Genomic DNA, 113753 nt, shown 5'->3' with positions numbered 1-113753 from the left:
CTCGTTTGCCGTCGGGCGAGCGGTAAAGACAGAAGCCATCCACCTCGGGCGGACGCGGCGCATTGAAGCGCCAGACGCTTTGGCCTGCGAACCAAACTCGATGTTCGGGCCCGAAAAATTGTTCCCGCAGCTTCGAGTAAGCGCCGTCTGCGGCGACCACCAAGTCGTACTGGGCTTCGCGACCATCAGAAAACACGACGTCCACATGGCTACCGCGATCGGTCACCGAGTCAGCGGTGAGGCCGCGCTCCATCTTCGCTCCCGCCTCACTGGCCGCGGTCTCCAAGATGCGGGCAAGCTCCGGGCGGCGTATGCCGATGCCGGGGGGAGTTGGGTTCGACATGAGCAGGTTGCCTGCGGCATCGTGCTGCTTGAACACCTCGAACTTCAGGCCACTCTCGAGACAAGGTTCGGCCAGACCGATCTCCGAGAGGGCCCGCATCGTATTGTGAAGCAGGCAAATTCCCGAGCCGACCGTCGACCTGGTCGGCTGGATGTCGATGCAATGCGTGTCTAGGCCTGCTTTGGCAAGGGTATAGGCCGCAGTGGCGCCGCCGATGCCGCTGCCGACAACAAGCACCCGCTGGGTTTTGTTCATGAGGATCTCCTATCTCAGTTATTGATTGATGCAGGGATCGGAGCGCTGGGCGCAACGGGCGCCACGCTGCTTTTCCGAAGCTGCAAGTAGAAGCAGAAGGCAATGGCATCAATGGCCACGGCCGCCCAGCCGATTGCGCCATAGCCGAAGAACTTGACGAGCGTGCCGCCAAGAACGGGACCGATGGCCGAACCGATCATCAGCATCGCGGGCGTCGCCGAAACGGCTCGACCCGACGGATCCAGCCTCGCCAGCACGCCGAATGTGAAGATGTGGGTGAAGATCACCGCGGACACAAAGAAGGCACCCGCCGCTGCATAAAGGGGAAAGGTCGTGCTTGAAACCAGCGCCACTGCCAGGGCCGCCTGCGCCAACGCACCGCCAAGCACGACCTTTCGAGCATCCAGCTTGTGCTGCAGTAGTGCGGCGACCGCGCCCGGTGCAAGGTTCACGACCCCGACGGCAATGAGCACGAGCTGCAGATTGGAAGGCGTAAACCCCCGGTCGGCGCCCATGCGTTCAAGGAAGCTGAACACCATCGCCTGCGTCACATTCATCAGGCCGATACCGATCATCGCGCACCATGCAGCCTTGGGTAGCGCGGCCGGCAGAAGTTCGTGAACGGCCGTGTCGCTGCGAGCAGGCTGCACGTTTGGAAAAGCCACCGCCGTGATCACGCACGCCGCCAGCATGATGCCGCCGAAAATGCCAAAGAGCCCTGCCCCTCCGACCGACGCGATGATCTGAGGTGCGGCTGCCATATAGGCAACGCCGAACACTCCCACCCCTACCTGCATGAAGCCGAACATCCGATGCGGGTTGCGCGTGAGAGCGACCGTGCCGTGCGTGATGCTCAACCCGGCCCCGGTGGCCAACCCGCCCAGCGCATGCAGAACTGCGAGCGTTTCGAACTGGCTAGTGCGCATACAGGCCAGGAACGCCGCTCCCGAAACGGCGTAAGCAACGGGGACCATCCAGCGGCCGCGCAGGCGATTGAAGCGCGGTGCCAGGATCAAGCTCGCTACAACTCCGCCCGCGAGGAACAATGTCGCGAGCGCACCTGCTTGCTGAGGGTCAAAGCCGTAGCGTGCGATGAGCGTGCCTACCCAGACGGGCAGCGCAACGATGTCCACCATTCCAGCGCAATGCGCGGCCATGAGCGCGATTCGAGCGCGGGGTTTATCTGTAGCATTCATATGCGGTCCTCTCAAACACCTTGTCCCGAAATGGCGTGTGGCGAGTCGGTCCACAGCGCCCCATCCTCTTCGCGATGCACCTCGACAGGCGTCAGCGCTTGCCCCATGCATGGCCCCTTCGTGCACACGCCGGATTCGATATCGAACACGGCGCCATGCCCATAGCAAACAATTGAGCTACCGTCGGCGCTCAGGTAAGCATCCTTGCGCCAAGCCAGAGGCGCGCCATCCACATGGGGACAGCTGTCGAGCCATCCCAGCACCCGATTCCCACGGCGGACCACAAACATGGGTCTGCTTGAAGTACCAGCAGAATCGAAGCCGCGCGACGTTCCATCGACGAGCTCTTCGAACCTGCACAGGTACCTCCGCATCCCTTGCCCTAGTGGGACTCGCCGGGTGGTGGCGGGCCACCCGGCGCCCACTTCTCGCGGTGCTGGAACAAGAAGATCTGCGATTCGTCGACCTGCATGGGCGCTTCTCGAGCCACCCAGGTTTCATCGTGTAGGTCCATGTCCGCGTCGTACTCCACGTGACAGCCCACTGGGGCGTTGAAGTACCAGAACCAGTTGGACCCAAACTTGTGGCGCCCCGGGCCCCAGAAGCTCTGGTAGCCCTTGGCGACGAACCTGGAGCCGCTCTGCAGCACTGCGGTCGGACCCGAGAGGTGGAACGTGAAGTGCTCGACGCCCTTCATAAAAGCCGGCGTCTGGATCAGAAAGAGCGTGTGGTGGTCCAGCGTCCCGGCGGGCTGCAGAAAGCTGCCGGCATCGGTGAACCGGTCGGTGCAACGGAAGCCCAGCCGTTCCACGTAGAACTTGGCGGCCTTGGCCTGGTCAGGCACGAAATACACCACGTGCGAGAGTGTCAGGGGCCGGTGCTCGRCATCCGCGTTCGCACCCAGGACATTCGGCGAACGGGCGGGTTTGCTCCCGGGCGAATTCGATGCTTCGCCGGGCGCGTCGATCTTGCCCCGCACCGAAATCTGGAATCCGAGCACGAAGCCCATATCGTCACAGGCTTCGATGGAGCCGTCGTGCAAGTGCTTCACTTCCCGGTCGCGGCCAAGCTCCTCGGCGATGGCGTCCAATGTCTGGCGATCCGCGACGCCGTAGATCGTCTTGCGCAACATAGTTGCAGTCTCCATCGGCGCGGGCAATGAAGCATCGTCCCGGCGCGCGATGACGATGGAAGTGCCGTCGACGGCCTCAAAGCGCCCACCGGAATCACCGACGCCGACCGGCGTCAGTCCGTAGTCCGTGAAGAATTGAATGCAGGCCGGGACGTCATCGACGCCAAACACCAGAGAGTCAGGTCCGAGGATGTTCATCCTTGCTTCCTTTTCGAGAGTTAGAAGTCTGCCTAGCGGTCAGAGTGTTGAACCGCGAACGCAGCGATACTAGACGCATCGTTTCGATATGGATTAGGGATAAACCCTTGTGAAAAACACTTGGTGCCTCAGCTGTATCGCCCTGTTTCCATTGAAGAAGCGACGCCCCCTGATGGCCACGGCATAGGTGGTTTCCCGATAGTTTCAATACGACCCGTCTTGTAATAATCGCGGCCTACCGGGCGCAGATTTGCCAGGACGCTCAAACTTCGGAGACAACCCCATGACGATCTCGAGACGGCAGGTGCTTGGCACTGGCGCCGCGATGCTTATGACAACGCTCGCCGGCCAAGCGAGCGCGCAGGACTACCCTAACAAGCCGGTGCGCATCGTGGTCGCGAACCCGCCCGGGTCGGGCCTAGACGCCGATTCGCGTTTCTGGGCGGCGGGGCTGACATCGTTGCTGGGACAGTCGGTGCTCGTCGACAATCGTCCCGGAGGGGCTACGACCATAGGCACCTCGCTGGTCGCGAAGTCACCCCCTGACGGCTATACCCTGCTCGTGGGCATACCGAGTTCGCTGTGCTACATGTCCGAGCTCTACACGAAGCTTCCATACAACCCCGCCGATTTCGAAGCCATCAGCCAGCTCACCACACTGCGTAGTGTGATCGTCGCCCATCCGAGCCTGCCAGCCAATAATGCAGGCGATCTCGTGAAGTTGGCCAAGGCCAAGCCCGGAAGCATTGCTGCAGGAACGGTTGGAATAGGCACTTTCCAACACTTGCTAGGCGAGTGGTTTGGAGCGATCACGGGAACGACCTATCAGTTCGTCCCCTACAACACGACCAGTCCATACACGGCGCTGCTCGGAGGCGAGACGCAAGTGATGTTCGACGCGCTTGCGGCCTCGATGAGCAACATCCAGGCGGGCAAGTTGAAGGCGTTGGCGGTCACGGGCAAGGGCCGCCATCCTCTGCTTCCGAACGTGCCGACGTTTGAAGAATTGGGTATCCGCGAATACGACGCGTCAACTTGGTTCGGCCTTATGGCTCCCCCGGGAACCCCGAAACCAATTTTGGACAAGCTGGCCACGGCATGCGCCACGTTGGCACGCAAGCCGGAGGTCATCCAGAGGTATCACGACTATGGTGGCGAACCCGTCGGGAGCACGCCGGCGGAGTTCTCTGCCTACATCCGCTCAGAGCGGGCCAAGTGGGTTCCGGTGGTTAAGCGCTCCGGAATCAAGCTTGAGTTGACCTGACAACGAGAACGAGTTCGTCCTATGCCTACGCTACGAGTCCTTTGGTTCGTTCCTCCGCCCGTGGTCGATGTTGCCCATGTGTTGAAGGTCGCGACAGACGTATCGCTTCAAGCGGCGCGCAACCCGTCGTCCGATGCGCAGTTCGAGGCCTTGGCGACCGGCGAGGCGGATGCAGTCGTCACGGCCATAGACAACGTAATGGACTGGAACCTGCGCGAGGGTCCCCAGGACTTTCGCGTTGTGGCGCAACTTGAGCGCACGACCCCCTTGACTATCGTCGGACAGCGAGGTCGCACTTCGCTCGAACATCTGCGTGGCGCCACCATTCTGGTTGATGCGCCGCGCAATGGATTCATTGTGGCCTTGCGCGCCATGCTGGCCGACGCGGGCATTGGTGCTGACAGCTACGCACTGGAACCCGTCGGTGGGGTAAAGGAAAGATACGACGCCATCATCGCAGGGCGTGGCGATGCCACCTTGCTAGGCCCTCCCTTCGACGCAATGGCCGTCGAGGCGGGTCTCACCCGCATCGGGACTGTTCAGCAGTGCTACCCGGCATTTCCGGGTCAGGGCCTCGTCGTGAGCGCGGCTGCGATAGAGCGACTGCGCCCCACACTTTCAGCCTGGTTGCGCAGCCTTGAGAACGCGCGCCAAAGCATGGAGGAAGTGCCTGAGGCTGCACGGCAAGCGCTGACGCTTGCTGGCTTCCTCCCTCCAGCCGTTGACGCCATGCTTGGCAGTACGCCGGCCTCTCTTTTGCCTGACCGGGTCGGCATCGAGCTGCTCATCGAGCAGCGCCGTCGCGCCGGCCTGCCTGGCGCCGCCACTACCTACGAGGGGCTAGTTGAGAGCTCCCTGCTCGGGCGCTGAGGCGCGCGGGTACGCCAGATCGAAGCCGTTTTCCCGTGGCCGATTCATTGCTGGACCTGCGCCTCTTCGTTGCCGTGTACGAGGAACGCTCGTTCACGGCGGCGGCCCGACGCGAGCACGCCACCCAGCCTGGCGTTTCGCAGCATGTGCGCAAGTTGGAGGGGCAGTTGGGCACCCGGCTCTTTCTACGCGGCACCGGCCAGCGCGTGATCCCCACGCCCGCGGCGGACCTGTTCTACACCGGCGCAACCGATGTTCTGCGCGCGCATGCGGCCGCGGTGGGAGCGGTCAAGGGGCGCAGCGGCGGGCTGCAAGGTGAGTTGCGAATCGGCCTCGTCCCGGTGGTAGCCCGATCGCTGCTCGCACCGGTTTATGCGCAGTTCCTCGCCATGCACCCGAACGTCGTCCTGCGAATTTCCGAAGACAACAGCGCGCCCCTCGCTGCGAAGGTCCGGTCGGGCGAACTACACTTGGCAATTGCAGTCGTGGGCGGGGAGGAGGCAGGCGTGCGGAGCGAGCGCCTGTTCTCTTCACCATGCCTTTTGGCCTCGCGCTGGAACGGTCCGTTGCCGCACCTCGCGGGCGTTGACCTGCGCGAGATCTCTCCGCTACGGCTGATCGCTCCGCCACCGCCGAACGCGGCGCGCACGCGCCTATCGCGCTACCTTGCCCGTCAGGGCGTCCGAGGCGAGCAGTGGCTCGACGTCGATTGCTTCTCCGCGACGCTGGGCGTCGTTTCCCGCACCGACTGGATGAGCATCTTGCCAGGCATCGTGCTATTGCCCGGGTTGATGCGCCAGGAATTTACCGCGAGCCTGATCGCACCCGAGGGCTTCGACTTCGAGGTGGCTTGCCTGCAGCCGCTGCGGAGTTCCCTGTCGCCCCAGGCGGAGGCGTTCCTCGAACACATGCTGGCGGAGGCGCAGGTGCAGAACGCGCAACTCTCCTCGCTCATGCCGCTGCCTGAAACGCCATTGGCGTTGCCCTGCGACGCGCATTCGTTTTCATGATCATTGCCGCATCCGAAAATAATTTCGCGCGCGCGCGTTGCGACCCTACAGTCACGCCTCCTTGAACGGAGGTCCCATCTTGCGCCCCAGCTCCAACCAACCAGTTATGTCCGGCCTCGCTTCGGCGCTGCCGCTCGATGGGGAGTTCGACTACATCATCGTCGGGGGCGGAACGGCGGGCTGCACCCTCGCTTCGCGCCTGTCGGAAGACCCGGCGGTGACGGTCTGCCTGCTCGAAGCCGGCGGTCGGGGCGACGCCCTGCGCATTCAGGTGCCGGGCGCCGTCGGCTTCGCGCACATGGCTCCTGACCTCGGATGGAGCTATTCGTCCGTCCCACAGCCTGGCCTGCACGGGCGACGCATCAATCTGGCGCGCGGCCGGGTGCTCGGCGGAACGAGTGCCATCAACGGCATGGTCTACTTCCGCGGACCGGCGACGGACTACGACGAGTGGCGCCGCCTTGGCAACGAGGGCTGGGGGTATGACGAGGTCCTGCCCTACTTCCTGCGCTCCGAGGACAACTTTGACTGGCCCGAGAGCCGCCTGCACCACAAGGGCGGGCCGCTGGCGATCAGTTCGCTCGCGCAGCTCAATCCGCTGGTACCGAGATTCCTGCACGCTGCGGATTCGCTCGGCTATCCGCGATGCAACGACTTCAATGTAGCAGCACCCGAAGGGTTCGGGGCACGCCAACTCACCATCCGAGCCGGCCGCCGCGAGACGGCGTCCACCGCATTCCTCGAGCCGGTGCGTGGTCGCAACAACCTCGCAATCGTGACCGGCGCGTTGACGCACCGGATCGTGTTCGAATCGCGCCGCGCGGTCGGCGTCGAAGCCGAGTCTGGGGGTGCCCTGAAGATCCTGCGCGCACGGCGCGAGGTGGTGCTGTGCGCCGGCGCATACAACACGCCGCAGGTTCTGTTGCGCTCGGGAGTCGGCCCGGGTGAAGAATTGCGGGCGCTGGGCATCGCACCTGTCGCGCACTCCGTCGACGTGGGCAAGCACCTGCGCGACCACGTGTCGGCGTTCGTTCAGGTCAGTAGCCCGGCGACGCTGTCTTATGCGTTGTCGCTGCGCGCGCTGCCGCGCTGCGCGTGGAACTTGCTCGAGTATGCGCTATGGCGCCGCGGCCCCCTGGCCAGCAACTTGTTCGAAGCGGCCGGGTTCGTTCGCAGTCAGGACGGCATTGCCGGTCCGGACGTGCACATCGTCTTGAATGCCTTCCGCCGTCCGCCCGCCGGCCGCATCGTACCTACGGGGCACGGTTGCGCGGTCCTCGCCACCGTGCTCCAGCCATTCAGCGAGGGAAGCGTCGTACTCGGCGGAACGGATCCCCGCGATGCTCCGCTCATTGATCCCGGATTCCTTCAAGACGAGCGCGACCTGCGAACAATCGTTCGGGGCCTCAAGATCGCCCGCAACATCCTGAACTCAGCGGCCTTTTCGGACCTGCAGCACCGGGAGACGGATCCCGGCCACGACGTGCGGACGGATGACGACTGGGCGGAGTATGCAAGGCGCAATGCATTCTCGGTGTACCACCCCGGAGGTTCGTGCCGCATGGGCCCCGACGCGCAGTCGGTCGTCGATACGCAGTTGCGCGTGCGAGGCGTCGAGCGCCTGCGCATCGCGGATGCCTCGATCTATCCGACGCTGATCAGCGGCAACACGAACGCGTCCGTGATGATGATCGCCGAAAAGGCTGCCGACCTCCTTCTCGGCAATGCCACACCGACCCGTATGCCCGCCCGGACAGAAAGCCCGGCCGAGACACACGCGCGCGCACAGCGCAGTTCAGCGATCGCTGCGTGATTCCCAACTATTCGAACCATTGGAGACACCCATGCACAACTCTTCCTCGCGACTGCAGGACCGGCGCAGATTCCTCGTCCAAGCGGCTTCGGCCGCAGCGCTAGGCGCCACCGGGGTCGGCGTAGCCGCAGCTGAATGGCCCTCGAGACCGGTGCGGCTCGTCGTCGTCTTCCCCGCCGGGGGCAGCGTCGACAACTCGGCGCGCATCTTTGCAGACCGCCTGCGTGAGCTTCTGCGCGTGCCAGTGGTGGTGGAGAACCGTCCGGGCGGGTCCACCATCGTAGGCACGCAATCCGTCCTCGCCGCACCGCACGATGGCTACACATTCCTCGTGAGCATTCCCTTGACGATGTATTTGCCGGTGCTCTTGTCAAAGGTGCCTTTCGACCCGCAAGCGGACCTGGTGCCCGTCGGCCCGCTCACCTTCGAGCAACTGGTGCTGGTTGCGAGTGCCAAGTCGGGTATCACCAGCTTTGAAGACATGCGCAAGCGCGTCCAAGCTGACTCCTCCCAATACTCCTTTGCCTCCTACGGGATCGGGACCGACGCGCACCTTCTGGCGGTCCACCTCGCCAAGGAATGGGGGGCGAACCTCTTGCATGTGCCCTACCCAGGAGGCCTGCCCTCCGTCCAGGCCGTTGTCGCCGGCCAGACAACGTTCACTCTGGGACCCGCCGCCATCTGCAAACAGTTCATCGACAACGGAACCTTGGTGCCTCTTGCGGTGCGCGGGCACCCTCGTTCGCCCTTTTACCCGAACGTGCCGACTCTTACCGAACTCGGTGTGGCGGGCTTCCAGAATCCCGTGTGGTGCGGAATGTTCGCCGCCCGTGGAACGCCGCCGGAAGCCGTCACCGCGATGGCGAATGCCTTGCGCGAGTGCGCCACGTCCCCGGCGCTGCAGGCACGGTTGCACCAGGCGTTCAACGTCTCCGCGGCCATGGACCAGAAGCAGTTCGCCCGCCTGGCACGAGACGCCGCGGACATCGACGGCGTCATGTTTCGCGCGGCCGGTATCCGCATGGATGGCTGAAAGAGAAGAGCACCCGAAATGTTCGAGCCTTTTCCCGGCAACTACGTCTGGAACCTGTCTGTCAACCTCGCGCTGATGGCGGGCGGCAACCATGGCGAGTTGGACGAAGCCTGCCGCCCCATACGCGAAGCGGCGGGCCGCAACGAAGACGCCAACAGCGCCCTTCTCTTCGACTCGTGGATCGCGGTCGCCAACAAGGTCATCGCGATGGCGGAACGCGACCTGGCGAAGGGACGCCGCCTCTCGGCCGGCATCAAGCTCCAGCGAGCTTCGGGGTACCTGCTCGCTGCCGAGCGCATGCAAAGCCGTAACTACGAACCGCGGCGCAGGGCCTATGACGAAGGCCTGCGATATTTCCGCCTCGGACTGGAACTACAGCAGGACGACACCGAGTTCGTGGAGATCCCATACGAGGGGCGGCAATTCCCGGCGCTGTTCGTCAAGGCGCCGCGCGAGGTCGACGGACGCCCAAGGCCCTGCGTTGTCTGTTGCAACGGTCTCGATTCGATGAAGGAGCAGGCCTGGCTGGTCGGCTTGGCTCAAGCGTTCGCGCTCCGCGGAATCTCGACTCTGCTCGTGGACCAACCGGGCTCCGGCGAAGCCCTCCGCAGGTTCAAGCTGCCGGGTCGCCATGACTCGGAAGCCTGGGCGACGCCGGCCTACGACTACCTCCTCACACGCAGCGATGTCGACCACGCCCGTATCGGCATGGTCGGTGGCTCGCTTGGCGGCTATTTCGCCCCGCGTGCCGTAGCAATGGATCCGCGCTACAAGCTGTGCGCGGTGTTAGGGGCGAATGGCAACTGGGGCGAGATGCAGAAGCGCCGTCTGGCCCGAGAAGGAGATCGACCCGTGCCTCACTACTGGGAACACGTGATGTGGGCTTTCGGCAAGACGTCGATCGATGAGTTCATGGCATGGGCGCCCAGTATGAATCTCGCCGGCGTTGTCGAGAAGATTCGCGTCCCCTTCCTTATCACCCACGCTGCCGGAGATCGGCAGATTCCCGTCGATTACGCGCGGCAGTCCTACGACGCGGCCACGAACAGCCCCAAGCGGGAACTTTTCATCACGACGAAGGACGACCTCGAAGTGGAGCACTTCGGCGCCGACAACGGAACGGTGGCCCGGGACTACATCGCGGACTGGCTCCGCGAGACGTTCGCAGAGATGTGAAGCCAAGCCTTGCCAAACAACAACCGGCCAATCGCCAGACAGGAGACAGATTCCATGACACCTTCGCCCGATAGCGGAGCGAATCGGCTCCGCACGAGCCCGCGCGACCCGGCGCTTTTTCATTCCCGGCGCTCGATTCTGTTGGCCGCCGCCTGCATGGCTGCAACGGTGGGCCACACGCAGACACGACGGGACGGCACCTATCCGACGCGCCCCATCCACCTGATCGCCCCGATTCCGCCTGGAGGCCCGACGGACTTCGCCGCGCGGGCGCTTGCCAACAGCCTCGCCCGCGAACTCGGGCAACCGATCGTCGTCGAGAACCGCCCTGGCGCGGCCGGAACGCTGGGAACAGCCTTGGTCCAGCAAGCGCCGCCAGATGGCTATTCACTCGTTATGTCGACGCTCTCGACGCAGATCACCGGCCCGCTCCTCGTGCCCAAGCCGCCGTTCGACGGCGTCAAGGACTTCACGGCGATTGGCGGCTTCATGCGCATGACGGTCGTGCTACTGGTGAGCCAAAGTGTTCCCGTGGGCAGCTTCAAGGAGTTCGTGGCGTATGCCCAGCAGCGCCCGGACAAGCTGAACTATGGCACACCGGGTATCGGAAGCGCACCCCATCTCGTGACGGAATTGATCAAGGATCGCACTGGCATTCAGATCACCCACATAGCCTACAAGGGCGGCGCGCCCATGCTGCAGGCACTTGTCAGTGACGAGGTGCAGTTGGCGGTCGGGGACCTGACGACCTCTATGGCCTGGATCAAGGCCGGCAAGGTGAAGCCGCTGGCAGTCCTCTCAGCGCAGAGATCTTCCTTGCTCCCGGTAGTGCCGACGCTTCTTGAAGAAGGCGTGCTCGATGCTCCCGCAGATTTCTGGGTCGGCCTGGCTGGCCCTGCGGGCATGCCGCCCGTTATCACTTCTCAGCTTCACGCGGCGCTGGGAAAAGTTCTCGACCAACCGGACATGCGCGAGTTCTTCGCCAAAAGCGGCGCCGAACCCTCGGCCACCAGCCCGAGAGAACTGCGGGACCTCTGGGCGATGGAACAGCAGCGATGGGCCGACGTCATCCGTACCAAGCACATCCGCGCAGAATGAGTTGTCGTATTGGAGCGAACGTGCCGACCCTGCGTCGACGTGCACTTCCAGGCCCAACCCGGCGCTCCAGACTGGCGCAAATTTTCAACGCGGCCTAGAGGCGACCGCTGCCAGAGTGCGGGGCCGGTCAGGCGGGAAGGTCGAAAACCGGGGCCGCAGCTTTGCCCTTTGCCCCATAGGCGCAGACAGTTCGTCAGCCTTGTATTCGACTTCAAAGGCCACTGCCTGCCGGGAGGCGCGACGTGCAAGCGCCGCCGCGCGCGGCAGCTCAAGCGAGCCTGCGCTTCTTGGCTGGCACTACAGCAGCATCGACGGTGGTGGGAGCCAGCATCAGCATGATTGCGGCGCAGTGCTCATCAGCGAACTTCTTGTCCAATGGCAGATGCCGCATGAGCAAGCGAAAATAGATCGGCGCGTAGAGAATGTCCATCTGCAACTCCGAATCCTGATCGCTACGGATTTCGCCCCGGCGGCGCGCTTCCTCGAGCACTTCGCGAACAACCGCTCGCCGACCGTACCAAAAGCGTTCGCGGAACTCGCGCAGCACATCGGGGTCGCTCTGCCCCTCGGCCATGATCTGCGAAACGATGCGCCCTGACCAGCCGCCGTACTCTTCGATGAGCAGGTGAACATGGCGCGTGAGAGCCTCTCGCGGGCTCTCGACCCTTGGCATGGGCGTGTGACTCACGTGGGTGTGCAGAAATGCTTCGATGACCACCGCGGCCTTCGAGCTCCACCACCTGTAGATGGTCGCCTTGCCAACTCCCGCCTCGCGTGCGATCGACTCGATCGAGATCTGCTGCACGGGCGTGGTCTCCAGAAGCTTCAGCGTGGCCTCCAGGATGGCAGTGCGCGACGCATCGCTGCGCGCGCGTCCGGGCGACCGCGCGCGGGGCGCGGAAAGACCCGGTGCGGCGGCCAGTTTCGCTGCGGCGGAGCGGCGACGAGCCGTCGCTGCGGTCCCTTGGGGAGTGGTTTTGGTAGGCACGGAAATCCCGGTGGCTATTTCGTAGGCTTCATTATCTGGGTGCCTTGCCATACAAGCGTTATCCTGCCATGAAAAATGCCGCCTCTCCGCTTTGGGTGAGGTGATTGTCAACGCTAAAACGCCATCAAGTCGCGAGCAACCCTCACAGGCCCTTGGAAGTGCTTTCGCACGCCTTCGATGAAAATCGAATCTGGCTCCTCACGCCCGGGTATCAGATGCGTCAGCACGACCTCCTTGACGCCGGCATCCCGAGCCATTCGACCAACATCTTCGGCCGTGGTGTGGTCTTGCACCATGTGCTGGTAGAGGCCCTGTGCAAGTACCGGCGGAAGCTCCCGCTGCAACAACTGTTCGATGGATGGCAGGTCCACGACTTCATGGAACAGGATGTCCGCGCCGCGAGCAAGCTCTGTCATAGCCGGACACCTGCCGGTGTCGCCACTGAAGACGATCACCCGGTCCGGGGTCTGGAAGCGGAATGCAAATGACTTGTCGTCTCCGCGCTGGCCGCCTGCCGGATCCGGATGGAAGTGACAGTTTTCCACGGCCGTGACGGTGACAACGTCGTCCTTGAAAACGAGACCGGAACCTTTGATGTCGTGAGCCTTGAACATGTCCTCAGGTCGACGAAGGCCCTTGGAATCAGCCATCCGGATCCGGGCGTTCGGTCCGAAATAGTTTAGAAAACCGCTGAGCATGCGTTCAGTACCCGCTGGCCCCCACACATGAATGTCCGCACGACGCCCAGTGCTCCAGGCGAGCCCCATGAGAGTTCCCCAGTCGGCATTGTGATCATCATGGTTGTGAGTGATGAAGATGTTGTCCACCCTTCTCACATCCAGGCCAGCCGCCAGAAGTTGGCGACCAACGCCGTTCCCAGCATCCACCAGATAGATTCTGTCGGCAACGATGACAGCATTGGCGGGCTGAGCGCGCTCAAGTGACAGCACCGGCCCGCCCACCGTACCAAGCGTGACGACGCGGGTCTGCGCGGACGCAGCCATGCTTACCACTGCCAGGAGCGCCGCAACTATGGAGGAGCGGAAACGTTGCATCTTCATTTAGAACTGGCTTCGGCGCCGAGATTCAGATCCAGCAGGACGAAGGCCATGCGGCAGGGCTTGCCAGATCGGTTTGCCCAACTATGGTTGGTAGCCCGCTGGATCAAGATATCGCCGGCGCGCATGAGCGTTTCTCCCTCGTCCATAAGGGCATGGATCTCGCCTTCCAAGACGATTGCATAATCCAGCGACTGCGTCTTGTGGAACCAGAAGTGGCGGGAGTCGCCTTTGTCGCGCACCCCGTGTTCGTCGAGGAACTGCGCCAGTTTCTCCGGCTCGTAGGCTTCGTCGGGCGGAAAGTCGACGACGCGCAGCAGGGACCCCCCCTCGGAATGGAAAGCAAACGCTTGCCCAGCGGGAGCCGGATCGGGTCCAGGCGCTGCCGCTTCGCCCGTCACCCACAGCACGTGAGCGAGCGGGGTATTCGGATTCGTTGTGCGGTTCGGCGCCGGTCCATCAGATACGAAGACGGATCTTCCTAGCTCGTTCTCGCCGGTGACAATGCGGCGAACCGGTCGCAGATGTGCGGGAGCCTTCTCTCGTTCTTTTTCGATCGTTGCTTCAGTATTCACACCTAGGTTCCTTTGATTAGTTTTCGAATGGCTTACGTGATTCTCGCGACTACGCCCGGTTCGACGTATGGGGCCCAACGCACAAGTTGCGTTGGCTGCCTAGACCTTCGATGGTCGACTCCATGACATCTCCATCACGGAGGAAGCGGTTGTAGTGAGTCCCGTTCCCAGCAGGGGACCCTGTCGCAATGACATCACCAGGCCACAGCTGAACATGCGCGGTGATGTATTCAATCTGTTGCGCTACGTCAAACAGCATGTCGGCCGTCGATTCGTCTTGCATGATCCTGCCGTTCAGCTTCAGCGTGATGCGCAAGTCCTGCGCGTTCGGCACGAAGCACGAAGGCACGAGCACAGGGCCGAATGGCATAAAACTCGGGGCGGACTTGGATCTGAGCCAGTCGGTCCCAAGCATCTTGTAGTCCGTGCGCGCGATAAGGTCGCGCGCGGACACATCGTTCACGATCGAATAGCCGGCGACGTAGTCCAGCGCGCGCTCGCGGGGGACGTGGCGCGCCGGACGGCCAATGATGACGGCGAGCTCCAGTTCCCAATCGGGCTTGAGGGTGGTCGCAGGAAGCACCACGGGATCGAAGGCTCCCGTAATGGCCGAAGGCAACTTCGGGAAGACGTATGGTTCCCCGTGCGCCGCCCGTTCGTCCATCATGTCTTCCGCCCACTTGCGCAGCGCCGGTCCCTCGAGCCCTTGCGGTCCTACCCCCATGTCCAGCGTGAGGTCGACAACGTGCTTGCGGTAGTTAGCGCCAGTGCAAAGAACCTGCCGCGGCAAATCCACAGGGGGATGAACCCGCAGCTCCGATATGGGCAGTTCGCATGGATCCTGGGCGGGGACGCCCTTCCTCAGCGCGCGCAGCGCAACCAAGTTGCGGTCCCAGTCCTGGAGCAGTTCCAGAACTGAAGCGTTCGCAGACCATTCGGCTCCGCAGCCGACTGCCGCCTCGTGCAGCGCACGCAAGGGGAGCACGCGATTGTCGATGCACATGGCGGCAAAGCGCTCGCCACCAGCGCTCGAAAAGGTCCCGAGGGAGAACGTCATCACGAGCTACTTACATGAAGGGCTTGCGCGGGGTCGGCCACCAGGTGTCTTGCTCGCGAGTGCCCATGCGATTGCGTAGCACGCCCACGCCTGCGACCTCCAGTTCAACGACGTCGCCGGGGTTGAGGCTGCGGCCGAGCTCGAGCGCCGAGCCATTTCCCATCGTCCCAGAACCGATCACATCGCCCGGCTGCACATGGTCACCCAGCGACACGTACGCGATCAGTTCCTCGACGCTCCAGAGCATTTCCGAGCTGTCACCCTCGCCCCACGTCTCGCCATTCACTCGAACGGACATCCGGATGCGGTTGAGGTCAGGGAATTCATCGATCGTCGTGATCCACGGGCCGATGCCATAAGCAAAGTCCTTGCTCTTGGTAGGGCCCATCCCGATCGCGAACTCGTTTGCCTGCAGGTCGCGCGCCGAGAAGTCATTGAAGATCGTTACGCCGAACAGATGCGAGCGTGCGGTGTCGGGGGTGATGTTGTGGGCGGTACGGCCCATGACCCACCCAATCTCCAGTTCGTAGTCCATGTTCTCGGCACGAGCCGGCCACGGCACCTCGGCTTCGTGGCCGATCACCGTCCATGGTGAGCCCTTGAAGTACCCAGGCACCTGCAGCAACGCCGGCGCAGGCGTCAGCTTCATACGCTCATGAAACTGCCGAATGTGCTTCACAAAGGTCAGACCGTCGCGCACGACGGAGGGATCGCAAGCGGCAGCCCACTGCAGACCTTCCATTGGCGTCGAGGCATCGTCCCCGTGCCGGGTTGCAGCTTCGTGGGCCGTCTCCAGGAATTCCTCTCCAAGAGCAATCGCCGCGGACATGCTTTGGGGGAAAACGGCTGAAGCGTACCGCAGCGCGGCTTCGCGACTCGCTCCGCGCGACTGCTGCCTCAGGACCTCCGCAGCGCGCAGGTCGATCACGCGAGATTGCTCTGGCTGCACCAAACAGATACGTTGAACCGGGCCATCGAGCCCCTGCAACACAAATCTTCCGAGTTTCACTTCGACTCCTAGGGGTGGACAATTGCGATACTGTACGTCTCGTTTCTACGCGTTTGGTTCGGTGTTTACCCTATGATGAGGAAGAGAGATTGACAGGCTTCAGCAATTGACTTGCGTGCAGAAGCGCCTTATAGTTTATTCGATACGACTCGTATCACATATACCGGGTACGCGCAGTCCTCTACTGCTCTGGCCCACCCACTTCTCAACCCCTGGCAGTCATCACATGAGCAAGCGTCTTCCCGTCATCATCTCCTGCGCCTTGACCGGTGCCGCGGACACGCGGGCGAAGAATCCCGCAGTTCCCGCGTCGCCTCAGGAAATTGCGGCCCAGGCCATCGACGCCGCCAACGCCGGTGCGTCCATCGTCCACATCCACGTGAGAGATCCAGCGACCGGGAAGGCATCCACCAAGTTCGGCTACTACGAGGAAGTTGTCCAGCGCATTCGCGCCTCCCGCTGCGATGTACTGATCAACCTTACGACCGGGCCAGGAACGATGCTGACGGTACCCACCGATGCACCGTTTCGAGTGGAGCCGATCCCCAACGCCGAATTGATGACGCCGAGCGAACGGGTTGCACACGTCGTCAGCCTCAAGCCGGACATCTGCAGTTTGGACGTCGCCACCATGAGCTTTGGCGATGCGGTTTTCGTCAATCCAGCCAACCACCTGCGCGAAATGGCGGCGGAGATTCACGCATCCGGTGTCACCATGGAGCTAGAGGTGTTCGACTTCGGCCATGCCCGTCTGGCAAGTCACCTCATCGCCACCGGCGCTATTCCGAAGAGCGCCTACTTCCAGCTGTGCATGTCTGTCCCATGGGGCGCACCTGCCACGCCAACGGTCTTGGCCGAAATGCAGCGGCTGCTACCGCCAAGCGCTCATTGGAGCGCCTTTGGCGTCGGCCCAGACCAGTTTCCGATGGTCGCGCTGGCTTCCATCCTCGGCGGCCACGTACGGGTGGGCCTCGAGGACAACCTGTACGTATCTCCGGGAAAGCTCGCTCGCGACAACGCGGAACTCGTTGCCAAGGCCGCTCGGATCATCGAAGACCTCGGGTACCAAGTCGCCACGCCCGACAACGCCCGCACAACGCTGTTGGGTTAAGTCAGGATTGCAGCGCGATGTCGGAACCCAATTTGGCTTTAGACAATCCCACCCGTGCCTTCATGGCAGACGCGACGGCAGCGGGAGGTAGGAACGTTCCGCTGGACATCAATCCCGCACTGGCCAGTATGTCGGCCCTGCTGGTAGAAAGTGAACGTGGCGAACTCGTCTTCAGATTCACTGCTCCGCAAGGCTCCACTCAGGGCAATGGCGTGGTGGGCGGGGGAACCTTGGCCAACATGCTGGACTTGGCGATGGCTATGGCAGTGCTGGCCCAACTGAAACCGGGCCACACATGCTCGACCATCAGCCTGACCGTGAACATGCAGAGCGCGGGCCAGCAGGGTCATTTTTTCGCCGTCGCGCGAGTCGACAGGGTGGGACGGCAGATTGCCTTCGCAGAGGCCCGGCTTTTTGACGCCGAGCGCTCGCGCCTCATCGCGAACGCGACCTCCTCGCTCGCTGTAATTCCCATGCGGCCGTGACAGGCAGCGGCGCACTGCGGCGAGATTTTCGAGATTCATCGTTTGCGCCGGTGGTCGGGGTAGTCTTCAAAAGTTCGCTTCACCAGCTCCCGAATCCAGACTACTGCAGGATCGTGGTGAAAGCGAGGATGCCAATGCTGATTAAGAGCGTAGGGCGCCAACTCCACGGGTGCCTGAACGACTCGCACAGTGCCGTAGCGTTGAAAGACGTTAGCCAGTTCGAGGGGAACGGTGGCGATCAGGTCGGGCTCCTGCTCCAACAGCAACGGCACGGTCAAAAAGTGAGGCGTCGCCAGGAATATCGTTCGCTTGATGCCCTGCTCCTCAAGCGCGCTGTCGTAGGGATCGCCGGGCCTCCCGGCGAGCGATACGACCACATGCGGCATCTGCTCGAATTGCTCCATCGTCAGCCGCTGCCCAACGCTTCTGTTGCGGGCACTCACGATCGTCACCAACGAGTGCATGAACAAAAGCTGCCGATACAGTCCTTCGGGCGCGGTTCGGATCGAGCCGAGGGCGAGATCTGCCTCTCCGGAGGAAAGCAGTCCTTCAATCTGCTCCGATGGAACCTGCAAAGTTCGAACGCGACAGTTTGGAGCGAGAACTCGGAATTGGTTGAGCAACGGGGGCAGGAATACGAGCTCGCCCATGTCCGTCATGCAAAGCGTAAACGTTCTGCGCGAGGTGGTCGGATCGAATGCCGCCTCAGACAGGATGCGCTGCCTGATGGCCGCGACAACGTCTACAACGGCGGGTTTCAACGCTTCTGCCTTTCGGGTAGGAACCATGCCCTCGGGTGCCTTCACAAACAACGGGTCGTCGAAAAATTCCCGCAGCCTGTTCAAGGCGTGACTGATGGCGCTTTGAGTGACTCCCACTCCCTCGGCCGCGCGTGTGACGCTCTGCTCGCGCAACAGCGCGTCAAAGATCGTCAGGAGATTGAGGTCCAGGTGCTTGAGACGGGCATCGTTTGTCGGCATAGAGGCACTTAAAGTTCGGGTGCGTGATAAATGAACACTGTTCATTCTTGATATGAGCGCCATGAGATTGACTCATTGCGAGTCTGATCGTATCGTTATTGCTCGCCCGCGCGCAAGCCGGGCTTCACAGGAGACAAGCAATGTTTATAAAGAACACCTGGTACGTCGCGGCATGGGACAACGAAGTCCAGACGGACGGGCTATTTGCACGCACGATCATCGGCGTCCCTATCCTCATGTACCGTACCTCCGATGGCAAACTGGTTGCCATGGAAGATCGTTGTTGCCATCGAGGAGCACCGCTCTCTGTGGGCAAGCGCGAGGGCGATTGCGTTCGTTGCATGTACCACGGTCTTAAATTCGATTCGAGCGGCCAATGCATCGAAGCGCCCGCGCAGGCTCGAATCCCCCCCCAGGCCAAGGTTCGGACTTTTCCTGTCGTCCAGCAGCACCGGTGGGTCTGGATATGGATGGGCGACCCTTCAAAGGCTGATCCTGAGCTGATTCCTGAGACGCCGTGGCTTGACCATCCAGACTGGCGAGGACTGGATGGCTACATCCATTACGACGTCAACTATCTCCTCATCTGCGACAACCTACTGGATTTCTCGCATCTCCCGTTCGTACATCCAACTACTCTCGGTGGCGGGGTGGACTACGCCGAGCATCCTCCCAAGGTCGAGCGGCTTGAGAACGGTGTCCGGATTACGCGCTGGGCGTTGAATACCGAACCGCCTCCGTTCGTGAAAGCCGTGAAGGATTGGACAGGAAAAGTAGACCGCTGGAACATCTACAACTTCACGATCCCCGCCGTCCTCCTCATGGACTCAGGTAACGCGCCCGCCGGCACTGGCGCGCCGGAAGGTCGCCGAATCGATGCAGTCGAGTTTCGGGGGTGCCAAGCGATTACGCCCGAAACCGAAAACTCTACGCACTACTTCTTCTCGCATCCCCACAACTTCGCCATCGACAAGCCGGAAGTGACGAAGTCAATACACCAGAATGTCGTGACTGCCTTCGAGGAGGACAGAGCAATCATCACGGGCCAACAGAAGAATCTCGCGCTGGACCCTGAGTTCAAGATGTTGCCCTTCGCCATGGATTCGGCTCTGTCGCAGTTCCGGTGGGTCGTGGCGCGTCGCCTCGAGCAGGAGGCCGCCGAAGCCGCTGCATCAGGGGGCACCGTACAGCCCATCACACTGCATCGCCAGCCCTCCTGATCATGCTCAATGTCGTTGTCACAGGCCTCACTCACGAGGCAGACGGGGTGCTGGGCATCGAACTGCGCGCCGCCGCGGGCGGCCCTCTTCCCCCCTTCACTGCAGGCGCCCATGTAGATGTGCATCTACCAGGGGGCCTATGCCGACAGTACTCCATCACCAATGGTCCCCACGAACCAGAGAGCTACCGCCTCGGGGTAGGCTTGGCGCTCGATTCCCGTGGCGGGTCAAGGCACGTGCACGAACGTCTTCGCGCGGGTGACGAGCTACAGATCAGTCCGCCGCGGTCCCTGTTCGGGCTCCACCCCCAAGCAGAGGAGCATGTCTTCATCGCTGGGGGCATCGGCATCACACCGATCATGAGCATGATCGAAGAATGCAAGTCCGCCGGTCAGCGCTGGCGGCTTCTTTACTGCACACGAACGCGCTCTCGGGCAGCCTATCTTTGGCGCCTGGCGCCGCACTTCGACCGAGTGCACTTGCACGTCGACGAGGAGCAGGCAGGCCCTGCTGACCTTGCCCACTTCCTGCACTCAGTCCCGCATGCGGCGCACATCTATTGTTGCGGTCCCGCCTCGTTGATGGAAGCAGTGGGACTCGCAGCCGCAGACCGTCCTTCAAGCTCCGTGCATTTCGAGAGATTCACAGCCGATGGCGCTCCAACCAACGCAGCTGCGGACGGTTCGTTCCGAGTGAAGCTGAGCCGCCAAGGAACCACCCTGACGGTGCCAACTGGCTGCTCGATCCTTCAGACGCTCGAAGACCACGGGATTGAGTTGCCCTTCTCGTGCCGCGAAGGCCTATGCCGCACATGTGAGACCCCGTTATTGGCCGGCGAGGCCGATCATCGCGACTTCGTATTGAGTGACGAGGAACGCAAGGCGAACAAGACCATCATCCTTTGCGTCTCTCGCGCGCTAGACGAAGAGTTGGTGTTGGATCTATGAATAGGTCCATAAGAACAAGTACACAAATTCGACCGCGAGCATGTCGTAGGCAGGCGCTCCTCCTTCAATGGGACTTCGCCCGCTGAACTGGATCACCTGCCCCCTTCTAGCGACGAGTCCCCTTTCTTACGACCGCCACCGCTACAGCCTCAAGGCGGAACTCCGCACGCAACACACGCCGTCTAGCCGTTTTCGAATCCCAGCAGTCCCAATGAACATCTACACACGATCATGAACAAAGTTTTCGCCTCCCACGCTGACCTCGAAGAGAAGCCGGTCAGCTTCACCAAACTTTCGGATAACGCGTACGCCTACACGGCCGAGGGCGACCCCAACACTGGCATCATCATTGGCGACGACGCGGTAATGGTCATTGACACTCAGGCCACCCCGGTGATGGCGCAAGACGTGATCCGCCGAATCCGCGAGGTGACCGACAAGCCCATCAAGTACGTGGTCCTCAGTCACTACCACGCAGTGCGCGTGCTGGGCGCTTCGGGTTACAAGCCTGAGCACATCGTCGCGAGCCGCGACACCTATGACTTGATCGTAGAACGTGGTGAGCAGGACAAGGCGAGCGAGATCGGTCGCTTCCCTCGATTGTTCCAGTCTGTCGAATCCGTTCCCGCAGGCCTCACTTGGCCCACCATGACATTTGAGGGAAGGATGTCGATCTGGCTAGGCAAGCTGGAAGTGCAGCTTATCCAACTGGGACGCGGCCACACCAAGGGCGACACGGTTGCCTGGCTGCCGCAACAGAAAATCCTCTTCTCAGGCGACTTGGTGGAGTTTGATGCCACCCCGTACGCAGGCGACGCCTACTTTGAAGACTGGCCGCACACGCTAGACAACATCTCCGCCCTGAAGCCGGTCGCGCTGGTTCCCGGACGCGGCGCGGCCCTCACCACGCCCGATCAAGTGATGCAGGGCTTGGCCGGCACGCGGAGCTTCATCTCTGACTTGCACAACGCGGTAAGGGTCGGCGTGGCAGCGGGCAAGGACTTGAACGCGATCTACAAGGATGCCTACGCGGCGCTTAAGCCCAAGTACGGGCACTGGGTCATCTTCGATCACTGCCTCCCCTTCGACGTGACGCGTGCCTTCGACGAAGTTACGCAGCACCGAGATCCGCGCATTTGGACCGCCGAACGCGACCGCGAAATGTGGGCCGCGCTTGAGGGCTGAATCAGCAGAGACATCTCCATGACCACCACCGACTACCAAAACACCGTCTTCGCCTACCGTCGGAGCGCCGACCACGACGCACCTCTGCCCGTGCGCTATCCCGTGGTAGTGGTCGGTGCCGGCCCGATCGGCCTCTCGCTCGCAATTGACTTGGCGCAGCAAGGCGTGGCCGTCGTCCTTCTCGACAACGATGACAGGCTTTCCACGGGCTCGCGAGCGATCTGTTTCGCAAAGAGGACCTTGGAGATTTTTGATCGCCTCGGGTGTGGCGACCGCATGGTCGATAAGGGTGTTTCCTGGAGCGTCGGGAAAGTGTTCCTCCAAGACGAGATGGTCTATCGATTTGACCTGCTGCCAGAAACAGGACATGAGCGACCTGCCTTCATTAATTTGCAGCAATACTACGTGGAAGGCTTCCTAGCTGAGCGAGCACACGAACTGCCGCTGATTGACCTGCGCTGGAAGAGCGCTGTCACAGGGCTTGTGCAGTACGATGATCACGTTGAACTCACTGTAGAAACCCCGGACGGAAGCTACGCTCTTGAAGCGATGTACGTTGCCGCGTGCGACGGCTCGCGGTCAACGATGCGCCGATTGTGCGGCCAAGAAAGTCATGGCCAAACCTTCAAAGACCGATTCCTCATCGCCGATGTGAAGATGAAGGCCGATTTCCCGGCCGAGCGGTGGTTCTGGTTCGATCCCCCCTTTCATCCTAATCAGAGTGTGCTGCTTCACAAGCAGCCCGACGACGTCTGGCGAATTGACTTTCAGTTGGGATGGGACGCAGATCCCGAGATCGAGAAGCGTCCGGAGAACATTCTGCCGCGAGTGCGTGCCCTCTTGGCACACACGGCCATGAAGGATGCCGACTTCGAACTTGAATGGGCGAGCGTCTACACATTCTCCTGCATGCGCATGGAACGATTCCGCCAAGGACGGGTATTCTTCGCGGGCGATTCAGCGCACGGCGTTTCGCCCTTTGGGGCGCGAGGCGCCAATTCCGGAGTCCAGGACGCTGAGAACCTGGCGTGGAAGCTGGCGTACGTCCTGCACGGCAAGGCGTCGCCCGAGATACTTGGCAGCTATGACACCGAACGCGTCCAAGCAGCCGATGAGAACATATCCAACTCCACGCGCGCGACGGATTTCATCACGCCGAAGAGCGAGATCAGTCGATTGTTTCGCGACTCCACACTATTGCTTGCGCGCGATCATGCCTTTGCAAGGCGCCTCGTCAATAGCGGACGGCTCTCCGTCCCCTGCATCGTCGACAAGTCCGAACTTAACACCACGGATGGTGATGCTTTTCCTCCGGTCATGCGGCCGGGAGCAGCGGCCGCAGATGCGCCAGTCCTCTTAAACGGGCGCCACACCTGGTTCTTGCGGCAGCTTGCCTCCACCTCGTTCACCCTTCTTCTGTTCGATGGGCCGGACGCGTCGAAGTTGATCCGTGAGGTGCAGGCGACTTCGGAGGGACTTGCCCCTTTGCTGGTCCTGTTAGTTGGGACCCGGCATTTTGACGGTGTCCTGACACTGCAAGATGCTGAAGGTCACCTCTCACGACGCTTCGACGGGGAGCCTAACACCGCCTATTTGTTACGCCCAGATCAACATGTATGCGCTCGCTGGCGTTCGCCTGACGCGAGAGCAGTCCAGGAAGCGATGCTCCGCGCGCTGGCAGTCCATCCCTGAAGCCTCCAAAGATGAAACTGACCTCCGAACTGAATCTTGAGTCCCCCGACGAATTCTACGAAGCGCTGATCGACGCGCATCGTGGTTTGAGCACCGAGCAAAGCCACGCAATGAACGCACGTCTCGTTCTGCTCCTTGCCAACCAGATCGGCTCATTGGCTCTACTACAGATGGCACTGAGCGCCGCGCGCAAAGCTGGCACACGCGATGAATAGGCTAGACGTATCCGCACTGCCCTTCGCCGCGGCTTCTCGGCGTCAAGTCCTGGTAGCGGTCGCATCTTCGGCACTTGCCAGGTTCGCAAATGCCCAAGCCAAGCCTTACACCATGGTTGTTCCGTTCCCTGCCGGGGGCGGCACGGACATGATCGCCCGCTCAGTCGGGCGTCATCTTGGCGACAAACTAGGCGCACCCGTAGTCATCGACAACAGAGGCGGAGCTGCAGGGCTCATTGGAACCTCCGCGCTTCTTCAGGCCCCCCCAGACGGGCAAACGCTTCTTCTCAGTTCGAACAGCGTCTTCACCATCAATCCGGCGCTGCGCGCGTCGCTGCCCTATGACCCTGCGTCCAGCTTTGCTGGCCTGGGCATTCTGGGGACTTCGCCGCTCGCGATCTTGGTCAAGTCGAGTTCTTCCATTCGGTCCATGAGCGACCTGGTGACCGAAGCGGCGCGACGTCCAGGTGAACTCGCGTATGCCTCTTTCGGTCAAGGTAGCGTTTCCCATTTCGCTGGCGAGCTTTTCAAACACGATGCAAAAGTGGACATGCTTCATGTCCCATATCGCGGAAGTGCACCCGCCATGCAAGCACTACTCGGAGGTCAGGTCGGCGTCGCATTCGACACTATCGCCGCGGCGCTTCCCCAGCTGCGCTCCGGAACGATCCGATGTCTCGCAGTAACGTCATCGACGCGGGATGAGAGCCTGCCCGAGGTGCCCACGATCGCCGAATCAGCGGTTCCAGGATTCAACTTCGTGACATGGGTCGCACTGGTCACGCGCAGGGATGCGCCTTCAAACGCGATCTCACGCGTCAAAAGTGCGTTGCGTGAGGCGATGGCTCTTCCGGACCAGATCAAGGATCTGCGGCAGTTCGGGCTCGATGTCCGCGGCATTCAGGCACTAGACTTCGACCGGCTGGTCTCGGAAGAGATTCCCCGCTACCGCGCCGTTGCAGCCAAGGCCGGGATCAAGATGGATGTTTGACCAGGACGTACTGGACGCTTCTCGGGATGCCCCGGGCCCCTATCGCATGCGAATGAAGGATTCAGGGCTGTTCGTTTCTGCGTGAACAGATTGGGCAGCGCGCGGGCAACAGGGCGAGGCCTTGGCGGCTTGCTGAACGCTAGGGACCGAAACATAGCTTGCAACGGTCAGGAATCAGTTCGGCTTCAACGTGCGCAACGCCCGCACTTGCTTGAAGACGCTCATTTCAGTCTCGGATCCCGATCCACGTCCGTCAAGGACGCATGCCGTCTTGTCGTCCGTCGCAAATGCCTCAAGCAGAAGAAGGCGGCCTCGTCACATGCGCCGCGCTCATCTTCAACATGTGTTCCATGCCGTTGATCCATATCAACTCCGCTCCTAAGCTAGGCCACAGGCCGGCAGAAATCGGTCAACCTAGGAGACATAATGATGAAATCATCAAGCGAGTCGGCCAGAGCCGGCTCATTGCCGGCCGAGCGAAGCGCCCACCGATCGCGCTTCGACCGCAAGCTCCGGTTCTGGCCGTGCAGGCCATCTGCTCCATCGGGCTCTCCACGCTACGACGTTGCGGCAGCGGGCGCGGTCTGACATGGATACCTCCATTGCTCTCGTCCTGATCCAGGATGGCCTCACCAGCGGCGCCGTGTATGCGCTGCTTGCACTGGCAGTCGTACTGGTCTTCTCAGTCACACGCGTGATCCTGATTCCGCAGGGTGAATTCGTTGCGTTCGGTGCCTTCACCCTCGCGGCGCTTCAAACGGGCGCTGTCCCGGCAACCACACTGTTGCTCATAGGCCTCGGCCTCTCAGTCTTCGCACTTGACGCCTTCGAGTTGCTGCGAAGTGCGCCGGTCAATCGGCGCTGGAAGCAGTTCGCCTCCCGTTGTGCCATGACGGTCGGGCTTCCGGTCGTTCTTCTGATCGTCGCGTCAAGCGTTCCTTGGGCGAAAGCACCGACTGTCGTTCAGATGGCGTTGACGCTCGCGATCGTGACACCGATGGGTCCGTGGATATATCGGCTCGCGGTCGCTCCGATTGCCAACGCATCCGTTCTAACGTTGCTTATCGTCGCCGTCGCCATTCATTTCTGCCTGCTCGGCCTTGGCCTGCAGATGTTCGGACCCGAAGGAGTTCGCACAACGCCCCTCCTGGACGCACGCTGGCAGCTCGGCACCCTGACGGTCTCGGCCCAAAGTTTGCTCGCGATGGCCGTATGCGCCCTTTTGATTGGGCTGTTGTGGGTGTTCTTTAGCTTCACCATGCAAGGCAAGGCTCTTCGTGCTGCGGCATTTAATCGCCTTGGATCGCGTCTCGTGGGTATTAGTCCGACGCAGTCTGGGAAGACGGCATTTGCCTTGGCCGCCGGGATCGGCGCCCTTTCCGGAACGCTGATTGCACCGCTTACGACGATCTACTACGACTCCGGCTTTCTCATCGGCCTGAAGGGCTTCGTCGGCGCGATCGTGGGGGCGTTGGCGAGCTACCCGCTCGCGGCGGCCGGTGCGGTCTTCGTCGGCTTGGTCGAAGCATGGGGCTCGTTCGTGGCAAGCGAATACAAGGAGGTGATCGTATTCACCCTCATCGTTCCGGTTTTGCTGTGGCGATCGCTAAGCGGTCACATCGAGGAGGAAGCATGAGCACCATCTACACGGTGCAACGGCGCTCGGTCCTTTCGCTGGGCAAGCATGCCGGCATTCTGATCTTCGCTGCTGCCATTCTGCTCTGGGGTGTATTGCCACTGCAAAGCTTCTGGTTCACTCAGGCCAATTACATCGGCATCGCTGCACTGGCCACTCTCGGCCTTACCCTGCTGACTGGAGTCGCCGGCCTCACATCCTTCGGTCAGGCAGCCTTCGTCGGAATCGGCGCCTACACCTCCGCGATTCTGACGGTCCATTGGCAGGTCTCTCCTTGGCTTTCATTGCTCGCGGCTATTGCCGTGACGATGAGTGCGGCCGCCCTGATCGGCGCGATCACGCTTCGCCTGTCCGGACACTATCTCCCACTCGCAACCATCGCTTGGGCGCTGTCGCTCTACTATCTCTTTGGCAACATCGAGGCCCTGGGCAGATCGGACGGCATCATCGGCATGCCGACAATCGCAGCGTTCGGGTTCGTGTTCGAGAGTTCGCGATCCATGTTCTTCCTGATCTGGATCTTCCTTGCTCTTGCCATCGCCGCCACTCTGAACCTCCTCGATTCTCGGCCCGGACGCGCGTTGCGCTCTTTGAACGGCGGCGTCGTCATGGCGGAGTCATGCGGCATCAACACAGCTCGCTACAAGATGGTGGCGTTCCTCACCGCCTCGATGTTCGCTGCGGTCGCCGGTTGGCTCTACGCCCTTCAGCAACGAGGCGTAAACCCCACTCCATTCAACTTGAACGCCGGCATCGAGTTTCTCTTCATGGCAGTGATCGGTGGCGCGGGCTACGTCTGGGGGGCGATCGCGGGCGCGATTGCGCTTACGGAATTGAAGGATGTCTTGCAGCGTGCACTTCCAAAGCTGCTCGGACAAGCCGGCAATGCCGAGATCGTCGTGTTCGGCGCGCTTCTTATCGTGCTCCTGCACCGCGCGCCGCAAGGGATCTGGCCGCTACTGACCAGACCATTCCGCAGCGTGCTCGCAAGATACGCGGCTTCGCAGCCGATCGAGTTGCCCGTGGCATTGCCTCAGCCTAAGCTCCCCCACCGCGCCATGCCTGCGCGGGGCAGCCTGTTGCTCGAACTGAACAAGGTCCGGCGTGCATTCGGTGGTCTGGTGGCGGTCAACGATCTCAGCTTCCAGGTCATGGCGGGAGAAGTCGTGGCGCTGATCGGGCCCAATGGTGCGGGCAAGAGCACGTCGTTCAACCTCATCTCGCGCGTGCTCGACTTGACATCTGGGGAGATCACCTTCGCGGCCACGGACGAAGCGCCTGCCCCCGTCCAACACCTCGGCGCACGGGCGGTCGCGCGGCGGGGAATGGCTAGAACATTCCAGCACGTTCGCCTGCTTCCCGGCATGACGGTCCTGGACAGCGTGCTGATTGGTGCATATACACGCGGACAGGCGGGTACGCTGAGGAGCGTCCTAAAGCTGAACGGTGCGGAGGAAGCAGGGCTGCGAGCCGAGGCGTTGCGCCAGATCGAGCGTGTCGGTCTGGGTCCCTTCGCTCATCTTGAGGCCGCCAGCCTGGCCTTGGGACAGCAGCGCATCGTCGAGATCGCACGGGCGCTGTGCTGCGATCCTGTCCTGTTGCTCCTGGACGAACCTGCAGCGGGCCTTCGGCACCTCGAGAAGCAGGCCCTGGCAGTTCTGCTGCGGCAGTTGCGCCAAGAGGGTGTCACAGTCCTGCTCGTGGAGCACGACATGGACTTCGTGATGGGCCTGGCCGACCGAATCATCGTGATGGAGTTTGGAACCCTCATTGCGCAAGGCACGCCGGAAGCGATCCGAACCAATCCTGCCGTGATCGAGGCATATCTGGGAGCGGCGGTATGACGAGCGTGCACAAATCCAACGAGGCCTTGCTTGAAGTCGATGCGTTGGGCGCCCGGTATGGAAAGGTCGAGGCGCTGCAGTCCGTCACCCTCAGGGTTGATGCCGGCCAGATCGTGACAGTTATCGGTCCCAACGGAGCAGGAAAGACCACTCTCCTCAACTCGATCATGGGCGTTCTGGATACCGTCAGCGGAACGACGCGCATGGCCGGGACCGTGATGACCGGGCCAGTGGAGGAGCGTGTCGGACGATCCCTCTGCCTGGTGCCCGAGAAGCGAGAACTGTTCTCGAACATGAGCATTTCGGACAATCTGATTTTGGGCGCCTACCTCCGGCACCGCAGCCGAGACCGGACGTGGAAGCACACTCTCGACGAGGTCTACGGGTTGTTTCCTCGGCTTCTTGAACGACGAGACCAGTTGGCCGGGACATTGTCAGGAGGCGAACGACAAATGCTGGCGATCGGAAGAGCTCTGATGGCAAAGCCATCCGTTCTCATGCTGGACGAGCCGAGCCTGGGCCTTGCGCCGCTGGTGGTCAGAGAGATCTTCACTATCATCACCAACCTCAAGAATCGAGGGGTTGGCATCCTGCTCGTCGAGCAGAACGCCCGCGCCGCACTCCAGTGCGCCTCGTACGGATATGTCCTCGAGAACGGGCGGCTGGCCAAGGAGGGACCTGCCCAAGCGCTTCTCGAGGACCCGACTGTCATATCCAGCTATCTCGGTCTAGCAGGCTAGCCACGTGCCAAGAGGACGCCGCGAAATGGGCCCATCTGCCAGCGTCGCGGCGCCTCCCAAGTCCTTGTGGGCGTCTCATCGGCGCCCGTGCGGCACCGGCAGTTGATGGAACGTTCTGCGGGTCAACTCGCGAAGCCAACGATTTGCGCGGTCGTGATGGAAGCGCGGGTGCCAGTACTGCTTGAGCATGAATGTCGGCAGCGAGACCGGCGGCTCGACCATCCTGACCACGCCGTGGTGTGAGAAGACCGATCCGAGCTCCCTCGGAACCGTCGCAATGAACTCAGGGTGCTGGTCCAGCAGCAAAGGGATCACAAGGAAATGCGGTGTAAGGATTCGCAGCTCTCGCTTGATCCCGGCATCCTCCACTGCCCGGTCATACGGCGTCGTCGGTTGTCCGGTCAGCGTCACCGCTACGTGCGGCATGGCGCTGTATTCCTCTTGAGAGATCGTCTTGCCCACCGTCTTGTTTTTCACGCTCACGATGCAGACGAAAGTGTGGGAGAACAGGTCCTCCTGATAGAGACCTTCCGCGGCGTTGAGGACTGAACCAAGCGCAAGGTCACCCTCGCCCGAGCCAAGCACAGACGTAAGCTGTTCCGGCAGGACCTGCAGGGTATTGATTCGGCACTGTGGCGCGACCTTCTTCAGCATGGAGACAAGCGTGGGGAGAAACACCAGCTCGCCCATGTCGCTCAAGCAAAAATTGAACGTCCGCTTTACATGCAGCGGGTCGAACTTCGACTCGGAAAGCACCTGATCACGAATCGTTCCCATCACATCGAGGATCACGGGTGAAAGCCCCTCGGCCTTCGCCGTCGGAACGATGCCGCGGCCGGATTTGACGAACAGGGGATCGTCAAAATACGTGCGAAGACGCGTCAGGGAGTGGCTCACCGCGCTCTGCGTCAGGCCCAGCGTCTTGCCGGCGCGGGTCACGCTGAGTTCACGGAGCAGTGCATCGAAAACGATCAACAGGTTGAGGTCAAGCTTCCCGACAATCTGATGAGTGTCCTTCATGTTAGTTATGTCTCCTATGTGGTTGAGTAATAGTAACTCCGACCGTAACCTTGTGCCAACAGTCGGGCATGTACTTGGCCCAGGAGACAAAATGACCAGCGCAACCCTGCGAGTGCGTGTAGCGGCGAAGCAAGCAGCCGCCACCGACATCGCCACTTTCGAATTGGTTGACCCGGAAGGTAAATCGCTCCCGCGCTTCTCTGCCGGCTCACATATCGACGTTCACGTTGCCGGCGACATCGTTCGCCAGTATTCCCTGTGCAACGATCCCGCAGAAAGTCATCGCTATCTGATCGGTGTGCTGCGTGACGCCGAGTCTCGCGGCGGCTCGGTCGCAATGCACGAGAAGATTCAAGTCGGCGACTTGATGGAGATCAGCGAACCGAAGAACCACTTTGCGCTCGCCCACGCAGCCACGCGCAGCTTGCTCATGGCCGGCGGTATCGGCGTCACCCCAATTCTCTGCATGGCCGAACGCCTGGCAAGCATCGGTGCCGAGTTCGAGATGCATTACTGCACGCGATCGCGTTCACGGACTCCATTTCAAGATCGCATTGCCTCGTCTTCATTCGCTGCGAAAGTCCAGTTCCACTTCGACGACGAGGAAGCATCGCAACGCATTGATCTTCCTTCCGTCCTGGCCAAGCCTCAACCCGGCACGCATCTGTACGTGTGCGGCCCCAAGGGATTCATGGATGCAACCCTGGCCACGGCGAGAAGCGCCGGCTGGTCGGCCGATCAACTGCACTATGAGTTCTTTGCGTCTGACGTTGCCCCCAGCGACTCCGACGAGAGCTTCGAGGTGAAGCTCGCGAGCTCGGGTCGAATCGTGGTGGTGGCGCAGGACCAGACGGTCGTCCAGGCGCTGGCTGCCGCCGGCATTGAGGTACCCACGTCATGTGAGCAGGGCGTATGCGGCACCTGTCTCACGCGCGTCCTCGAGGGCGTTCCCGATCACAAGGATCTATTCATGACACCTGAGGAGCAAGCCCTAAACGATCAGTTCACTCCCTGTTGTTCCCGATCGAGAACGCGCCAACTTGTCCTCGATATATAGACAGACCATGCAAGCATCTACGACCGTTGGATTCCCTATCGAATTCGACGTGGCCCCCTATCGCCTCTCCGGCATCGTCGTTGGCACGCTGTTGAACCATGCGGCTGCTCTGGCGGCACTCGGTACATCGGTGAGGGAGAATCCCTACAAGGCGCCGCCCAAGGGCCCAGTGCTCTACGTCAAGCCGCGCAATACGCTTGCGCCTTCGGAATCTTCGGTTCCTGTGCCAAAGGCGCACGCCGACCTGGAGATCGGTGCATCGTTGGGACTCGTGATCGGGCGGACGGCGAGCGGTGTCGACGAGCGTGACGCCATGAGCCACATTGCCGGCTATACGCTCGTCGCAGACCTCAGCGCACCGCACGACAGCTTCTATCGCCCATCGCTCCGATTCAAGGTTCTCGATGGATCTTGCCTCGTCGGGCCCCGCGTCACGCCGAGCGCAGAGGTCATAAATCCGGACGAGCTCACGATCCGCGTGTCCATAGACGGCGAGCATGTCCACACCGCGACCACGTCGGGCATGGTCCGGACCGCGGCTCGACTCATCGCAGATGTCAGCGACTTCATGACCCTTCGCCCCGGAGACATCCTGATGCTTGGGGTCGCCCACCGTGCACCGCGCGCGCGTGCGGGGCAGGCATTTGTCATCGAATGTGAGCCCATCGGCCGTCTGAGCGGACGGCTGGAGATCGAAGAATCGGAGTTCAAGGCATGAGAACCGCCAACGTCGCCTATGCCGGCGCATTGCACCAAGCCAGACCGCACGCGAGCGGTATCCAACTGGAAGACGGTCGAATTCTCGAAGAAGACCAAGTGGTCTGGCTGCCGCCCTTCGATGTCGGAACTGTGATCGCGCTGGGCCTCAACTATGCGGACCACGTGAAGGAACTGTCGACGGAGCTTACGGTGACCTCCAAGGACGAGCCGCTGGCGTTCTTGAAGACGACCGGCGCGCTGATCGGGCATCGTGGGCTGACCCGCCGACCAAAGGAAGCGACCTTCATGCACTACGAGTGCGAGTTGGCTGTCGTGATCGGCAAGACGGCTCGGAACGTCAGCCGGGCAGCTGCCATGAACCACGTTGCGGGCTACACCGTATGCAACGACTACGCGATTCGCGACTACCTCGAGAACTGGTATCGACCTAATCTCCGAGTTAAGAACCGCGACACGTGCACCGTCCTCGGACCGTGGTTCGTCGAAGCCTCCAATGTACCGGATCCCCATGCACTTCAGTTGCGGACCATCGTGAACGGAAAAGTGACCCAGCAAGGTTCCACTGCCGACATGATCAATGACATTCCATCGTTGATCGAGCACCTCAGCGGCTTCATGACGCTGCGTGCGGGTGACGTGATCCTCACAGGCACGCCCGACGGCGTGGTCAATGTCGACGTCGGCGACCAGGTCATCACGGAGATCGACGGCATCGGCCGCCTCATCAACACCATCGTGGGCGACGACGCCTTCGGACGCTAGGAGAACCACAACATGCGTATTCAGCACCTGATCGACGGGAAATCCGTCGAAAGCAACAGCTACTTCGAAACGATCAATCCTGCCACCCAGGAGGTCCTTGCAGAAGTGGCCGCCGGCGGTCAGCTTGAAGTCGACACCGCCGTGGATGCCGCAAAGGCGGCTTTTCCGAAATGGGCTGGTTTGCCTGCGACTGAAAGAGCAAAGCTAATGCGCAAGCTGGGCGACCTCATCGCCAAGCATGTTCCCGACCTTGCCCGCACGGAGACGATGGACTGCGGACAGACCATCGCTCAAACCGGCAAGCAGCTCGTGCCCCGCGCCGCGGACAATTTCTACTACTTCGCCGAGATGTGCACGCGCGTGGATGGTCACACGTATCCGACGCCGACGCATCTGAACTACACGCTCTACCACCCGGTCGGCGTGTGCGCGCTCATCAGCCCCTGGAATGTGCCGTTCATGACCGCGACCTGGAAGACAGCCCCTGCGCTCGCCTTCGGCAACACGGTGGTCCTAAAGATGAGCGAGTTGTCTCCATTGACGGCAGCGCGCCTCGGCGAGCTCGCACTCGAGGCGGGCATTCCCGCGGGCGTCCTGAACGTCGTGCACGGCTTCGGCAAGGATGCCGGCGAGCCTCTCTGCCGCCACCCGGATGTGGCCGCTATCTCTTTCACGGGCTCTACCGTAACGGGCAACCGGATCGTGCAGGCGGCGGGCCTCAAGAAGTTCAGCATGGAGCTCGGCGGCAAAAGTCCCTTCGTGATCTTCGACGACGCCGACATGGACCGCGCGCTGGACGCCGCGATCTTCATGATCTTCAGCAACAACGGTGAGCGCTGCACCGCCGGCAGCCGCATCCTTATCCAGCAGAAGTCCTACGCTGCGTTTGCCGCAAAGTTCGCCGAGCGAGCCAAACGCCTTGTCGTAGGAGATCCGCTCGACGAGAAGACCATCATCGGGCCGATGATCAGCCAGGCGCATCTGGCCAAGGTGCGCAGCTACATCGAGCTTGGTCGCAAAGAAGGCGCGACGCTGCTGTGCGGCGGCCTCGACGCGCCGGCTCTGCCCGCGGAGGTCGCGAAGGGCAATTTCGTTCGCCCGACCGTGTTTGTGGATGTGGACAACAAGATGCGGATCGCGCAAGAAGAGATCTTCGGACCCGTCGCCTGCCTGATTCCGTTCACAGACGAGGCGGATGCGATTCGTCAGAGCAACGACATCCAGTATGGCTTGTCCAGCTACGTCTGGACCGAAAACATCGGCCGGGCGCATCGCGTCGCTGCCGGGATCGAAGCCGGCATGTGCTTCGTCAACAGTCAGAACGTGCGAGACCTGCGCCAGCCCTTCGGCGGAATGAAGGCGAGCGGCACCGGACGCGAGGGCGGCACCTGGAGCTATGAGGTGTTCCTGGAACCCAAGAATGTGGCGGTATCGCTGGGAAACCATCACATCCCGCACTGGGGCGCTTGAGGCGACCACAGAGAGGGCTGCAACATGAGCTTGTATGGCATGCAAAAGTTTCTTTACCAGCTGAACAGCGACCCGGGCGTGCAACGCCGTTTTCGCGATGACCAACGATCTCTTCTGGATGACTATCCGCTCAATGACGAAGAGCGCGGGGCCATCGCACGCGGCGACTTGGGTCTGATGTACGTGCTTGGTACGAACGGGCAACTCCTGATGCACTTCGCGGCATATCTCGGAATGCCCTGGGCCGACTATATCCAGGCCATGCGCGATGGCGTCGCGACGCACGGACCAGTCCGGGCAGGCGTCTACGCAATGACCACGTCGATGGATGAGAGGGTGGCTGGCGTATGAGTCTCGTTTTTGCAGGCGTATGCAGTCATGCGCCAGGGATTACCGGCCGGGCCCATCTGGCCGATCCGGCGCTGCGCGACCCCTTCCATACCGCGTTCTATGCGATGGGCGAGGAGATGCGCGCCACGCGTCCCGATGCGGTCCTCCTCGTCGGCGCCGAGCACTTCGCCAACTTCTTCATGAATAACATGCCTGCGTATGCCATCGGCATGGGTGATGAATATGAGGGGCCCATCGAGGATCCGAAGTGGCTGGGAATCGAGAGAACCAAGATTCCTGGCAATGCGGATTTGGGCAAGCGTATCGTCGCGGAGACGATGCAAACGGTGGACGTCGCGTTTGCCGAGGAATGGAAGTTTGACCACGGCTTGATCGTCCCGCTGCATTTCCTGACGCCAAGATTTGACCTCGATGTCATCCCGGTGAACATCAACTGCCAGGGGCCACCACTGACACCTCTGCACCGCGCCTGGGCCTTTGGCGAGGCGCTGCGCCGCGCGGTCGAGAAAGTGCCGGAACGAATCGCGATCGTTGCCACGGGTGGAATCAGCCATTGGCCGGCAACGCCAGATTCCGGGAAGATAAATGAGGCCTGGGATCGCGACTTCATGGCCAAGTGGTGCCGCAACGACAAGCAGGAACTGCTCGCCTACAACGATGCTGACATCTATCGGGAAGCGGGCCAGGGGGGCTTCGAGATTCGGACCTTCATCGCCTTGGCAGCCGCGGCAGGCGGTCGCGGCACAGTGCGCCACCTGCAACCGATCCCCATCTTCTCGGTCAGCGCGACCATCGCCGTGATGGAAATTGCTTGATGCCATCGCCAAGGCGTTAGCCCCCAGACGAACCACTCGTTCATCAAAACTTCACCGATATGCTGCCCACCGACACAACCCTGACCCTCGCCCGCGAACTCTATGACGCCCGCAAGCGGCGCGTACAGGTCCGTCACTTCTCGCGTCGACATCCCGAAATGACTATCGAGGACGGATACGCCATACAGCGCGAATGGGTCAGACTGGAAGAAGCCGACGGTCGAGTCGTCAGGGGGCGAAAGATCGGACTCACGTCGCGTGCCATGCAGCAGTCGAGCCAGATCGACGAGCCCGACTATGCACCACTGATGGACGACATGTTCTTCACGCAAGGGGCAGATGTTCCGATCGCGCGCTTCATCGCACCCCGCATCGAGGTCGAACTCGCATTCATCCTCGGCAAGCCCTTGAGGGGTCCCCTTGTCAGCATTTTTGACGTCCTCGCTGCGACGGAATACGTGTCGCCTGCACTCGAGATCATCGATGCCCGCATCGAGCAGTTCGATCGCGAGGACAAAGGAATGCGCAAGGTCTTCGACACCATCTCGGATTTCGCCGCCAACGCCGGCATCATGCTGGGCGGCCGCCCGGTGCGCCCTGACGCGGTGGATCTGCGTTGGGTTGGCGCAATGTTGTTCAAGAACGGCGTCATTGAGGAAACCGGCCTGGCGGCGGGGGTTCTGAATCATCCAGCGACAGGTGTCGCGTGGCTGGCTAACAAGATCGCGCCACACGATGAACAGTTGAATGCCGGAGACGTTGTGCTAGCGGGTTCGTTCACCCGTCCGATCACCGCCGGCGCGGGCGACAGCATCCACGCCGATTACGGTCCTCTCGGAACGATCTCCTTTCGCTTCGTCTGACGTGACCCCACTGCCGACCAGTCGCATGGCCAACAAGGATCCAATCTTGACCTCTCTCGTACTCAAGGATGCCGAGCTCCTGAAAGCAGCTTGCTACATCGACGGCCGCTGGCTCCACGCAGAGAATGGTGCCACTCTGTCGGTGCGAAACCCCGCCACGGGATCGCTCATTGGCACAGTGCCGAGCATGGGCATGGTGGAGACTCGTCGTGCGATCGAGGCAGCAACCGCCGCTTTCGCTACCTGGCGTCGGCGAACGGCCGAGGAGCGCTCGCGTGTCCTTCGCAGATGGTACGAGTTGATGGTCGAACATGCAGAGGATCTCGCGCTACTGATGACTGCAGAGCAGGGCAAACCGCTTGCCGAGGCCCGCGGGGAGATCACCTACGCGGCGTCATACATCGAGTGGTTCGCAGAGGAAGCCAAGCGTGCTTATGGCGAGACCATCCCTTCCCCATGGACTGACAAGCAGATTTTGGTAACACGCGAGCCGGTGGGCGTGTGTGCAGCGATCACCCCGTGGAATTTTCCGGCCGCGATGATCACCCGCAAGGTGGCCCCAGCACTTGCGGCGGGCTGCACCATCATCGTCAAGCCTGCCGAGCAGACCCCCTTGTCGGCCCTGGCTATGGCCGAACTGGCACGACGTGCAAATGTTCCCCCAGGCGTCTTCAGCGTTCTGACGGGCGATCCCCGCACGATCGGCGGCGAGTTGACCGCGAACAAGGCGGTCCGAAAGCTGACATTCACCGGTTCGACCGAGGTCGGCAGGATCCTCGCTGCGCAATGCGCGCCGACGCTGAAGCGAATGTCGCTGGAACTCGGCGGGAACGCGCCTTTCATCGTGTTCGACGACGCCGACCTCGATGCCGCGGTCGCGGGGGCCATGGCCGCCAAGTACCGCAACTCCGGTCAGACCTGCGTCTGCGCAAACCGTTTGCTCGTTCAGTCGTCCGTCTACGACGCCTTCGCCTCGAAGCTCACCGCTGCGGTGGAAGCATTGAAGGTTGGCCATGGAACAGATCCCCATGTTGCCCAAGGTCCTCTGATCGATGAAGATGCGGTCGCCAAGGTCGAAGACCTCGTGGCCGACGCTACGAAACTCGGCGCGAGAACCACGATCGGAGGATCTCGCCACGCGCTCGGCGGCACGTTCTACCAGCCCACAGTGCTCGTAGGGTGCACGCCGGAAATGCGAATTGCGCAGGAGGAGGTGTTTGGCCCAGTGGCGCCGCTGTTGCGCTTCGAAACCGAGGACGATGCGATCCGCATGGCCAACGACACCGACTTCGGACTTGCCGCCTACTTCTACGCACGTGACGTTGGACGGATTTGGCGCGTCCACGCTGCGCTGGAAGCGGGCATGGTGGGAGTGAATACCGGCTTGATCAGCACCGCCGTTGCACCGTTTGGTGGGGTGAAGCAGTCGGGCCTGGGCCGCGAGGGCTCGTTCCATGGCCTTGCAGAGTACCTCGAGACGAAGTATCTGTGCATGGGCACAAGCTGAAGCGCTGCGTCAGACTGCTCCCTTAGAGGTCAAGAACAAGCAAGCTTGACTTCGAGCGCGAGCAGCACGGCAGGAACTTGTCATTGAGCGCTCGTTCCTCCGGCGTGAGGAAAACGTCTCGGTGGTCCGGTTCGCCGCCCAGAACCCCCGTCAGACAGGTGCCGCATATCCCTTGCTCGCAAGAGGTGGGAATCTCCACGCCCGCCTCGGCGAGTGCCTCGACAACCGACTTGTCCGCCGCGATCTTGATAGTTCTTCCGGAACTGGCAAGCTTCACGGAAAAAGCGCCGTCGGAGTCCAGTCGCATTGCATCCCCTGCGAAGAACTCGTAGTGGATGCGTTCCTCCGGCCACCCCTCCTGCTTGGCGGCCTGAATCGCAGCATCCATGAAGCTTCGCGGTCCGCACACATATAGATGGGCGTCGGCTGCAGGAGCGCTCAACAATTGTCCGAGGTCCATCTTTCGGCTATCGGCCTCTTCACTCCAGTAATAGGAAACGAAGGGTGCAAAGCAAGGTTCGTCAAGGCGCGCCTTGAAAGCTGTTCGCGGTCGTGTCCGCGCCGCGTAGTGCAAGGTAAAGGGTCGGCCAGCTGCGACGAGGCTATGGGCCATGGACAGGATTGGCGTGATTCCGATCCCACCAGCGACCAGCACGGAGCTCCCGTCGTCGGCCAATTCGAACTGATTGCGCGGCATCCCGATGAAGACCGTGTCACCTTCCTTCAGGTCGTGGACCGCGCGCGACCCTCCTCGGCCCTGCGGGTCGTGCAGAACCCCAATCTGGTACCTGCTCAGGTCCGATGGGTCGCTGCACAACGAGTATTGCCGAACCAGCTTGTCGTTCAAGTGGACATCGATATGCGCACCCGCCTTGAACGGCGGCAGCGCCCTTCCCTGCGCCGGGAGGAGTTCGAAGCTGCGAATTCCCTCGGCCTCCTCATGGATCGCCGCCACCCGCACTTCGACCTTATCAACAGAGCTCACACTTTTTCCAGCGACTGCGCCGACTCCGGCGCCTTGTTTTCATCGGCGATGATGCGAATCACGGTGCGCCGCATGTGAACCCGAGCGGCATCCGAGACGATGTCCACCAAGCCGACTTCGCCGCGGGCCTCCAAGGTCTTCTGCTGGGCCTCCACGATCTGCTTGTCCTCGTTGAAGGCGATGCTGATTTCGTGGAACAGGTCTTCGGTGGCCTGCGGTTCATCTTGACGGTACCCATTGGCCGTCGACCAGAAGTAGAAGCATGTGCCATCGGTCTCGGGCGTGAGTCCGTGGAACAGGCGCAGCGAGAAGCCACCCGGTTGGTCGCGGTTGTTCATCGCATCGAGGCCGACGTCGAGCGCGCCGCTCCATTGCAGGATGTTGCCCGGGGCGACGTACTCGAACTCCTGCCACCGGTCCACCCGCTCTCCGAGGTCAGGTTGGGCACGCTTGTATGTCGGTGGCGGAGCGCAGTCCGGCATCCACCGGATGTAGTGCAGCCCATTCGCATTGGGCGTGACATTCGTCTTGGCCTCCACGAGCGCCTTGGGATTGCTGCCGCCGATGGTGGATTTGTGGACGTAGGCCAGATGGGTCATGTCCATCAGGTTGTCGACCAGCAGCATGTAGTTGCAGGCGACGTGATAGACCTCGTGCTTGTGCGGCCACTTCTTGTAGTCGTTGTGATAGGGGTAGTCGATGATCAACGACTCGTCGGCCTTCTCCGGCTCGCCCATCCAGATCCACAGGAACTCGTCTTTCTCGACGATCGGATAGGCCCGGACCTTTGCCTTGGCCGGAATCTTGGCCTGGCCGGGGATGCGGACGCAGGCGCCTGCGCAGTCGAAGACGAGTCCGTGATACCCACACTCCAGACCTCCTTCGACGATCTGGCCAAAGCGCAGCGGCGTTCCGCGGTGACAGCAGCGGTCTTCCAGTGCACCTACCTTGCCTGTCTGGGCGTCTCGGTACATGACGATGGCCTCGTTGCAGATCGTGCGAGGGAACGGCTTGTCCTTGATCTCGTGGACCCAAGCGGCGATGTACCAAGCGTTTTTGATGAACATATTTTCTCCGTGGCTGGTTGTGAGTTGGCTAGGCGAGTTGATGTGGCTCGCGGCGCTTAATCGAAGCGGAGGAGCTACTCTTCAATCCAATCGCACTGGCGAGCAGTTCGGGGCGCTTCTGGAGCTCGTCTGTTGGCCCCCAGAAGGCACAGCGCCCCCGCTCCAACAGTAGGACAGAGGACGCGAAGTCGAGGACCAATGCGACATGCTGTTCGACGAGCACACACCCTAGCCCGCGCTTCGTTGAGAACGCCGACAGCGAGCTCATGAGCTCCTGGGCAACCACCGGCGCCAACCCTTCCAGTGGTTCGTCGAGGAGCAAGATGTCGGGTTCGCCCATCAAGGCGCGGGCGATGGACAGCATCTGCTGTTCACCGCCGGACAGCTCGTTGCCGTAGTTGTTCCGGCGCTCGTACAACCGTGGAAAGAGCGCGTAGGCGTCTTCCAACCGTGATTCCGGGCCACCTCGCAGGCCGGTGCGCAGGTTGTCCTTGACCGTCATCGACTTGAAGACGTCGCGCGTCTGCGGCACATAGCCGAGACCTCGGCGCGACCGCTCTGCGGTAGGCAAGGCGCTGACGTCCACGCCGTCGAACAGAATTTGTCCGCCGATCTTCTGCGTGAGACCCATCGCAGTCGCGAGAGTGGTGGTCTTGCCAGCACCGTTGCGACCGATGATTCCGATGCGCTCTCCTCGCTTGATCGACAGCTCGACATCCTCGAGCACCGTCGTTCCCGCATAACCTGCGACGACGTTCCGCAGCGCGAGTTCAGTGATTGACATGCTTCTCTCCGAGATACAAGCGCTGCACGCGCTCGTCGGCCTCAACCTCCTGAGGCGATCCCTTCATCAGGATGCTGCCAGCGACAAGGACAGTGATTTCGTTGGCGAGCCGGAAGACCAGATCCATGTCGTGTTCGATCAGCAGGACGGCAAGATCCGCTGGCAGACGCTCGATGGCCTGTACGATGACGTTGCTCTCGCTCTGCGGCACGCCTGCTGCGGGCTCGTCCAGCAGCAGGACGCTCGGTCGAGTCGACAAGGCCAGGGCCAGTTCAAGCAGCCGTTGCTCCCCATAGGCCAGCTTGGTCACGCCTGCAGACTCACGATCTTGCAGGCCTACGGTCTTGAGCGCGAGGTCGACCTGCTCGTCCAAGTTAGCGTCCGACCGCGTGTCGCGCCACACCCCAAGCCGCCGTCCGCTACTCTGCAGGATGGCCAGGCGAACGTTGTCGCCGATCGTCATTGGCTTGAACAGCCGCGTGATCTGAAAGGAGCGAAGCAGTCCGAGGCGTGCGCGCTCCGCCTGCCCCAGTGCGGTGACGTCCTTGCCAAGCAAGGCAATGCGGCCGGAAGACGGGCGAAGTGCGCCGGAGACGAGGTTGATGAGCGTCGTCTTACCGGCTCCGTTCGGACCAATCAACGCGGCACGGGCGCCACGACGCAGCGTGAGGTCCACGTTGGATGTCACGTTCAGGGCGCCGAAGGATCGGTTCAACCCTTTGACCTCCAAGGCGTTCTCTACCACGACGCTCATTGCGACCTCCCAATTTTCGTGACACGCGCTGCCAATGCAAGCAGAGCGCCAGTGATCCCGCCACGCATGAACAAGACCACCACGAGCAGCAGCCCCCCAATCACGAACATCCACCGAAACGGATCCGCCGCGGCTGCGAAGTGATGGACGACCATGAAGACCACGGTGCCGGCCAGTGCGCCCCACAAACGTCCGGTGCCGCCAAGCACCAGCATGACCAAAAGCTCTGCAGAGTGGGCGAATCCCAAGCTGCTCAGGCCAACCACCTGGGTGATCTGCGCTGAAAGAGCCCCAGCGACACCTGCCAAGCCACCCCCAATGGCGTACACGATCGTCAGGTGCCGATTGACCCGGCATCCCAACGACGACATGCGTTCACGGTCCTCGCGAATCCCGATGCAGGTGAGCCCGAACGGCGAGCGCGTCAGTCTTCGCAGCAGCGCGAAAGCCACCACCAGCACCGCCAGCGCATACAGAAAGCCGGTCTGCCCCAAGAAGTCGAATTCGAAGCGGCCGAAGAGCGGATTGGTCGCGATGCCCGACAGTCCGTCGTCTCCGCCCGTCAGGGAACGCCACTTGCTCGCCACCTCGGCGAGCAACTGCGCGATGGCCAAGGTGATCATCACGGAGGTCAAGCCGTGGCTGCGCAAGACGAGGAGGCCGCTGGCGGCGGCCACCGCAGCGCCGGCTGCGGCCCCCACCGCCAAGCCGAGCAATGGGTCGCCTGATAGCCGAACGGCGAAAATGCCCGCCGCGTATGCGCCGACGCCGAACATGGCCGCATGCCCCAGCGTCACGATTCCGGCGTAACCAAGCACCAGGTCCAACGACAGGGCGAACAGTCCGCCGATGAGAATGCGGGTGGCGAAGCCCAGGTCCTCGGGCATGAGGTAGAAAAGCAGAAGGCCTGCGAGCAGGAGTCCTGCTTCCGGCAGCACCGAAGCGGACAGCGACAGGCGCCTTGGCCGTTGAGCAGCAATAACGTGTTCCATGGCGGTCAGTGGGAACTCCCGAACAGGCCCGCCGGCCGCCAAGCCAGCACGGCCAGCATCGTGGCGAAGAAGAGAATTGAGGACATGTTGGGGACGAGGTACTTGGCAGCGGTTTCGACTGTGCCAAGCAGAAGGGCCGAGGCCAGCAAACCAAGAGGGCTTCCCACACCACCGACTGCCACCACGGCGAGGAGCACCACCAGGTACTTCAAGGGGTAGTAGGGCTCGAGCGGCAGCAACTCGGCGCCCACGATTCCACCCAAAGCTGCAAGCCCGGCTCCCAGGCTGAAGCCCAGGACGTACACACGCGAGGTCCGGATCCCGAGAGCGCGCGCCGCGCTTGCATCCTCGACGGCGGCCCGGGTCTCAATGCCGAATCGCGTTCGATCGAGGAGCCAGACCAGCCCCACCAACACAACGATCCCGACTGCGACCGCGGCGATGCGTTGCGTGGGAACGACGCGAAATCCCACGTCCACTGAACCGCGCAAGTACTCGGGCAGGGGCAACGGCGTGATGGCGTTGCCGAACAGCACTCCCATGCCAGCAATGCCCACGAAGACCAGACCGATCGTGAAAAGGACTTGATCCAGGTCACTGCGGTCCTGCAATCGGCTGTACAACAACCGCTGCAGTGGCCAGGCGACGAGGGCGACAAGGAGCACCGCACCCGCCACGGCGACTTCGTAGCCGAAACCGAAGGACTTCATCAGCCAGGCGGCGCCATAGCCGCCCGCCATGGCGAAGACGCCATGGGCAAGGTTAACGAATCCCATCAGGCCAAGGGTGATGGACAGACCGATCGAGATGACGAACAGCACCATGCCGTAGGCCACGCTGTCGATGAGGATGCTTGCGACAAGGCTCATGCGAGCCTCCTAGTTCAAGTGGGAGGAACCGACGTGTGCGCTTGGATGCGCCATGTCAGGGAGCCGCTGTGGCGGCTCTTGAGAGGTGAGGCGACTTACTTGCTCAGTTGCAGGCCGTAGTCCGGCTGCGCAGCGTAAGTTTTCGTCTCGCGATTGATGGAGCGCCCGTCTGCCTGCTTTTCCACCACACGGATGTAGACGTTCTGTATGACGTCTCGCGTTTGCGGATCGATCTTCATCGGGCCACGTGGGCTCTCCCAGGACAGGCCCTTGACGGCTTCGATTGCCTTGGTGCCGTTTGCGGTACCCCCTGTGGCCTCGATCATCTTGTAGAGCACATGGGTACCATCGAAAGCTGCCACCGTTGCAGGGTTGGGGGTAGCCTTTACCTTCGCCAGCGTGTTCACGAACTCCTTGTTCTGGGGCGAATCGTGGGCTGCGGAGTAGTAGTAGCCGGTTTCCAGCTTCAGGGCGGCGTCGCCGAGCGCCTGGAGGTCGGATTCCTGGGTCTCGGAGGTGCCGAGAAAGCGGATGCCTGCGGCCTTCAGACCGTTGTCGTCGAAGGACTTCACGAAACCAAAAGTGGGTGGGCCGAAGGGCAGGAAGGCGAACAGGGCATCCGGCTTCAGAGCGCGAACCTTCTGCAGAAACGGACCAAAGTCGGTCGCGTTCAGAGGCATCCGAATGGATTCGACGATCTCACCCCCGCCCGCCTGGAAGGTTTGACGGAACGCGTTCTCGGCATCGACGCCCGGTCCGTAGTCGGAGACGACGGTCACCACTCGCTTGACCTTTAGGTCGAGTGCGTACTTCGCCACCGGTACGGTCACTTGTGGAAGCGTGTTCGACGTGCGGACAAAGTAGTCGGACTTGCCCACAATCATCGACGTGGACGCGTTGAAGATGACCGTCGGCACCTTCGCACTTTGAATGAGCGGCGCAACAGCCAGGGCATTTGGCGTGAATACGAAGCCACCCAGGTACTGCACCTTGTCCTTGACGATCAGTTCCTGGGCGAGTGCCTTGGCGCGCTCGGGATTGGGGCCTTCGAGATCGCGATAGATGAACTCGACCCGGGTATTCCCCGCCTTGTCTCCGTGCTGCGCAACGTAAGCCTCGACCCCTTGGCGGAAGGGGGTCCCGAAGGACGACGCGAATGGTCCCGAGAAGGGTCCCACGATGCCGACCTTGACAACTTGCTGGGCGTGGGCGGCGCCGCCGGCCAGCGACGCCGCCAGCAGCAGGAGGGGGATCAAGCGATTGCGTTGTGTCATTGGTTGTCTCATCTGTGGGTTGGTCATGCGTAGGGAACCGGCGCTTCGCGTATACGTTCGAATGAAGCATGTGCACAATGTATACCCAGAGGGCGGCAAATACCAGCCGAAACCCGCTGATTTACGGCTGATCTAGGGTAAACGCGCATACTCTACGTATACTCCGAGACTGACCAGAGCCACTAAATCAAGGAGAATGAAGCATGGCTTCCAACCGTCCTCCCACTCCGCTTTCCGCCGTCCCAGACGACGGCAACACGTCGCAGACCATCAAAGCTGTTCTCGGGCTGCGTGGACTCATCATCGAAGGAGTACTTCAACCAGGCGCTCGAGTGCTCGAACAGATGCTCGTGGACAGATTGGGCGTCTCCCGCACCCCGGCGCGGGTTGCCATGTTGAGGGTGTGCGAGGAAGGGCTGCTCGATGCCCTGCCCTCAGGCGGCTACGCGGTTGCTCGCTTCTCGGAAGACGACGTCTTCGATGCGATTGCAATTCGCGGAACGCTCGAGGGCATGGCAGCGCGCATCGCTGCAGAGCGAGGCGTGTCGCCTAGCCTCCTGAAGATGATGCATCGCTGCGTGGAGGAGCTGGATGGGGTCATCGAGCGGCTGGAGACTTCCACCGATCTGACCGACTACGTACGGTTGAACGACCGCTTCCATGAGCTTCTGTATGAAGCAGCGCAAAGTCCGATGCTAAAGCGTTCCCTGGAGCGGCTCGTTGTCTTGCCCTTCGCTGCGCCTAATGCATTCGTGAGCGTCACGCAGTCAGATACCGCAGCCGTCCGTGCGGTTCTAGTGGTCTCTCAAGAGCAGCACCGCAGCATCGTGGATGCAATCGAGCGCCGTGAGGGCACTCGTGCAGAGTCCATCACGATCGAGCATTCGCGCTCAGCGTGGAAATACCTCCGGCTCATCCTGAATGCTGGAAACAACGTACTCCACTTGCCTGGCATGAACCTGGTCGTTCCGGACAAGTTTTCTGGCTCCCGTTAGCACAGCACGGACAGCAGGCGGAACCTCCGACGCGTCAATCCTAATTTCTCAACCATCTCGCAACCCAGATGCCTCAGCTCCACCTCAACGGTGCTCGACACTACTACCGCCTCGAGGGCGCTGCGTCGCGCCCTCCTCTGGTCCTCGTCCATCCTATTGGCGCCGACTTGTCGCTATGGGACCTGGCGGTCCCGCAGCTACTTACGCGGTTTCAAGTGCTGCGCTACGATCTTCGCGGACATGGTGGAAGTGAGGCGACCGCCGGCGAGTACTCTGACGAACTCCTGGCAGACGACCTGCTGGCCATCTCGTCCGCGGTCGGGTGGGATCGATTTGCATTGTGCGGCGTGTCGGTCGGCGCGTTGGCAGCCGTTCAAGCGACGGTCCTAGCGCCCCAGCGCGTCAAGAACCTGATCATCTGCAGCGCAGCTCCTCACATGCACGCTCCGCCCGGCGGGTGGAATGCTCGGGCGGAAACTGCGCGCAGCAGCGGCATGCAATCTCTTGCCGGCCCCATGGTCGAGCGGATGTTCTCCACCGCCTTCCGAGACACAGAGCATCCACATATCGAAACGCTGCGCACGGTCTTCCTCAATACGAGCCCCGATGGTTACGCGTCCACGATCGCCGTCCTGCGTGACGCCGACCTGACGGAGCAGCTACCCAAGGTCTCGTCGCCCACGATGATCGTGACGGGCAAGACAGATCCCCTTATACCAGCGGCCGCAGTCGAGGCCTTCCAGAAGGGCATCCCCGGAGCAAAATGCGCCGAGCTGGACGCGGGTCACTTTCCTCCTGTCGAAGCCCCGGAGAAATTTGCGGAACTTCTGATCGAGCAAGATCAAGTTTCGGCTGCCTAGGCAGACTACCCCGTCTCACTACCGCCTGCGGCTTTCCACGGGCGGCCATACTGCACTCCGACGGTCATAAATGACAAATGGGATCAGACCCCGAGGTGCGCAAGAACGGCGTGGGCGAATTCCTCCGGTGATTCCACCGCGCTGAGGTGCCCACCTGGCAGAACCACAAGTTGACCACCGCTGGCGAGCGAATCCGCCATGTACCTCGAATGATCGTGCGGAACTGCAGAATCGGCCTCTCCAGCAATCACCAGGGTGCTCGTCCGCACCAGCTTGAGCTGTTCCCGCATGTCGGCATCCCTTAGTGCGGCCATCGCCGCAGCGTAGCCATGCTGATCCATCGCGCGAAACGACGCGATCAGCGTATGCAACGCCGGCGACCCAGCCTCTCGATAAGCCGGTGAAAACATCCGCTCGAGCAAGCCTCCCACGAAAGGCTCGAGGCCTGATGACGCGGCAAGCGTAATGCKCCGATTCCATTCGTCGGTGGGCAGCGGGAGCCGAGCCGATGCGTTGGCTACAACTAGACTTCGCACTCGGCCTGGAGCGACCGCGGCGACTTGCAGACCGATGAGTCCACCCAGCGAGGTGCCGACAAAGTCGAACTCGTCGAGGCCTAAGGCAGACGCAAGCGCAAGGGCATCCTGGGCAAGCACCTCCACAGCGTACGGCTCCGGCGTGACTTCTGTCGCCCCATGACCACGCAAGTCGAACCGGACGACGTGGCGATGCGGCGTCAGCATGGGAACTACGGAGTCCCACAAGCCGTGATCGAAGGCGATTGGATGAGCAAGAATCAGCGCAGGCAGTGAACTGTCACCTTCGCGGCGGTAAAAATGCCGAATTCCGTTTGCAAGAATGGATGACACGTGACAAGACTTTCAATCTGAGGAACTCGCCTTGCTCTCTCTATGCCATGGATGAGCAAGCTTACTCTGGAATGTGTTCTGCGGAACCCACGATGCGGCCAGCGTGCTGGCTAGCTGCCGCGGGCTGCAAACGTTGTTGACATGACCGGATTTCTCTTGAGTCCGTCAGGCGCGCGCAGTGGCGATGGGAATCGTGGCAGGCTTTTCCTGCTCCGCCTCTTCCTTCACCATCTTCTGCACCAGCCAACGAAAGCGTCCGAGTGCCTCGTCGGCGCGAATCGGAAGCATCTTGAAGTCAGCGCGAAGACTGAGGCTACGCGACTGCAGCGTGATCATGGTGCGATCCTCCTCGAAGGCGACAACGACGCTCTGGTGAATCGATCGCGTGACCTCTGGATCGTCGATCGCGAAGTTGTGAGGATGCGCGAAGAAATAGTGGGTCGAATTTTCGGTTTCAGGCGTGAGTGCTTGGCAGCCATGAAACATCGCGGCTCCTTCGCGATTGCCCTCAGGAGCACCGTGCCCAGCATCCAGCATGCCCGAGTCCATGATGAAGATGCCCGGCACCAGAAAGTCGTAGTGATTCCATCGGTCGACCTTCCCCGGAAACGGCTTGACCTTCTGCACGAAGCCTGGCGGCGTGGTGTTCAACGTCCAACGCTTCACGTGAACACCGCGTTCCAGCATCTCCGTCTTCGGCAGGTTCGCGGCGTAGTCCTCCGAGCCGCCTAGAGTGGTCGGATGGACATACGGCAGATGCGCCAGATCCAGCAGGTTGTCTGCGATGAGAAGATAGTTGGTGTCGTAGTGTGTATAGCCTTGAAGCGAGCGCCACTCCGGATCGTCGAGCCAGTGAGTGTCTGGGATCAATGACTCATCCGCCTTCTCTACGTCGCCCATCCAGACCCACAGCCAATGACTGCGATCGACGACGGGAAAGGTCCTGACCCGAGTGCCTGGCGGAATTCGCGGCTGGCCCGGGATCTCGACGCACGTTCCACTCTCGTCGAACTTGAGACCGTGATACATGCAACGCACACAATCGCCTTCGCGCCGACCCGCAGACAACGGAGCTCCCCGATGACAGCACATATCCTCGAAAGCGATCACGTCTCCGTTCGCCTTACGCCAGATCGCGAGCGGAACGTTGATCACCGTGCGCTTCAGAAAGTTGTCGCTTTCGACCTCGCTGGACCAACCAGCCACATACCAACAGTTCTTGATGAACACTTCGCTTCTCCTACTTCACCGGCGCGGTGTCTTGCTTGATGTACTTCCAGCTGCCATTGGTGATCTGCATCATCACGGCGGCGCGCTGGTCATAGCCGACGTGATCTGTCGCCGACATGTTGATCACGCCCTGAGTAGTCACCAGCCCTTGCACCTTCTCAAGGGAGTCGCGAAGTGCGGCCCTGAACGCATCCGTACCCGGCTTCTGGTTGGCCAGTGCGGAGGTCAGACCAGCTCGCAGCAGCATGTTGGCATCGAAGGCGTTTGCGACGAAGACGGACATCGAATCCGGGCCGTTGACGGCCTCATAGGACTTGGTCGCTTCCAACGCTACCGGTCGAATCGGGTTCGACGCTTCGAGCTGCGATGCGACGAGCACTCCACCAGCAGCAAAGAGAGCCCCCTCTGCATCCTTTCCTGCAAGCCGCAGGAAGTCGCGATTTGCGATCCCATAGGTTTGGTAGATCTTTCCCTTGTAGCCTCGCTCGAGAAGTGTTTTCTGCGGCAGGGCGCCGGGGGTTCCAGCGCCGGCGATCAGGATTGCGTCGGGATTGACAGCCATGAGCTTGAGTACCTGAGCGGTTACGCTAGCGTCGGTCCGACCATACTTTTCCGTGGCTACCCGCTTGACGCCTGCCTTCTGGGCTTGCGCGTCGATCTCCGTCAGCCACGACTCACCATAGGCGTCGTTAAAGCCGATGTATGCCAAGGTCTTGACCCCGTTCGCCACCATGTGGTTCATGGTCGTTGCAGCGACGATGTTCTCGTTGGCAATGGCCTTGAACGTCCAGCGGCGCGTCGCGTCCTGAGGCTCCACGATGCGAGCACTTGCTGCGAGGCTGATATGCGGAACCTTCTGCTCGGAAGCGATGAGCACGAGGGGCATCGTGGCAGGACTCGTGCTGGACCCCATGACGACATCGACCTTGTCCTCTTCGACCAGGCGCTTGAAGTTCTTCGCGCTGCTCGTCGGATCCGATCCATCATCGAGCACGATGTAGCTGATCTTCTCTCCGCTGATTTCCTTGGGGAAGAGCTTGATGGCGTTTTGAGTCGGAATACCCAGCGAGGCACCCGGTCCTGTCAAGGACAGAGTCACTCCGACTTTGACGTCTGCGAAAGCGCTCGAAGTTGAGACGCAGGCCACTGCAATGGCGGAAAGCGCGAGAAGCCGCGAGAATTTCATCGATTTGTCTCCAGTGTCTCGCCGAGCATTGGCGCCGGCGTGGAGCAAGAATAGAGTTCCTCCACCCATGGGGCAAGCTCATGAACGACATGATGTTGATGAGCAGTGTGCATGCTAGGCGGCTAGAGCCCTTGAAACACGTTGCGAGCCATCGCCGGTTGCGTGGAGGACGGGGACGACAGCGCCCACGTTGAGGAAGCGGGAGCGTTCACAACGCTGTTGGGCAATGGCGCGGCGCCGCCGGGGAGACTAGCTTTCGGTACGGCGTTGTCACGTTGAGGGCTCGCGGTCGCAACCTTGGCAGGTGGCGTTGCGATTCAGAAAGCGGCAGACGGATTTTGGGTGAGGCCAGTGAAAAGGCGCCACGAGTCGAAGCGCGTAGCCAGCTGCTTGCGGTAGAGCGATGGATGCAGCAGATGACGCTTGATCGCAAAGTGCTGGCGAATCGGACCAAAGCTCGAGAGAAAGGCCTGGGCGCGCTCGGGCGTGCGGAAACCTCGCATGCGCCGCTCGCGCTCACGGGTGGGCTGATGGCTGTTCTCGGCACGGTTGTTCACGCGGGCGCGGGCCTTGACGAACACATGCCGGACATTCGCCAGCTCCGCGATCTCGGCCTTGGCGGCCGGGTAGCTGCGCAGCTGGTCGGTGACGATCTTGCAAGGAGCCTCTGGGCAAGCGGCGAGCACGCGCTTGAAGAAGCGCTTCGCGGCCGCCTTGTCGCGGCGCTTCTGCACCAAGATGTCGAGCTCCGCGCCATGCTGATCGACGGCGCGCCACAGCGCGTAGGGCTCACCGCGCAGCGTCACGAACATTTCGTCCAGATGCCAGGTCGATCCTGGCTTGCGGCGCGCGGCCTTGGCACGATGCGCGAAGCTCGCGCCGAACTTGTCGCACCAGCGCCGGATCGTCTCGTAGCTGACGACAACGCCGCGCTCGAACAGCAGCTCCTCGATGTCGCGCAAACTCAATTGGAATCGAAAGTACCAGCGCACCGCTTGGCTGATCACCACCGCAGGGAACCGATGACCGTGATACAGCGACTTCTTCATTGGCATCCAGCAAGCTTACGCTGTCGGCAACGTGACAATGCCCTGCGGACTGGTGCGATACGCGGCCAGCCAGCGAAAGACGGTGCGCCGCGATACGCCGAGTCGCGCGGCCGCGCTCGCAACCTGGTCGCCCAGGTTGGAGGAGTTCACGAGCCGGGCAACGACCGCCTCTCGCCGCCGAGCGCGCTCCCACTGCGCGTCCGTCGCCAGGGCTGGACGACAGCATCGCCTCTGTGGGAGCAGCCAGCGACGCCGGAGCACTCAACTCCGACGCCGAGGTTGTTCTCAAGACGCCGTTGGCAAGGTCGCGAACGACGACGCTGCCATCGGGTTCGACACGAACGATCACCACCAGTCTATCGGCGGCGACCGCAACAACGTCAGGAAGCGCCTGGAAATGACCCATCTCCATCCACTCGCAGGTGAGTGCGAACATGGTGACAGATTGAAGGGGTCAAACGCAAGGTTGTGCCAATTGAAAGGGCCAAAAATCTGGCGGGCCGAGCCGACGCCAAATCGCGACTGTGAGCAGCGCTCGCCTTGAAAGCGCCGTGCATCAAGGCTCTCCCTGATCTGGCGCTGACAGAATGAAAGAGCAAGAGTGACAGATTGAAGGGAAACCGACAACTGCGTCCCTCGGGCGATTCGGCCATGATGCCGGCGCTCGCGCGCGTGCTGGACGTGCTCGACAAGCCAGGCACGGCCTCAGTTCATTTCGTCGAGGCCGATGCGAATCTCTCCAGGCCCGTGACGGCGGATGATAGCTATGTGGGCGGTCAAGACTGCTACGTGATCATCGAATGCACCAGCGACGCCGCCGCCCAACGCGCCATGGCCCATCTGGAAGTGCCGGCGCAGAAGTACGGTGAACTGATCGACGCGCGGGTCTATCGGTATCGCATGGATATCAGTGCCGCCACATTGGGGTGATCGCACTCAACGCGTGCTTAATCGACATCGTCGGCCACGCTTGACGAAGTGGCGCAGGGTTTGGCTGGTACGCGCAGCTTCATTGCGGACATGCGATGTCATGGTCAATTCTTTTCGGACAAGCCGATCGGTTGAATTGAATCGTTGCTGCAGCTTCAGTCCGTGAGTTCCGTATGCCGGCGCTCCTAATAGGCGCGCGCGCAGTAACCCAGAGTCGAATGCAGTCGCGTGGCGTTTTAGAAGGTCACAATGTAGTCCGCGATGTCCAGCATCCACCCAGCGGCGCACGGCGCTTTCCACCAGGTTCATGTCGCGGCAAACCTGCTCCACGCTCAGGCCTTGCACTCGAATCGTGCGTACCACCTGCAGCTTGAAAGCCGCTTCAAAGGCTCGCGTCTCTTTTCTGTCATGCTGGTCTTGTCCTCGTCGGTGAAATAATCCGATCGAGATGTCCATTGAGATTGGACCACGACACTAGTTTGGCGCGCCGAGCAGCTGGCTTGAGGCATCCCTCAGTAGCCCCACGCGCAGCTGCAAATCGGACAGGCTCATTCAGCGCCCATCACGTGCCAAGCCGTTGGATGCGCTCGGCATATCAACGTCGCAATGCGCATTCGTGCTGCGCCGCAAGCCGAGCAACTCGACGCTGCGTTCCCTCAGCAACTCGGAGTCGCTCCTCAGAGCGCGCTGCAGGCACTCATCGATATAGGCGCCATCGCTCTGCAGGCGCGACAGATCGACCCGCCAGCCCACGCCAGCCATGAGCCATTTGAAGTCGACCAGATTGAGGAAGGCGTCGTACTCTTCCGAGCCTTTGGCATGTGTCGCATTCATGTATTCCGCCGCCTACAGATCCTTATCCTGCTGAAGATCAGGCATCCCCAAGGGTGCGTCCGGCGTTGCCGTGGGTAGGGACCTGAACGCCGTCTACAAGGACACCTACACTGCCCTGAAGCCCAAGTACGTTCACTGGGTCATCTTCGACGACTGCTTAACCGTTCGTTATGACCGGATGACATCCGCGCATCTGGACAGCCGGCCGCGACGGTCAAATGTGGAAAGCGCTCGACGGCTGAAGCAGAGCGACATCTCTATGAGCGCTACCGAATTCCACAAGACCCTCTTTGCTTCCGTGACTAACGGCAGTCGTAACTGGCAGCGGCCTTGACCGATCCAGGTCCCGCATATGTCGCCTTCTGCGGGTACAGGCACAGCGGCATGGCGATGCTGCCGTCCGCCGAGCTCACGTCGATACGTGCAGGTGCAACGCCTTGCTCCACCCATTTGCGCAAGGCCACGAAGAGTTCGTCGCGGCCGTTGACGTACTGCGGCAGCGGCACCTTGGCGCCATCGAGGTTCGCGTTGGTTGACGGGTTTATCGAAGCGCTCGTCGAGAATGTGCTGTCGTGTGCGAGGCCGGGAATCAGGAACAGTCGATCGAAGGTCTGCACAGCCGCCGTTCCGCCCATCGTTGCTGCAACGCGATAGAAGTAGTTGAGCGAGCCCTGAGGCATGATCTTGTCGTCGGCCAGGCCGTGATAGGTCAGGAGCTTTCCGCCTGCATCCCGCCACGCGCCGAGGTCTGGATTGTCCGTGTTGATCTGGCTGAACGCGCTCTGCAAAGCGACACCTCGTGCTGATGCGGCCGCCAACATTGCATAGTCGAGCGACTTCCACTTGCTGGTTCCGTTGCCGGTCGCATTCGTGAACGTGTTGCCGGCGTAGGCCGGATCCTGGAGCTCCAGCGCAACCTGGTCGGTTGCGATCGCGAACGGGGTCGCGCCGGCCAACGACAGGGCTAGGTTGGTCCCCCGCGTCAGTCCCCACCAGAGCTGGTCGGAGCTGCTTTGCGTGAGGCCAGCGCCGTTGTCGACCGCGGGGTCGGGAAAGGTGCCTGTGACGGTCTGTCCGTACCAGATCTGGTTGATTACGCGCGCTTCGGCGAGGCTGACGCACGACGCACTGGCGCTTGCGCCCGTCACACCGTTACCGGCCACGCCCGCGCACAGCACATTCGCATCCTTCGTAGGGTCGTAACGGCATTGGAGCGGATCAGCCAGGAAGCCCAGCCCCAGAGTGTCGCACGCCGTGACGGCCGCGCCGCTGACGAGGGCGATCTTTGACGCGGCCATCGGCGTGCCCAATTCGCGCTGCATCGCCACCTGCGGGTAGAGTTCGGCCGTGATGAACTTTGTCCAATTGAAGGCCGGCGCGCCGGCCAGGATGCCGCTGAAGTCGTTCGGATATTTCTGGGCCAGCTTGAAGCCCTGGCGTCCGCCCGTCGAGAAGCCGTCCCAGTAGGCATAGGTTTGCGCTTCGCCATAGTAAGCCTTGGCGAGCGCCTTGGTCTTCACTGACATCTCGTGCAGGCTGCGCTCGGCGAAGTCCTGCCAAAGCACCGTATTAATGGTGCCGTCGGGATTCATCGCAAAAGAGCCGTTGTTGAGCAGCGCATGGCCGTGATCGGACGCCGCGACGACGTAACCCTTGCTAACAGCCGGCAAGAACTGGGCGCGCGACCCGATCTGCGTCGGGTCGGCGTGTGTGCCTCCGGCCCAGCCGCCGCTGCCCATCGCGCGAATGACGCGATTCCACGCCGATGGTGCAGGCAGCCACACCTCGATGCCTATGCCTGCCGAAGTCGACGGTGCACCGGCCGGTCCGGGGTTCCCGGGACCGACAAGCAGTTTGACGAAGCACATGTCCACTCCCGCGACTGGTGGCGTCGGAGACGCCGGCGTGCCGGAGAGCGCGATCCGGTCACCGGCCTTGAATGCATGCACCACGAGCACTGACGTGCTGGCGTCTGGCTTGAAATTGGCGGCGATCGAGTCGTCACAGGTGAGCTTCGTTGCGACCGGCGGCGTTGTAGCCACGGGCGCCGGTGTCGTGGGCGAAACGATCGAGGGAAATCCGGCGCCGTTACTGCTGCCGCCGCCACAGGCCGCGAGGGTTCCCGCGACGGTCACCATCGCCAGCAGCCTCCATGCCCTGTTCACGAGTAGCGCAACGCGGTTCAGGCCCCATCGGGCCGATGCTTCGTATTTCACTTGTCTCCTTTGTTTTGAATTACCGGGGGTCCGCGGAGTGTTCGGGATCCGCAGACAGGTGACAAATCGGAAATTAAAGCGAGCTATTCGAATTGCCTATAGCTAGTGATCGGAATGGCGGCCAAGAAGCGAAGCATGCGCAAGGTGGAGTCGCGCGAATCGCCGTGCCGCGCGAGCACGCCGAGTCCGGGCATAGGTGGCAGACCAGGCAGCGGCAACTCCGCGATCGCACCAGCGTCCAGCAGGTCGCGCACGAAACTCCAGGGCACGAAACCCAGCAACCCTTCCTCGTCGAGCAGCCGGCGAATGAGCGTGTGGCTGCGCGTGATGACCGGATGGGTGCTCACGTTCGCCGGCGCTTGCTCGCATAGGCCGTCGAACACCTGCCGCGCGATCGAGCCCGCGGGCGACAGCAACCACCGTTCACGCCAAGCGGACCTCCATGTGACGCGGCGCATCGCCGCCAGACGGTGGCTTGCCGCGCAGATCACGGCCAGCCGGTCGTCCTGCACGGGCGTGAAAGACCAGCCATCAGGAAGCACGGCGGGCCGCCGACAGACCACAATGTCGACCTCTCGCCGCGTCACGGCCAGCAGGAGATCGTCGCCTTCGGCCTCGCGGATTTGGATCCTGATCGCCGGAGATGCGCGGCAGAACGCCGGCAGCGCCTTCAACAGGATCCCGTTCATCGCAGAGGCCGACGCCACGACCCGGACGACGCTCGCACCTTTGTCCTGGCGCGCGAAGACGATCTCCGCGCTTTCCGCGGCGACCTGCATCAACTGGCGCGCGACCGGAAGTATGTCAAGGCAGGCCGGGGTCGGGCGCACACCGCGCGCATGCCGTTCGAACAGCCTTGTCTGCAGTAGGCTTTCGAGGCTTGCGAGGGTTTGCGTTACGCTTGGTTGTGCCAGCCCGATCTGTTCAGCGGCGCGCTGGATGCTGCCCAGCTCCGCCACCTTGAGCAGAATTTGGATGTGGCGGAATTTGCCGCGCGCCAGTATTCGATTGAGAAGAACCGAGGCTGTTTCTCGCATGGAATTGATCGGAAATCAGAAGGTGTGTGCAACGGCCCCGATCGTAGGCGAACTGCCTGTTGGTTGGTACGGCGAGCCGCGGCGCCGCGCGGCATTCCTCGCATTGCTGGGCCTTGCCGCGGCGGGCGTGGTGCGGGCGTCCAGCGCCTGGGCGGGCGACACAGGCATCGTGCGCCTCGTCGTCGCCGCGCCACCCGGCGGTTCCTCGGATCTGCTCGCGCGCCGGCTGGCCCGGGGCATGCAGCCGGCCCTCGGGCGGCCAGTGATTGTCGAGAACCGGCCGGGCGCAGGCGGCGCCATTGCCGCCGCATTCGTCGCGCGCGCGGCACCCGACGGGAACACTGTGCTTCTGTCGTCGTCCGGCGACGCCGTCCAGCAAGCGCTGCACCCGGAACGTGCTATCGACATCCGCACTGACTTCGTCCATGTCACGCAAGTCGCGGCCACCACGAACGTGCTTGTCGCGCATCCCTCGCTGCAGGCACGAAGCCTGGCCGCGCTCGTCGACGAAGCGCACGCGCATCCGGGCCGGCTGGCATACGCGAGTGCGGGTAAAGGATCATCGGGGCATCTCGCCATGGAAATGCTCAAGCAGCGTGCGAAAATCGACATGGTCCACGTGCCCTACCAAGGAGGGGCGCCCGCCTTCAACGAGTTGTTGAGCGGCCGCTTGCCCCTGATGTTCACCAATCCCGACCAGGCACTGCCATGGATACGGCGGCAACGCGTGTGTGCGCTCGCCGTGAGCAGTCTCCAGCGCATTGCGGTGCTGGATGCCGTTCCCACCGTCATCGAGTGCGGATTCCCTGGCTTCGAGGCTACTGCATGGGCCGGGCTGTCCGTGCCACGGGGGACGCCCCCATCGCGGGTCGGCACATTGTACGATGCAGCGTGCATAGCCATGAACGGTGCCATGCGCGCGGAGGAAGCTAGCATCGGCATTGAGATCGTGAGTTCATCTCCCGAGCGCTATGACGCATTCATCCGAAGCGAAGTTGGCAAGTGGGCCGAACTAATTCAGATGACCGGCCTCGATCTGAATTGAGGTCAGTGGTCCAACACATGCCCGGAAACTGGCGCTGAGCGATGCACGACGACGACGGGAGAGGCGCAGTAAGCCACAGCGGGGTTCAGAGAATCGACGTTTATGGGGATTTGCGCGGCCGCGGAGTGTGGGGCGTGACGGATGCGCGCATGTGCGGCCTGGCTGGACCGATCCCTCGCGGTGCCACGCCCGACTGCGGCGCCGTGCGACAGAGGCTGCATCGAGCGGATGGCTGCTGCAGGCACGCGCCGACGCGGCCGCTAAGCACATATTGCTGATCGGCACCGAGCGCAGTTTGGCTGTACAGCCGGTCATGACGGTGGCGGTGCGGGGATCGCTGGAACGCGAGCCCAACTCTGCACGAAGACCCTGGCAGGGCCGCGGTGCCGACAGATGAAAGTGGAGCCAGCGGCGTGAGAGTCGCGGTGATGGCTTCGACACGGCCAGCCGCAAAGTCGTCAACGTGCTCGGCATCACGCCCGACGCGGCCGCCAAGGCGAAGCTCTATCTGCTGGCCTTTTTGAACAGCTGACGGCCCGGCTTCACTGGACTCCTCGTCGCTACTGCGACAGAACGCAAGATTGCCATTGGCCGCCCGGCTCTTGATCAGATATGTGCGGCCTGGCCGGCACAGCCAAACGCCTCGAAGCGGTCCACGCAGAGATCACGTGCGGCCAATGTCGCATCCTTGAGGAACCTGCGGGGATCGAATTCCCGCGGGTTCCTGGTCATCGCGCGACGCAGCGCGCCTGTCATCGCCAAGCGGATGTCGGTGTCGATGTTGATCTTGCGCACGCCATGACGGATCCCTTCGCAGATCTCGGCCACCGGTACACCGTAGGTTTCCTTGATCTCGCCGCCATGCTCGCGGATGATCTGAAGCCACTCTTGTGGCACCGACGACGAGCCATGCATGACGAGATGGGTGTCGGGAATGCGCGCGTGGATGGCCTTGATGCGATCGATCGCGAGGATATCGCCGGTGGGCTGGCGGCTGAACTTGTACGCGCCATGCGACGTACCGATGGCAATCGCCAACGCATCGACGCCGGTACGCGCCACGAAATCCGCCGCTTCATCGGGGTCGGTCAGCAACTGGTCGTGCGACAGCACGCCGACCGCCCCCACGCCATCTTCCTCACCGGCCAGGCCCGATTCGAGCGATCCAAGACAACCGAGCTCGCCTTCGACCGACACGCCCACCGCGTGTGCCATCTCGACCACGCGACGGGTGACGTCGACGTTGTATTCATAGCTGGCCGGCGTCTTCGCATCTTCCTGAAGCGAACCGTCCATCATGACGCTGGTGAAGCCGGAGCGGATCGAGCGGATGCAGACGGCCGGACTCGAGCCGTGGTCCTGGTGCATGACGATCGGGATGCCCGGGTACATCTCGGCCGCAGCCTCGACCATCTTGCGCAGGAACGGCTCACCCGCGTATTTGCGCGCGCCGGCCGAGGCCTGCAGGATGACCGGGCTGTCGGTCTTCTCGGCGGCCTGCATGATGGCCTGGATCTGCTCCAGGTTGTTGACGTTGAAGGCAGGCACGCCGTAGCCGCACTGGGCGGCGTGGTCCAGCAGCTTGCGCAAGGAAATCATGGCCATAGGGTCTCCGGTGGATCAAAAAAGGGAATGCGATTCACGCGCACGCTCCTGGAGCGCGCGCACGGCCGGCAAGGTCTTGCCTTCCAGGAACTCGAGAAAGGCGCCGCCGGCTGTGGACACGTAGCCCATCCGGTCGGCGACGTCGAAAGCGTTGATGGCGGCCACGGTGTCGCCGCCGCCTGCGATCGAGAAGGCGGCGGAACCAGCGATGGCCTGCGCCAGCGCGCGGGTTCCACCGGCGAACGCGTCGATCTCGAACACGCCCAGCGGGCCATTCCACAAAACGGTCTTGCAGGCGGCCAGTTCCCCTAGCAGCAGGCGCACCGATTCCGGCCCGTAGTCGAAGACCATCTCGTCCGGTGCAATGGCGTCGACGCCGCAGATGCGGGTGGCCGCGGCCGCCGAAAGTTCCCTGGCCGTGATCACGTCGACCGGCACGAACAGCCGTGCGCCACGGGCCGCCAGCGTGGCCACGACTTCGCGCGCCGCGGCCACCATGCCGGGCTCGCAGAGCGACCGTCCCACGGCCTTGCCGTCCGCCAGAAGAAAGGTGTTGGCCATGCCGCCGCCCACCGCCAGGACATCGACCCGCGCGGCCAGCGCATTCAGGATCGACAATTTGGTCGACACCTTTGCGCCGCCGACGATGGCGGCCATTGGCCGCGCCGGGTCGGCCAGCGCGCGGCCCAGGGCTTCGAGTTCGGAAGCCATCAGCGGACCGGCACAGGCCTCGGGGGCCAGTCGAGCCAGCGCCTCGGTCGTGGCTTCGGCGCGGTGCGCGGTGCCGAAGGCATCATTGACATAGACGTCGCACAGCTTCGCCATGCGCGCAGCCAGTGCCAGCGCGTTGGCCTTCTCGCCCAGGTTGGCGCGACAATTCTCGAGCAAGACGACGCGGCCTTCGGTCACCTCGAAGCCGCCGTCGAGCCAATCGCACACCAGCGGCACTGGCATGCCGAGCAACTCGCCCAGGCGTCGGGCCACCGGTGCCAGCGATTCGCCGGCAGCCAGCGCGCCTTCGTGCGGCCGCCCCAGATGCGAGGCAACCATCACGCGTGCGCCCTCGCCCAGCGCGTGGCGGATGCAGCCGAGACTGGCACGGATGCGGGTGTCGTCCGTGATGCGCCCCGCGGTGTCCAGAGGCACGTTCAGGTCGCAGCGGATGAACACGCGGCGCCCTCGCAGGGCGACAGACGCCAGAGTCTTGAGCTTCATGGTGGCGGTTTTTCTCAGGCCTGCGCCATCGCACACGCGGTGTCAAGCATGCGGTTGGAGAAGCCCCATTCGTTGTCGTACCAGGCGCAAACCTTCACGAGCCGACCCGATACCTTGGTGCAGGTCGCGTCGAAGATGCTCGACCTCGAATCGTGGTTGAAGTCCACCGACACCAGCGGCTCGTCGCTATAACCGAGCACGCCCGCGAGCGGACCGGCTGCGGCAGCTTCGCGCATCAGCCCATTGATCTCGTCCACGGTGGTCGCCCGGCCGGCGCTGAAGCTCAGGTCGACCATCGACACGTTGAGGGTCGGCACGCGCACCGCGAAGCCGTCGAGGCGCCCCGCGAGCGCCGGCAGCACCAGGCCGACCGCCGCAGCCGCACCGGTGCGTGTCGGGATCATCGACTGCGTGGCCGAGCGCGCGCGGCGCAGGTCCTCGTGGTAGAGATCGGTCAAGACCTGGTCGTTCGTGTAGCTGTGGATCGTGGTCATGAGGCCGTTCTCGATACCGACCGTGCCGTGCAACACCTGCGCGACCGGCGCCAGGCAATTGGTGGTGCACGAAGCGTTCGAAACCACCGTGTGTGCCGGCCGCAGCGTGCCGTGATTGACCCCGTAGACGATCGTTGCATCCACATCGGCGCCGCCGGGCGCGCTGATCAGCACCTTGCCGGCGCCAGCGGCGAGATGGGCACTGGCCCGCGCCTTGGTGGTGAAAAGCCCGGTGCACTCCATGACCAGATCAATTCCGAGCGACTTCCAGGGCAGCTCCGCCGGATTTCGCGCCGATCTCACCTGGATGCGCTGCTCACCCACCACGAGGCAGTCGCCCTCGTGGCGCACCGGCACCGCGAAGCGGCCATGCGTGGTGTCATGGCGGGTCAGGTGGGCATTGGTCCTCGCATCGCCCAGGTCATTGATGGCGACGATACGGATCGCTTCGCCATTGCCGTGGGACGGCGACTCGAACAATGCACGCAGCACGTTGCGGCCGATGCGGCCGTAGCCATTGATGGCAACTCTCAGGGTCATGATGCTTGATGGGAAAGGGAAGAGAAATCAGCTGAAGGACCGGACGAAGCGGGATCCGCCGCGGGGGCTCGCCGGACCAATGCCCATGCCCGGTCCGCCACCGCGTCCGCGGTGATGCCGAAGAGCTTGAAGAGCGCGGCGGCCGGTGCCGATTCGCCAAAGCGATCGATGCCCACGACATCGCCCTCCTCGCCCACGAGCTTCCACCAGAGCGCCGTGCACCCGGCCTCGATCGCGAGGCGCGGCAGATGGCGCGGAATCACATCCCGCCGGTAGGCCGCTTCCTGGCGCTCGAACACGTCCATGCAGGGCATCGACACGATGCGCGAGGCAATGCCTCGTGCAGCCAGCAGCTCTGCGGCCGCCATCGCGACGCCCAATTCCGAGCCACTGGCCAGCAGCACCACCTGTTCACCCGCAGAGCGCCGCAACACGTAGCCGCCACGGCCGATCGACTCGAGCCGCGGCGTCGCGCTTCCGGCGTGCGGCAGGGCCTGGCGCGTGAGCAGCAGGCAGCTCGGGCCGTCGACGCGGCGCAGCGCTTCGCGCCAGGCAACGACAGTCTCGGTCGCATCGCCCGGGCGCCACACGTCCACGCCGGGAATCAGTCGCAGGCTGGACGCATGCTCGACCGGCTGGTGCGTGGGGCCGTCCTCGCCGAGGCCGATCGAATCGTGGGTGAAGACGTAGATCACCGGCAGCTTCATCAGCGATGACATCCGGATGCCGTTGCGCGCGTAGTCGGAGAACGCCAGGAACGTCCCGCCGAAGGGTCGATAGCCACCGTGCAGCGCCAGGCCGTTCATGACCGCTGACATGGCGAACTCGCGCACGCCGTAGTGCACGTGGTTGCCCGTGCCCTTGCCGAGCAGGGGGCGATGGCCCCGCCAGTCGGTGAGGTTGGACCCGGTCAGGTCGGCCGAACCACCCAGCAGTTCGGGACTGGCCGGGCCAATGAACTGCAGCGCATCCTGGGAAGCCTTGCGGGTGGCGACCGCCGCGCGGGCGCCCTCGGCCGCGGTGCAAGCGGCCGACAGCGCAGCCTCTGTTGAGGGCGCCGGCGCCGCATCGCGCGCCTGCCGGCGCAGAAACTCGGCCGCCAGGTCGGGATGCGCAGCGGCGTAGGCGGTGAACGACCGTTGCCAGGCCGCGTTCAGGCGCGCGCCGCGTGCAACCGCCGACCAGGCTTGCTGCACGGGCTGCGGAATCACGAAAGGCTCGTCGTGCCAGTCCAGCGCCGCCCGCGTCTTCGCGACCTCGTCGGCCCCGAGCGGCGCGCCATGGACATCTGCGGTGCCGGCGCGGTTCGGCGAACCCTGCCCGATGGTCGTCCGGCAGCACACCAGCACCGGCTTGTCGGCGTTCAGCGCCGTTGCCATCGCACGGTCAAGCGCTTCGGTGTCGTGCCCGTCCACGCCGCGCACCACGGTCCAGCCATAGGCTTCGAAGCGCCTCGGGGTGTCGTCGGTGAACCAACCGGCGACGTCGCCGTCGATCGAGATGCCGTTGTCGTCATAGAAGGCCACCAGCTTGCGCAGACCCCAGGTGCCGGCGAGCGAGCAGGCTTCATGGCTGATGCCCTCCATGAGGCATCCGTCGCCCAGGAACACATAGGTGCGATGGTCGACAATGGTGTGCCCCGGACGGTTGAATTCCTGCGCGAGCAGCTTTTCCGCCAGCGCCATGCCGACCGCGTTGGCCAGGCCTTGCCCCAGGGGCCCGGTCGTGGTTTCGACGCCCGGCGTCAAGCCGATCTCCGGGTGCCCCGGGGTGCACGAATGCAGCTGGCGGAATCTCTTGAGCTCGTCCATGGGCAACGCATAGCCGCTCAGGTGCAGCAGCGCATACAGCAGCATGGAGCCGTGGCCGTTCGAGAGCACGAACCGGTCGCGGTCCAGCCAGGCTGGATCCGACGGATCGTGGCGCAAATGATGCCGCCACAGCGTTTCTGCAATGTCGGCCATGCCCATCGGCATGCCCGGGTGGCCGGAATTCGCAGTCTGCACGGCGTCCATCGCCAAAACCCGCAGCGCATTGGCGCAGACTGCCCGCGGCATGGGATCGGTGTATTGCATATTCATGGTGCTCGCTCCCTCAGGCGCCCAGCAGGTTCTTGCGACGCTCGACCAGGCGCATGATCATCGGCGTGAAGATCAGCTGCATCGCGAGCTCCATCTTTCCGCCGGGCACGACCAGGGTGTTGGCGCGCGACATGAACGAGTCGTGAAGCATCGACAACAGGTACGGGAAGTCGAAGCCGCGCGGATTGGCGAAGCGGATCACCACCAGGCTCTCGTCGGCCGTCGGGATCGTGCGCGCCACGAAGGGGTCGGAGGTGTCGACGACCGGCACGCGCTGAAAGTTGATGTGCGTACGCGTGAACTGCGGACAGATGTAGTGCACGTACTCGTGCATTCGGCGCAGGATCACGTCGGTCACCGCCTCGGTCGAATAGCCGCGCGTGCTGCGGTCACGGTGGATCTTCTGGATCCACTCGAGGTTGATCACCGGCACGACGCCGATCAGCAGGTCGGTGAACCGCGCGATGTCCACCGTGTCCGTCGTCACGCCGCCGTGCAGGCCCTCGTAGAACAGGACGTCGCTGGTCGCAAGCGACTGCCACGGCGTGAAGGTGCCCGGCGGCTGCGCAAAGGGCTGCGCCTCTTCCTCGTTGTGCAGGTACTTTCGGCTCATTCCGTTGCCGGTTTCGGAATAGCTCCGGAAGAGTTGCTGCAGATCCTCGAACAGGTTGGCGTCCTCGCCGAAGTGGCTGAAATGGGGCCGCTCCTCGGCTTCGGCCTTGGCCATGGCGACCTTCATCGACTGGCGGTCGTAGCGATGGAAGCTGTCGCCCTCGACGACGGCAGCCTCCACGTTCTCGCGCCTGAAGATGTTCTCGAACGTGCGGGTCACCGAGGTGGTGCCCGCACCGGACGATCCGGTGATGGCGATGATGGGGTGCTTGGCAGACATGGGATTTCTTCGATGCGGTGAGTCGGTGCGGGTTTCAGGCGGTCGCGAACAGGCCGCGGTGGCCGAACAGGGGCGAATCGAAAGCGCGCGGCGGCTCGTCGCGGTGGTAGGCCTCGATGCGCGACACCTCCTGCGCCGAGCCGAACACGAAGCCGATGCGCTGGTGCAGCGCATCCGGCACGACCTCCATGAGCCGCGAGCGGCCGGTGCTGGCGCCGCCGCCGGCCTGCTCGATCAGGAACGAGATCGGGCTGGCTTCGTAGAGCAGGCGCAGGCGCCCTTCGCGCGCCGGCTCGCGGGTGTCGCGCGGGTAGAGAAAGACGCCGCCGCGCATCAGGATGCGATGCGCCTCGGCGACCAGCGATGCGATCCAGCGCATGTTGAAGTCGGCCGCACGTGCGCCGGACTGGCCCGCCATGCATTCGTCCACGTAGCGCTTGACGGCCGGCTCCCAGAACCGGCTGTTCGACGCGTTGATCGCGAACTCCTGGGTGCGCGGCGGTATCTGCAGGTCCGGATGGCTCAGCACCCACTCGCCCAGCAAGGGGTCGAGAGTGAAGGCATGCGTGCCGCGGCCCATCGTCAGGACCAGCATGGTCGACGGCCCGTAGATCGCGTAGCCGGCACAGACCTGCTGCGTTCCCGGCTGCAGGAAGTCCGCGGTCGCGGGGTCGGCACCCGGCGTGACCGCACGCAGCACGGAGAAGATGCTGCCCACCGAGACGTTGACGTCGATGTTCGACGAGCCGTCAAGCGGATCGAACAACAACAGGTACTTGCCACGCGGATGCTCGGGGGGCAGTGGATAGGGCGCTTCCATTTCTTCCGACGCCATGCCAGCCAGGTGACCACCCCACTCGCTCGCTCGCAGAAACATCGTGTTGCTCAACACGTCCAGGGTCTTCTGTTCCTCGCCCTGGACGTTGGCGGTGCCGGCGCTGCCCAGGACGCCGCCGAGCGATCCATACGCGACCTTGCGCGAGATGGACTTGCAGGCCAGGGACACATCGGTCACCAGTGCGTTCAGGTCACCGGTGGCCTCCGGAAACCGGCGACGTTCCTCGATCAGGAACTGGGTGAGAGTAGACTTTCCTCCGGTGGGCATGGGCGTATCTCCAGGTAGTTGATTCAGTGTCCAAGGGCTCGCGGCGGGCCCATGCGGACCAGCAGGTCCGCGGGCCTCTCGAGGCGCCAGACGGGCCCGACCGGTTCGCTGCCGAGCAGGCCATAGCCCCACCCGGCCCAGGCGGCGCGGCATCCGGCGGCGCGCGCGGCCTGGCAATCGGTGGCCGCGTCGCCGACCATCAGCATGTGCCGCGGGTGCGTACCCAGGACCTGGGCGGCCTGCTCGATCAGCAGTGGCGAAGGTTTGCGCAGGGCGGCCGTGTCGGCGCCATGCACGGCGGCGAAATGACCGAGCAACCCGGCTCCCTCCAGCACGGCCCGTGCCAGGTCGGTCGGCTTGTTGGTGACCACCGCCAGCGGCACGTGGTCGCGTCCGAATTGCTTCAACAGATCTTCGACACCCGCATAGACCGAGCTGTCGGCGAACGGCCGCCGCAGCGTCACCGCGTCGAAGTCGCAGCGCAGGCGATCCGACAGCCGTTCGAGGTCGACATCCTGCAGGTCGATGGCGCTCAGCGCCCGCTCGATCAGCACGTCAGGCCCCTGGCCGATCCAGCCGCGTACGCGCTGCAGGTCGAAGCAAGGCAGATCGGCTTCGCGCAGCGCCGTGTTGAGCGCCAGCGCGATGCCGCCGGCGCTGTCCACCAGCGTGCCGTCCAGGTCGAAGGCGATCGCCTGGAAGCTCATCACGCCGGCCTCGCCAGACGCAACGGTGCGGAGTCGCGGATGGCGGCGATCGCCGCGCGATAGTCCTTGTTCCCGAACACGGCCGACCCGACGACGAGCGTGTCTGCGCCGGCGTCGACCGCACGGCGCGCGTTGCCGGCGTTGATGCCGCCGTCGATTTCGAGCCACACGTCCCGGCCGCTGGCGTCGATCCGGCGGCGCACCGATTCGATCTTCGGCAGCACACTATCGATGAAGGCCTGTCCGCCGAAGCCTGGGTTGACCGACATCAGCAGCACCAGGTCGAGTTCGTCGAGCACGTGGTCGAGCCAGTGCAGCGGAGTCGCCGGGTTGAGCACCAGCCCGGCCTTGATGCCGAGCGACCGAATCAGACGCACCGTTCGGTGCACATGCTCGCTCGCCTCGGGATGGAACGAGACAATGGACGCGCCCGCCTGGGCGAAGAGCGGTATCAGCGCATCGACCGGTCGCGCCATGAGATGCACGTCGATGGGCACGGGAATACCATCCCGCATGCAGTGCGGGCGGATGGCCTCGCACACCATCGGGCCGACACTTAGGTTCGGCACGTAGTGGTTGTCCATCACGTCGAAATGGATCAGGTCGGCACCGGCCTTGATGACGGCCTCGACCTCGTCGCCGAGATGGGCGAAATCGGCCGACAGCAGGCTCGGTGCAATGCGGGGATGGCTGCTCATCGGAAGCTCTCCTGGTGACGGGGGCGCAGCGTGGTGGCGTTGGTGGCAGTGTGGGCAGCGGTCGCGAGGCGAGTGAGTTCGGGCAGGCCGAGCCAGGCTGCGTCGCGCAGAAGATGGCCGGGCTCTCCCTGCAGCGGCGCGTCGACGTCACCGAGATTCGGGAGCACCAGGCCGGCGTCGCCAAAGTCGGCGCCATCGCTCCAGCAGGTTGGCGTCATCAGCGTCCAGATCCCGGCCGCGCGGGCGGACCGCAGTCCGTTGAGGGAGTCTTCGATGGCCACTGCGGACGCCGGCCCGATGCCCAGGTTGCGCAGCGCCAACGCATAGATGTCGGGCGCCGGCTTCTTGGCCTGCACGCGATCACCGCACGCGATCACGCTGAACAGGTCGAAGCCGCGCGCACCGAGGGCGGCGGACAGCAACGCATCGACGTTCGCTGCGCTGGTCGTGCTGGCGATGGCCAGCCGGCAGCCCGCAGTGAGCGCTTCGTCCATGAGCCTTGCCACGCCGGGCCGCAAGGGCACACCGCCGTCCCGGACCATCGCCGTGTAGAACTTCGTCTTATCGGCATGGAGCGCGGGCACCAGGGCGAGCAGCCGCCGCCGCTCGGCGTCGGCGAGGTTGAGCGCATCGATGTGGTGACATAGCCGCTCCTTGCCGCCGGTCACCTCGAGCAGGCACCGATACGCTGCCGGCGACCAGTACCAGCCGAGGCTCTGGCGCTCAAACGCCAGGTTGAAGGCCACGCGGTGCGCTTCCTCGGTGTCGGCCAGCGTGCCGTCCACATCGAAGATCAGGGCGTCGATGCTCATGCCGTTCCCCCTGCTGAAGGCTGTGTCGCGAACACGCGACTCGCGAGCACGTCCTCGGCCTGCAGCGTGCACAGCTGTTCCCGCGTCAACGCCGTGTCCGCCGAGAACAGTCGCGTCGCATGCCGCAACCGGATCCGGTCCAGCGCATTGCGGATCGAACGCGCATTCGCGAAGTGCGGCTGTTCCTTGCGCAGGCTCAGGTAGCGCGCAAAGGCTGGCCCGGCTGCGCTATCGAAGCTGTAGTTCAGCTGCTTGAGCATCAACTGGGCGATCCGCATCAGCTCGGCTTCGGCGTAGTCGGGGAAGTTGATGTGATGCGCGACACGCGACGCCATCCCCGGGTTGCTGCCGAAGAAGGTGTCCATGCGGTCCTTGTAGCCGGCGAGGATCACGACCAGGTCGTCGCGGTTGTTCTCCATCACCTGCAGCAGGATCTCGATCGACTCCTGCCCGTAGTCGCGCTCATTCTCGGGCTTGTAGAGGTAGTAGGCCTCGTCGATGAACAGCACGCCTCCCATCGCCTTCTTCACCACTTCTTTCGTCTTCGGCGCCGTGTGGCCGATGAACTGGCCAACGAGGTCGTCGCGCGTCACCGCCACGAGGTGGCCCTTGCGCACGTAGCCGAGTTGCTTCAGCACCTCGGCCATGCGCATCGCCACTGTCGTCTTTCCGGTGCCCGGGTTGCCGGTGAAGCACATATGAAGCGTTGGCGGCGTCGACTGCAATCCCTGCTCACCCCGCAGCTTGTCAATCAGCAGCAGTGCGGCGATGTCGCGAATGCGGCCCTTGACCGGCGCCAGGCCAATCAGATCGGCGTCGAGCTTGTCGAGCAGCGTGCGCGCGCCCGAGGCTTCGAGCAATGCGCCGGGGGTCGAGGTGGTTGCCGCATTCATCATTGACGGCCTCAATAGCGCGAGCCTTCGGGCGCGCGCTGCGCCGCATAGCCTTCGATCCTGTAGCGGATGGTGCGGCCCGGCTCCTCGGTGCGGACCAGGCGAAAGCCCGGTTCTTCCTTCGGGCGATTCACGATGAACGACATCACCACCGACTCGGTGCCGTGGGTCGAATCGAACGCAGTCAGCCGGATGTAATGGTTCGGGAAGGTCCTGCGGCAGCTCCTCAGCTCCAGCATCAGGCCCGCCGCGTCCGTGATGTCGAACATCGGGTTGCCGAACATCTCCCAGTAGATGTTGCGCGGATGCGGGTCGTCGGTGTACTCCAGGCCGATCGCCCAGCCCTTGGCGAGGCAGTAGTCGATCTGCTTGGTGATCTGCGCGTCGGTGAGCTCGGGCAGGAACGAGAAGGTGCCTTGTGTGATTCGCATGGTGGCTCTCTTTGACGGTGGCATCAGGACACGGCCGCGGTCGGCACGAAGTCCGAGGTGTCGGTCGAGGTGTAGTTGAAACTGATCTCGCCCCAGGTGTCGAGGGCGGCCTTCAGCGGCGCGCACCACTTGGCGGCCTCCCGCAGGATGTCCGGCCCCTCGTTCCTGATGTCGCGGCCCTCGTTGCGCGCCAGCACCATCGCTTCGAGCGCCACGCGGTTCGCGGTCGCGCCAGCCTGGATGCCTTGCGGATGGCCGATCGTGCCGCCGCCGAACTGCAGCACCACGTCGTCGCCGAACAGGTCGAGCAGCTGGTGCATCTGGCCCGCGTGGATGCCGCCCGAGGCCACCGGCATGACCTTCTTCAGCGCGCCCCAGTCCTGGTCGAAGAAGATGCCGCGCGGCAGATCGACCACCGTGTGGGTATCGCGGCAGACGTTGTAGTAGCCCTGCACGGTCATCGGGTCGCCCTCGAGCTTGCCGACGGCCGTGCCGGTGTGCAGGTGATCGACACCGGCCAGGCGCAGCCACTTGGCGATCACGCGGAAACTCACGCCGTGGTTCTTCTGCCGCGTGTAGGTGCCGTGACCGGCGCGGTGCATGTGAAGGATCATGTCGTTCTGTCGGCACCAGTGGCTCATGCTCTGGATGGCGGTCCATCCCACCACCAGGTCGACCATCACGATTACCGAGCCGAGGTCCTTGGCGAATTCGGCGCGCCGGTACATCTCCTCCATCGTCCCGGCGGTGATGTTCAGGTAGCTGCCCTTGACCTCGCCGGTGGCGGCACTGGCCTTGTTGACAGCATCCATCACACACAGGAAGCGGTCACGCCAGTGCATGAAGGGCTGCGAGTTGATGTTCTCGTCGTCCTTCATGAAATCCAGGCCGCCCTTCAGGCCTTCGTACACGACGCGGCCGTAGTTGCGCGCCGACAGACCGAGCTTGGGCTTGGTGGTGGCGCCCAGCAGCGGGCGGCCGAACTTGTCGAGGCGCTCGCGCTCGACCACGATGCCGGTCGGCGGGCCGGCGAAGGTCTTGACGTAGGCGACCGGGAACTTCATGTCTTCCAGTCGCGCGGCCTTGAGGGGCTTGAAGCTGAAGACGTTGCCGATGATCGAGGCCGTCACGTTGGCGATCGAGCCTTCCTCGAACAGGCTCAGGTCGTAGGCGACGTAGCAGAAGTACTGGCCCGGATTGTTCGGCACGGGTTCGACGCGATACGCCTTGGCGCGGTACATGTCGCAGGCGGTCAGGCGGTCGGTCCAGACCACCGTCCAGGTGGCGGTGCTCGATTCGCCGGCCACGGCAGCGGCCGCCTCGATCGGGTCGACCCCATCTTGCGGGGTGATGCGGAACAGCGCGAGGATGTCGGTCTCCTTCGGCACGTAGTCGCCGTTCCAGTAGCCCATCTGAGCGTACTTGAGGACGCCTGCCGCGTAGCGCTTGGCGCTGTCGGTGATCTGTGTCGGTTCGTTCATTCGGCCCACGGGCACTCTCCTTGCTAAGGTTGATCGGTTCGAGGTGTTCGATGCCTTCAATGTACGAAGCTCTTTTCATTTGTAATAGTTAATCTTTTTCTCGCATTCATTTGCTTTAACTAATGATCAAGAACGCCACCTTCCGGCAGCTCGCCGCCCTGCATGCGGTGTCGCGGCTCGGCAGCGTCTCGCGCGCCGCGAGCGAGCTGCACCTCACGCAGCCGGCGGTTTCGATCCAGATCAAGCTCCTCGAGGAAGCCGCCGGGATGCCCCTGCTGGAGCGCGAGGGGCGCGGCGTGCGGCTGAGCGGCGCGGGCGAGTTGCTCTCGGGCTATGCGGGCCGCATCCTGGAACTGTGGCGCGAGGCCGGCGACGAGGTGACCGCCCAGCGGGGCGGCTTCTCCGGCACCCTTCGCGTGGGCGCGGTGACGACTGCGGAGTACCTGCTGCCGCCGTTGCTGGTGGCGTTTGCCGACGGCCGACCGGAGGTCAAGATCCAGCTCAAGGTCGGCAACCGCAACGATATCGTCCACATGCTCGCCGGGCAGGAGGTGGACGTGGCCATCATGGGACGTCCGCCGGCCGAACTGAAAACCAAGGCGGTGCCCTTCGCGCGCCATCCGATGGCTTTCCTGGCCGCGCCGACGCATCCGTTGATGACGCGGCGCCGGCTGGCAATCGCCGATCTCTCGGGCGCCAAGCTGCTGGTGCGCGAACGCGGCTCGGGCACCCGCACGACCGTCGAGACGCTCTACCGGGAAGCCGGGATCGCCTTGCGCGTCGGCTCGGAGCTGTCGAGCAACGAGGCCATCAAGCAGATGTGCGCGGCCGGCTTCGGCGTCGCCTTCCTGTCGCTGCACACCTGTCGGCTCGAGCTGGACGCCGGCCTGCTCGCGCTGCTGCCGATGACGGCCAACCCGATCGAGCGCGACTGGTATGCGATGCATCTGGCGACGCGCCGGCTGCCGCAACTGGCCAGCGCCTTCATGCAGTTCCTGGCTGACGACGGCCAGCGTCTGATCCTCGCGCAACTGCGCGCGACCTCGGGTTCATCGACGAAGCGCGGTACTGCAAGGAGCCCGAATGACACTGCCGACCGGAGCCGACGGGCGCCAGCCGCTGGCCGATGAGAGCCGTCCGCCACGCTGCGCATGACGCGCGTTGCATTGCAGTGCTCCACCACGTGACCGCGTAACCCGCGGCGCATGAAGCCAGCGCAGCCAAATGCCGGGGAGATTGCGGAACCGGGCTTGCCGGGCCGCTGGTATCGCCCCCCGAGGGGGCTGAGTTCCGCGGCTCCAAGCCTGCCCGCGCAGGCTTGGACGGACCAAAGAACCGCTGCCTCTGGCAGCGACGCAGAGCGCCGCTGGCGCTTCGGGGGTGTGTAACTCAGGGCTGCTGCGTTTCGGCGCGGGCGCCGGTGGAAGCACCGCTTGCACTACGACGACCGGATTGGAAGCGTCGCGGCGGCATGCCGTCAGGCGGTCGCCGCGCCTTGCCCCGCGCAGCCATCTTTGTCCAATCAAATCATGCACTTGCAGCGGCCATTCAGGGTTTTCCCAGGGAGCCGTGTGAACTGGTCCGCGAGTTGCAATGAAGAGGGAGCGGCAATGCATGGCCCCCGGGGCCGACCCGGCCCTTCGCAGGCCCGCCGCTCCCAACGACATCGCCGCCAAGGCAAGGAGACAGCACACGATGGAAACGTTCTACGAGGTCATGCGCCGCCAGGGAATCTCGCGCCGCAGCCTGCTCAAGTACTGTTCGCTCACCGCCACGTCGCTGGGCCTCGGCCCGGCCTTCGTGCCGCAGATCGCCCATGCCATGGAGACCAAGCCGCGCACGCCGGTGCTGTGGCTGCACGGGCTCGAATGCACCTGCTGCTCGGAATCCTTCATCCGCTCGGCGCATCCGCTGGCCAAGGACGTGGTGCTGTCGATGATCTCGCTCGACTACGACGACACGCTGATGGCCGCCGCCGGCCACCAGGCCGAGGCGATCCTCGAGGAGATCATGAAGAAGTACAAGGGGAACTACATCCTCGCGGTGGAGGGCAACCCGCCGCTCAACCAGGACGGCATGAGTTGCATCATCGGCGGCAAGCCCTTCATCGATCAGCTCAAGCATGTCGCCAAGGACGCCAAGGCGATCATCAGCTGGGGCTCGTGCGCAAGCTGGGGTTGCGTGCAGGCCGCCAAGCCGAACCCGACCCAGGCCACGCCGATCCACAAGGTGATCTTCGACAAGCCGATCATCAAGGTGCCCGGCTGTCCGCCGATCGCCGAGGTCATGACCGGCGTGATCACCTACATGCTGACCTTCGACCGCATCCCCGAACTCGACCGCCAGGGCCGCCCGAAGATGTTCTACAGCCAGCGCATCCACGACAAGTGCTACCGCCGCCCGCACTTCGACGCCGGCCAGTTCGTCGAGGCCTGGGACGACGAATCGGCACGCAAGGGCTACTGCCTCTACAAGGTCGGTTGCAAGGGCCCGACCACCTACAACGCCTGCTCGACGGTGCAGTGGAACGAGGGCACGAGCTTCCCGATCAAGGCCGGCCACGGCTGCATCGGCTGCTCGGAAGACGGCTTCTGGGACAAGGGCTCGTTCTACAACCGCCTGACCGACATCCACCAGTTCGGCATCGAGGCCAATGCCGACCGGATCGGTGCCACGGCCGCAGGCGTGGTCGGGGCGGCAGCGGTCGCGCATGCCGCCGCATCGGCCATCAAGCGGGCCGCACAGCACAAGGCCGAAAGCAAGACGGCCGACACCGCCGAACGCTGAAGAATTCGATGCCCCAACGGCAAGGACCACAACAATGAGTGCATACGAGACACAAGGCTACAAGATGGACGATACGGGTCGCCGTATCGTGGTGGATCCGGTCACGCGGATCGAAGGTCACATGCGGTGCGAAGTGAATGTCGACAGCGACAACGTCATTCGCAACGCGGTGTCGACCGGCACGATGTGGCGCGGGCTCGAGGTCATCCTGAAGGGCCGCGACCCCCGCGATGCCTGGGCTTTCGTCGAACGCATCTGCGGCGTGTGCACCGGTTGCCACGCGCTCGCCTCGGTGCGCGCGGTGGAGGATGCGCTTGGCATCACGATCCCGAAGAACGCCTACCTGATCCGGGAGATCATGGCCAAGACGCTGCAGGAGCACGACCATGCGGTGCATTTCTACCACCTGCATGCGCTCGACTGGGTCGACGTGGTGTCTGCATTGCAGGCCGATCCGAAGAAGACCTCGGAGCTGCAGCAGACCGTGTCCCCATCGCATCCGATGTCGTCGGCGGGCTATTTCCGCGACATCCAGAACCGGCTCAAGAAGTTCGTCGAGAGCGGCCAGCTCGGCCCGTTCATGAACGGCTACTGGGGCAGCAAGGCCTACGTGCTGCCGCCCGAGGCCAACCTGATGGCGGTGACGCACTACCTCGAGGCACTCGACCTGCAGAAGGAGTGGGTCAAGGTCCACACCATCTTCGGCGGCAAGAACCCGCACCCCAACTACCTGGTAGGCGGCGTGCCCTGCGCCATCAACATCGACAAGGACGGCGCCGCGGGCGCGCCCGTCAACATGGAGCGGCTGAATTTCATCGAGGCGCGCATCCGGGAAATGATCGAGTTCAACAACAACGTCTACATCCCCGACGTGCTGGCGATCGGCACCATCTACAAGCAGGCCGGCTGGCTCTACGGCGGCGGCCTCGCCGCGACCAACGTGATGGACTACGGCACGTACGAGAAGGTGATGGGCGACCACCGGACCCAGCAGCTGCCCGGTGGCGCGATCCTGGGCGGCAACTGGGACGAGATCCTCCCGGTGGACCCGCGCGACCCCGCGCAGGTGCAGGAGTTCGTCAACCACAGCTGGTACAAGTACGCCGACGAGTCGAAGGGGCTTCACCCGTGGGACGGCGTGACCGAACCCAACTACGAGCTCGGCGCAAGGACCAAGGGCACACGAACGAACATCGAGCAACTGGACGAAAGCGCAAAGTATTCGTGGATCAAGTCACCGCGCTGGCGCGGCCACGCGATGGAGGTCGGTCCGCTGTCGCGCTACATCCTCGGCTACGCGCACGCGCTGAAGGGCCATCCGCACTGCCAACGGGTGAAGGAGCAGGTCGACCGGTCCGCGGCGATCATCAACAAGGATTTCCCGAAGGCGCTGGGCATGCCGCAGACGCAGTACACCGTGAAGCAGTTGCTGCCCACGACCATTGGCCGGACGCTGGCGCGTGCGCTCGAGGCACAGTACTGCGCCGAGATGATGCTCGACGACTTCAACGAACTCGTGGCCAACATCAAGGCCGGCGACACGAGCACGGCCAACGTCGAGAAATGGGACCCGTCCACTTGGCCGAAGGAGGCCAAGGGCGTCGGCACCGTCGCTGCGCCGCGCGGCGCGCTGGGGCACTGGATCCGCATCAAGGACGGCCGCATCGAGAACTACCAGTGCGTGGTGCCGACTACCTGGAACGGCAGCCCGCGAGACACCAAGGGCCAGATCGGCGCGTTCGAGGCGAGCCTGATGAACACGCCGATGGCCAACCCGGAGCAGCCGGTCGAGATCCTTCGCACGCTGCACTCGTTCGACCCGTGCCTCGCCTGCTCGACCCACGTGATGAGCCCGGACGGCCAGGAACTCACCAGCGTCACGGTGCGCTGACCACCCCCAAGGAACGGAGACAAGCACATGCAGATTCAGACAGCACGCAGCACCCGCGCTCGGGTGTCGGTGGCCAAGGCCTTGGCCGCGGCCTTCGCGTTCACACTGGCCTCGGCGGCGCAGGCCCATCCCGGCCACGGCACCGAAGGCTTTGCCGCCGGGCTCGCACACCCGCTCGGCGGCTACGATCATCTGCTCGCCATGGTCGCGGTGGGAATGTGGTCGGTGGTCGCGCTGCCGAAGGGCTGGCGCGCCGCAGGTCCGGCGGCATTCCTCGCGACGCTGCTGCTGGGCGCCGTGCTGGCCATCCGCGGCATCGGATTGCCGGGGGTCGAGGCGGGCGTCGCGCTGAGCGTGGTCGCGCTCGCGGCGTTGCTGCTGGGCGCCGGGCGCATCGCACCGATGGCCGGCCTGGCACTGGTCGCGCTCGCCGGGGTGCTGCACGGCCATGCACACGGCGGTGAATTGGCCGGCGGCCATTCGTTCATGGCCTACGCGGCCGGCTTCCTGCTGGCCTCGACGCTGCTGCACGCCGTGGGCCTGGGCGCCGGCGCCGCGCTGCAGCGGTTGCCGGGCTGGGCCTGGCGCACGGCGACCGCGCTGATCGGCGGCAGCGGGCTGCTGATGCTCGCGGCGCGCCTCTGACGCCGGCGCGCACACCATCCCGGGACCCAGCCATGAATACAACCTCCTCCCCCGTTGCCCCGGCCCGCGGCGGCGACGACAGCGCCGTGGCGCACGGCCGGTCGATCAAGTCGGTCTATGTGTACGAGGCACCGGTGCGCATCTGGCACTGGATCAACGCGCTCGCGATCACGGTGCTGGCCATCACCGGCTATTTCATCGGCTCTCCGCTGCCGACCCAGCCTGGCGAGGCCAGCGCGAACTTCCTGATGGGCTACATCCGCTTTGCGCATTTCGCGGCCGGCTACTTGCTGGCGGTCGGGCTGCTCGGGCGCATCTACTGGGCCGTCGTCGGCAACCACCACGCGCGCGAGCTGTTCTGGGTGCCGATCTTCCAGCGCGTCTACTGGCAGGAGATCTGGGGCATGGTGAAGTGGTACGCGTTCGTCAGCGCGCGACCCGGGCGCTACGTGGGCCACAACCCGCTGGCGCGTTTCGCGATGTTTTTCGGTTTCCTCCTGCTGATTGTCTTCATGATCGTCACCGGCTTCGCGCTGTATGCGGAAGGCGCCCAGCGCGGCTCCTGGCAGGACCGACTGTTCGGCTGGGTCATCCCGCTGTTCGGGCAGTCGCAGGATGTGCATACCTGGCACCACCTCGGCATGTGGGGGCTGATCGTGTTCGTGATCCTGCATGTGTACGCCGCGATCCGGGAGGACATCATGGGCCGCTCCAGCGTGGTCAGCACGATGATCTCCGGCCATCGCACATTCAAGGACTGAGCCCATGTCGCAGGACGAATCCATTTGCGTGCTCGGCATCGGCAACGTGCTGTGGGCCGACGAGGGTTTCGGCGTGCGCTGTGTCGAAGCCCTGCAGCAACGCTGGGAGTTCGCACCGCATGTGGCGCTGATCGATGGCGGCACGCAGGGCCTCTACCTGATCCAGCACGTCCAGCAGGCCAGCCGACTGCTGATCTTCGACGCTATCGACTACGGCCTGCCGCCCGGCACGCTCAAGCTGATCGAGGACGACGAAGTGCCTCGCTTCATGGGCGCCAAGAAGATGAGCCTGCACCAGACCGGGTTCCAGGAAGTGCTCATGCTGGCGCAACTCACCGAGCGCTATCCACGGCACGTGCTGCTCGTCGGGTGCCAACCCGAGGAGCTGGACGACTACGGCGGCAGCCTGCGCCCGACCGTGAGACTTGCGATGGAGGACGCCCTCGCGCTCGGCGTCGACGCACTGCGGCACTGGGGTGCCGCCCCGCGACCGCGCAGGCAGCCGCTGGACGGCGCCGAAGTCGTGACCTTCCGCCAGCTCGACCTCGGGCGCTACGAGGCCGGACGACCGGCCGAGGACGCCGCCTGCCGCCGCGGCGACGAACGCTTCCTGCCGGCGCCAGCGCGGCAGGAGGCCTGAGCGCGCCATGTGCATCGGGATCCCCATGCAGGTCATCGCGGTCGAGCCTGGACACGCCCTCTGCACCGGACGGGGCGAGCAGCGACGCGTCCGGACCGCGCTGGTGACGCAGCCGGCGGTCGGCGACTGGGTACTGGTCTTCCTCGACAGCGTCCGCGAATACATCGATGCGCGGCGCGCCGGCGAGATCGATGCCACGCTCGACCTGCTTGCGGCGGCACAGGCCGGCGCCGCGAGCGGTGCACCGGCTGCGTTCGACCTTCCTTCCAGCGCCAGCGCGCAAGAACTCCTCGCTCTGTGTGGCCAGCAACCGCCGCGCCTTGCCACCGAACTCACCGAAAGACTTCCATGACACCCGAAATCACCGGCAGCGAAACGCTCGTCAACCTGCCGGTCCAGGCGCCGGAGCCCCGGCGCGAGGGCTCGGCCCTCATTGCGCGCCTGGTCGACGACTTCGGCGCGACCTGGGTCGACGACCAGAGCATCGACGCCTGGTCGGCCCTGGGCGGTGACCGCGTCGTGCTGTTCGCGGGCGACCCCGTGCGCTTTCCCGAGGGCCAGGACGTGGCCGCGGTGCTGCCCGAGTTGCAACGCAGCTTCCCGGGCCGCTTTGCCGTGGCTGTGGTGCCGCGCGACCTGGAGGAAAAGGTCGCGCGCCGTTTCGGCTCACAGCGCTGGCCCACGCTGCTGTTCCTGCGCGACGGCGGCTACGTCGGCACCGTGTCGGGTATGCACGACTGGGACGTGTTCCTCCAGCGGGTCGAGAGCGCACTGGCGAGTCCGGTGACGCGCGCACCGACGATCGGCATCCCGGTGGTGAGCGCCACCGGCGCGGCCGCCTCCTGCCACTGAGGACCGCACGATGAAAGACTTCCCGATTCCCGTGCACACCATCGGCCCCGGCTCCCAGCCCGAAGAAGAAGAGCTCGCCTACATGGCGATGCCGCAGGGCATGGAAACCTTTCGCGCACCCGTGCTGCCTGAACCCGAGGAAATCGCAGCCCACCAGCCGGCGCACGCTGCGCTGCGCGACGCGCTTGCGCAACTGGCGGTCGTTTGCCGCCAAGGCGGCAACCGCCGCATAGCGCTCGGCGGTCTTGCACCGGGCGACCTTGCCCTCGTCAACCAGGTTCTCGGCGAGGGCGAAGTCAGCGCCCTGGTGCGGCACGAGGGCACGCCGCAGCGCGAGCTGCGCGCCCAGGAGGCGGTCTTCGCCGGCGTCTGGCGCGTGATCGGGTCGGTCGACGGCGTGGTTGCGACCGATTGCATCGAACTTGGCGCCATTCCCGATGCGCTGAAGGAAGTTGCACGCGAAGACGTTGCGCCCGTCGTTGCGCGCTGGTCGGGCGCGTTGCCGCCCAACGTGCAGAACGCGCCGGCCGTCCTGGCCGAGATCGAGGACCATTGGCGCGCCTGGGTGCCGGGCCGCCCCGCGCAGGTCATCAACCTCACATTGCTGCCGATGTCGGTGGAGGACATCGGATTCCTCGATCATCACCTGGGCACCGGCCGCGTGCTCATCCTGTCGCGCGGCTATGGCAACTGTCGCATCACGAATACACGAATGCCGAACTGCTGGCGCGTCGTCTACTACAACTCGCAGGACGTGGTGATCCTGAACACGGTCGAGATCGGCGACCTGCCCGAAGTTGCCCAGGCCGCGCGCGAGGACCTGGAGGACTCGCACGAGCGGCTGGCGGAGGTGCTGCAGTGGCTCGAGAGCGCATGACCGCCAGCAGTCCTGCACGGTTCGAGGGCAGCTATCTCGGCGACCGCGCGAAGCTGGGCGCCTCGGCACGGCTCGAATGCAAGATCTGCTGGTGGGTGTACGACCCGGCGCTCGGCGACGACATCTGGCAGATCGCCCCCGGCACCGCGTTCACCGCGCTGCCGCCCTACTGGCGCTGCCCGCAATGCGACGGCGACGCCGACCAGTTCATGGTCCTCGACGACGCGAGCCCGACATGACCGGCTCCGATCGCACCGGACACGCCGAGCTGACGCTGCGGACGCGGGCGCTCCAAGCGGTGTTCGCAGGCATCTCGCGCTCGCGCGTGGCCGGCCTGCCCTTCATGAACACCGCACTGCAGGTGGAAGCGGTCGGCTTCGGGCTCGAACCGGCACCCCCGCGCGATGATGCGCAACACCGGCCGGATCCCCGGGCCGCGACCGGCATCCTGGTCACGCCCTGGTTCATGAACCTGGTGTGGCTGCCGGTCGCGCGATGCGACACGCCCGCACTGATCGGCACGACACGCGTGCGCAACATCGGGCATACGCAGTTTGCCTTCACGGGCTCGCACGAAGACGGCCTCGGGTCGTTCGAAGCCTGCTCGATGTTCTCGCCCATGTTCGAGTTCGCAACGCAGGCCGACGCGATCGCCACCGCCTCGGCGCTGCTGGCTCAGCTGCGCGGGCGTGCCGACGCACCGCCCGACGCACGCCCGGACTCCGCGTTGGCGGCGCCGGCGCGGCGCGCTTTTCTGCTCGGGCGCGCTGCCCAGGAACATGCGCCGTGAATACGGTCCAGGTCCTCGGGGGCATGCTGCAGGTGCGACCGGGGCTGCGACGCCCGCACACCCTCGCCAGCAGCCGCCGCGCCCTCGCCGGCCTGTTGTTGACGGGTCAACCTGCGACCGCAGCGCCGCGCATGTTGAGCCGTCTGTTCACCTTGTGTGGCCACGCCCACGCCTTGTGCAGCGCGCTGGCGCTGGCGGCGGCGCAAGGGCAGGAAGCATCCGCATCCGTGGCGCAGTTGCATGCGCTGCGATGGGAGACGGCGCGCGATCACGCGCTGCGCATCGGCCTCGACTGGCCGGTCGAATTGTGCGTGCCAGGCGCAGTACAGGCATCGGCCGACGACAACCGCAATCCGCTGCTGGGCTGTCCGTGGCTGGCCGGCGCGGCGCGGTCGCAGGGCGATGTCGATCGGACCGTCTGGCTCTCGCATCTGCTGGGCACCTCGCCGGCCGCCTGGCTGGCACTCTGGGAACAAGAAACTGCCGGGTGGCTCGCTCAATGGTGTGAGCGCAATCACGGTTGGCTGCCCGCATTGCTGCGCGCCTGCGCTCCGCTCGCGATCGACCCGTTGCTGCCCGCGGCGCCGCTGCGTCCGCACACCAGCCCGGCGGACCTGCATGCTCTCGCGGCCGGAATGGGCACCACGTTCGACGCGACCGCGCCCACCTGGCGCGGCCAATGTGCCGAGACCGGAAGCTGGACCCGGTTGCACGACCGGCGCACCGAACCGCCCGCGAACGCATGGGAACGGCTCGGCGCACGCATCGCCGAACTGGCACGGCTTTCCCTGCCGGATACGCCAAGTCGCAGCGGCGCAGCGTGGCTCGCCACGGGCGCGTTGCAGACCGGTCCCGGCGAAGGGCTGGCATGGGTCGAAATGGCGCGCGGCCTGCTGCTCCATCGCGCGCGCGTCGAAGGACCGCCCGGTGACCGGCGCGTGGCCGGCTACGAGGTCGTGGCCCCGACAGACTGGAACTTTCATGCCCGCGGCGCCGTGGCGCATGCGCTCGAGCACATGCCCGCCGCGGGCAGCGAAGCGCAGGCGGCGGTGCGCATCCTGATGGCAGCGTACGATCCGTGCGTGCGCTTCGCGATCGAAGCGCACGCAGCGACCCCGGAGTACCACCATGCATGAAGCCAGTCTGGCCGGCGGCATCCTGAAACTCGTCGAAGACGCGGCGCGCCGGGAGGGATTCCGGCGTGTCACTGCGCTGCGGCTGGAAGCCGGACAGCTCTGTGGCGTGGAGACGCGTGCCCTGCGTTTCGCGCTGGAGGCGATCGCACCTCGAACCTGCCTGGAGGGCGCGTCGATCGACATCCGCGAGCCGCCCGGCACCGCATGGTGCCTCCCATGTGGCGCCAGCGTGGAGATCCAGCGGCGCGGCGATGCCTGCCCGCGCTGCCGCAGCCATCAGCTTCAGGCCACGGGCGGCACCGAGCTGCGCGTGCTCGAGCTGCAAGTCGAAGATCTATAAGGAGACCCACCATGTGTGTCGTTTGTGGATGCGCTGAAACTGAACACGAACACGGCCATGATCACCATCACGGGCACGGGCACGGGCACGATCTTTCCCCCCACGGCGACCTGCATTTCGGATCAGGCGCGGCCCGCGTATCGGTGCCTGGCCTGAGCCAGGAGCGCACGATCCGGCTGGAAGCCGACATCCTCGGCGAGAACAACCGTATCGCCACGCGCAACCGCAGCCACTTCGCCGCGCACGGCGTGCATGCGCTGAACCTGCTGTCCAGTCCCGGATCGGGCAAGACCACCCTGCTGTGCGCCACCATCGACGCACTGCGGGCGCGCCACCCGGAGATGGACATCTCGGTCATCGAAGGAGACCAGCAGACGAGTTTCGACGCCGAGCGAATCCGCGCGACCGGCGTGCCGGCAGTCCAGGTGAACACCGGCAAGGGCTGCCACCTGGACGCGCCGATGGTCGCGCATGCCTTCGCGCAGTTGCACAGCCACGCCCATGACCCCGTGCACGCGGACGACCGCAGCCTGTTGTTCATCGAGAACGTCGGCAACCTCGTCTGCCCGGCCTTGTGGGACCTCGGCGAGGCCGCCAAGGTGGTGCTGCTGTCGGTCACGGAGGGCGAAGACAAGCCGCTCAAGTACCCGGACATGTTCGCGGCCGCCCGGCTGATGGTGCTCACCAAGATCGACCTGCTGCCTCATCTGCGCTTCGACGTGGCACGCTGCATCGACGGCGCGCGCCACGTCAATCCGGCCATCGAAGTGATCCAGTTGTCCGCCACCAGCGGCGAAGGCATGGGTGCCTGGCTCGATTGGCTCGCCGGCGCGGACGACGACACCGGCCCGCTCGGCGCCTGACGTCGATGCAACAGCCGCTTCCCGCCGTGCTGGCCTGCGGCGCATGGCTCAAGAACACCGCATGCCTGCTTGGGCATCGCCAGGCGCGCTGGTCTGCGCTGCACGGGGACCTGCAGGACCCGACAGCCTGCCGTCGACTGGAGGCCTCGCTGCGGTCGCTCGCGCGCGACGCACGTGACGCGCAGGCGCCGGTGGCCGCGCTGGCGCATGACCTGCATCCCGACTTCTTCAGCACGCGCATCGCCATCGCCCTGGCGCACGAGTGGGGCGTACCGGCAATCGCCGTGCAACACCACCACGCACACATCGCGGCCGTGATCGCCGAACACGACCTGGACGAGCCGGTCATCGGCCTCGCCCTCGACGGCGTCGGTCTCGGCAGCGACGGCACGGCCTGGGGCGGCGAGCTGCTGCGGGTCGACGGCAACGGCTGGGATCGCCTGGGCAGCCTGTGGCCGCTGGCGCTGCCCGGCGGCGATGTCGCGGCACGCGAACCCTGGCGCATGGCGGCTTCGGCCCTGCACGCGCTCGGCGCCGGCGACCGGATTGCCGACCGCTTCTCGCCGAGTGTCGGGCCTGCCTTGGCCGGCGGGGTGCAGCGCATGCTCGCCGCCGAGTTGAATTGCCCGCCCACGAGCAGCACCGGTCGCTGGTTCGACGCGGCGGCCGGCGCGCTAGGGCTGAGCGTGCGCCAGGCCCACGAGGCCGAGGCCGCGATGGCGCTCGAGGCGGCGGCCGCACGCTGGCTGGCCGGGCACACGGTCACAGCGACCGCCGCCTGGCCGGAAGCCGGCAACCTGCGGCTGCTCGATCCGCGCCCGCTGCTGGAGCGACTGTTCGCCTGGCCCATGCCGCAACGCAACGCCGACGAGGCCGCGGCCTGGTTCCACCTGTCGCTGGCGCAGGGCCTGGCCGGCTGGGCCGCGGCCGCGGCACGCCAGGCCGGGTGCGGCACCGTCTGCCTCGGCGGCGGCTGCTTCTTCAACGCGATCCTGCGCATCGAGGTGACGCAGGGGCTCCAGGCGCGCGGGCTTCGCGTACTTTCGGCCGGCCGTTCGGGTTGCGGTGACGCGGCCCTCGCGCTGGGCCAGGCCTGGGTCGCCGCCCACAGCCTGCGCGCACGAACCTTCCTCACCCCACGAAAAGCCATGCCATGTGCCTAGCCATTCCCACTCAATTGATCGAACTGCGACCGGGCGCGCTGGCGCTGGTCGAGCTCGGCGGCATCCGCAAGGAAATCTCGGTCGCGCTGGTGCCTGACGCGGTCGTCGGCGACTACGTGATCGTGCACGTCGGCCACGCGATCGGCCAGATCGACCCCGAAGAGGCCGAGCGAACGCTGGCGATGTTCGGCGCGCTGGCGCAACGCGATGCCGAGAACGGAGCGACCCTGCCATGAAATACATCGACGAGTTCCGCGACGGCGCGATTGCAAGAAGGATCGCCGACCGCCTGCACGCCGAGGCGCTGCCGCAACGCCAGTACAGCTTCATGGAGTTCTGCGGTGGCCACACGCACGCGATCTCGCGCTACGGCATCAGCGAACTGCTGCCCGCGAACGTGCGCATGATCCACGGCCCCGGCTGTCCGGTGTGCGTGCTGCCGATCGGCCGCATCGACCTGGCGATCCAGCTCGCGCTCGAACACGGTGCCATCGTCTGCACCTACGGCGATACGATGCGCGTGCCGGCTTCCGACGGCCTCTCCCTGGTGCGCGCCAACGCGCGCGGCGGCGACATCCGCATGGTCTACTCGGGCGCCGACGCACTCGAGATCGCGCGCCGCGAGCCGGATCGCGAAGTCGTCTTCTTCGCGATCGGCTTCGAGACCACGACACCGCCGACCGCGTTGACGATCCGGACCGCTCAGCAAGAGGCACTGAAGAACTTCAGCGTGCTGTGCTGCCATGTGCTCACGCCCTCGGCGATCACGCACATCCTCGAATCGCCGGAGGTGCGGCAGTTCGGCACCGTGCCGATCGACGGCTTCGTCGGGCCGGCGCATGTCAGCATCGTCATCGGCTCGGCGCCCTACGAGCACTTCGCGCAGGAGTATCGCAAGCCGGTCGTGATCGCCGGATTCGAACCGCTGGACGTGATGCAGGCGGTGCTGATGCTGGTGCGGCAGGTCAACGAGGGCCGCACCGAGGTCGAGAACGAGTTCACCCGCGCGGTGAACCGCGACGGCAACCTGCACGCGCAGGCGCTGGTCTCGCAGGTGTTCGAGTTGCGCAGCAGCTTCGAGTGGCGCGGCCTCGGCGAGGTGCCGTACAGCGCGTTGAAGATCCGCCCGGCATACGCCGGGTTCGATGCCGAACGCCGCTTCGGCCTCGGCTACCGGCCGGTTCCTGACAACAAGGCCTGCGAATGCGGCGCGATCCTGCGCGGCGTCAAGAGGCCGACCGACTGCAAGATCTTCGGCACCGTCTGCACGCCGGAGAACCCCGTCGGTTCGTGCATGGTCTCGTCCGAAGGCGCATGCGCGGCGCACTACTCGTACGGACGCTTCAAGGACATCGCGATCAAGGTCGAAGCGGAGGCGCAAGCGTGAACACCAAGAAGGACTACGTTCGCCCGCTCGACATCCGCCACGGCCGCGTCGACATGGGTCACGGCGCCGGCGGCCGGGCGGCCGCGCAGTTGATCGAGGAGTTGTTTGTCACCGCGTTCGACAACGAATACCTGCGCCAGGGCGACGACGGCGCGACTCTGGCGATTCCCGTCGGCGCCAAGCTCGTGATGGCGACCGACGGCCACGTCGTCTCGCCGCTATTCTTTCCCGGCGGCGATGTCGGCTCGCTTTCGGTGCACGGCACGATCAACGACGTGGCGATGTGCGGCGCGACGCCGCTCTACCTCGCGGCGAGCTTCATCCTCGAGGAAGGCTTTCCGCTCGCCGACCTGAAGCGCATCGTCGAGTCGATGGCGGCGGCCTCGCGCGCGGCCGGCGTGCCGATTGTCACAGGCGACACCAAGGTGGTCGAGCAGGGCAAGGGCGATGGCGTGTTCATCAGCACCACCGGCGTTGGCGTGGTCGCGGCCGGCGTGCGCATCTCGGGCGCGAACGCGCGCCCCGGCGACGTGGTCCTGCTCTCCGGCTCGATCGGCGAGCACGGCGTGGCGGTGTTCTCGAAGCGCGCATCGCTCGACTTCGAGACCACGATCGAATCCGACAGCGCCGCCCTGCACGGGCTGGTGGCGGCGATGCTCGCGGCCTCGAACGGCGTGCGCGTGCTGCGCGACCCGACCCGCGGTGGCCTGGCGACGACGCTGAACGAGATCGCGCGCCAGTCGAACGTGGGCATGCTGCTCGACGAGGCGGCGATCCCGGTGCGGCCGCAGGTCGAGGCGGCCTGCGAGCTGCTCGGGCTGGATCCGCTTTACATCGCGAATGAAGGCAAGCTGATCGCCATCTGCGCACCCGACTCGGCCGACGCGGTGCTGGCCGCGATGCGCGCACACCCGCTGGGCTCGCAGGCGGCGCGCATCGGCAGGGTCACCGAAGACCCGCACCGCTTCGTGCAGATGGAAACGAGCTTCGGCGGCCGCCGCGTCGTCGATTGGCTGAGCGGCGAGCAGCTGCCGCGCATCTGTTGAGAGGCCATGCCGCATGATCGAGATGACGCACGCGCCGCTGCGCATCCTGCTGCTGTGCCACAGCTTCAACAGCCTGAGCCAGCGCTTGTTCTGCGAGTTGCGCGCGCTGGGCTGCGAGGTCTCGGTCGAGTTCGACATCGCCGATCGCGTCACCGAGGAGGCGATCGAACTGTTCCGCCCCGCACTGGTGATCGCGCCGTTCCTGAAGCGGCTGATCCCGGCCTCGGTGTGGCAGCGCCAGCCCTGCCTGATCGTGCACCCCGGTCCGGTTGGCGACCGCGGCCCCGCGGCGCTCGACTGGGCGGTGCGTGAAGACCACGCCGGCTGGGGGGTGACCGTGCTGCAGGCGAACGAGGCCTTCGATGCCGGCCCGGTGTGGGCCCACGCAGGCTTCGCGATGCGGGCCGCCGCGAAGGGCAGCCTTTACCGGCGCGAAGTGACCGGGGCGGCGGTCGATGCGGTCCTGCGCAGCGTGACGCAATTCGCGGCCGGCGGCACCGGCGGCGAACGGCCAGGCGAGCAAAGGGCCTCGATCTGGCGCGGCCCGCTGCGCCAGGCCGAGCGGCGCATCGACTGGTCGGGCGACACGACGGCCACCGTGCTCGCGAAGATCCGCAGCGCCGATGGCCAGCCCGGCGTCCAGGACCAGCTCTTCGGCCAGCCCTGCCACCTGTTCGATGCCCACCCGGCCACCTCGCAGGCGCTTGCCACGCCACCGCCCGGCGCTTTGATCGGACGCCGCGACGGCGCCGTGCTGCGCCGCACGACCGATGGGGCGGTCTGGATCGGCCAGGCGAGCCTTTCCGCGGCCTGCGGCGGCAAGGCTTTCAAGCTGCCTTGCGAACTCGCGTTCGGCGCCGCCTTCGAGGCGCTGCCTGCGCTGCCAGTGCCGCTGGAGCGGGCGAGCGACGAGTGGGGCGAGATTCGCTACCGTGAATTCGGCACGCCGGGCGCGCGCGTCGGCTGCCTGTCTTTCGAGTTCTACAACGGCGCGATGTCGACCGCGCAATGCCGCCGCCTGCTCGCCGCCTGGCGCGACGCCGCCAGCCGCGACACCCGCGTGCTGATGCTGCTGGGCGGCGCCGACTTCTTCAGCAACGGCATCCACCTGAACTGCATCGAGGCGGCGGCGCACCGCGAGGGCGACAGCGCCGCCGACGAATCGATGCGCAACATCGAGGCGATGGACGACCTTGCCGAAGCCGTCATCCGCACCACCGACCGGTTGACCATCGCGCTGCTGCGCGGCAACGCCGGTGCCGGCGGGGCTTTTCTGGCGCTCGCGGCCGACGAGGTCTGGGCACACCGCGGGGTGGTGCTGAACCCGCACTACAAGAACATGGGCAACCTGTACGGCTCGGAGTACTGGACCTATCTGCTGCCGCGCCGCCTCGGCGCCGAGGGCGCGATCGCACTGATGTCCAGCCGCCTGCCGCTGGGCGCGCCAGAAGCCCTGTCGATCCGACTCATCGACCGGTGCATGGGTGAAACCGCGACCGATCTCGAAGCGCTGGCAATCACCGAGGCGTTGGCACTCGCCGCAGCGCACAATATCGACGATCGAATAACTGCGAAGGCACGGCGGCGCGCTGCTGACGAGGCAGCACGCCCTCTCGCCGACTACCGCCGCCATGAGCTTTCACGCATGCATCGCAATTTCTACGGCTTCGACCCGAGCTTTCACATCGCGCGGTACCACTTCGTCCACAAGCTGCCGACGGCATGGACGCCCCGGCACCTGGCCCGGCACCGCGAAGGCGTGAAGGCCGCGAGCCCCGGATGACGCCCGTGACATCGATGCCGACCGTTCTGGTCGTCGATGACGAGGTTCGCTCTCAGGACGCGATCCGTCGCACGCTCGACGAGGAGTTCATCGTGCTGACGGCCGACGATGCAGGCCAGGCCCGCCAGCAGCTCGAACGCCAGCCGGTCAGCGTGATCCTGTGCGACCAGCGCATGCCCGGCGAGACCGGGGTCACCTTCCTGAAGGAAGTGCGCGAGCGCTGGCCCGACACCGTGCGCATCGTGATCTCGGGCTATACCGATTCCGAGGACATCATCGCCGGCATCAATGACGCGGGCATCTACCAGTACCTGCTCAAGCCGTGGATCCCCGACCACCTGCTGAGCACCGTGCGCGAGGCGGCGGAAGCCCAGACGCTCCAGCGCGACATGAACCGGCTCGACCTGGAGCTGCGCACCAGCACGCCGGTACTGCGGCGCCGGGCCGCCAACAAGCTGGATCGGGCGCGCAACGCCTTCGACTTCGACCGCATCGAGCGCGCGGACGGCAGTCCGCTCGATGCGGTGTGCGAGTTGGCGGCACGCGTGGCACGCTACGACCTCAGCCTCCTGGTGCTGGGCGAGTCGGGCTCCGGCAAGGAATTGCTGGCGCGCGCGGTGCATTACGCCAGCCCGCGCGCGGCCGGACCGTTCGTGGTCGAGAACTGCGCGGCGATTCCCGATACGCTGCTCGAGTCGGAGCTGTTCGGCCACAAGCGGGGCGCTTTCACCGGCGCGTTCGATGACCACGTGGGACTGTTCCAGCGCGCCAACAGCGGCACCGTCTTTCTCGACGAGATCGGCGAAACCTCGGCGGCGTTCCAACTGCGCCTGCTGCGCGTGCTGCAGGAGGGCGAGGTGCGACCCGTGGGCTCGCCGCGCACCGTGCCGGTCGACGTGCGCGTGATCGCGGCGACCCACCGCAACCTCGAACAGCGGGTGCACGAAGGGCACTTCCGCGAGGATCTGTTCTACCGCGTCGCCTGCGTGACGATCACGGTCCCGCCGCTGCGCGAACGCGGTGGCGACATCGGGCCGATCGCTCGGCGGCTCGTGAGCGAGGTCGGCGTGGCGCTGGGGCGCCCTGGCGCCGCGCTCTCGGACGAGGCGATGGCCTGCCTCATGGCCTACCCCTGGCCCGGCAACATCCGCGAGCTGCGCAACGAGATCTCGCGCGCGGTGGCGCTCAGTGCCGACGATCTGATCGATGGCACCGCTTTTTCGTCGCGGGTCCTGCAGGGCCAGGCCGGGCGCACGGTCACGGCCGGCTCGACACCCCTGCCGGCCAGCGGTACGCTGGCCGAACGCCTCGATGCCATCGAGGCCATGGTGCTGCGCGAGACGCTGTTGCGGCACCGCTGGAACAAGACGCGCGTGGCCAAGGAACTGGGGCTCTCGCGGGTCGGGTTGCGTGGCAAGATGGCCCGCTTCGGGCTGGAAGGTTGAACCGATGGACAAGATGCCCCACTTCAATGTCCTGTGGCTGCAGTCGGGTGGCTGCGGCGGCTGCAGCATGTCGCTTCTGTGCGCCGACACGGCCGACTTCCACGGCCAACTGCGCGATGCCGGCATCAACCTGCTGTGGCACCCGTCGCTGTCGCTCGAAAGCGGCACCGAGTTGATCGACCTGCTCGAACGCGCCATCGATGGCCGCCTTCGTGTCGACGCGCTGTGCATCGAAGGATCGTTGCTGCGGGGTCCGAACAACACCGGCCGCTTCCATGTCCTCGCCGGCACCGGCATCCCGATGATCGACTGGGTCCGCCGGCTGGCTGCGACGGCGCGGCAGGTCGTCGCGATCGGCAGTTGCGCGGCCTGGGGCGGCATCACCGCAGGCGGGAGCAATCCGACCGATGCCTGCGGCCTGCAATACGACGACGATCGCCCCGGCGGCCTGCTCGGCGCGGCATTCCGTTGCGCCAGCGGCTTGCCGGTCATCAACGTGGCGGGCTGCCCGACCCATCCGGGGTGGGTCATCGACAGCCTGATGGCGCTCGCCGCCGGCCAGTTTTCCGCTGCCGACCTGGACTCCTTGAACCGGCCCCGCTTCTATGCCGACCAGCTGGTGCACCACGGCTGCACCCGCAACGAGTACTACGAGTTCAAGGCCAGCGCCGAGAAGCCGTCCGACCTCGGCTGCATGATGGAGCACATGGGCTGCAAGGGCACCCAGGTGCATGCCGACTGCAACACACGGCTCTGGAACGGGGAAGGCTCCTGCACCCGCGGCGGCTATGCCTGCATCGCCTGCACCGAGCCGGGCTTCCAGGAGCCCGGCCATCCATTCCACGAGACGCCCAAGATCGCCGGCATTCCCATCGGCCTGCCGACCGACATGCCCAAGGCCTGGTTCGTCGCGCTGGCGTCGCTGTCGAAATCGGCCACGCCCAAACGCGTGAAGACCAACGCCACCGCGGACCATATCAAGGTGGCGCCCGCGGTGCGCAAGACGCGCCTGCGCTAGCGTGCCGCCATGACCCGCCTGCTGGTCGGCCCTTTCAATCGCGTCGAGGGTGACCTCGAGGTCACGCTCGACATCGAGGATGGACGGGTGTCGTCCGCGCGCGTGAATTCGCCCATGTATCGGGGGTTCGAGCAGATCCTGCAGGGAAAGCGGCCACATGACGCACTGGTCTATGTGCCCCGAATCTGCGGCATCTGCTCGGTGTCGCAGTCCGTCGCCTCGGCCCGCGCTCTCGCGGACATGGGCGGGCTGAGAATGCCGCCGAACGGCCAGCACGTGACCAACGTGATCCTCGCCACCGAAAACCTGGCCGACCACCTGACGCATTTCTACCTGTTCTTCATGCCCGACTTCACGCGAGCCGTGTATGCCGGGCGGACGTGGCATGCCGAAGCCCTGCGTCGGTTCGACCCGACCACCGGCGAGCAGGCGCGTCGGGCCATCGCGGCGCGGCAGCGCTGGTTCACGATGCTCGGCCTGCTTGCCGGCAAGTGGCCGCATACGCAGAGCATCGAGCCCGGCGGCTCCACGCGCGCGGTCGATGGCGCCGAGCGCACGCGCCTGCTGGCGCGTATCCGGGAGTTCCGGCGCTTCCTGGAGCAGCAGTTGTTCGCGGCGCCGCTGCAGCAGGTGCTGTCCCTCGCCAGCGCCGACGCGCTGTGGGCCTGGGATGCCCAGGCCCCCCTGCAGGGCGATTTCCGGATGTTCCTGGCCATCGCACGCGACACCGGCCTGATGGGCCTGGGTAGCGGCCCGGGCCGCTACCTGAGCTACGGCGCCTACCCCCAGCCCGACGGTGGGTTCGCGTTCCCGCGCGGCGTCTGGCATGCCGACGACGGCAAGCTCGGCGCGCTCGACGAGCGCAGCATCCGGGAAGACGCCACGCACGCATGGCTCGCGGACGACGGAGGCCCGCGCCATCCCGGAGACGGGCTGACGATACCCGCTGGCGACAAGCCAGGCGCCTACACCTGGAACAAGGCGCCCCGGCTCGACGGCCAGGTGGTGGAAACCGGCGCGATCGCGCGCCAGCTCGCCGCCGGGCATCCGCTGGTGCGCGAGATGGTGGGCCTGCATGGCGGCACCGTGTTCACCCGGGTCCTGGCACGCCTGCTCGAACTCGCCCGGGTGGTGCCCCTGATGGAGCAGTGGCTGCTCGCGCTGCGGCCCGGCGAACCTTACTGTGTCAGCGACGCCGTCCCCGACGAGGGCACCGGCATCGGCCTGAGCGAAGCGGCACGCGGCAGCCTGGGGCACTGGATTTCGGTGCGCCGCGGCCACATTGCGAACTACCAGATCGTCGCACCCACCACCTGGAACTTCTCTCCAAGGGATGCCGCCGGCACGCCCGGCGCGCTCGAAAGCGCGCTCGAAGGTGCCCCGGTGCGCCAAGGCGAGACGACGCCCGTGTCGGTGCAGCACATCGTCCGCTCTTTCGACCCGTGCATGGTCTGCACCGTCCACTGATGCCGCCGCGCCGTACCGAACGCCCGAAGGCGGCGCCGAAAGGCGTGGACGATGCTACCTGGCTCGACGTGATCCAGAAGATGGACGAGGTCTACTCGCAACTGGTGCATGACGAGATCGAGCTCGAACAGAAGAACGACGAACTCGAGCAATCGCAGCAGTTCATCTTCAGCATCCTGTCGGCCATGTCGGATGTGCTGCTGGTCTGTACCGAAAATGGCGAGATCGAAGAGACGAACGCGGCGCTCTGCGAACTGGTCGGCCGCAGCGACATCGAACTGCGCGGTACCTCCCTGCTGGCCTTGCTGGCGGACGCCGACAGCATCGCGCGGGCCCAGGCGGTTCTGGTGAACTCCAGCCCCACGCGCCGCGGCGAGACCATCGAGCTGAATCTGTCGGCTGCCGATGGAAGCAGCGTGCCGGTCGACGCCAACTGCACGCCGCGTGTCACGCCTTCGGGCCGTCGCGTCGGCACGGTATTCGTCGCCCGACCGACGGCCGAGTTGCGCCGCGCCTACCAGGAGCTGCGGTCAGCACACGATGCGCTGAAGCAGACCCAGCAGCAACTTCTGCACTCGGAAAAGATGGCCTCGCTGGGCAGGCTTGTCGCGGGTGTCGCGCACGAACTCAACAATCCGATCAGCTTCGTGCTGGGCAACGTGCACGCGCTGCGACGCTACAGCGAAAAGCTGCGCACCTACATGGCAGCCGTGCATGCCGGGCAGAATCTGGACGCGCTGCTGGAGTTGCGCACCCAGCTGCGCATCGAGCATCTGCTCGACGACCTGCCGTCCCTGATCGAGGGCACGCTGGAAGGAGCGCAGCGCACCGCGGCCATCGTGAACGGCCTGAAGCGGTTTTCGGCGATGGATCCGGAAGAGCGGACACGCGTCGACCTCAATGAAGTGGCCGAACGCGCCATTCTCTGGGTGTCCAAAGGCTCATCGCGGCCCCTGCAAGTCGACTGGCAGCCCATCTCTCCGTGTGTGGTCGAAGGAAGCCCCGGACAACTGCAGCAGGTCGTGATGAACCTGATCCAGAACGCCGTGGATGCGGCCAGCACGTCCCAGCCGCCGCGCCCGCCGCATCTGTGGATCCAGGCCCGGGCAGGGCCGAAGGGCAACGTCCTCACCGTGCGCGACAACGGACCTGGCATCGCGCCGGAACTTCTGTCGCGCATCTTCGATCCGTTCTTCACCACCAAGCCGGTCGGCAAGGGCACCGGTCTCGGCCTGTCCATCAGCTACGGGATCATCGAGCAGCATGGCGGAAAGTTGAGCGTTCGCAATCATCCGGAAGGCGGCGCGGAGTTCACTGTCGAACTGCCCGCCGCGAACTGACGGCGCTGAAGCCTTCCCGCCAGGCGCGGTTCGCCCACCTGGGGTCGCGATGTTGCCGGCCTTCGTCCCTGCACTGCGGACCTCGGTGGCGCAATCGTGCTGTAATCTCAGGACTTGCGAAAGTCAAGGCAGACCGGGTAGCCCAAGCGCAAATGGCGCAGGTGGCGAGGCACATGGCGCCAGCCCGGACTGCAAAACGGAATGCGAATCCCAGGTCAAACTCTCTTGTTGAAGGCAAAGCTCGCACTCCCGCCTGTTCAGCCGATGAGCTTGTCGCGTCCGCGGCTGCTTGATTTGATGTCCGGATCACTGAAGCGGCCGTTGACGCTTCTCTGCGCTCCAGCGGGATTCGGCAAGACCACGTTGCTCTCGGCCTGGGTCAACGAGACCGTGGATCGACCTGCCGTGGCGTGGCTGGGCTTGGACGAAGACGACAGCGACCCGGTGCGCTTCTTCGACTACCTGCGAAGTGCCTTGCAAGGTGCCGATCTCGACGTGGGAGGCACAGCGACGGCCCCCCTCTCCGGGGCAGGGTCGCCCAGCCCGAAGGACCGAATGGCATCGTTGCTGGACGATCTCACCGAACTGGACCACCCAGTGGTACTGGTGCTAGACGACTACCAAGCGATCGACAACCCGGAACTCGATGCGGCGCTGACCTTTCTCGTCGAGCACCTGCCAGAGCATCTGCGCCTGATCGTCGCGACCCGCAAGGATCCGCAGTGGCCGCTTTCCCGATGGCGTGCTCGGCAATGGGTCGCCGAGGTCGGAATCGACCAGCTGCGATTCACGCCAGACGAAGCAATGGCCTTCCTCGTGCGGAGCATGGGGCTGGCACTCGACACCGAATCGGCTCGGACGCTTGCAGCCCGCACCGAAGGCTGGGTGGCAGGGCTTCAGATCGCTGCGCTCTCGCTGCAGCGGCACGTGCAGTTGCAGGGAGAGGCGAACCTGGCACAGGTCGCCGCTGCATTCAGTGGTGAGCACAGGCACGTGATCGACTACCTGGCAACCGAGGTCATGCGCCAGCAACCTCAGATGCTGCAGGACTTCCTGCGGAAAACCTGCATCCTCGATCGCTTCTCTGCTGATCTTTGCGACGCGGTCACCGGGCGCACCGACAGCCGGCACATGCTGGTCCAGGTGGAGCGCGCCAACCTCTTCTTGCGGCGGCTGGATGACCAGGGCCGCTGGTTCCGGTATCACCAGCTGTTGGCGGATTTTCTTCGCGAAAGCCTTGCCGAGTCGGAGAAGATCGAGTTGCATCGTCGAGCCAGCGCTTGGTTCGAATCTCACGGGATGGGAAAGGACGCGATCAAGCACGCGCTCGCGGCCCGCAGCGACGTGGATGCAGTGCGGCTCTTTCGCAGTCTCGTGGAGGACATGCTCGCCCGTGGCGAACTGCCCACGCTGCTGGCATGGCTCGACATGCTGCCGACGTCCCTTGTGCGTCGACATCAGGACCTTGCGGGGTATCAAGCGTGGCTTCTGTTCATGAGTGGCCGCACCGTGGAAGCCGAGGAGTACTACGCTTTGACCAGCGCGCCGAATGTGGCGGAAAGCTCCCAGGAACACAAGGGCATCCTGTTTGCACTCCAGGCCTTTTTCGCGATCACGTCGGACAATCCGGCCCGTGCGATCGAGCTGTCGCGCCAGGCGCTGGATCAGCTGGGAAACAGCACCTCGTTCTTCCGGGTTTGGGCTCTTTTCTACCAGGGGCTGGGTCTGCTGCGCACCGGCCTTCCGAAGCCGGCCACCGAAATGCTGCGGCAGGCTCTCGAGCTGGGATGGGCCTTCGGGCATCGCATGACCGCGCTCGACGCGCTAGCCCATCTTGCACCGTTGATGAGCGCTCAGGGCCAATTGCGCGAGGCGCAGTTGCTCTGTCACGCGTCGCTGGAGCGTTGTTCGCCTTCTGACGAAGCGCAGGCGCCGATCAGCGGCCTCATCTTGGTACCGATGGGCATGCTGGCATTTGAACGCAACGAACTGCAGGGGGCGGTTGAATCGCTCGAAACAGGTGTCGCGCTATGCAGGCAGCTTGGCAATCTGTACCACACGCTGGCCGGAGAATGTTCCCTCGCCAAGGTCCACCATGCACGCGGTGCGCGTGAGCAGGCGTGGAACGCATTGGCGGCGGCCCAGGATCTGGCAGATCGCTCGCGCAACCCACGGCGCCAGCGCATGGTGAGCATCGCTATCGCGGACCTCCAGCTTCGCGAGGGCAACGTCGCCGCAGCGAAACAGACCTTCGAGGAGATTCGCACCGCTGTCGAATCATCTGTCGAGGGTCAACTCCTTCACGCTCGCCTGCTGCTCGCAAGCAACCATGCGCTTGCCGCGCTTCGCATGCTCGGCGCGGTCGAGGTGTCATGTCGAAGCCAGGGGCAAGCCGGCATGCTCGTCACGGTCCATGTGCTACAGGCGCTGGGGCATCGCGCCAACGGCGGCCGAGCTGCAACGCTCGAACATCTCGAGAAGGCCGTGTCATTGGCAGCTTCGGGCGGCTATGTTCGCCCGTTCCTCGACGGGGATGCGGCGTTGGCCGGACTGCTGCGCCAAGTGAGCAGCGCCGCTCCGGCATTCGTCAACGGCCTGCTCGAACAATTTCGTCTTCCCTCGGAAGAAAACGTTGTCGTGGCGAACACGGCAGGGCTCACCGCGACTCAACTCGAGGTGCTGCGCCTGGTCAACCAAGGGCTTGCCAACCAGCAAATCGCGACGCAACTCGTGATCACGTTGGGTACGGCCAAGTGGCACGTCAGCCAGATCTTCGAGAAGCTCGGCGTGCGCAATCGCGCGCAGGCGATCACCAAGGCGCGCCAGTTGAAGCTCTTGTAGGTGTTTACCCTGGGACGGGCGTCCAGCCTATCTTTCGACAGGTGGCGGATAGGCGAAATTTCGCTGCCGGATCACTAAATTCTGCTCTCGCGGCGACGGTGGGTCGTTGCAAGAACAGGAGATACGGATGTCAGAGCCCAGGGCCAGCGACACGCGCGGCGATTCCGAGTCGCTGAAGTGCGACTTGCTCGTGGTCGGCTCCGGTGCCTCAGGCCTGGCGGCCGCCGTGACGGCCGCGTGGCATGGCCTCAAGGTCGTGGTGGTGGAAAAGGAAGCCGTCTTCGGCGGTGCCACGGCCTGGTCGGGCGGTTGGATGTGGGTTCCTGGCAATCCACTCGCCAAGCGCGCAGGTATCCATGAAGACCCGCAGCAGCCGCGAACCTATCTTCGAAATGAACTGGGCGCGCGATATGACGCCGCGCGGATCGATGCATTCCTCGACAACTGCCCGCGCATGGTCGCCTTTTTCGAGGAACATACCGCCCTGCAGTTCGTCGATGGGAACGGAATTCCCGACATCCACGGGAACGTGGCAGGCGCCGGCACACAAGGCCACCAGGTCATCGCCGCGCCATACGACGGCCGCGAACTCGGTCCGTTGGTCGAGCGCTTGCGCAAGACAATGCGCGAAACCTCGTTCCTGGGCATGCCGATCATGGCGGGCGCCGATCTCGCGGCCTTCCTGAACATGACGCGTTCGCTGAAGTCGCTGCTGCACGTGAGCAGACGCTTCATCCGGCACCTGATGGACCTGGCGCTGTATGGGCGCGCGATGCAATTGGTCAATGGCGTCGCGCTCATCGGCCGGCTGGCGAAGTCGGCCGAGAAATTGGGCGTGACACTCATCGAATCGGCCCCTGCAAAAGGCTTGATCGTGGAGGACCGCGCAGTGCGCGGTGCCATCGTAGCCGCGGCACGAGGCGATATCGAAATTCGCGCGGCCAAAGGCGTGGTACTCGCGGCAGGGGGATTCCCCCATGACGCGCACCGCCGCAAGGCGCTGTTCCCTCGCACACCGACCGGCGAAGAGCATCTCGCGCTGCCGCCCACCGCATGCTCTGGTGACGGTATCAGCCTCGGCGAATCGGCAGGCGGTTGCCTGGTGACGGATCTCGCGTCACCTGTGGCATGGGCGCCGGTGTCGCGGGTTCGACACGTCGACGGCAGCGTCGGGCACTTCCCACACATCATTGATCGCGCCAAGCCTGGGCTGATTGGAGTGCTGTCCGATGGCAAGCGATTCGTGAACGAAGCCGATGGCTACTACGACTACACCGCCGCTATGGTCGCGAGAGTGCCCGAAGGTCAGGAGGTGGCGTCGTGGCTGATATGCGATCACCGCTTTCAGAGGCGCTATGGCCTCGGCCATGCGCGGCCATTTCCGATTCCCGTGGGACCTTCCATCCGCAACGGCTATCTGCAGCGAGCCGACGCCCTCGAAGACCTTGCAAAGCTCTGCGGCATCGACGCCACGGGCCTGGTCGAGACCGTCAGGCGCTACAACACGCACGCACGCCGGGGCGAGGACCCCGAGTTTGGCCGTGGCTCTACACCCTACAACCGCAAGCAGGGCGACCTGGAACACGAGGGGCCGAATCCGTGCGTCGCACCGATCGAGCAAAGACCGTTCTATGCCGTGAAAGTGCTCCCCGGCAGTTTCGGAACATTCGCCGGCCTGAAGACGAACGGGACGGCGCAGGTGCTCGACCGCAGCGACATGCCGATCGCCGGCCTGTACGCAGTCGGGACCGATATGGCCAGCGTGATGGGCGGCCACTACCCATCGGGCGGCATCAATCTTGGGCCCGCCATGACGTTCGGATACATCGCAGGCCGCCACGCGGCAGGCTTCGAACATTCACAACACAGCATGAGGAACAGCCAGTGACCACGACAGAACTTCCCATTCAGACCGCCATCGTCACCGGTGGCGCCCGCGGCCTGGGGCTCGGCATCGCAAAGCGGTTGGCCTCTGAAGGACGCAGGATCATTTTGTGGGATCTGGACTTCGAGAACTTCGCCACATCCCAAGCTGGCTTCGAACCGTTGTTGATGCAGCAGGTCGATGTGGCCGATCTCGAATCCGTAGTGAAGGCCTTCAATGAGGCCTTGTCGACGGCCGGACGTGTCGACATCCTGGTCAACAATGCGGGCATCAACGGCCCCATCGCTGCGACCTGGGAGTACCCCGTCGACCAGTGGCAGCGCGTGCTCGACATCGACCTGACCGGTGTCTTCAACTGCTGCCGAACGGCCATCCCGCATCTGATCGCGAACGGCTACGGTCGCATCGTCAACGTGGCATCGATCGCCGGCAAGGAAGGCAATCCGAACGGAAGCGCCTATGCCGCAGCCAAGGCCGGGGTGATCGCGTACACGAAATCGATTTCGAAAGAACTCGCGCAATCCGGTGTGCTAGTCAACTGCGTGGCACCGACGATGGCGGAGACCGACCTGCTCAAGCAAATGACGCCCGAGTTCATCGCATCGATCAAGGCGAAGATTCCGATGCGGCGATTCATGGAGATCGAGGAACTCGCGGCAATGGTCGCGTGGATCGCGAGCGCGGATTGCAGCTTCACGACCGGCTTCACCTTCGATCTGACGGGTGGGCGGGCAACATACTGACAGGCATGGCTGGCACGTCGAGCGGACAAAGCCTGCGCAATTGTTTGCTCAAGCGCCTGAACTCCGCGCTGCCACCCGAACTCTCGCATCAACCATGACCAAAGAAATCAAACTTCAGCACATCTCTCTGGCCAACCTCACAGTAGGTCGCACGGCGCAGACCGAATTGATTCGGGCGGCAGCCGGGGCGGGATTCGGCAAGGTCGGCTTGTCGATCATGACCGCGACCGCACAGCCGCTGCAGCATGAAGTCATCGGCCGGCCCGATGTGATCCGGGAGATCAAGGCCGCATCCAAGGACACAGGTGTCGGCGTCTTCGACGTGGAGGCCTTCGTCCTGTCCCCGCAAACCGATATCGAGCGATTCAGGCCTGCGCTGGAGCTCGGGGCCGAACTTGGCGCAACGCACATCTCTTCGATCGGTACGGAGTTTGCGGGCGGCGCGACCTTCTTGTCGAGGGAAAAGCGCATCGACCTGTTCGGACGCCTGTGCGACGAGGCCGCCCAGTTCGGACTCACTGTCGGCGTCGAGTTCATGATGTATCGCGACATTCAGACCTGGCAAGACGCCCTGCAGATGATCGTCGCGGCGGGCCGCGCGAATGCCGGCCTGATCCTGGATGTCTTGCACTTCTTCCGCGCCGGTGCGGCGCCGTCCGATCTGCTGCAGGTGCCGGCGGAGAGAATCGCCTACGCGCAGCTGTCCGACTGCGTCGCAGCGCCCTTGCCGGTGGAGAAGCTGGCCACGGAAGCGCGTTCCTCCCGGCTGCACCTTGGCGAAGGCGCGATACCGCTGCAACAGATACTCGATCTGCTCCCGGCCGGCCTTCAATTGGTCATCGAGACACCCGTAGGGGCCGAAGCCAATTCCTCGACGTTTCAGCGGGCCAAGTCGGCCGCTAAGCACACGACGGACTTCTTCCACGCGTATGCCTGCGCGCCACGTCACCTGACCGCACCACATCCCTAAGTCAATTCAAGAACCTCAACGCACCGGAGACAACAATGGTCATTCGCACACCACACAGTTCAATGCAGTCGATCCTCAGAGGGGTCGCAGCCACGCTTGCCTGCGGGCTGGCCCTGCTGGGGAGCCCTGCGCAAGCCCAGATCAGGGACCACAAGGTCAAGCTGGCATTCGTCACGGCCGCTGACACCGGTGCTCTCAACGGCGTCGACAAGTTCGTGGAACTCGTGAAGCAAAGGAGCAACGGCAAGATCGATATCAAGGTGTTCCCCAACGGCACACTCGGAGGCGATGTCCAGATGATCTCGTCAATGCAGGGCGGCACCATCGACATGGGCGTGATGGGTACCAATGCGCTTGTCGGCGTCGTCAAGGAATTCGGACTTCTCGACTTCCCGTTTCTGTTCGACAACGAGAAAGAAGCCTCCGGCCTCATCGATGGGCCCGTGGGCAAGCAGATGTTCGACAAGCTCGCGGCCAAGGGCGTGGTGGGCATGCCGATCTCGGCCTTCGGATTCCGGCATCTTCACAACAGCAAGCGGCCCATCAACAAGGCGGAAGATGTCCAGGGATTGAAGCTGCGCGTTATCCAGAGCCCTGTGTACGTCGATCTGATGGGTGCGCTTGGAGCCAATCCGGTGGCCATGTCTTTCACGGAGGTCTACAACGCGATGGAGCAGAAGGCCATCGACGGAATGACCAACACCGCGCTGATCGCGTCGAGCATGAAGGCGTACGAAGTGCAGAAATACATGTCGCTGACAGCACATATGTACAACTACATCGTTCTGCTTGTCAGCGGCAAGACCTGGGATCGGTTCAACGACGACGAAAAGGCGCTGATCATCCAGGCCGCGACGGAAACGAAGGAGTTTCAGCGCAAGAAGATTCCCGAATACACCTCCCAGGCATTGGCGGAGCTTGCGAAAAACGGCATGGTCGTGAACGAGGTGCCGAGTGCCGAACGCACCAGGCTGCGCGAGAGAGCCAAGCCGGTCGTCGACAAGTACGCCGGCGTCGTGGGCGAAGCGCTGGTCAGGGAGGCCAACGCCGAACTGGCAAAGATGCGCAAGTAATCGACTGGACCTCCATCGTGAACAGACTCATCGACGCCTTTTGCCGTCTCCTCGAAGCACTGCTGGTCATCTTGCTTGCACTGATGGTAATCCTGGTGTTCGGCAACGTGGTCCTGCGATACGCGCTGAACTCGGGCATCGCAGTGAGCGAAGAAGTCTCCAGATGGCTGTTCGTCTGGATGGTCTTCCTGGGCGCCATCGTCGCCCTGAAGGACCACGGACATCTGGGGACCGACATGCTGACTTCGCGCCTGCCACTGGCGGGGAAGAAGGTGCTCGCGGTGGTTGCCCACGTGATGATGCTTTATGCCACATGGCTGCTGCTCTCGGGCAGCTGGGCCCAGGTCGTCATCAATCGCGAGGTACTTGCACCTGTCTCAGGCGCCTCGATGGCGATCTTCTACGGATCCGGTCTGGTCTTCGCCGCCTGCAGTGCGATCTTGCTGCTTCTGCAGCTGTGGCTGATCGTCTCGGGAACTGCCACTGAAGCCGACCTGAGCTTGAGCCAGGAAAGCGAAGACATGGCCCAGGTTGAAGCGCTGCACCTCGATCAGAGCCAAACCTTCAAGAAGCATTGAGCGCGCGGAGACAGACGACATGACTATATTCATCTTCATCGGCTCACTGCTGGGCGTGATGGCACTGGGCGTTCCGATCGCGTATGCCTTGCTCCTTTCCGGCGTGGCTTTGATGTGGCACCTGGACATCTTCGATGCTCAGATCCTGGCCCAGAACGTCATCAATGGCGCCGATTCGTTCCCGCTGCTGGCCGTCCCGTTCTTCATGCTCGCTGGCGAAATCATGAACGTCGGGGGTCTTTCACGACGCATCGTCAACCTGGCGCTCCAACTCGTCGGTCATCGACGCGGCGGCCTTGGCTACGTGGCCATTGTGGCAGCCTGCATCATGGCGGCGCTGTCGGGCTCGGCCGTGGCAGACACGGCGGCGCTGGCTGCGCTTTTATTGCCGATGATGATACGGGCGGGTCATGACAAGGGCCGCGCGGGCGGGCTCATCGCATCCGCGGGCATCATCGCGCCAATCATTCCGCCGTCCATTGGCTTTGTGATTTTCGGCGTTGCGGCCAATGTTTCGATCTCCAAACTGTTCCTGGCCGGAATTGTGCCGGGGCTGCTGATGGGATTGGGCATCGCCGTCACGTGGTACCTGGTGGCCAACAAGGAGGACATTGTTCCGCCGCCCAGGGCAACCTGGCCAGAGCGCATCCAAGCGCTGAGGGAGTCCACTTGGGCGCTGGTCCTGCCGGTCATCGTCATCGTGGGCTTGAAGTTCGGCGTATTCACGCCGACCGAAGCAGCAGTAGTTGCCGCCGTGTATGCGCTGCTGGTGTCTACATTGGTGTACCGAGAACTCTCACTGACGCAGCTGTATGGGGTGTTCGTGAGCGCCGCCAAAACGACGGCGGTGATCATGTTCCTGACCGCAGCCGCGATGGTGTCGGCCTGGCTCATCACCGTCGCCGATATCCCGGCGCAAACGGTGGATCTGCTGAAGCCATTCATGAACAATCAGACGATGCTGCTGATCGCCATCATGGTGCTTGTCATGATGGTCGGCACGGCGATGGACATGATCCCGACAGTACTCATTCTGACGCCCGTGTTGATGCCCGTCATCAAGGCCGCGGGCATAGACCCGATCTACTTCGGTGTTCTCTTCATCATGAACAACGCCATTGGCCTGATCACGCCCCCAGTGGGTACGGTTCTGAACGTGGTGGCTGGAGTCGGCCGGATGAAGCTGGACGAGGTCACTAGAGGTGTGCTTCCCTTCATGCTGGCGGAGTTCGTCGTGATGTTTGTGCTGGTATTTTTTCCGTGGCTGGTAACAGGCCCCGCGAGGTGGCTCGGCGGTTGACCCGGCGAAATGGCTCTCAAGGGCCTTGTCACGTGGCGATGGTGGATTGAAAGAGGCTGGAGACGGATCTCTCAGAAGGCGGCGTACGAGTCTCGGGCGACGTCGGTGAAAAGGCGCCATGCGTCGAAGCGCATGGCCAGTTGCTTGTGGCAAAGCGATGCGCACAGCGGATGGCGAACGCCGACGAAGGCATCCTTTATGCAGACGCTGGCGTATAGACATCCCCGCATTCGATCGCATTGACTTCATCGCCCGGTCCGACGAGATGGCATTGAGCCCCTACTTCGAACAACTCGTGCTGCAGCGTCGCCACACTCCGGGCGTCGACCTCGTGAGCCGGTTGCTGCGAACAAATTGCGGTGCTGCGGCTTCGCTAGGGGCGAACCAAGCGCGCTTGGGGCGGTAGGCGTGGTGCAGCCAGGCAGATCCCTTCGCAAGCCTCTTGCATCCGTGTTTCGAGGAGTTTCTGACTCGCGGCGCGTGGGCATCGTGGCCCTGGCCAGGCGGCTGCTCATCGCGCTGTGGCGCTATCTGGACCGCGGCGAAATCCCGACTGGGGCCGAACTCAGGCCGCCTGCCGTTTGAGCCTCGCACCACTCGGCACGGATTGAATCGTCATGATCGAAGGTCGGCGCGCCCACAGTATCGTTGGGTCACCTCAGCGTGACCGCCAGCATGCGGTGCGGGGATATTGCACGACCCGCACGGATAGAAGGTCGTCCGAGCACACTGGCTCGAACGCCGATCACACCCCCACCTCGAATCAAGACAAATCGAAACCGTGCCGCGCAGCGGAGAGGGGGTCGACATGAAATCCTTCTAACCGACGCCATCGAAGGTGTCTTGACCATTTGGTTCACATAGAAGCGATAGTGCGCCCACTCGGCTGTCCGCAGTGGCACGCTGAGTACCGTGCATCTCAGCCTTCTCCGGGCTTTGGACCTACACCACGGAATGGGACGCGACCGCCAGCCGCCCTTTTCGAGTTTCACTTAGGATCGAGCTTCTAAGGCAGGCCGTCATGCACCTCCACGTCAACGAAGAGATCACATTCCGCAGGCTCGAGATCCTCTTGGTCTTCATGGAGACCGGCAATCTCTCGCGCGCGGCCGAGATCCTCGAGATCAGCCCTGTCAGCGTCCACCGCGCCTTGCATGCGCTCGAAACAGGGCTGCGCTGCGCCCTGTTTCGGCACGAAGGCCGCAACCTGCACCCGACCGAGGCCGCGCAAGCCTTGGCGGAGGTTGCCCGGGACGTGCTGCGCGCGATGGCCGAGGGCGTGCGTTCGACGCGCGAAGTGGCGGGCTATTCGGCCGATCGCATCCGCATCGGGTCGCTGTATTCCCTGACCAATCGCACGGTGCCGACGCTGGTCATGGCGATGAAACTGCGCAAGCCCGACATCCAGACCGAACTCGTCCTGGGCTCCAACGCCGACCTGCTGCAGAAGCTGCGTGACGGCGCCATCGATGCGGCGCTGATGGGCACGCCCGACGCGGCCCCAGACCTCGAGTCCGAACCCCTGTTCGAGGACGACATCTACTTCGCCGCGCCTTTGGGTTCGCGCTATGCGTCGATGGAACAGGTGGACCTGGCCGCCTGCGCCCATGAGCGTTTTGTCACCCTGAGCGAAGGCTTCGTCACCTACAGCGGCTTCGTGGACTCGTTTCGCGTGGCTGGCTTTACGCCCCACGTGGTCATGAAGACCGGCGACATCTTCTCCCTGATGAACCTGGTGGACGGTGGCGTCGGCTGCACTCTGCTGCCGGGGCGCGTGCGCTCGGTGATGCCGCAAAGGGTGCAACTGATTCCGCTGCAGTCCCGGTACCTGATGCGCCAGACCATCTCGCTCAATTTCCTGCGCACGCGCGAACGCGATCCCAACCTGCTCGCGCTGCTCTCGGTCTGCCGCATGGCGAAGGCGGACCTGGGCTGAGCATCCACGAGATCGATGCTCGGGTTAACCCTCGATCGTTTCAGTTCGCGTAAAGGTCAGCCACGCCGCTTAGTTGATCGTTCCGTAGGGGGTGCGTACTGTTCGTACCCAGACGTGCTGGCACCGCGTGTCGAACCCAAACACCTCCCGGAGACGCATTGATGAGTTCTCATTGGATTTCGATTTACGCCCTGATCGGCATGTTCGTGCTCGCCACCGTGCTGCCGATCAACATGGGCGTGATCGCCTTCGTCGGCGCGTTCCTGGTCGGCACGCTGGTCGCCGGCATGAACGCCAAGGCCATCATGGGCGGCTTTCCCGCCGACCTGTTCCTGACACTGGTCGGCATCACCTACCTCTTTGCGCTCGCGCAAAACAACGGCACGATCGACTGGCTCGTCAAACTCGCAGTGCGCGCGGTGCGCGGGCGCATCGCGGCCATTCCGTGGATCATGTTCTTCATCGCCGCGTTGCTCACCGCGGTGGGCGCGGTCAGCCCGGCGGCGGTGGCGATCATCGCGCCGATCGCGCTGGGATTCGCGGCCAAGTACGGCATCAACCCGCTGCTCATGGGCCTGATGGTGGTGCACGGCGCGCAGGGCGGCGGCTTCTCCCCGATCAGCATCTATGGCGGCATCACCAACAAGATCGTGGCCCGGGCCGGCTTGCCGCTCAGCGAGATGGCGACGATGATGGCCAGTCTCGGTGTCAACCTGGCGGTCGCGCTCCTGCTGTTCTTCCTGTTCGGCGGGATGAGGCTAGTTCGGCAGAAGGCCGACCACACAGGCGCCATGCCGACCGTGCGCCGCGTCGCCCATGGACAGGGCGGTGCGCAGGTGTACGGGGATGCGGAAAGCGAGTCGTTCGCGGAAGAGCGGCGCACCGCCAACCCTGACAACGATTCGCTGATGGACGCGTCGCCGGCAATCCCTGCCGAGCAGGGCTCGCGCCTCTACCAGATCGCCACCGTGCTGGGCCTGCTGGCACTGGCCGTGCTGACGCTGTTCTTCAAGCTTGACATCGGCTTCGTCTCGATCACCATCGGCCTGCTGCTCACGCTGATGGCGCCCAATCTGCAGAAGCGTGCGCTGGGACAGGTGTCGTGGCCGGAGATCATGCTGATCGTCGGCGTCAGCACCTATGTCGGCGTCATGGAAAAAATGGGGACGATCGATTTCGTCGGCCACAGCGTGGCGGGCCTCACCTCCCCGCTGATGGCAGCACTGCTGCTGTGCTTCGTCGGCGCGGTGGTGTCCGCATTCGCCTCATCGACCGCCGTGCTCGGCTCGTTGATTCCGCTGGCGGTGCCCTTCCTGCAAGGGGACACCGGTGTCAGTGCGATCGGCTTCATCGCGGCGATGGCCGTGTCCTCCACCATCGTCGACGTCAGCCCGTTCTCGACCAACGGCGCGCTGGTGTTGGCCAACGCGAAGGGCGTGGACCGCGATGTGTTCTTCCGCCAATTGATGATGTATGGCGCCCTCGTGACGGTGGTGGCCCCCGTGGTGGTGTGGCTTCTCTTCGTGGTGCTGTAAGGCGCCGCTTTCAATGACTTCACTCAACCCATTCAACCCATGAACTCCAGCTCCTGGACCACCAGGGCCGATGACCGCGCCGCCCGGCTGGCGCGCGCGGCCGCCGCACTCGGCACGCGGCTCGCCGGCAAGCAAGTCGCAACAGAGGCCATCGGCACGCTGCTCGAAGCGGTGCTTGCGCCCGGCGACCGCGTCTGCCTCGAAGGTAACAACCAGAAGCAGGCCGATTTCCTCGCGCAGGCCCTCGTGCAGGTCGATCCGCAGCGCGTGCACGGCCTGCACATGGTGCAGTCGGTGCTAGCATTGCCGGAACATCTCGACGTGTTCGAGAACGGTGTGGCCTCGCGCCTGGACTTCAGCTTCTCGGGGCCGCAGGGCGCGCGCCTGGCCAAGCTGGTCTCGGGCGGGCGCATCGAGATTGGCGCGATCCACACCTACCTCGAGCTGTTCGCGCGCTACTTCGTGGACCTCACGCCCAAGGTGGCGCTGGTCGCCGCGCATGCGGCCGACGCCGAAGGCAACCTCTACACCGGCCCCAACACCGAAGACACGCCGGCCATCGTCGAGGCCACGGCGTTCTCGGGTGGCATCGTGATCGCGCAGGTGAACGAGCTGGTGGACGGCCAGCGCACGACCTTGCCGCGCGTCGACATCCCGTCCGATTGGGTCAGCTTCGTGGTGAAGGCGCCGCGGCCGAATTTCATCGAGCCGCTGTTCACGCGCGACCCGGCGCAGATCAGCGAAGTGCAGATCCTGATGGCAATGATGGCGATCAAGGGCATCTATGCCGAATACGGCGTGCAGCGCCTGAACCATGGCATCGGCTTCGATACCGCGGCGATCGAGCTGCTGCTGCCGACCTACGCCGAGTCGCTTGGGCTCAAGGGCCAGATCGCGAAGCATTGGGCGCTCAACCCGCATCCGGCCCTGATCCCGGCGATCGAGGCCGGCTGGGTCGAGTCGGTGCACTCCTTCGGTTCCGAACTCGGCATGGAGGACTACATCCGGGCCCGCTCCGATGTCTTCTTCACCGGGCCCGACGGCAGCCTGCGCAGCAACCGGGCCTTCTGCCAGGCAGCCGGCCACTACGCCTGCGACCTATTCATCGGCTCGACCCTGCAGATCGACCTCGACGGCAACAGCTCGACCGCCACGCTCGGGCGCATCGCCGGCTTCGGCGGCGCGCCCAACATGGGCGCCGACGCGCGCGGCCGTCGCCATGGCAGCCCGGCCTGGCTCAAGGCCGGGCGCGAGGCGCGCGAGGGCCGCCGCGGCGCCGCGGGCACGCCGCGCGGCCAGAAGCTGGTGGTGCAGATGGTCGAGACTTTCCGCGAACACATGCAGCCGGCTTTCGTCGACCGCCTCGATGCCTGGACCTTGCAGGAGCAGGCCGGCATGGACCTGCCGCCCATCATGATCTACGGCGACGACGTGACCCACATCCTGACCGAGGAAGGCATCGCCAACCTGCTTTTGTGCCGCACCGACGCGGAGCGCGAGCAGGCCATCCGCGGCGTGGCCGGCTACACGGCGGTGGGCCTGGCGCGCGACCGGCGGGCGGTCGAGAACCTGCGCGACCGAGGCGTGATCCGCCGGCCGGAGGACCTGGGCATCGACCCCCGACAGGCCACGCGCAACCTGCTGGCCGCACGCAGCATGCGCGACCTCGTGCGCGCCTCGGGCGGGCTGTACCAGCCGCCCAAGCGCTTCAGAAACTGGTAGCAGGAGATTCAACGATGAGCGACGTTCCCGCAGGGCTCGAAACCCTGGACTTTTTCTTTGCCGGTGTCCGGCCCGCGGGCGCTTTTGCGCCGGTGCTGGTCGGCGTCGTCGGGTCCGGCAACCTCGAGGTGATGCTCGAGGCGACCGACGACAATGGTTGCGCAGTGCGCGTCGAGACCTCCGCGCGCGGCTTCGGGCCGATCTGGCAGGCCGTGATGAACGACTTCCACGCGCGCCATCCACTGGGCGGCGTGCGCGTCTCGATCAACGACATGGGCGCCACACCTGCGGTGGTGAGCCTGCGGCTCGACCAGGCAGTGGCCGAGATCAGCGGAGGCCGACCATGATCAGCTATGCGGAATGCTCGGCGCGCGAGCGTCTTGCCCTGCTGCTCGACCCAGGCAGCTTTCACGAATGGCTGCCGCCGAGCGAACGGGTGACAAGCCCGCACCTGGCGCAGCTTGGCGTGCCTTCGGCCTTCGATGATGGCGTGGCGGTCGGTCGCGCGACGCTCGATGGGCGCAGCGTGTTCGTGGCGGCCCAGGAAGGTGCGTTCATGGGAGGTGGCGTCGGCGAGGTGCACGGGGCCAAGCTGGTCGGCCTGCTGCAGCGCGCGCTGCGTGACCGGCCTGATGCCGTGCTGCTGCTGGCCGAGTCGGGTGGCGTGCGCCTGCACGAGGCCAACGCCGGTCTGATCGCCGTGTCGGAAGTTATGCGCGCGCTGCTCGACGTGCGCGCCGCGGCCATCCCGGTGATCGTGCTGATCGGCGGCGCCAACGGCTGCTTCGGCGGCATGGGCATCGTCGCACGCTGCGCCGATCACATCGTGATGAGCGATGTCGGACGGCTCGCCATGTCGGGCCCCGAGGTCATCGAAGCGTCGCACGGCGTCGAGGAATTCGATTCGCGCGACCGGGCGCTGGTCTGGCGCACCACCGGAGGCAAGCATCGCTGGCTCATCGGCGACTGCGACAACCTGGTCGAAGACGATGTTGCCGCCTTTCGCGAGGCGGCCATCGCCGCTATCGGCCAAGCGAAGCCATTGACCCTGGCAGCACTCGAAGACGAGCACGCATTGCTCACCAGTCGACTGCTCGCCCTGCCGGCCGGGGACACCGGCGGCGATGACGCGGTGCTGCTGTGGCGCGCACTTGGTGTCGTCGATGCTGAGCAGGTGCCGGATTTGTCGGTCAACGCCGTGCGTTCCCTGCGCGTCATCTAACCCAGGAGTACTCCATGCAGTGGAATTCCCTTGTCACCCAGCTCTTTGGCTCCTACCACGGCATGCGCGCCGCGGGCGACTTCCTCCAGGGCGAAGTGATGTTCGATGGTGCGCCGCTCACGGTGATCGGCACCACGAACCATGCGCCGATCGGCGTCAGGCTAGCGCTCGCCCAGGCGCGCGTGGTGCTCGATACGATCACGCAGCATCCCGGCCGAGCGATCCTGCTGCTCATCGACACCCAAGGCCAGCAGCTGCGTCGACGCGACGAGTTGCTCGGCATCAACCGGGCGATGGCGCATCTTGGCGCAACCATCGACCTGGCGCGACGACGCGGCCATTGCGTGATCGGGCTGGTGTATGACCAGGCCCTGTCCGGCGGCTTCATCACCTCGGGGCTGATCGCCGATGCTTGCTATGCCTTGCCGGACGCCGAGATCCGGGTGATGCGCATACCCGCGATGGCGCGCGTGACAAAGCTGCCCGAGGAGAAACTCGCCGCGCTGTCGCAGTCCAACCCGGTGTTCGCGCCCGGCGTGCAGAACTACGTGGCGATGGGCGGCGTGCGTGCGCTCTGGCAGGGGGACCTGCAGGCCGCGTTGCGCGACGCGCTGGCTCATACGCCGACCGAAGACCTGCGTGCGCGCGATGGCGCCAAACGCGGCGGACGCCAGCTGGCCGCCCCTGTCGTGCAGCGCGTGCTGGACGCGGCCTGAAGACCGCCGCGCGCCATGGCCCGCCTGCGACGCCATCAACTTGCCCGGCTCACCGACGCCGGCTGGCACACCCTCCTGCAACGACCCTGGGACGTGCAGGCGCGCGCGTGCCTGACGCACTGGGCGATGCAACGACTGCCGCTCGTGGTAACGCGCCAGCCGCTTGATGCCGTCCCTGACGGTTGGATCGCGTTGGGCCTTCCGGCTCCGACGCCCTGGGACCGGCGCCGGCTCGCGCTGCGAGTACCGCTCGCCGCCGTGCATCGCTTCGACGAGTTTCCCCGCCTTGCCGCAGTGCAGGCGCTGCTGCCGCCGTCGGCGCAGCGGCGGCTGCGCGAGCTCTTGGACGCGCTCGACACCGGTGGCGCGACAGCCCACGTCTTCGGCAGCTACGGCTGGCAGACGATCAGCGGCCTCACGCACGTGCGGCCGGAGTCCGACCTCGATCTCTGGGTCGCCGTCGACGGGATCGGTCAGGCCGATGCCGTCGCGCAGGTACTCCAGTCCTTCGGCGACACACGACCTCGGCTGGACGGCGAACTCGTCTTCCGCGACGGTGCCTCGGTTGCCTGGCGCGAATGGATCGAATGGCGTGCCGGACGCGCGCGTGCCGTGATGGTCAAGCACCTGGACGGCGTGACCCTGCAGCGCGACTCCGCATGGTGCGGCCGCGCGATGTTGGCGGAACCGATGGCATGAAGACCTCCGCGCTCCGCATGCGCCGGCAACCGCACCTCACGCCCGCCGCAATCGGGCGCGCCGCCACGCTCGCACTGCACGACGAACTCGCGCTAACGCCCAAGCCGGGACTTGTGACCTTGATCGACCGCGGCAGCCACGACGACATGGACGCGCACACCTTCATGCGCAGCCTGTTCTCGCTGCGCCGCTACTTTGCACAGATCGCGGAAGCCGGATCGGGGCTCGCGGCGTTCGCCGTACTGGAGCAATGCGGCATCGAAGCGGAAGCACGCATGCTCGCAGCCACCGGCGGCATCAACACGCATCGTGGGGCTGTCTTCATGTTGGGGCTGCTGTGCGCCGCGGCGGGCGCGACCCTGCGCGAGGAGGGCGGTGCATTGCGACCGGATGCACTGCGTGGTGCCTTGCGCTGTCATTGGGGCGCTGCGCTCGCCGGGCGCAGCCAACGCGCGTCGGCCTTGCCCGGCGGCATAGCCGCGAAACGTTTCGGCCTGCGCAGCGCATCCGAAGAAGCGGCACTCGCCTTCCCGGTGCTGTTCGATACGGCGCTGCCCGCGCTGACCGCGGCACTGGCCCGCGGCCTGACGACGCAGCAGGCACGACTCGACACGCTGTTCCACACCATGGCGGCCCTGGATGACAGCAATCTCGCGCACCGCGGCGGTCTCGCCGGCCTACGCTACGCGCAGCGCACGGCGCAGGCGTTCCTGGACCGGGGCGGTGTCGCCCGTCCCGACGGACTGCAGGAGGCGCACGCCATTGCGGGCGAGTTCGTGGCACGGCGCCTGTCGCCCGGCGGCGCGGCCGACACGCTCGCCGCAGCCTGCTGGATCACGCGCGTGTGTGGCGGCGCATGAGCTTCGCGCTGCTGTTTTCCGGCCAGGGCCACCAGCATCCCGCGATGCTGCCGTGGTTGGCCGCCGATTCCATCGTGCACGACATGATCGCGCGCCTCGGCGTCGAGGACTGGCGAGGCGCACTGGCCGATCCGGCCTGGGCCGAACGCAATGACCACGCGCAGACCTTGCTGACCGGCCTCGCGCTCGCCGCGTGGAACCAACTCGCACCCCTCGTGGCGCCTCCGACGGCCATCGCGGGCCACAGCGTCGGGGAACTGGCCGCTTTCAGCGCGGCCGGCGTGCTCGAAGCCGAAGCCACCCTCGCGCTGGCGCAGCAGCGTGCCGCGGCCATGGATGCCTGTGCGGCGCAAGCCCCCGGCGGGCTGCTGGCGGTCACCGGTCTTTCCCGGCCCAGGGTGCAATCGCTGTGCGTCGAAACCGGCCTCGCCCTCGCGATCCGCAACGGCCCGGACAGCGTGATCCTCGGCGGGCCGAGCGCCGCATTGGCGCAGGCGCAGCGCACCGCCTTGCTCGAGGGTGCACAGTGCACACGGCTGCGCGTCAACGTCGCTTCCCACACGCCGTGGATGCGCGAGGCGGCGGACCGCTTCGCACGGACCCTCGAAGGCGTTGCCTTTCAGGCACCGCAAGTCGCGCTGTTCAGCAATGCTGCGGACCGCATCCGCGATGCAGCGTCTGCGCGTAGTGCCTTGGCCGCGCAGATCGCCACCACTGTCCGCTGGGACGAGTGCATGGACAACGTCATGGCCCGACAGGTCCGCTGCGTGCTCGAGATCGGGCCCGGCCAGGCGCTGGCGCGCATGTGGAACCAGCGCTACCCCACCGTCCCGGCGCGCGCCTGCGACGAATTTCGCAGCGCCGCTGCGATCGCCGCCTGGTTGGTCCGCCATGACGACCCTTGACCCCCTAAGTTTCGACGCCCTAACCCCTATCCGACCCTCCAGGAGATTCACCGTGAGCTCGAACGAAGCAAAGACCCGACTGATTCCGGCCCCCGACTGGAAAGACGCTCATGTTCCCGGCATGGCGGCCTACGACCAACTCGTCGCCGAAGCAGAGGCCGACTACAGCGGCTATTGGTCGCGCCTCGCGCGCGAGTTCCTGAGTTGGAAAACGCCGTTCACCCAAGGGCTCGACGACAGCCAGGCGCCCTTCTTCAAATGGTTCGAGGATGGCACGCTGAACGTGTCCCACAACTGCCTCGACCGCCAGGTCGAGCGCGGCTTGGGCGACAAGACCGCGATCATCTTCGAAGCCGACGACGGGAAGGTCACGCAGGTCAGCTACCGCGAGTTACTCGCACGCACCTGCCGCATGGCCAATGCGCTGAGGACGCACGGCGTGAAGAAAGGCGACCGCGTCGTCATCTACATGTCGATGAGCATCGAGGGCGTGGTCGCCATGCAGGCCTGTGCGCGCATCGGCGCCACGCATTCGGTGGTGTTCGGCGGCTTCTCGGCGCAGAGCCTGCGCGACCGCATCCAGGATGCCGGCGCCGTGATGGTCATCACCGCCGACGAACAGGTGCGCGGCGGAAGGCAGCTGCCGCTCAAGGCCATCGTCGACGATGCCATCGCGCTGGGCGGCTGCGAGAGCGTGAAGAGCGTCATCGTCTACCAGCGCACCCGCGGGCCAATCGGCTGGGAGCCATCGCGCGACCGCTGGCTGCACGAAGAGACGCAAGGCCAGCCAGAGACCTGCGAACCCGAATGGGTGGGCGCCGAGCATCCCCTGTTCGTCCTCTACACCTCTGGGTCGACCGGCAATCCTAAGGGCGTTCAGCATTCCAGCGGCGGCTACCTGCTGCATGCGGTGCTGACCACCAAGTGGACCTTCGACCTGAAGCCGGACGACGTGTTCTGGTGCACCGCCGACATCGGCTGGGTCACGGGCCACACCTACATTGCCTACGGCCCGCTGGCATTGGGTGCGACCGAGGTCGTGTTCGAGGGCGTGCCCACCTACCCCGACGCGGGCCGCTTCTGGAAGATGATCCAGGACCACAAAGTGAGCGTGTTCTACACCGCGCCGACGGCCGTCCGCTCGCTGATCAAGGCAGCCGAAGGCAACGAAGCCGTGCACCCGAAGCGCTACGACATGTCGAGCTTGCGCATCCTGGGCTCGGTCGGCGAGCCGATCAATCCGGCAGCCTGGGAATGGTTCCATGAGAACGTCGGCGGCAGCCGCTGCCCGATCGTCGACACTTTTTGGCAGACGGAGACCGGCGGCCACATGATCACTCCCCTGCCGGGCGCCACGCCGCTGGTGCCGGGTTCCTGCACCCTGCCCTTCCCGGGCATCGCAGCGGCCATCGTCGACGAGACCGGCACCGACGTGCCGAATGGCCAGGGCGGCATCCTTGTGATCAAGAAGCCCTGGCCGAGCATGATCCGCACGATCTGGGGCGATTCGGAGCGCTTCAAGGCAAGCTACTACCCGCCCGAACTCAAGGGCTTCTACCTCGCGGGAGACGGCGCGATCCGCGATGCGAAGACCGGCTATTTCACGATCCCCGGGCGCATCGACGATGTGCTCAACGTCTCGGGCCACCGCATGGGCACCATGGAGATCGAGTCCGCGCTGGTGTCGTACACCGCCCTCGTCGCCGAAGCGGCGGTGGTTGGGCGCCCCGACGACACCACGGGCGAGGCGATCTGCGCCTTCGTCGTACTGAAGCGCGCTCGCCCGACAGGGGACGAAGCGAAGAAGATCGCCAACGAGCTGCGCAACTGGGTGGCCAAGGAGATCGGCCCGATCGCCAAGCCAAAGGACATCCGCTTTGGCGACAACCTGCCCAAGACGCGCAGCGGCAAGATCATGCGCAGGCTGCTGCGGTCCGTCGCCAAGGGCGAGGCCATCACACAGGACACCTCGACCCTGGAAAATCCGGCAATTCTGGAGCAGTTGGCCCAGAGGAATTGAATCTGTCGATGTGGCCTCGGGCGCGACCGAGGATCTCTCGAAAGTATGCCGCGAGTTTTTGCTCTGTGAAAGTTCGCCTACCCATCAATCAACGACATCTCATGCCGTTTCGCAAAATATCCCCCCGGCAAAAACATCCCCGACGCCTTCAACGTCGTGATCGAAATCCCGATGAATGCCGACCCGATCAACTACGAAGTCGACAAGGAATCGGGTGCGATCTTCATCGACCGCTTCATGACCACGGCAATTTACTAACCGGCCAACTCCAGCCACATGCCGCAGACGCTCTCGGGCGACGGCGACCCCGTCGACGTGCTGGTGATCGCGCCGTATCGGCTGCTGCCGGGGGTCGTGGTGCCATGCCCCCGCTCGGCATCACGATGATGGAAGACGAAGCCGGCGTGGACGGCAAGGTGCTCGCCATGCCCACCGACAGGGTGCTGCCGATCTACAGCCACTGGAAGTCGGTCGACGGCGTGATGCGCCTGAAGGCCATCGGCCACTTCTTCGAGCACTACAAGGAACTGGCAGCCGGCAAGTGGGTCAAGGTGCTGGGCTGGGAAGGCATCGACGCCGCCAAGAAGGAAGTCGTCGACGGCATTTCGCGCAACATCCAACGCAGGCCGGAGACACCATGAGACTGATTTTGTTGGGCGCCCCCGGGGCAGGAAAAGGCACGCAAGCGGCCTTCATTTGCCAGAAATACGGCATCCCCCAGATCTCGACCGGCGACATGCTGCGCGCCGCCGTCAAGGCCGGCACGCCGCTCGGGCTGCAGGCCCAGGCCGTCATGGCATCGGGCGCGCTGGTGAGCGACGACCTGATCATCAACCTGGTCAAGGAGCGCATCGCGCTGCCTGACTGCGCCCAGGGCTTTCTCTTCGACGGCTTCCCGCGC

General features: G+C 64.3%; 110 protein-coding genes and 1 pseudogene (1 of these 111 running past the window's edge). 72 read left to right on the top strand and 39 right to left on the bottom strand.

Going from position 1 to position 113753, the window contains the following annotated elements:
* The 4 genes in view from AC1D2O_RS19600 to AC1D2O_RS19585 are tightly spaced (at most 14 nt apart) and all read right to left on the bottom strand, a layout consistent with a single transcriptional unit that may run on beyond the window.
* On the bottom strand, window positions 1-598 hold the 5' portion of the coding sequence (locus AC1D2O_RS19600) for an FAD-dependent oxidoreductase (protein ID WP_478157762.1). The gene continues 515 nt to the left of window position 1, outside the view; 598 of the gene's 1113 nt are visible here — the first part of the coding sequence; it begins with the start codon at window positions 596-598; the stop codon falls past the left edge of the window.
* 14 nt (window positions 599-612) lie between these two features.
* Window positions 613-1794, bottom strand: a complete 1182-nt coding sequence (locus AC1D2O_RS19595; RefSeq protein WP_477650738.1) for an MFS transporter — start codon at window positions 1792-1794, stop codon at window positions 613-615.
* An 11-nt stretch (window positions 1795-1805) separates the two neighbouring features.
* Window positions 1806-2168 carry a Rieske (2Fe-2S) protein gene (locus tag AC1D2O_RS19590; protein ID WP_477650740.1) on the bottom strand — a complete coding sequence of 121 codons (363 nt, stop codon included), beginning with the start codon at window positions 2166-2168 and terminating at the stop codon, window positions 1806-1808.
* Window positions 2169-2176: 8 nt separating this feature from the next.
* Window positions 2177-3124 carry a VOC family protein gene (locus AC1D2O_RS19585; RefSeq protein ID WP_478157761.1) on the bottom strand — a complete coding sequence of 316 codons (948 nt, stop codon included), beginning with the start codon at window positions 3122-3124 and terminating at the stop codon, window positions 2177-2179.
* A 283-nt stretch (window positions 3125-3407) separates the two neighbouring features.
* Between AC1D2O_RS19585 and AC1D2O_RS19580 the strand changes: the two genes are divergently transcribed.
* The 7 genes from AC1D2O_RS19580 (at window position 3408) to AC1D2O_RS19550 (ending at window position 11388) form a co-directional block, all read left to right on the top strand.
* Complete coding sequence (locus AC1D2O_RS19580) at window positions 3408-4388, top strand: Bug family tripartite tricarboxylate transporter substrate binding protein (protein ID WP_478157760.1); 981 nt, start codon at window positions 3408-3410, stop codon at window positions 4386-4388.
* Window positions 4389-4409: 21 nt separating this feature from the next.
* Entirely contained in the window at window positions 4410-5258 is an 849-nt protein-coding gene (locus tag AC1D2O_RS19575) for an ABC transporter substrate-binding protein (RefSeq protein WP_478157759.1), read from the top strand.
* A 35-nt stretch (window positions 5259-5293) separates the two neighbouring features.
* On the top strand, window positions 5294-6268 hold the full coding sequence (locus tag AC1D2O_RS19570) for a LysR family transcriptional regulator (protein WP_478091916.1): 975 nt from the start codon (window positions 5294-5296) through the stop codon (window positions 6266-6268).
* A 106-nt stretch (window positions 6269-6374) separates the two neighbouring features.
* On the top strand, window positions 6375-8081 hold the full coding sequence (locus AC1D2O_RS19565) for a GMC family oxidoreductase (protein WP_478091914.1): 1707 nt from the start codon (window positions 6375-6377) through the stop codon (window positions 8079-8081).
* A 31-nt stretch (window positions 8082-8112) separates the two neighbouring features.
* Window positions 8113-9114 carry a Bug family tripartite tricarboxylate transporter substrate binding protein gene (locus tag AC1D2O_RS19560; RefSeq protein ID WP_478157758.1) on the top strand — a complete coding sequence of 334 codons (1002 nt, stop codon included), beginning with the start codon at window positions 8113-8115 and terminating at the stop codon, window positions 9112-9114.
* Window positions 9115-9132: 18 nt separating this feature from the next.
* Window positions 9133-10290, top strand: coding sequence for an alpha/beta hydrolase family protein (locus AC1D2O_RS19555; protein WP_478091910.1), 1158 nt, complete (start codon window positions 9133-9135; stop codon window positions 10288-10290).
* Window positions 10291-10344: 54 nt separating this feature from the next.
* Window positions 10345-11388: a Bug family tripartite tricarboxylate transporter substrate binding protein gene (locus tag AC1D2O_RS19550; RefSeq protein WP_478157757.1), complete on the top strand. Its 1044-nt coding sequence runs from the start codon at window positions 10345-10347 to the stop codon at window positions 11386-11388.
* A gap of 268 nt (window positions 11389-11656) precedes the next feature.
* On the opposite strand, the gene AC1D2O_RS19545 is transcribed toward AC1D2O_RS19550, so the two are convergent.
* The 5 genes from AC1D2O_RS19545 to AC1D2O_RS19525 form a co-directional block, all read right to left on the bottom strand.
* Entirely contained in the window at window positions 11657-12427 is a 771-nt protein-coding gene (locus AC1D2O_RS19545) for a TetR/AcrR family transcriptional regulator (RefSeq protein WP_478157756.1), read from the bottom strand.
* 62 nt (window positions 12428-12489) lie between these two features.
* On the bottom strand, window positions 12490-13437 hold the full coding sequence (locus AC1D2O_RS19540) for an MBL fold metallo-hydrolase (RefSeq protein ID WP_477650458.1): 948 nt from the start codon (window positions 13435-13437) through the stop codon (window positions 12490-12492).
* On the bottom strand, window positions 13434-14009 hold the full coding sequence (locus AC1D2O_RS19535) for a cupin domain-containing protein (RefSeq protein ID WP_477650457.1): 576 nt from the start codon (window positions 14007-14009) through the stop codon (window positions 13434-13436). The genes AC1D2O_RS19540 and AC1D2O_RS19535 overlap by 4 nt, the downstream gene beginning before the upstream one ends.
* Before the next feature lie 49 nt (window positions 14010-14058).
* Window positions 14059-15066 carry a fumarylacetoacetate hydrolase family protein gene (locus tag AC1D2O_RS19530; protein WP_477650456.1) on the bottom strand — a complete coding sequence of 336 codons (1008 nt, stop codon included), beginning with the start codon at window positions 15064-15066 and terminating at the stop codon, window positions 14059-14061.
* A 10-nt stretch (window positions 15067-15076) separates the two neighbouring features.
* Window positions 15077-16075: a fumarylacetoacetate hydrolase family protein gene (locus AC1D2O_RS19525; protein WP_478157755.1), complete on the bottom strand. Its 999-nt coding sequence runs from the start codon at window positions 16073-16075 to the stop codon at window positions 15077-15079.
* 226 nt (window positions 16076-16301) lie between these two features.
* Between AC1D2O_RS19525 and AC1D2O_RS19520 the strand changes: the two genes are divergently transcribed.
* The gene (locus AC1D2O_RS19520) at window positions 16302-17186 is read left to right on the top strand and encodes a beta-keto acid cleavage family enzyme (protein WP_477650805.1); all 885 of its coding nucleotides are present in this window, start codon (window positions 16302-16304) and stop codon (window positions 17184-17186) included.
* A gap of 17 nt (window positions 17187-17203) precedes the next feature.
* Entirely contained in the window at window positions 17204-17671 is a 468-nt protein-coding gene (locus AC1D2O_RS19515) for a PaaI family thioesterase (RefSeq protein ID WP_478157754.1), read from the top strand.
* 35 nt (window positions 17672-17706) lie between these two features.
* On the opposite strand, the gene AC1D2O_RS19510 is transcribed toward AC1D2O_RS19515, so the two are convergent.
* Entirely contained in the window at window positions 17707-18714 is a 1008-nt protein-coding gene (locus AC1D2O_RS19510; protein ID WP_478157753.1) for a LysR family transcriptional regulator, read from the bottom strand.
* A 77-nt stretch (window positions 18715-18791) separates the two neighbouring features.
* On the opposite strand from AC1D2O_RS19510, the gene AC1D2O_RS19505 reads away from it, so the two are divergent.
* The 9 genes from AC1D2O_RS19505 to AC1D2O_RS19465 all read left to right on the top strand — a co-directional run bounded on the left by AC1D2O_RS19505 (window position 18792) and on the right by AC1D2O_RS19465 (window position 29121).
* The gene (locus AC1D2O_RS19505; protein WP_478157752.1) at window positions 18792-19871 is read left to right on the top strand and encodes an aromatic ring-hydroxylating dioxygenase subunit alpha; all 1080 of its coding nucleotides are present in this window, start codon (window positions 18792-18794) and stop codon (window positions 19869-19871) included.
* 2 nt (window positions 19872-19873) lie between these two features.
* The gene (locus AC1D2O_RS19500) at window positions 19874-20818 is read left to right on the top strand and encodes a PDR/VanB family oxidoreductase (protein ID WP_477650617.1); all 945 of its coding nucleotides are present in this window, start codon (window positions 19874-19876) and stop codon (window positions 20816-20818) included.
* A 231-nt stretch (window positions 20819-21049) separates the two neighbouring features.
* A complete protein-coding gene (locus tag AC1D2O_RS19495) occupies window positions 21050-22003 on the top strand; it encodes an MBL fold metallo-hydrolase (RefSeq protein WP_478157751.1) in 954 nt (317 codons plus the stop codon).
* A gap of 18 nt (window positions 22004-22021) precedes the next feature.
* Window positions 22022-23695: an FAD-dependent oxidoreductase gene (locus AC1D2O_RS19490; protein ID WP_478157750.1), complete on the top strand. Its 1674-nt coding sequence runs from the start codon at window positions 22022-22024 to the stop codon at window positions 23693-23695.
* Between the two features lie 11 nt (window positions 23696-23706).
* Complete coding sequence (locus AC1D2O_RS19485; RefSeq protein ID WP_478157749.1) at window positions 23707-23910, top strand: DUF2783 domain-containing protein; 204 nt, start codon at window positions 23707-23709, stop codon at window positions 23908-23910.
* Window positions 23911-24022: 112 nt separating this feature from the next.
* Window positions 24023-24901, top strand: coding sequence for a Bug family tripartite tricarboxylate transporter substrate binding protein (locus AC1D2O_RS19480; RefSeq protein ID WP_478157748.1), 879 nt, complete (start codon window positions 24023-24025; stop codon window positions 24899-24901).
* 589 nt (window positions 24902-25490) lie between these two features.
* On the top strand, window positions 25491-26537 hold the full coding sequence (locus AC1D2O_RS19475; protein WP_478157747.1) for a branched-chain amino acid ABC transporter permease: 1047 nt from the start codon (window positions 25491-25493) through the stop codon (window positions 26535-26537).
* Window positions 26534-28381, top strand: coding sequence for a branched-chain amino acid ABC transporter ATP-binding protein/permease (locus AC1D2O_RS19470; RefSeq protein WP_478157746.1), 1848 nt, complete (start codon window positions 26534-26536; stop codon window positions 28379-28381). Before AC1D2O_RS19475 ends, AC1D2O_RS19470 begins: the two co-directional genes overlap by 4 nt.
* Window positions 28378-29121, top strand: coding sequence for an ABC transporter ATP-binding protein (locus AC1D2O_RS19465; RefSeq protein ID WP_477650577.1), 744 nt, complete (start codon window positions 28378-28380; stop codon window positions 29119-29121). The genes AC1D2O_RS19470 and AC1D2O_RS19465 overlap by 4 nt, the downstream gene beginning before the upstream one ends.
* A 75-nt stretch (window positions 29122-29196) precedes the next feature.
* Here AC1D2O_RS19465 and AC1D2O_RS19460 read toward each other — a convergent pair whose 3' ends face one another.
* A complete protein-coding gene (locus tag AC1D2O_RS19460) occupies window positions 29197-30141 on the bottom strand; it encodes a LysR family transcriptional regulator (protein ID WP_478157745.1) in 945 nt (314 codons plus the stop codon).
* A gap of 91 nt (window positions 30142-30232) precedes the next feature.
* On the opposite strand from AC1D2O_RS19460, the gene AC1D2O_RS19455 reads away from it, so the two are divergent.
* From AC1D2O_RS19455 to AC1D2O_RS19420, 8 genes are read left to right on the top strand one after another with little or no spacing between them, the layout of a single operon-like run.
* On the top strand, window positions 30233-31198 hold the full coding sequence (locus AC1D2O_RS19455; RefSeq protein WP_478157744.1) for a PDR/VanB family oxidoreductase: 966 nt from the start codon (window positions 30233-30235) through the stop codon (window positions 31196-31198).
* A 7-nt stretch (window positions 31199-31205) separates the two neighbouring features.
* The gene (locus tag AC1D2O_RS19450; RefSeq protein ID WP_478157743.1) at window positions 31206-31916 is read left to right on the top strand and encodes a fumarylacetoacetate hydrolase family protein; all 711 of its coding nucleotides are present in this window, start codon (window positions 31206-31208) and stop codon (window positions 31914-31916) included.
* Window positions 31913-32680 (top strand): fumarylacetoacetate hydrolase family protein, encoded by a 768-nt coding sequence (locus tag AC1D2O_RS19445; RefSeq protein ID WP_478157742.1) that lies wholly within the window; start codon window positions 31913-31915, stop codon window positions 32678-32680. Before AC1D2O_RS19450 ends, AC1D2O_RS19445 begins: the two co-directional genes overlap by 4 nt.
* Window positions 32681-32692: 12 nt before the next feature.
* Window positions 32693-34150, top strand: a complete 1458-nt coding sequence (hpaE, locus tag AC1D2O_RS19440) for a 5-carboxymethyl-2-hydroxymuconate semialdehyde dehydrogenase (protein WP_477650549.1) — start codon at window positions 32693-32695, stop codon at window positions 34148-34150.
* Window positions 34151-34174: 24 nt separating this feature from the next.
* Window positions 34175-34501: an aromatic ring-opening dioxygenase subunit LigA gene (locus tag AC1D2O_RS19435; protein ID WP_478157741.1), complete on the top strand. Its 327-nt coding sequence runs from the start codon at window positions 34175-34177 to the stop codon at window positions 34499-34501.
* Complete coding sequence (locus tag AC1D2O_RS19430; protein WP_478157740.1) at window positions 34498-35316, top strand: DODA-type extradiol aromatic ring-opening family dioxygenase; 819 nt, start codon at window positions 34498-34500, stop codon at window positions 35314-35316. The genes AC1D2O_RS19435 and AC1D2O_RS19430 overlap by 4 nt, the downstream gene beginning before the upstream one ends.
* A 59-nt stretch (window positions 35317-35375) precedes the next feature.
* On the top strand, window positions 35376-36179 hold the full coding sequence (hpaH, locus tag AC1D2O_RS19425) for a 2-oxo-hept-4-ene-1,7-dioate hydratase (protein WP_477650499.1): 804 nt from the start codon (window positions 35376-35378) through the stop codon (window positions 36177-36179).
* Window positions 36180-36225: 46 nt separating this feature from the next.
* Entirely contained in the window at window positions 36226-37686 is a 1461-nt protein-coding gene (locus tag AC1D2O_RS19420; protein WP_477650498.1) for an NAD-dependent succinate-semialdehyde dehydrogenase, read from the top strand.
* Between the two features lie 22 nt (window positions 37687-37708).
* Here AC1D2O_RS19420 and AC1D2O_RS19415 read toward each other — a convergent pair whose 3' ends face one another.
* From AC1D2O_RS19415 to AC1D2O_RS19385, 7 genes are all read right to left on the bottom strand, one after another.
* Window positions 37709-38671 (bottom strand): PDR/VanB family oxidoreductase, encoded by a 963-nt coding sequence (locus AC1D2O_RS19415; RefSeq protein ID WP_478157739.1) that lies wholly within the window; start codon window positions 38669-38671, stop codon window positions 37709-37711.
* On the bottom strand, window positions 38668-39738 hold the full coding sequence (locus AC1D2O_RS19410) for an aromatic ring-hydroxylating dioxygenase subunit alpha (RefSeq protein ID WP_477650107.1): 1071 nt from the start codon (window positions 39736-39738) through the stop codon (window positions 38668-38670). Before AC1D2O_RS19410 ends, AC1D2O_RS19415 begins: the two co-directional genes overlap by 4 nt.
* A gap of 28 nt (window positions 39739-39766) precedes the next feature.
* Complete coding sequence (locus AC1D2O_RS19405) at window positions 39767-40522, bottom strand: ABC transporter ATP-binding protein (protein ID WP_477650106.1); 756 nt, start codon at window positions 40520-40522, stop codon at window positions 39767-39769.
* A complete protein-coding gene (locus AC1D2O_RS19400; protein WP_477650105.1) occupies window positions 40509-41276 on the bottom strand; it encodes an ABC transporter ATP-binding protein in 768 nt (255 codons plus the stop codon). Before AC1D2O_RS19400 ends, AC1D2O_RS19405 begins: the two co-directional genes overlap by 14 nt.
* Window positions 41273-42268, bottom strand: a complete 996-nt coding sequence (locus AC1D2O_RS19395) for a branched-chain amino acid ABC transporter permease (protein WP_477650104.1) — start codon at window positions 42266-42268, stop codon at window positions 41273-41275. The genes AC1D2O_RS19400 and AC1D2O_RS19395 overlap by 4 nt, the downstream gene beginning before the upstream one ends.
* A 5-nt stretch (window positions 42269-42273) precedes the next feature.
* Complete coding sequence (locus AC1D2O_RS19390; protein ID WP_477650103.1) at window positions 42274-43137, bottom strand: branched-chain amino acid ABC transporter permease; 864 nt, start codon at window positions 43135-43137, stop codon at window positions 42274-42276.
* A gap of 95 nt (window positions 43138-43232) precedes the next feature.
* Window positions 43233-44411 carry an ABC transporter substrate-binding protein gene (locus AC1D2O_RS19385; protein WP_478157738.1) on the bottom strand — a complete coding sequence of 393 codons (1179 nt, stop codon included), beginning with the start codon at window positions 44409-44411 and terminating at the stop codon, window positions 43233-43235.
* A 203-nt stretch (window positions 44412-44614) separates the two neighbouring features.
* Between AC1D2O_RS19385 and AC1D2O_RS19380 the strand changes: the two genes are divergently transcribed.
* Window positions 44615-45406 (top strand): GntR family transcriptional regulator, encoded by a 792-nt coding sequence (locus AC1D2O_RS19380; protein WP_478157737.1) that lies wholly within the window; start codon window positions 44615-44617, stop codon window positions 45404-45406.
* Window positions 45407-45474: 68 nt separating this feature from the next.
* Entirely contained in the window at window positions 45475-46266 is a 792-nt protein-coding gene (locus tag AC1D2O_RS19375) for an alpha/beta fold hydrolase (RefSeq protein ID WP_478157736.1), read from the top strand.
* Between the two features lie 83 nt (window positions 46267-46349).
* Here AC1D2O_RS19375 and AC1D2O_RS19370 read toward each other — a convergent pair whose 3' ends face one another.
* From AC1D2O_RS19370 to AC1D2O_RS19350, 5 genes are all read right to left on the bottom strand, one after another.
* Window positions 46350-47135: an alpha/beta fold hydrolase gene (locus tag AC1D2O_RS19370; protein ID WP_478157735.1), complete on the bottom strand. Its 786-nt coding sequence runs from the start codon at window positions 47133-47135 to the stop codon at window positions 46350-46352.
* 165 nt (window positions 47136-47300) lie between these two features.
* Entirely contained in the window at window positions 47301-48365 is a 1065-nt protein-coding gene (locus AC1D2O_RS19365) for an aromatic ring-hydroxylating dioxygenase subunit alpha (protein ID WP_478157734.1), read from the bottom strand.
* A gap of 10 nt (window positions 48366-48375) precedes the next feature.
* Window positions 48376-49551 carry an ABC transporter substrate-binding protein gene (locus AC1D2O_RS19360; protein ID WP_477650536.1) on the bottom strand — a complete coding sequence of 392 codons (1176 nt, stop codon included), beginning with the start codon at window positions 49549-49551 and terminating at the stop codon, window positions 48376-48378.
* A gap of 317 nt (window positions 49552-49868) precedes the next feature.
* Window positions 49869-50606, bottom strand: coding sequence for an IS6 family transposase (locus tag AC1D2O_RS19355; RefSeq protein WP_478157733.1), 738 nt, complete (start codon window positions 50604-50606; stop codon window positions 49869-49871).
* 9 nt (window positions 50607-50615) lie between these two features.
* Window positions 50616-50861 (bottom strand): helix-turn-helix domain-containing protein, encoded by a 246-nt coding sequence (locus tag AC1D2O_RS19350; RefSeq protein ID WP_478157732.1) that lies wholly within the window; start codon window positions 50859-50861, stop codon window positions 50616-50618.
* A gap of 390 nt (window positions 50862-51251) precedes the next feature.
* Between AC1D2O_RS19350 and AC1D2O_RS19345 the strand changes: the two genes are divergently transcribed.
* Window positions 51252-51530 (top strand): hypothetical protein, encoded by a 279-nt coding sequence (locus tag AC1D2O_RS19345; RefSeq protein ID WP_477650857.1) that lies wholly within the window; start codon window positions 51252-51254, stop codon window positions 51528-51530.
* A 6-nt stretch (window positions 51531-51536) separates the two neighbouring features.
* On the opposite strand, the gene AC1D2O_RS19340 is transcribed toward AC1D2O_RS19345, so the two are convergent.
* The 4 genes from AC1D2O_RS19340 to AC1D2O_RS19325 all read right to left on the bottom strand — a co-directional run bounded on the left by AC1D2O_RS19340 (window position 51537) and on the right by AC1D2O_RS19325 (window position 55617).
* Window positions 51537-51986, bottom strand: a complete 450-nt coding sequence (locus AC1D2O_RS19340) for a transposase (RefSeq protein WP_478157731.1) — start codon at window positions 51984-51986, stop codon at window positions 51537-51539.
* A 96-nt stretch (window positions 51987-52082) separates the two neighbouring features.
* Entirely contained in the window at window positions 52083-52364 is a 282-nt protein-coding gene (locus AC1D2O_RS19335) for a hypothetical protein (RefSeq protein WP_478157730.1), read from the bottom strand.
* Window positions 52365-52666: 302 nt separating this feature from the next.
* Entirely contained in the window at window positions 52667-54580 is a 1914-nt protein-coding gene (locus tag AC1D2O_RS19330; protein WP_478089481.1) for a tannase/feruloyl esterase family alpha/beta hydrolase, read from the bottom strand.
* Between the two features lie 83 nt (window positions 54581-54663).
* Window positions 54664-55617 carry a LysR family transcriptional regulator gene (locus AC1D2O_RS19325; RefSeq protein ID WP_478089480.1) on the bottom strand — a complete coding sequence of 318 codons (954 nt, stop codon included), beginning with the start codon at window positions 55615-55617 and terminating at the stop codon, window positions 54664-54666.
* Here AC1D2O_RS19325 and AC1D2O_RS19320 point away from each other — a divergent pair.
* Entirely contained in the window at window positions 55616-56662 is a 1047-nt protein-coding gene (locus AC1D2O_RS19320; RefSeq protein WP_478089479.1) for a tripartite tricarboxylate transporter substrate-binding protein, read from the top strand. The genes AC1D2O_RS19325 and AC1D2O_RS19320 overlap by 2 nt on opposite strands.
* Before the next feature lie 606 nt (window positions 56663-57268).
* Here AC1D2O_RS19320 and fba read toward each other — a convergent pair.
* The 12 genes from fba to AC1D2O_RS19260 are packed head-to-tail and all read right to left on the bottom strand — an operon-like array spanning window position 57269 to window position 69625.
* Window positions 57269-58267 (bottom strand): class II fructose-bisphosphate aldolase, encoded by a 999-nt coding sequence (gene fba / locus AC1D2O_RS19315; protein ID WP_478089478.1) that lies wholly within the window; start codon window positions 58265-58267, stop codon window positions 57269-57271.
* A 15-nt stretch (window positions 58268-58282) separates the two neighbouring features.
* On the bottom strand, window positions 58283-59482 hold the full coding sequence (locus AC1D2O_RS19310) for a phosphoglycerate kinase (protein ID WP_478089477.1): 1200 nt from the start codon (window positions 59480-59482) through the stop codon (window positions 58283-58285).
* Window positions 59483-59496: 14 nt separating this feature from the next.
* Window positions 59497-60516 (bottom strand): type I glyceraldehyde-3-phosphate dehydrogenase, encoded by a 1020-nt coding sequence (gene gap / locus AC1D2O_RS19305; RefSeq protein ID WP_478089476.1) that lies wholly within the window; start codon window positions 60514-60516, stop codon window positions 59497-59499.
* A complete protein-coding gene (tkt, locus tag AC1D2O_RS19300) occupies window positions 60513-62591 on the bottom strand; it encodes a transketolase (protein ID WP_478089482.1) in 2079 nt (692 codons plus the stop codon). The genes gap and tkt overlap by 4 nt, the downstream gene beginning before the upstream one ends.
* A 19-nt stretch (window positions 62592-62610) precedes the next feature.
* Complete coding sequence (locus AC1D2O_RS19295; RefSeq protein WP_478089475.1) at window positions 62611-63489, bottom strand: phosphoribulokinase; 879 nt, start codon at window positions 63487-63489, stop codon at window positions 62611-62613.
* Between the two features lie 34 nt (window positions 63490-63523).
* Window positions 63524-64594 carry a class 1 fructose-bisphosphatase gene (locus AC1D2O_RS19290; RefSeq protein ID WP_478089474.1) on the bottom strand — a complete coding sequence of 357 codons (1071 nt, stop codon included), beginning with the start codon at window positions 64592-64594 and terminating at the stop codon, window positions 63524-63526.
* A 23-nt stretch (window positions 64595-64617) separates the two neighbouring features.
* Window positions 64618-65301, bottom strand: a complete 684-nt coding sequence (locus AC1D2O_RS19285) for an HAD-IA family hydrolase (protein ID WP_478089473.1) — start codon at window positions 65299-65301, stop codon at window positions 64618-64620.
* Window positions 65301-65999 carry a ribulose-phosphate 3-epimerase gene (rpe, locus tag AC1D2O_RS19280; protein WP_478089472.1) on the bottom strand — a complete coding sequence of 233 codons (699 nt, stop codon included), beginning with the start codon at window positions 65997-65999 and terminating at the stop codon, window positions 65301-65303. Before rpe ends, AC1D2O_RS19285 begins: the two co-directional genes overlap by 1 nt.
* Complete coding sequence (locus AC1D2O_RS19275) at window positions 65996-66811, bottom strand: HAD-IA family hydrolase (RefSeq protein ID WP_478089471.1); 816 nt, start codon at window positions 66809-66811, stop codon at window positions 65996-65998. Before AC1D2O_RS19275 ends, rpe begins: the two co-directional genes overlap by 4 nt.
* Window positions 66808-67704, bottom strand: coding sequence for a CbbX protein (gene cbbX, locus AC1D2O_RS19270; RefSeq protein WP_478157729.1), 897 nt, complete (start codon window positions 67702-67704; stop codon window positions 66808-66810). Before cbbX ends, AC1D2O_RS19275 begins: the two co-directional genes overlap by 4 nt.
* 11 nt (window positions 67705-67715) lie before the next feature.
* Window positions 67716-68135: a ribulose bisphosphate carboxylase small subunit gene (locus AC1D2O_RS19265; protein ID WP_478093623.1), complete on the bottom strand. Its 420-nt coding sequence runs from the start codon at window positions 68133-68135 to the stop codon at window positions 67716-67718.
* Window positions 68136-68158: 23 nt separating this feature from the next.
* Complete coding sequence (locus AC1D2O_RS19260; protein WP_478157728.1) at window positions 68159-69625, bottom strand: form I ribulose bisphosphate carboxylase large subunit; 1467 nt, start codon at window positions 69623-69625, stop codon at window positions 68159-68161.
* 113 nt (window positions 69626-69738) lie between these two features.
* On the opposite strand from AC1D2O_RS19260, the gene AC1D2O_RS19255 reads away from it, so the two are divergent.
* The 42 genes and pseudogenes from AC1D2O_RS19255 to AC1D2O_RS19050 form a co-directional block, all read left to right on the top strand.
* Complete coding sequence (locus tag AC1D2O_RS19255) at window positions 69739-70746, top strand: LysR family transcriptional regulator (protein WP_478093620.1); 1008 nt, start codon at window positions 69739-69741, stop codon at window positions 70744-70746.
* 565 nt (window positions 70747-71311) lie between these two features.
* Window positions 71312-72403, top strand: a complete 1092-nt coding sequence (locus AC1D2O_RS19250) for a hydrogenase small subunit (protein WP_478157727.1) — start codon at window positions 71312-71314, stop codon at window positions 72401-72403.
* Between the two features lie 34 nt (window positions 72404-72437).
* On the top strand, window positions 72438-74294 hold the full coding sequence (locus AC1D2O_RS19245) for a nickel-dependent hydrogenase large subunit (protein ID WP_478157726.1): 1857 nt from the start codon (window positions 72438-72440) through the stop codon (window positions 74292-74294).
* Window positions 74295-74321: 27 nt separating this feature from the next.
* Window positions 74322-74939 carry a HupE/UreJ family protein gene (locus AC1D2O_RS19240; protein WP_478157725.1) on the top strand — a complete coding sequence of 206 codons (618 nt, stop codon included), beginning with the start codon at window positions 74322-74324 and terminating at the stop codon, window positions 74937-74939.
* A 32-nt stretch (window positions 74940-74971) separates the two neighbouring features.
* Window positions 74972-75700 carry a Ni/Fe-hydrogenase, b-type cytochrome subunit gene (gene cybH, locus AC1D2O_RS19235; protein ID WP_478093646.1) on the top strand — a complete coding sequence of 243 codons (729 nt, stop codon included), beginning with the start codon at window positions 74972-74974 and terminating at the stop codon, window positions 75698-75700.
* Between the two features lie 4 nt (window positions 75701-75704).
* Entirely contained in the window at window positions 75705-76340 is a 636-nt protein-coding gene (locus AC1D2O_RS19230; protein WP_478093648.1) for a HyaD/HybD family hydrogenase maturation endopeptidase, read from the top strand.
* A 7-nt stretch (window positions 76341-76347) separates the two neighbouring features.
* Entirely contained in the window at window positions 76348-76692 is a 345-nt protein-coding gene (locus AC1D2O_RS19225; protein WP_478157724.1) for a HypC/HybG/HupF family hydrogenase formation chaperone, read from the top strand.
* Complete coding sequence (locus AC1D2O_RS19220) at window positions 76689-77192, top strand: hydrogenase (RefSeq protein ID WP_478094251.1); 504 nt, start codon at window positions 76689-76691, stop codon at window positions 77190-77192. The genes AC1D2O_RS19225 and AC1D2O_RS19220 overlap by 4 nt, the downstream gene beginning before the upstream one ends.
* A 10-nt stretch (window positions 77193-77202) precedes the next feature.
* Window positions 77203-78069, top strand: coding sequence for a hydrogenase expression/formation protein (locus AC1D2O_RS19215; protein ID WP_478157723.1), 867 nt, complete (start codon window positions 77203-77205; stop codon window positions 78067-78069).
* Window positions 78066-78308: a rubredoxin gene (locus tag AC1D2O_RS19210; RefSeq protein ID WP_478094254.1), complete on the top strand. Its 243-nt coding sequence runs from the start codon at window positions 78066-78068 to the stop codon at window positions 78306-78308. Before AC1D2O_RS19215 ends, AC1D2O_RS19210 begins: the two co-directional genes overlap by 4 nt.
* The gene (hybE, locus tag AC1D2O_RS19205) at window positions 78305-78859 is read left to right on the top strand and encodes a [NiFe]-hydrogenase assembly chaperone HybE (protein WP_478094256.1); all 555 of its coding nucleotides are present in this window, start codon (window positions 78305-78307) and stop codon (window positions 78857-78859) included. Before AC1D2O_RS19210 ends, hybE begins: the two co-directional genes overlap by 4 nt.
* Before the next feature lie 23 nt (window positions 78860-78882).
* Window positions 78883-79995 (top strand): hypothetical protein, encoded by a 1113-nt coding sequence (locus AC1D2O_RS19200; protein WP_478157722.1) that lies wholly within the window; start codon window positions 78883-78885, stop codon window positions 79993-79995.
* A complete protein-coding gene (hypA, locus tag AC1D2O_RS19195) occupies window positions 79988-80335 on the top strand; it encodes a hydrogenase maturation nickel metallochaperone HypA (RefSeq protein ID WP_478090877.1) in 348 nt (115 codons plus the stop codon). The genes AC1D2O_RS19200 and hypA overlap by 8 nt, the downstream gene beginning before the upstream one ends.
* Before the next feature lie 11 nt (window positions 80336-80346).
* Entirely contained in the window at window positions 80347-81198 is an 852-nt protein-coding gene (hypB, locus tag AC1D2O_RS19190) for a hydrogenase nickel incorporation protein HypB (protein WP_478090876.1), read from the top strand.
* 5 nt (window positions 81199-81203) lie between these two features.
* Window positions 81204-82361, top strand: a complete 1158-nt coding sequence (locus AC1D2O_RS19185; protein WP_478090875.1) for a Kae1-like domain-containing protein — start codon at window positions 81204-81206, stop codon at window positions 82359-82361.
* Window positions 82352-82597, top strand: coding sequence for a HypC/HybG/HupF family hydrogenase formation chaperone (locus tag AC1D2O_RS19180; protein ID WP_478090874.1), 246 nt, complete (start codon window positions 82352-82354; stop codon window positions 82595-82597). The genes AC1D2O_RS19185 and AC1D2O_RS19180 overlap by 10 nt, the downstream gene beginning before the upstream one ends.
* Entirely contained in the window at window positions 82594-83748 is a 1155-nt protein-coding gene (hypD, locus tag AC1D2O_RS19175) for a hydrogenase formation protein HypD (RefSeq protein WP_478090873.1), read from the top strand. The genes AC1D2O_RS19180 and hypD overlap by 4 nt, the downstream gene beginning before the upstream one ends.
* A 53-nt stretch (window positions 83749-83801) precedes the next feature.
* Window positions 83802-84794, top strand: coding sequence for a hydrogenase expression/formation protein HypE (gene hypE / locus AC1D2O_RS19170; RefSeq protein WP_478090878.1), 993 nt, complete (start codon window positions 83802-83804; stop codon window positions 84792-84794).
* 13 nt (window positions 84795-84807) lie between these two features.
* Entirely contained in the window at window positions 84808-86577 is a 1770-nt protein-coding gene (locus tag AC1D2O_RS19165; protein ID WP_478157721.1) for an enoyl-CoA hydratase-related protein, read from the top strand.
* Window positions 86574-88022: a sigma-54-dependent transcriptional regulator gene (locus tag AC1D2O_RS19160; RefSeq protein WP_478090871.1), complete on the top strand. Its 1449-nt coding sequence runs from the start codon at window positions 86574-86576 to the stop codon at window positions 88020-88022. Before AC1D2O_RS19165 ends, AC1D2O_RS19160 begins: the two co-directional genes overlap by 4 nt.
* Window positions 88023-88026: 4 nt before the next feature.
* Complete coding sequence (locus AC1D2O_RS19155) at window positions 88027-89040, top strand: NADH-quinone oxidoreductase subunit B family protein (protein WP_478157720.1); 1014 nt, start codon at window positions 88027-88029, stop codon at window positions 89038-89040.
* 9 nt (window positions 89041-89049) lie between these two features.
* Window positions 89050-90507, top strand: a complete 1458-nt coding sequence (locus AC1D2O_RS19150; RefSeq protein ID WP_478157719.1) for a nickel-dependent hydrogenase large subunit — start codon at window positions 89050-89052, stop codon at window positions 90505-90507.
* Window positions 90507-91847, top strand: a complete 1341-nt coding sequence (locus AC1D2O_RS19145; protein WP_478157781.1) for a sensor histidine kinase — start codon at window positions 90507-90509, stop codon at window positions 91845-91847. The genes AC1D2O_RS19150 and AC1D2O_RS19145 overlap by 1 nt, the downstream gene beginning before the upstream one ends.
* A gap of 225 nt (window positions 91848-92072) precedes the next feature.
* A complete protein-coding gene (locus AC1D2O_RS19140; RefSeq protein WP_478157718.1) occupies window positions 92073-94688 on the top strand; it encodes a winged helix-turn-helix domain-containing protein in 2616 nt (871 codons plus the stop codon).
* A 127-nt stretch (window positions 94689-94815) separates the two neighbouring features.
* A complete protein-coding gene (locus tag AC1D2O_RS19135) occupies window positions 94816-96576 on the top strand; it encodes an FAD-dependent oxidoreductase (protein ID WP_477650330.1) in 1761 nt (586 codons plus the stop codon).
* Complete coding sequence (locus tag AC1D2O_RS19130; protein ID WP_477650329.1) at window positions 96573-97316, top strand: SDR family NAD(P)-dependent oxidoreductase; 744 nt, start codon at window positions 96573-96575, stop codon at window positions 97314-97316. The genes AC1D2O_RS19135 and AC1D2O_RS19130 overlap by 4 nt, the downstream gene beginning before the upstream one ends.
* Window positions 97317-97410: 94 nt before the next feature.
* Complete coding sequence (locus AC1D2O_RS19125) at window positions 97411-98286, top strand: sugar phosphate isomerase/epimerase family protein (RefSeq protein WP_477650328.1); 876 nt, start codon at window positions 97411-97413, stop codon at window positions 98284-98286.
* Between the two features lie 35 nt (window positions 98287-98321).
* Entirely contained in the window at window positions 98322-99359 is a 1038-nt protein-coding gene (locus AC1D2O_RS19120) for a DctP family TRAP transporter solute-binding subunit (protein ID WP_478157717.1), read from the top strand.
* A gap of 17 nt (window positions 99360-99376) precedes the next feature.
* A complete protein-coding gene (locus AC1D2O_RS19115) occupies window positions 99377-99937 on the top strand; it encodes a TRAP transporter small permease (RefSeq protein ID WP_477650689.1) in 561 nt (186 codons plus the stop codon).
* A gap of 19 nt (window positions 99938-99956) precedes the next feature.
* On the top strand, window positions 99957-101237 hold the full coding sequence (locus tag AC1D2O_RS19110) for a TRAP transporter large permease subunit (protein ID WP_478157716.1): 1281 nt from the start codon (window positions 99957-99959) through the stop codon (window positions 101235-101237).
* Between the two features lie 1021 nt (window positions 101238-102258).
* Complete coding sequence (locus AC1D2O_RS19105; protein ID WP_478093552.1) at window positions 102259-103173, top strand: LysR family transcriptional regulator; 915 nt, start codon at window positions 102259-102261, stop codon at window positions 103171-103173.
* A gap of 161 nt (window positions 103174-103334) precedes the next feature.
* Window positions 103335-104708 (top strand): SLC13 family permease, encoded by a 1374-nt coding sequence (locus AC1D2O_RS19100; RefSeq protein WP_478157715.1) that lies wholly within the window; start codon window positions 103335-103337, stop codon window positions 104706-104708.
* Window positions 104709-104747: 39 nt separating this feature from the next.
* On the top strand, window positions 104748-106430 hold the full coding sequence (gene mdcA / locus AC1D2O_RS19095) for a malonate decarboxylase subunit alpha (protein ID WP_478157714.1): 1683 nt from the start codon (window positions 104748-104750) through the stop codon (window positions 106428-106430).
* A 14-nt stretch (window positions 106431-106444) separates the two neighbouring features.
* Complete coding sequence (gene mdcC / locus AC1D2O_RS19090) at window positions 106445-106777, top strand: malonate decarboxylase acyl carrier protein (protein WP_478094777.1); 333 nt, start codon at window positions 106445-106447, stop codon at window positions 106775-106777.
* Entirely contained in the window at window positions 106774-107652 is an 879-nt protein-coding gene (locus AC1D2O_RS19085) for a biotin-independent malonate decarboxylase subunit beta (RefSeq protein WP_478094779.1), read from the top strand. The genes mdcC and AC1D2O_RS19085 overlap by 4 nt, the downstream gene beginning before the upstream one ends.
* Window positions 107653-107666: 14 nt before the next feature.
* Window positions 107667-108368 (top strand): biotin-independent malonate decarboxylase subunit gamma, encoded by a 702-nt coding sequence (locus tag AC1D2O_RS19080; protein ID WP_478157713.1) that lies wholly within the window; start codon window positions 107667-107669, stop codon window positions 108366-108368.
* A 15-nt stretch (window positions 108369-108383) separates the two neighbouring features.
* Window positions 108384-109067 carry a malonate decarboxylase holo-[acyl-carrier-protein] synthase gene (gene mdcG, locus AC1D2O_RS19075; protein WP_478093766.1) on the top strand — a complete coding sequence of 228 codons (684 nt, stop codon included), beginning with the start codon at window positions 108384-108386 and terminating at the stop codon, window positions 109065-109067.
* A complete protein-coding gene (locus AC1D2O_RS19070; protein WP_478093767.1) occupies window positions 109064-109927 on the top strand; it encodes a triphosphoribosyl-dephospho-CoA synthase in 864 nt (287 codons plus the stop codon). Before mdcG ends, AC1D2O_RS19070 begins: the two co-directional genes overlap by 4 nt.
* Window positions 109924-110832, top strand: a complete 909-nt coding sequence (locus AC1D2O_RS19065; RefSeq protein WP_478093769.1) for an acyltransferase domain-containing protein — start codon at window positions 109924-109926, stop codon at window positions 110830-110832. The genes AC1D2O_RS19070 and AC1D2O_RS19065 overlap by 4 nt, the downstream gene beginning before the upstream one ends.
* A gap of 121 nt (window positions 110833-110953) precedes the next feature.
* A complete protein-coding gene (acs, locus tag AC1D2O_RS19060) occupies window positions 110954-112852 on the top strand; it encodes an acetate--CoA ligase (RefSeq protein WP_478157780.1) in 1899 nt (632 codons plus the stop codon).
* 96 nt (window positions 112853-112948) lie between these two features.
* A pseudogene (ppa, locus tag AC1D2O_RS19055) lies at window positions 112949-113493 on the top strand (inorganic diphosphatase).
* A partial coding sequence (locus AC1D2O_RS19050) for a nucleoside monophosphate kinase (RefSeq protein ID WP_478157712.1) occupies window positions 113490-113753 on the top strand: 264 nt, incomplete at its 3' end. The pseudogene ppa and the gene AC1D2O_RS19050, both read left to right, overlap by 4 nt.

The organism is Variovorax sp. P1_G12 (assembly GCF_056405555.1).
The sequence above is the reverse complement of the archived record's forward strand: the minus strand, read 5'-3'. Positions and strand labels throughout refer to the sequence as shown.

What these genes read in the sequence shown, in the direction of transcription:
- AC1D2O_RS19595 (WP_477650738.1), bottom strand. Translation starts at nt 1,794, where the DNA reads ATGAATGCTACAGATAAACCCCGCGCTCGAATCGCGCTCATGGCCGCG.
- AC1D2O_RS19590 (WP_477650740.1), bottom strand. Translation starts at nt 2,168, where the DNA reads ATGCGGAGGTACCTGTGCAGGTTCGAAGAGCTCGTCGATGGAACGTCG.
- AC1D2O_RS19580 (WP_478157760.1), top strand. Translation starts at nt 3,408, where the DNA reads ATGACGATCTCGAGACGGCAGGTGCTTGGCACTGGCGCCGCGATGCTT.
- AC1D2O_RS19575 (WP_478157759.1), top strand. Translation starts at nt 4,410, where the DNA reads ATGCCTACGCTACGAGTCCTTTGGTTCGTTCCTCCGCCCGTGGTCGAT.
- AC1D2O_RS19565 (WP_478091914.1), top strand. Translation starts at nt 6,375, where the DNA reads ATGTCCGGCCTCGCTTCGGCGCTGCCGCTCGATGGGGAGTTCGACTAC.
- AC1D2O_RS19560 (WP_478157758.1), top strand. Translation starts at nt 8,113, where the DNA reads ATGCACAACTCTTCCTCGCGACTGCAGGACCGGCGCAGATTCCTCGTC.
- AC1D2O_RS19555 (WP_478091910.1), top strand. Translation starts at nt 9,133, where the DNA reads ATGTTCGAGCCTTTTCCCGGCAACTACGTCTGGAACCTGTCTGTCAAC.
- AC1D2O_RS19550 (WP_478157757.1), top strand. Translation starts at nt 10,345, where the DNA reads ATGACACCTTCGCCCGATAGCGGAGCGAATCGGCTCCGCACGAGCCCG.
- AC1D2O_RS19545 (WP_478157756.1), bottom strand. Translation starts at nt 12,427, where the DNA reads ATGGCAAGGCACCCAGATAATGAAGCCTACGAAATAGCCACCGGGATT.
- AC1D2O_RS19540 (WP_477650458.1), bottom strand. Translation starts at nt 13,437, where the DNA reads ATGAAGATGCAACGTTTCCGCTCCTCCATAGTTGCGGCGCTCCTGGCA.
- AC1D2O_RS19530 (WP_477650456.1), bottom strand. Translation starts at nt 15,066, where the DNA reads ATGACGTTCTCCCTCGGGACCTTTTCGAGCGCTGGTGGCGAGCGCTTT.
- AC1D2O_RS19520 (WP_477650805.1), top strand. Translation starts at nt 16,302, where the DNA reads ATGAGCAAGCGTCTTCCCGTCATCATCTCCTGCGCCTTGACCGGTGCC.
- AC1D2O_RS19515 (WP_478157754.1), top strand. Translation starts at nt 17,204, where the DNA reads ATGTCGGAACCCAATTTGGCTTTAGACAATCCCACCCGTGCCTTCATG.
- AC1D2O_RS19510 (WP_478157753.1), bottom strand. Translation starts at nt 18,714, where the DNA reads ATGGCGCTCATATCAAGAATGAACAGTGTTCATTTATCACGCACCCGA.
- AC1D2O_RS19505 (WP_478157752.1), top strand. Translation starts at nt 18,792, where the DNA reads ATGTTTATAAAGAACACCTGGTACGTCGCGGCATGGGACAACGAAGTC.
- AC1D2O_RS19500 (WP_477650617.1), top strand. Translation starts at nt 19,874, where the DNA reads ATGCTCAATGTCGTTGTCACAGGCCTCACTCACGAGGCAGACGGGGTG.
- AC1D2O_RS19495 (WP_478157751.1), top strand. Translation starts at nt 21,050, where the DNA reads ATGAACAAAGTTTTCGCCTCCCACGCTGACCTCGAAGAGAAGCCGGTC.
- AC1D2O_RS19490 (WP_478157750.1), top strand. Translation starts at nt 22,022, where the DNA reads ATGACCACCACCGACTACCAAAACACCGTCTTCGCCTACCGTCGGAGC.
- AC1D2O_RS19485 (WP_478157749.1), top strand. Translation starts at nt 23,707, where the DNA reads ATGAAACTGACCTCCGAACTGAATCTTGAGTCCCCCGACGAATTCTAC.
- AC1D2O_RS19480 (WP_478157748.1), top strand. Translation starts at nt 24,023, where the DNA reads ATGGTTGTTCCGTTCCCTGCCGGGGGCGGCACGGACATGATCGCCCGC.
- AC1D2O_RS19475 (WP_478157747.1), top strand. Translation starts at nt 25,491, where the DNA reads ATGGATACCTCCATTGCTCTCGTCCTGATCCAGGATGGCCTCACCAGC.
- AC1D2O_RS19470 (WP_478157746.1), top strand. Translation starts at nt 26,534, where the DNA reads ATGAGCACCATCTACACGGTGCAACGGCGCTCGGTCCTTTCGCTGGGC.
- AC1D2O_RS19465 (WP_477650577.1), top strand. Translation starts at nt 28,378, where the DNA reads ATGACGAGCGTGCACAAATCCAACGAGGCCTTGCTTGAAGTCGATGCG.
- AC1D2O_RS19460 (WP_478157745.1), bottom strand. Translation starts at nt 30,141, where the DNA reads ATGAAGGACACTCATCAGATTGTCGGGAAGCTTGACCTCAACCTGTTG.
- AC1D2O_RS19455 (WP_478157744.1), top strand. Translation starts at nt 30,233, where the DNA reads ATGACCAGCGCAACCCTGCGAGTGCGTGTAGCGGCGAAGCAAGCAGCC.
- AC1D2O_RS19450 (WP_478157743.1), top strand. Translation starts at nt 31,206, where the DNA reads ATGCAAGCATCTACGACCGTTGGATTCCCTATCGAATTCGACGTGGCC.
- AC1D2O_RS19445 (WP_478157742.1), top strand. Translation starts at nt 31,913, where the DNA reads ATGAGAACCGCCAACGTCGCCTATGCCGGCGCATTGCACCAAGCCAGA.
- hpaE (WP_477650549.1), top strand. Translation starts at nt 32,693, where the DNA reads ATGCGTATTCAGCACCTGATCGACGGGAAATCCGTCGAAAGCAACAGC.
- AC1D2O_RS19435 (WP_478157741.1), top strand. Translation starts at nt 34,175, where the DNA reads ATGAGCTTGTATGGCATGCAAAAGTTTCTTTACCAGCTGAACAGCGAC.
- AC1D2O_RS19430 (WP_478157740.1), top strand. Translation starts at nt 34,498, where the DNA reads ATGAGTCTCGTTTTTGCAGGCGTATGCAGTCATGCGCCAGGGATTACC.
- hpaH (WP_477650499.1), top strand. Translation starts at nt 35,376, where the DNA reads ATGCTGCCCACCGACACAACCCTGACCCTCGCCCGCGAACTCTATGAC.
- AC1D2O_RS19410 (WP_477650107.1), bottom strand. Translation starts at nt 39,738, where the DNA reads ATGTTCATCAAAAACGCTTGGTACATCGCCGCTTGGGTCCACGAGATC.
- AC1D2O_RS19405 (WP_477650106.1), bottom strand. Translation starts at nt 40,522, where the DNA reads ATGTCAATCACTGAACTCGCGCTGCGGAACGTCGTCGCAGGTTATGCG.
- AC1D2O_RS19400 (WP_477650105.1), bottom strand. Translation starts at nt 41,276, where the DNA reads ATGAGCGTCGTGGTAGAGAACGCCTTGGAGGTCAAAGGGTTGAACCGA.
- AC1D2O_RS19395 (WP_477650104.1), bottom strand. Translation starts at nt 42,268, where the DNA reads ATGGAACACGTTATTGCTGCTCAACGGCCAAGGCGCCTGTCGCTGTCC.
- AC1D2O_RS19390 (WP_477650103.1), bottom strand. Translation starts at nt 43,137, where the DNA reads ATGAGCCTTGTCGCAAGCATCCTCATCGACAGCGTGGCCTACGGCATG.
- AC1D2O_RS19385 (WP_478157738.1), bottom strand. Translation starts at nt 44,411, where the DNA reads ATGACACAACGCAATCGCTTGATCCCCCTCCTGCTGCTGGCGGCGTCG.
- AC1D2O_RS19380 (WP_478157737.1), top strand. Translation starts at nt 44,615, where the DNA reads ATGGCTTCCAACCGTCCTCCCACTCCGCTTTCCGCCGTCCCAGACGAC.
- AC1D2O_RS19375 (WP_478157736.1), top strand. Translation starts at nt 45,475, where the DNA reads ATGCCTCAGCTCCACCTCAACGGTGCTCGACACTACTACCGCCTCGAG.
- AC1D2O_RS19360 (WP_477650536.1), bottom strand. Translation starts at nt 49,551, where the DNA reads ATGAAATTCTCGCGGCTTCTCGCGCTTTCCGCCATTGCAGTGGCCTGC.
- AC1D2O_RS19355 (WP_478157733.1), bottom strand. Translation starts at nt 50,606, where the DNA reads ATGCCAATGAAGAAGTCGCTGTATCACGGTCATCGGTTCCCTGCGGTG.
- AC1D2O_RS19345 (WP_477650857.1), top strand. Translation starts at nt 51,252, where the DNA reads ATGATGCCGGCGCTCGCGCGCGTGCTGGACGTGCTCGACAAGCCAGGC.
- AC1D2O_RS19340 (WP_478157731.1), bottom strand. Translation starts at nt 51,986, where the DNA reads ATGGACATCTCGATCGGATTATTTCACCGACGAGGACAAGACCAGCAT.
- AC1D2O_RS19335 (WP_478157730.1), bottom strand. Translation starts at nt 52,364, where the DNA reads ATGAATGCGACACATGCCAAAGGCTCGGAAGAGTACGACGCCTTCCTC.
- AC1D2O_RS19320 (WP_478089479.1), top strand. Translation starts at nt 55,616, where the DNA reads ATGGAATTGATCGGAAATCAGAAGGTGTGTGCAACGGCCCCGATCGTA.
- AC1D2O_RS19325 (WP_478089480.1), bottom strand. Translation starts at nt 55,617, where the DNA reads ATGCGAGAAACAGCCTCGGTTCTTCTCAATCGAATACTGGCGCGCGGC.
- fba (WP_478089478.1), bottom strand. Translation starts at nt 58,267, where the DNA reads ATGGCCATGATTTCCTTGCGCAAGCTGCTGGACCACGCCGCCCAGTGC.
- AC1D2O_RS19310 (WP_478089477.1), bottom strand. Translation starts at nt 59,482, where the DNA reads ATGAAGCTCAAGACTCTGGCGTCTGTCGCCCTGCGAGGGCGCCGCGTG.
- gap (WP_478089476.1), bottom strand. Translation starts at nt 60,516, where the DNA reads ATGACCCTGAGAGTTGCCATCAATGGCTACGGCCGCATCGGCCGCAAC.
- tkt (WP_478089482.1), bottom strand. Translation starts at nt 62,591, where the DNA reads ATGCAATACACCGATCCCATGCCGCGGGCAGTCTGCGCCAATGCGCTG.
- AC1D2O_RS19295 (WP_478089475.1), bottom strand. Translation starts at nt 63,489, where the DNA reads ATGTCTGCCAAGCACCCCATCATCGCCATCACCGGATCGTCCGGTGCG.
- AC1D2O_RS19290 (WP_478089474.1), bottom strand. Translation starts at nt 64,594, where the DNA reads ATGCCCACCGGAGGAAAGTCTACTCTCACCCAGTTCCTGATCGAGGAA.
- AC1D2O_RS19285 (WP_478089473.1), bottom strand. Translation starts at nt 65,301, where the DNA reads ATGAGCTTCCAGGCGATCGCCTTCGACCTGGACGGCACGCTGGTGGAC.
- rpe (WP_478089472.1), bottom strand. Translation starts at nt 65,999, where the DNA reads ATGAGCAGCCATCCCCGCATTGCACCGAGCCTGCTGTCGGCCGATTTC.
- AC1D2O_RS19275 (WP_478089471.1), bottom strand. Translation starts at nt 66,811, where the DNA reads ATGAGCATCGACGCCCTGATCTTCGATGTGGACGGCACGCTGGCCGAC.
- cbbX (WP_478157729.1), bottom strand. Translation starts at nt 67,704, where the DNA reads ATGAATGCGGCAACCACCTCGACCCCCGGCGCATTGCTCGAAGCCTCG.
- AC1D2O_RS19265 (WP_478093623.1), bottom strand. Translation starts at nt 68,135, where the DNA reads ATGCGAATCACACAAGGCACCTTCTCGTTCCTGCCCGAGCTCACCGAC.
- AC1D2O_RS19255 (WP_478093620.1), top strand. Translation starts at nt 69,739, where the DNA reads ATGATCAAGAACGCCACCTTCCGGCAGCTCGCCGCCCTGCATGCGGTG.
- AC1D2O_RS19250 (WP_478157727.1), top strand. Translation starts at nt 71,312, where the DNA reads ATGGAAACGTTCTACGAGGTCATGCGCCGCCAGGGAATCTCGCGCCGC.
- AC1D2O_RS19245 (WP_478157726.1), top strand. Translation starts at nt 72,438, where the DNA reads ATGAGTGCATACGAGACACAAGGCTACAAGATGGACGATACGGGTCGC.
- AC1D2O_RS19240 (WP_478157725.1), top strand. Translation starts at nt 74,322, where the DNA reads ATGCAGATTCAGACAGCACGCAGCACCCGCGCTCGGGTGTCGGTGGCC.
- cybH (WP_478093646.1), top strand. Translation starts at nt 74,972, where the DNA reads ATGAATACAACCTCCTCCCCCGTTGCCCCGGCCCGCGGCGGCGACGAC.
- AC1D2O_RS19230 (WP_478093648.1), top strand. Translation starts at nt 75,705, where the DNA reads ATGTCGCAGGACGAATCCATTTGCGTGCTCGGCATCGGCAACGTGCTG.
- AC1D2O_RS19225 (WP_478157724.1), top strand. Translation starts at nt 76,348, where the DNA reads ATGTGCATCGGGATCCCCATGCAGGTCATCGCGGTCGAGCCTGGACAC.
- AC1D2O_RS19220 (WP_478094251.1), top strand. Translation starts at nt 76,689, where the DNA reads ATGACACCCGAAATCACCGGCAGCGAAACGCTCGTCAACCTGCCGGTC.
- AC1D2O_RS19215 (WP_478157723.1), top strand. Translation starts at nt 77,203, where the DNA reads ATGAAAGACTTCCCGATTCCCGTGCACACCATCGGCCCCGGCTCCCAG.
- AC1D2O_RS19210 (WP_478094254.1), top strand. Translation starts at nt 78,066, where the DNA reads ATGACCGCCAGCAGTCCTGCACGGTTCGAGGGCAGCTATCTCGGCGAC.
- hybE (WP_478094256.1), top strand. Translation starts at nt 78,305, where the DNA reads ATGACCGGCTCCGATCGCACCGGACACGCCGAGCTGACGCTGCGGACG.
- AC1D2O_RS19200 (WP_478157722.1), top strand. Translation starts at nt 78,883, where the DNA reads ATGCTGCAGGTGCGACCGGGGCTGCGACGCCCGCACACCCTCGCCAGC.
- hypA (WP_478090877.1), top strand. Translation starts at nt 79,988, where the DNA reads ATGCATGAAGCCAGTCTGGCCGGCGGCATCCTGAAACTCGTCGAAGAC.
- hypB (WP_478090876.1), top strand. Translation starts at nt 80,347, where the DNA reads ATGTGTGTCGTTTGTGGATGCGCTGAAACTGAACACGAACACGGCCAT.
- AC1D2O_RS19185 (WP_478090875.1), top strand. Translation starts at nt 81,204, where the DNA reads ATGCAACAGCCGCTTCCCGCCGTGCTGGCCTGCGGCGCATGGCTCAAG.
- AC1D2O_RS19180 (WP_478090874.1), top strand. Translation starts at nt 82,352, where the DNA reads ATGTGCCTAGCCATTCCCACTCAATTGATCGAACTGCGACCGGGCGCG.
- hypD (WP_478090873.1), top strand. Translation starts at nt 82,594, where the DNA reads ATGAAATACATCGACGAGTTCCGCGACGGCGCGATTGCAAGAAGGATC.
- hypE (WP_478090878.1), top strand. Translation starts at nt 83,802, where the DNA reads ATGGGTCACGGCGCCGGCGGCCGGGCGGCCGCGCAGTTGATCGAGGAG.
- AC1D2O_RS19165 (WP_478157721.1), top strand. Translation starts at nt 84,808, where the DNA reads ATGATCGAGATGACGCACGCGCCGCTGCGCATCCTGCTGCTGTGCCAC.
- AC1D2O_RS19160 (WP_478090871.1), top strand. Translation starts at nt 86,574, where the DNA reads ATGACGCCCGTGACATCGATGCCGACCGTTCTGGTCGTCGATGACGAG.
- AC1D2O_RS19155 (WP_478157720.1), top strand. Translation starts at nt 88,027, where the DNA reads ATGGACAAGATGCCCCACTTCAATGTCCTGTGGCTGCAGTCGGGTGGC.
- AC1D2O_RS19150 (WP_478157719.1), top strand. Translation starts at nt 89,050, where the DNA reads ATGACCCGCCTGCTGGTCGGCCCTTTCAATCGCGTCGAGGGTGACCTC.
- AC1D2O_RS19145 (WP_478157781.1), top strand. Translation starts at nt 90,507, where the DNA reads ATGCCGCCGCGCCGTACCGAACGCCCGAAGGCGGCGCCGAAAGGCGTG.
- AC1D2O_RS19135 (WP_477650330.1), top strand. Translation starts at nt 94,816, where the DNA reads ATGTCAGAGCCCAGGGCCAGCGACACGCGCGGCGATTCCGAGTCGCTG.
- AC1D2O_RS19125 (WP_477650328.1), top strand. Translation starts at nt 97,411, where the DNA reads ATGACCAAAGAAATCAAACTTCAGCACATCTCTCTGGCCAACCTCACA.
- AC1D2O_RS19120 (WP_478157717.1), top strand. Translation starts at nt 98,322, where the DNA reads ATGGTCATTCGCACACCACACAGTTCAATGCAGTCGATCCTCAGAGGG.
- AC1D2O_RS19110 (WP_478157716.1), top strand. Translation starts at nt 99,957, where the DNA reads ATGACTATATTCATCTTCATCGGCTCACTGCTGGGCGTGATGGCACTG.
- AC1D2O_RS19105 (WP_478093552.1), top strand. Translation starts at nt 102,259, where the DNA reads ATGCACCTCCACGTCAACGAAGAGATCACATTCCGCAGGCTCGAGATC.
- AC1D2O_RS19100 (WP_478157715.1), top strand. Translation starts at nt 103,335, where the DNA reads ATGAGTTCTCATTGGATTTCGATTTACGCCCTGATCGGCATGTTCGTG.
- mdcA (WP_478157714.1), top strand. Translation starts at nt 104,748, where the DNA reads ATGAACTCCAGCTCCTGGACCACCAGGGCCGATGACCGCGCCGCCCGG.
- mdcC (WP_478094777.1), top strand. Translation starts at nt 106,445, where the DNA reads ATGAGCGACGTTCCCGCAGGGCTCGAAACCCTGGACTTTTTCTTTGCC.
- AC1D2O_RS19085 (WP_478094779.1), top strand. Translation starts at nt 106,774, where the DNA reads ATGATCAGCTATGCGGAATGCTCGGCGCGCGAGCGTCTTGCCCTGCTG.
- AC1D2O_RS19080 (WP_478157713.1), top strand. Translation starts at nt 107,667, where the DNA reads ATGCAGTGGAATTCCCTTGTCACCCAGCTCTTTGGCTCCTACCACGGC.
- mdcG (WP_478093766.1), top strand. Translation starts at nt 108,384, where the DNA reads ATGGCCCGCCTGCGACGCCATCAACTTGCCCGGCTCACCGACGCCGGC.
- AC1D2O_RS19070 (WP_478093767.1), top strand. Translation starts at nt 109,064, where the DNA reads ATGAAGACCTCCGCGCTCCGCATGCGCCGGCAACCGCACCTCACGCCC.
- AC1D2O_RS19065 (WP_478093769.1), top strand. Translation starts at nt 109,924, where the DNA reads ATGAGCTTCGCGCTGCTGTTTTCCGGCCAGGGCCACCAGCATCCCGCG.
- acs (WP_478157780.1), top strand. Translation starts at nt 110,954, where the DNA reads ATGGCGGCCTACGACCAACTCGTCGCCGAAGCAGAGGCCGACTACAGC.